The sequence below is a fragment of the Pseudomonas flavescens genome (assembly GCF_013408425.1).
Classification (GTDB): domain Bacteria; phylum Pseudomonadota; class Gammaproteobacteria; order Pseudomonadales; family Pseudomonadaceae; genus Aquipseudomonas; species Aquipseudomonas fulva_A.
Genome location: NZ_JACBYV010000001.1, coordinates 863,641 through 978,983, shown reverse-complemented (window position 1 = coordinate 978,983; position 115,343 = coordinate 863,641). Strand labels below are relative to the sequence as shown.

General features: G+C 61.7%; 85 protein-coding genes and 2 tRNA genes (1 of these 87 running past the window's edge). 24 read left to right on the top strand and 63 right to left on the bottom strand.

Translation table 11 applies throughout. The annotated features are described in order from the left end of the window. Positions 1 to 165: 165 nt before the first annotated feature. From recD to FHR27_RS04155, 9 genes are all read right to left on the bottom strand, one after another. Complete coding sequence (gene recD / locus FHR27_RS04195) at positions 166 to 2,190, bottom strand: exodeoxyribonuclease V subunit alpha (RefSeq protein WP_042556705.1); 2,025 nt, start codon at positions 2,188 to 2,190, stop codon at positions 166 to 168. Next, positions 2,187 to 5,822 carry an exodeoxyribonuclease V subunit beta gene (recB, locus tag FHR27_RS04190; RefSeq protein WP_179537877.1) on the bottom strand — a complete coding sequence of 1,212 codons (3,636 nt, stop codon included), beginning with the start codon at positions 5,820 to 5,822 and terminating at the stop codon, positions 2,187 to 2,189. Before recB ends, recD begins: the two co-directional genes overlap by 4 nt. Next, positions 5,819 to 9,268: an exodeoxyribonuclease V subunit gamma gene (gene recC / locus FHR27_RS04185; protein ID WP_179537876.1), complete on the bottom strand. Its 3,450-nt coding sequence runs from the start codon at positions 9,266 to 9,268 to the stop codon at positions 5,819 to 5,821. The genes recB and recC overlap by 4 nt, the downstream gene beginning before the upstream one ends. A gap of 430 nt (positions 9,269 to 9,698) precedes the next feature. Beyond that, positions 9,699 to 10,964: an OprD family porin gene (locus FHR27_RS04180; RefSeq protein WP_373565113.1), complete on the bottom strand. Its 1,266-nt coding sequence runs from the start codon at positions 10,962 to 10,964 to the stop codon at positions 9,699 to 9,701. A gap of 130 nt (positions 10,965 to 11,094) precedes the next feature. Then, complete coding sequence (locus FHR27_RS04175) at positions 11,095 to 12,411, bottom strand: MFS transporter (RefSeq protein ID WP_042556708.1); 1,317 nt, start codon at positions 12,409 to 12,411, stop codon at positions 11,095 to 11,097. 180 nt (positions 12,412 to 12,591) lie between these two features. Further along, positions 12,592 to 13,230 (bottom strand): N-carbamoylsarcosine amidohydrolase, encoded by a 639-nt coding sequence (locus FHR27_RS04170; RefSeq protein WP_042556709.1) that lies wholly within the window; start codon positions 13,228 to 13,230, stop codon positions 12,592 to 12,594. 10 nt (positions 13,231 to 13,240) lie between these two features. Further along, a complete protein-coding gene (locus tag FHR27_RS04165; RefSeq protein ID WP_042556710.1) occupies positions 13,241 to 13,993 on the bottom strand; it encodes a maleate cis-trans isomerase family protein in 753 nt (250 codons plus the stop codon). Beyond that, complete coding sequence (locus FHR27_RS04160; protein ID WP_179537875.1) at positions 13,990 to 14,811, bottom strand: alpha/beta fold hydrolase; 822 nt, start codon at positions 14,809 to 14,811, stop codon at positions 13,990 to 13,992. The genes FHR27_RS04165 and FHR27_RS04160 overlap by 4 nt, the downstream gene beginning before the upstream one ends. Further along, on the bottom strand, positions 14,808 to 15,956 hold the full coding sequence (locus FHR27_RS04155) for an FAD-dependent monooxygenase (RefSeq protein WP_179537874.1): 1,149 nt from the start codon (positions 15,954 to 15,956) through the stop codon (positions 14,808 to 14,810). Before FHR27_RS04155 ends, FHR27_RS04160 begins: the two co-directional genes overlap by 4 nt. 318 nt (positions 15,957 to 16,274) lie before the next feature. On the opposite strand from FHR27_RS04155, the gene FHR27_RS04150 reads away from it, so the two are divergent. The 4 genes from FHR27_RS04150 (at position 16,275) to FHR27_RS04135 (ending at position 22,344) form a co-directional block, all read left to right on the top strand. Then, positions 16,275 to 17,327 (top strand): 2,5-dihydroxypyridine 5,6-dioxygenase, encoded by a 1,053-nt coding sequence (locus tag FHR27_RS04150; protein ID WP_042556713.1) that lies wholly within the window; start codon positions 16,275 to 16,277, stop codon positions 17,325 to 17,327. Between the two features lie 188 nt (positions 17,328 to 17,515). Beyond that, a complete protein-coding gene (locus FHR27_RS04145; RefSeq protein ID WP_042556714.1) occupies positions 17,516 to 17,965 on the top strand; it encodes a MarR family winged helix-turn-helix transcriptional regulator in 450 nt (149 codons plus the stop codon). A 351-nt stretch (positions 17,966 to 18,316) separates the two neighbouring features. Further along, positions 18,317 to 18,811 carry a (2Fe-2S)-binding protein gene (locus tag FHR27_RS04140; RefSeq protein WP_042556715.1) on the top strand — a complete coding sequence of 165 codons (495 nt, stop codon included), beginning with the start codon at positions 18,317 to 18,319 and terminating at the stop codon, positions 18,809 to 18,811. Further along, positions 18,802 to 22,344 (top strand): molybdopterin cofactor-binding domain-containing protein, encoded by a 3,543-nt coding sequence (locus FHR27_RS04135; RefSeq protein ID WP_179537873.1) that lies wholly within the window; start codon positions 18,802 to 18,804, stop codon positions 22,342 to 22,344. The genes FHR27_RS04140 and FHR27_RS04135 overlap by 10 nt, the downstream gene beginning before the upstream one ends. A 6-nt stretch (positions 22,345 to 22,350) precedes the next feature. On the opposite strand, the gene FHR27_RS04130 is transcribed toward FHR27_RS04135, so the two are convergent. The 14 genes from FHR27_RS04130 to FHR27_RS04065 form a co-directional block, all read right to left on the bottom strand. After that, complete coding sequence (locus tag FHR27_RS04130; RefSeq protein WP_042556086.1) at positions 22,351 to 22,998, bottom strand: TetR family transcriptional regulator; 648 nt, start codon at positions 22,996 to 22,998, stop codon at positions 22,351 to 22,353. Positions 22,999 to 23,088: 90 nt separating this feature from the next. Further along, positions 23,089 to 23,865, bottom strand: a complete 777-nt coding sequence (locus tag FHR27_RS04125) for a hypothetical protein (protein ID WP_179537872.1) — start codon at positions 23,863 to 23,865, stop codon at positions 23,089 to 23,091. A 379-nt stretch (positions 23,866 to 24,244) separates the two neighbouring features. Next, entirely contained in the window at positions 24,245 to 24,805 is a 561-nt protein-coding gene (locus FHR27_RS04120; protein WP_179537871.1) for an ankyrin repeat domain-containing protein, read from the bottom strand. A gap of 109 nt (positions 24,806 to 24,914) precedes the next feature. Further along, positions 24,915 to 26,414 (bottom strand): catalase, encoded by a 1,500-nt coding sequence (locus FHR27_RS04115; RefSeq protein WP_373565141.1) that lies wholly within the window; start codon positions 26,412 to 26,414, stop codon positions 24,915 to 24,917. A 933-nt stretch (positions 26,415 to 27,347) separates the two neighbouring features. Further along, the gene (locus tag FHR27_RS04110; RefSeq protein WP_179537870.1) at positions 27,348 to 29,270 is read right to left on the bottom strand and encodes a HAMP domain-containing methyl-accepting chemotaxis protein; all 1,923 of its coding nucleotides are present in this window, start codon (positions 29,268 to 29,270) and stop codon (positions 27,348 to 27,350) included. Positions 29,271 to 29,665: 395 nt separating this feature from the next. Beyond that, positions 29,666 to 30,202, bottom strand: a complete 537-nt coding sequence (locus FHR27_RS04105; protein WP_179537869.1) for a cupin domain-containing protein — start codon at positions 30,200 to 30,202, stop codon at positions 29,666 to 29,668. Between the two features lie 149 nt (positions 30,203 to 30,351). Beyond that, positions 30,352 to 31,539, bottom strand: a complete 1,188-nt coding sequence (locus FHR27_RS04100) for an MFS transporter (RefSeq protein ID WP_042553238.1) — start codon at positions 31,537 to 31,539, stop codon at positions 30,352 to 30,354. A gap of 189 nt (positions 31,540 to 31,728) precedes the next feature. Then, the gene (locus FHR27_RS04095; protein WP_179537868.1) at positions 31,729 to 32,541 is read right to left on the bottom strand and encodes an aspartate dehydrogenase; all 813 of its coding nucleotides are present in this window, start codon (positions 32,539 to 32,541) and stop codon (positions 31,729 to 31,731) included. Then, positions 32,538 to 33,305 (bottom strand): alpha/beta fold hydrolase, encoded by a 768-nt coding sequence (locus FHR27_RS04090; protein WP_179537867.1) that lies wholly within the window; start codon positions 33,303 to 33,305, stop codon positions 32,538 to 32,540. Before FHR27_RS04090 ends, FHR27_RS04095 begins: the two co-directional genes overlap by 4 nt. Before the next feature lie 157 nt (positions 33,306 to 33,462). Beyond that, complete coding sequence (locus FHR27_RS04085; RefSeq protein ID WP_179537866.1) at positions 33,463 to 34,497, bottom strand: proline racemase family protein; 1,035 nt, start codon at positions 34,495 to 34,497, stop codon at positions 33,463 to 33,465. Positions 34,498 to 34,569: 72 nt separating this feature from the next. Continuing rightward, positions 34,570 to 36,057: an aldehyde dehydrogenase family protein gene (locus tag FHR27_RS04080; RefSeq protein ID WP_179537865.1), complete on the bottom strand. Its 1,488-nt coding sequence runs from the start codon at positions 36,055 to 36,057 to the stop codon at positions 34,570 to 34,572. 65 nt (positions 36,058 to 36,122) lie between these two features. Then, on the bottom strand, positions 36,123 to 36,680 hold the full coding sequence (locus FHR27_RS04075) for an NIPSNAP family protein (protein ID WP_179537864.1): 558 nt from the start codon (positions 36,678 to 36,680) through the stop codon (positions 36,123 to 36,125). A gap of 10 nt (positions 36,681 to 36,690) precedes the next feature. Continuing rightward, positions 36,691 to 37,443, bottom strand: a complete 753-nt coding sequence (locus FHR27_RS04070) for an SDR family oxidoreductase (protein WP_179537863.1) — start codon at positions 37,441 to 37,443, stop codon at positions 36,691 to 36,693. A 74-nt stretch (positions 37,444 to 37,517) separates the two neighbouring features. Next, positions 37,518 to 39,173, bottom strand: a complete 1,656-nt coding sequence (locus tag FHR27_RS04065; protein WP_179537862.1) for a choline dehydrogenase — start codon at positions 39,171 to 39,173, stop codon at positions 37,518 to 37,520. A gap of 478 nt (positions 39,174 to 39,651) precedes the next feature. Between FHR27_RS04065 and FHR27_RS04060 the strand changes: the two genes are divergently transcribed. Then, positions 39,652 to 40,680, top strand: coding sequence for a LacI family DNA-binding transcriptional regulator (locus FHR27_RS04060; RefSeq protein WP_042552882.1), 1,029 nt, complete (start codon positions 39,652 to 39,654; stop codon positions 40,678 to 40,680). Between the two features lie 61 nt (positions 40,681 to 40,741). Here FHR27_RS04060 and FHR27_RS04055 read toward each other — a convergent pair whose 3' ends face one another. After that, positions 40,742 to 41,677: an AraC family transcriptional regulator gene (locus tag FHR27_RS04055; RefSeq protein WP_179537861.1), complete on the bottom strand. Its 936-nt coding sequence runs from the start codon at positions 41,675 to 41,677 to the stop codon at positions 40,742 to 40,744. A gap of 116 nt (positions 41,678 to 41,793) precedes the next feature. Here FHR27_RS04055 and FHR27_RS04050 point away from each other — a divergent pair, with 116 nt between their 5' ends. Next, complete coding sequence (locus tag FHR27_RS04050) at positions 41,794 to 42,708, top strand: alpha/beta fold hydrolase (RefSeq protein ID WP_179537860.1); 915 nt, start codon at positions 41,794 to 41,796, stop codon at positions 42,706 to 42,708. 15 nt (positions 42,709 to 42,723) lie between these two features. On the opposite strand, the gene FHR27_RS04045 is transcribed toward FHR27_RS04050, so the two are convergent. Further along, positions 42,724 to 42,969, bottom strand: coding sequence for a hypothetical protein (locus tag FHR27_RS04045; RefSeq protein WP_179537859.1), 246 nt, complete (start codon positions 42,967 to 42,969; stop codon positions 42,724 to 42,726). 158 nt (positions 42,970 to 43,127) lie between these two features. Between FHR27_RS04045 and FHR27_RS04040 the strand changes: the two genes are divergently transcribed. Further along, positions 43,128 to 43,391, top strand: a complete 264-nt coding sequence (locus FHR27_RS04040) for a hypothetical protein (protein WP_179537858.1) — start codon at positions 43,128 to 43,130, stop codon at positions 43,389 to 43,391. 144 nt (positions 43,392 to 43,535) lie between these two features. Here the strand turns inward: FHR27_RS04040 and FHR27_RS04035 are convergent, their stop codons facing one another. Then, a complete protein-coding gene (locus FHR27_RS04035) occupies positions 43,536 to 43,784 on the bottom strand; it encodes a hypothetical protein (RefSeq protein ID WP_179537857.1) in 249 nt (82 codons plus the stop codon). A 347-nt stretch (positions 43,785 to 44,131) separates the two neighbouring features. Here FHR27_RS04035 and FHR27_RS04030 point away from each other — a divergent pair, with 347 nt between their 5' ends. After that, positions 44,132 to 44,407 (top strand): hypothetical protein, encoded by a 276-nt coding sequence (locus tag FHR27_RS04030; protein WP_042552876.1) that lies wholly within the window; start codon positions 44,132 to 44,134, stop codon positions 44,405 to 44,407. Positions 44,408 to 44,677: 270 nt separating this feature from the next. Here the strand turns inward: FHR27_RS04030 and FHR27_RS04025 are convergent, their stop codons facing one another. The 4 genes from FHR27_RS04025 to FHR27_RS04010 form a co-directional block, all read right to left on the bottom strand. Next, the gene (locus tag FHR27_RS04025; RefSeq protein WP_179537856.1) at positions 44,678 to 46,303 is read right to left on the bottom strand and encodes a methyl-accepting chemotaxis protein; all 1,626 of its coding nucleotides are present in this window, start codon (positions 46,301 to 46,303) and stop codon (positions 44,678 to 44,680) included. Positions 46,304 to 46,772: 469 nt separating this feature from the next. Beyond that, entirely contained in the window at positions 46,773 to 47,495 is a 723-nt protein-coding gene (locus tag FHR27_RS04020) for a hypothetical protein (RefSeq protein WP_179537855.1), read from the bottom strand. 1,104 nt (positions 47,496 to 48,599) lie between these two features. Then, positions 48,600 to 49,652, bottom strand: coding sequence for a hypothetical protein (locus tag FHR27_RS04015; RefSeq protein ID WP_179537854.1), 1,053 nt, complete (start codon positions 49,650 to 49,652; stop codon positions 48,600 to 48,602). 537 nt (positions 49,653 to 50,189) lie between these two features. Continuing rightward, entirely contained in the window at positions 50,190 to 51,896 is a 1,707-nt protein-coding gene (locus FHR27_RS04010; protein WP_257026806.1) for a DNA cytosine methyltransferase, read from the bottom strand. A 243-nt stretch (positions 51,897 to 52,139) separates the two neighbouring features. Here FHR27_RS04010 and FHR27_RS04005 point away from each other — a divergent pair, with 243 nt between their 5' ends. Continuing rightward, a complete protein-coding gene (locus tag FHR27_RS04005) occupies positions 52,140 to 52,682 on the top strand; it encodes a very short patch repair endonuclease (protein ID WP_306456066.1) in 543 nt (180 codons plus the stop codon). Positions 52,683 to 52,953: 271 nt separating this feature from the next. Here FHR27_RS04005 and FHR27_RS04000 read toward each other — a convergent pair whose 3' ends face one another. Genes FHR27_RS04000 through FHR27_RS03980 form a run of 5 tightly spaced genes read right to left on the bottom strand, consistent with a single transcriptional unit; the run spans position 52,954 to position 60,431 of the window. Then, positions 52,954 to 53,868 (bottom strand): PD-(D/E)XK motif protein, encoded by a 915-nt coding sequence (locus tag FHR27_RS04000; protein ID WP_179537852.1) that lies wholly within the window; start codon positions 53,866 to 53,868, stop codon positions 52,954 to 52,956. After that, positions 53,861 to 54,559 carry a hypothetical protein gene (locus FHR27_RS03995; RefSeq protein ID WP_179537851.1) on the bottom strand — a complete coding sequence of 233 codons (699 nt, stop codon included), beginning with the start codon at positions 54,557 to 54,559 and terminating at the stop codon, positions 53,861 to 53,863. The genes FHR27_RS04000 and FHR27_RS03995 overlap by 8 nt, the downstream gene beginning before the upstream one ends. Continuing rightward, positions 54,556 to 55,515 (bottom strand): hypothetical protein, encoded by a 960-nt coding sequence (locus FHR27_RS03990; protein ID WP_179537850.1) that lies wholly within the window; start codon positions 55,513 to 55,515, stop codon positions 54,556 to 54,558. The genes FHR27_RS03995 and FHR27_RS03990 overlap by 4 nt, the downstream gene beginning before the upstream one ends. Then, the gene (locus tag FHR27_RS03985; RefSeq protein ID WP_179537849.1) at positions 55,512 to 57,557 is read right to left on the bottom strand and encodes a hypothetical protein; all 2,046 of its coding nucleotides are present in this window, start codon (positions 57,555 to 57,557) and stop codon (positions 55,512 to 55,514) included. The genes FHR27_RS03990 and FHR27_RS03985 overlap by 4 nt, the downstream gene beginning before the upstream one ends. Positions 57,558 to 57,560: 3 nt before the next feature. Beyond that, on the bottom strand, positions 57,561 to 60,431 hold the full coding sequence (locus tag FHR27_RS03980; protein ID WP_179537848.1) for a Z1 domain-containing protein: 2,871 nt from the start codon (positions 60,429 to 60,431) through the stop codon (positions 57,561 to 57,563). Between the two features lie 304 nt (positions 60,432 to 60,735). On the opposite strand from FHR27_RS03980, the gene FHR27_RS03975 reads away from it, so the two are divergent. Further along, complete coding sequence (locus tag FHR27_RS03975; protein ID WP_179537847.1) at positions 60,736 to 61,203, top strand: hypothetical protein; 468 nt, start codon at positions 60,736 to 60,738, stop codon at positions 61,201 to 61,203. A gap of 134 nt (positions 61,204 to 61,337) precedes the next feature. Here the strand turns inward: FHR27_RS03975 and FHR27_RS03970 are convergent. The 12 genes from FHR27_RS03970 to FHR27_RS03915 all read right to left on the bottom strand — a co-directional run bounded on the left by FHR27_RS03970 (position 61,338) and on the right by FHR27_RS03915 (position 70,977). Next, positions 61,338 to 61,414, bottom strand: a tRNA-Pro gene (locus tag FHR27_RS03970). A gap of 90 nt (positions 61,415 to 61,504) precedes the next feature. Continuing rightward, a complete protein-coding gene (locus tag FHR27_RS03965; RefSeq protein ID WP_042552872.1) occupies positions 61,505 to 61,861 on the bottom strand; it encodes a MerR family transcriptional regulator in 357 nt (118 codons plus the stop codon). Continuing rightward, a complete protein-coding gene (gene ihfA, locus FHR27_RS03960; protein ID WP_013791841.1) occupies positions 61,842 to 62,144 on the bottom strand; it encodes an integration host factor subunit alpha in 303 nt (100 codons plus the stop codon). Before ihfA ends, FHR27_RS03965 begins: the two co-directional genes overlap by 20 nt. Positions 62,145 to 62,147: 3 nt before the next feature. Next, the gene (gene pheT / locus FHR27_RS03955; protein WP_179537846.1) at positions 62,148 to 64,526 is read right to left on the bottom strand and encodes a phenylalanine--tRNA ligase subunit beta; all 2,379 of its coding nucleotides are present in this window, start codon (positions 64,524 to 64,526) and stop codon (positions 62,148 to 62,150) included. Between the two features lie 46 nt (positions 64,527 to 64,572). Then, positions 64,573 to 65,589, bottom strand: coding sequence for a phenylalanine--tRNA ligase subunit alpha (gene pheS, locus FHR27_RS03950; protein WP_042552870.1), 1,017 nt, complete (start codon positions 65,587 to 65,589; stop codon positions 64,573 to 64,575). A gap of 97 nt (positions 65,590 to 65,686) precedes the next feature. Then, positions 65,687 to 66,043 carry a 50S ribosomal protein L20 gene (rplT, locus tag FHR27_RS03945; RefSeq protein WP_003461224.1) on the bottom strand — a complete coding sequence of 119 codons (357 nt, stop codon included), beginning with the start codon at positions 66,041 to 66,043 and terminating at the stop codon, positions 65,687 to 65,689. A gap of 27 nt (positions 66,044 to 66,070) precedes the next feature. After that, positions 66,071 to 66,265: a 50S ribosomal protein L35 gene (rpmI, locus tag FHR27_RS03940; protein WP_042552869.1), complete on the bottom strand. Its 195-nt coding sequence runs from the start codon at positions 66,263 to 66,265 to the stop codon at positions 66,071 to 66,073. Positions 66,266 to 66,325: 60 nt separating this feature from the next. Then, positions 66,326 to 66,877 carry a translation initiation factor IF-3 gene (infC, locus tag FHR27_RS03935; protein ID WP_179540022.1) on the bottom strand — a complete coding sequence of 184 codons (552 nt, stop codon included), beginning with the start codon at positions 66,875 to 66,877 and terminating at the stop codon, positions 66,326 to 66,328. Further along, the gene (thrS, locus tag FHR27_RS03930; RefSeq protein WP_179537845.1) at positions 66,877 to 68,799 is read right to left on the bottom strand and encodes a threonine--tRNA ligase; all 1,923 of its coding nucleotides are present in this window, start codon (positions 68,797 to 68,799) and stop codon (positions 66,877 to 66,879) included. The genes infC and thrS overlap by 1 nt, the downstream gene beginning before the upstream one ends. A 220-nt stretch (positions 68,800 to 69,019) precedes the next feature. Then, a tRNA-Val gene (locus FHR27_RS03925) sits at positions 69,020 to 69,096 on the bottom strand. A gap of 535 nt (positions 69,097 to 69,631) precedes the next feature. Further along, positions 69,632 to 70,591: a PA2778 family cysteine peptidase gene (locus FHR27_RS03920; RefSeq protein WP_179537844.1), complete on the bottom strand. Its 960-nt coding sequence runs from the start codon at positions 70,589 to 70,591 to the stop codon at positions 69,632 to 69,634. Beyond that, positions 70,576 to 70,977: a PA2779 family protein gene (locus FHR27_RS03915; protein ID WP_042552865.1), complete on the bottom strand. Its 402-nt coding sequence runs from the start codon at positions 70,975 to 70,977 to the stop codon at positions 70,576 to 70,578. The genes FHR27_RS03920 and FHR27_RS03915 overlap by 16 nt, the downstream gene beginning before the upstream one ends. Before the next feature lie 357 nt (positions 70,978 to 71,334). On the opposite strand from FHR27_RS03915, the gene dkgB reads away from it, so the two are divergent. Next, on the top strand, positions 71,335 to 72,138 hold the full coding sequence (dkgB, locus tag FHR27_RS03910; protein ID WP_179537843.1) for a 2,5-didehydrogluconate reductase DkgB: 804 nt from the start codon (positions 71,335 to 71,337) through the stop codon (positions 72,136 to 72,138). Here the strand turns inward: dkgB and arfB are convergent. Beyond that, complete coding sequence (gene arfB / locus FHR27_RS03905) at positions 72,135 to 72,548, bottom strand: alternative ribosome rescue aminoacyl-tRNA hydrolase ArfB (RefSeq protein ID WP_179537842.1); 414 nt, start codon at positions 72,546 to 72,548, stop codon at positions 72,135 to 72,137. The genes dkgB and arfB overlap by 4 nt on opposite strands. Before the next feature lie 140 nt (positions 72,549 to 72,688). Between arfB and FHR27_RS03900 the strand changes: the two genes are divergently transcribed. After that, entirely contained in the window at positions 72,689 to 73,819 is a 1,131-nt protein-coding gene (locus FHR27_RS03900; RefSeq protein ID WP_179537841.1) for a metal-dependent hydrolase, read from the top strand. Positions 73,820 to 73,878: 59 nt separating this feature from the next. On the opposite strand, the gene FHR27_RS27420 is transcribed toward FHR27_RS03900, so the two are convergent. The 6 genes from FHR27_RS27420 to hppD form a co-directional block, all read right to left on the bottom strand. After that, positions 73,879 to 75,834: a methyl-accepting chemotaxis protein gene (locus FHR27_RS27420; protein ID WP_179537840.1), complete on the bottom strand. Its 1,956-nt coding sequence runs from the start codon at positions 75,832 to 75,834 to the stop codon at positions 73,879 to 73,881. 254 nt (positions 75,835 to 76,088) lie between these two features. Next, entirely contained in the window at positions 76,089 to 77,477 is a 1,389-nt protein-coding gene (locus FHR27_RS03890) for an amino acid permease (protein WP_179537839.1), read from the bottom strand. 83 nt (positions 77,478 to 77,560) lie between these two features. Further along, the gene (maiA, locus tag FHR27_RS03885; RefSeq protein WP_179537838.1) at positions 77,561 to 78,211 is read right to left on the bottom strand and encodes a maleylacetoacetate isomerase; all 651 of its coding nucleotides are present in this window, start codon (positions 78,209 to 78,211) and stop codon (positions 77,561 to 77,563) included. A gap of 249 nt (positions 78,212 to 78,460) precedes the next feature. Then, positions 78,461 to 79,441: a fumarylacetoacetate hydrolase family protein gene (locus FHR27_RS03880; protein WP_179537837.1), complete on the bottom strand. Its 981-nt coding sequence runs from the start codon at positions 79,439 to 79,441 to the stop codon at positions 78,461 to 78,463. Beyond that, positions 79,441 to 80,580 carry a homogentisate 1,2-dioxygenase gene (locus FHR27_RS03875; RefSeq protein ID WP_179537836.1) on the bottom strand — a complete coding sequence of 380 codons (1,140 nt, stop codon included), beginning with the start codon at positions 80,578 to 80,580 and terminating at the stop codon, positions 79,441 to 79,443. Before FHR27_RS03875 ends, FHR27_RS03880 begins: the two co-directional genes overlap by 1 nt. 4 nt (positions 80,581 to 80,584) lie before the next feature. Then, complete coding sequence (gene hppD / locus FHR27_RS03870) at positions 80,585 to 81,667, bottom strand: 4-hydroxyphenylpyruvate dioxygenase (RefSeq protein ID WP_179537835.1); 1,083 nt, start codon at positions 81,665 to 81,667, stop codon at positions 80,585 to 80,587. Between the two features lie 293 nt (positions 81,668 to 81,960). On the opposite strand from hppD, the gene FHR27_RS03865 reads away from it, so the two are divergent. Then, positions 81,961 to 82,563, top strand: a complete 603-nt coding sequence (locus FHR27_RS03865) for a hypothetical protein (protein WP_179537834.1) — start codon at positions 81,961 to 81,963, stop codon at positions 82,561 to 82,563. Positions 82,564 to 83,539: 976 nt separating this feature from the next. Here FHR27_RS03865 and FHR27_RS03860 read toward each other — a convergent pair. Continuing rightward, positions 83,540 to 88,408: an NAD-glutamate dehydrogenase gene (locus FHR27_RS03860; RefSeq protein WP_179537833.1), complete on the bottom strand. Its 4,869-nt coding sequence runs from the start codon at positions 88,406 to 88,408 to the stop codon at positions 83,540 to 83,542. A gap of 564 nt (positions 88,409 to 88,972) precedes the next feature. On the opposite strand from FHR27_RS03860, the gene FHR27_RS03855 reads away from it, so the two are divergent. From FHR27_RS03855 to FHR27_RS03820, 8 genes are all read left to right on the top strand, one after another. Beyond that, positions 88,973 to 90,856 (top strand): methyl-accepting chemotaxis protein, encoded by a 1,884-nt coding sequence (locus FHR27_RS03855; RefSeq protein ID WP_179537832.1) that lies wholly within the window; start codon positions 88,973 to 88,975, stop codon positions 90,854 to 90,856. Between the two features lie 194 nt (positions 90,857 to 91,050). Further along, on the top strand, positions 91,051 to 92,010 hold the full coding sequence (locus FHR27_RS03850) for an AAA family ATPase (RefSeq protein ID WP_042552852.1): 960 nt from the start codon (positions 91,051 to 91,053) through the stop codon (positions 92,008 to 92,010). After that, positions 92,010 to 92,963 (top strand): DUF58 domain-containing protein, encoded by a 954-nt coding sequence (locus tag FHR27_RS03845; RefSeq protein ID WP_179537831.1) that lies wholly within the window; start codon positions 92,010 to 92,012, stop codon positions 92,961 to 92,963. Before FHR27_RS03850 ends, FHR27_RS03845 begins: the two co-directional genes overlap by 1 nt. Continuing rightward, the gene (locus FHR27_RS03840; protein WP_042552850.1) at positions 92,960 to 93,454 is read left to right on the top strand and encodes a DUF4381 domain-containing protein; all 495 of its coding nucleotides are present in this window, start codon (positions 92,960 to 92,962) and stop codon (positions 93,452 to 93,454) included. The genes FHR27_RS03845 and FHR27_RS03840 overlap by 4 nt, the downstream gene beginning before the upstream one ends. Further along, entirely contained in the window at positions 93,447 to 94,478 is a 1,032-nt protein-coding gene (locus FHR27_RS03835; protein ID WP_179537830.1) for a vWA domain-containing protein, read from the top strand. The genes FHR27_RS03840 and FHR27_RS03835 overlap by 8 nt, the downstream gene beginning before the upstream one ends. Further along, positions 94,475 to 96,229: a VWA domain-containing protein gene (locus FHR27_RS03830; protein WP_179537829.1), complete on the top strand. Its 1,755-nt coding sequence runs from the start codon at positions 94,475 to 94,477 to the stop codon at positions 96,227 to 96,229. The genes FHR27_RS03835 and FHR27_RS03830 overlap by 4 nt, the downstream gene beginning before the upstream one ends. Beyond that, complete coding sequence (locus FHR27_RS03825) at positions 96,226 to 97,866, top strand: BatD family protein (RefSeq protein ID WP_042552847.1); 1,641 nt, start codon at positions 96,226 to 96,228, stop codon at positions 97,864 to 97,866. The genes FHR27_RS03830 and FHR27_RS03825 overlap by 4 nt, the downstream gene beginning before the upstream one ends. Positions 97,867 to 97,879: 13 nt before the next feature. Next, positions 97,880 to 98,704, top strand: a complete 825-nt coding sequence (locus FHR27_RS03820) for a helix-turn-helix domain-containing protein (protein ID WP_179537828.1) — start codon at positions 97,880 to 97,882, stop codon at positions 98,702 to 98,704. Between the two features lie 262 nt (positions 98,705 to 98,966). Here FHR27_RS03820 and FHR27_RS03815 read toward each other — a convergent pair whose 3' ends face one another. From FHR27_RS03815 to FHR27_RS03780, 8 genes are all read right to left on the bottom strand, one after another. Next, positions 98,967 to 99,542 carry a LysE family translocator gene (locus FHR27_RS03815; RefSeq protein ID WP_179537827.1) on the bottom strand — a complete coding sequence of 192 codons (576 nt, stop codon included), beginning with the start codon at positions 99,540 to 99,542 and terminating at the stop codon, positions 98,967 to 98,969. A 156-nt stretch (positions 99,543 to 99,698) separates the two neighbouring features. After that, on the bottom strand, positions 99,699 to 102,077 hold the full coding sequence (locus FHR27_RS03810; RefSeq protein ID WP_042552844.1) for an efflux RND transporter permease subunit: 2,379 nt from the start codon (positions 102,075 to 102,077) through the stop codon (positions 99,699 to 99,701). Positions 102,078 to 102,096: 19 nt separating this feature from the next. After that, entirely contained in the window at positions 102,097 to 103,143 is a 1,047-nt protein-coding gene (locus FHR27_RS03805; RefSeq protein ID WP_042552843.1) for a WD40/YVTN/BNR-like repeat-containing protein, read from the bottom strand. Positions 103,144 to 103,296: 153 nt separating this feature from the next. After that, positions 103,297 to 104,658 carry a DUF1329 domain-containing protein gene (locus tag FHR27_RS03800; RefSeq protein WP_042552842.1) on the bottom strand — a complete coding sequence of 454 codons (1,362 nt, stop codon included), beginning with the start codon at positions 104,656 to 104,658 and terminating at the stop codon, positions 103,297 to 103,299. Between the two features lie 15 nt (positions 104,659 to 104,673). Next, positions 104,674 to 106,677: a DUF1302 domain-containing protein gene (locus FHR27_RS03795; RefSeq protein WP_179537826.1), complete on the bottom strand. Its 2,004-nt coding sequence runs from the start codon at positions 106,675 to 106,677 to the stop codon at positions 104,674 to 104,676. Positions 106,678 to 107,826: 1,149 nt separating this feature from the next. Then, positions 107,827 to 110,490 (bottom strand): aminopeptidase N, encoded by a 2,664-nt coding sequence (gene pepN / locus FHR27_RS03790; RefSeq protein ID WP_179537825.1) that lies wholly within the window; start codon positions 110,488 to 110,490, stop codon positions 107,827 to 107,829. Positions 110,491 to 110,558: 68 nt separating this feature from the next. Then, positions 110,559 to 111,392 carry a DUF2797 domain-containing protein gene (locus FHR27_RS03785; RefSeq protein WP_042552839.1) on the bottom strand — a complete coding sequence of 278 codons (834 nt, stop codon included), beginning with the start codon at positions 111,390 to 111,392 and terminating at the stop codon, positions 110,559 to 110,561. Further along, entirely contained in the window at positions 111,392 to 111,655 is a 264-nt protein-coding gene (locus FHR27_RS03780; RefSeq protein ID WP_042552838.1) for a YeaC family protein, read from the bottom strand. Before FHR27_RS03780 ends, FHR27_RS03785 begins: the two co-directional genes overlap by 1 nt. 160 nt (positions 111,656 to 111,815) lie before the next feature. Here FHR27_RS03780 and FHR27_RS03775 point away from each other — a divergent pair, with 160 nt between their 5' ends. From FHR27_RS03775 to FHR27_RS03765, 3 genes are all read left to right on the top strand, one after another. Next, on the top strand, positions 111,816 to 112,325 hold the full coding sequence (locus tag FHR27_RS03775; protein WP_179537824.1) for a sigma-70 family RNA polymerase sigma factor: 510 nt from the start codon (positions 111,816 to 111,818) through the stop codon (positions 112,323 to 112,325). Continuing rightward, positions 112,322 to 113,233 carry a DUF4880 domain-containing protein gene (locus tag FHR27_RS03770; RefSeq protein ID WP_179537823.1) on the top strand — a complete coding sequence of 304 codons (912 nt, stop codon included), beginning with the start codon at positions 112,322 to 112,324 and terminating at the stop codon, positions 113,231 to 113,233. Before FHR27_RS03775 ends, FHR27_RS03770 begins: the two co-directional genes overlap by 4 nt. Before the next feature lie 192 nt (positions 113,234 to 113,425). Next, positions 113,426 to 115,343, top strand: the 5' portion of a protein-coding gene (locus tag FHR27_RS03765; RefSeq protein WP_257026805.1) for a TonB-dependent siderophore receptor. It continues 458 nt past the right edge of the window; the window shows 1,918 of its 2,376 coding nt (coding positions 1-1,918); it begins with the start codon at positions 113,426 to 113,428; the stop codon falls past the right edge of the window.

The window sequence follows — 115,343 nt, the reverse complement described above, 5'->3', positions numbered from 1 at the left end:
AGCCCACCCTACTTCCAAGGGGCATGAACCGTAGGGTGGTGCTTTAGCCCACCAAAGCCGTTCAACACCGATGGTGGCTGGTGGCTCAAAGCATGCGGCTCGGAGCTTGGGCTGTGGGCGTTGTCGGTGGTGGGCTGAAGCCCCACCCTACTCGCTGTTGGTGGGTTATGTACTCAACCGCTCCCATAACCCGCTGCGGCGCTCGACGCGGCGCCCGATGGCGGTTTCGAATACGCCGGCGCGGCTTTCGATGAGGCTGAAGCAATCCCGGGCGCGGGTGATGCCGGTATAGACCAGCTCCTTGGTCAGCACCGGGTTGAGGTTATCCGGCAGCACCAGGGCGCAATGGGCGAACTCCGAGCCCTGGGATTTGTGCACGGTCATGGCGAACACGGTTTCCACGGCGCCGAGGCGACTGGGCAGGATCGAGCGCAGGCCGCCCGAGCCGTCGTTGCGCGGGAACACCACGCGCAAGGCCGAGCGCAACGGGCCGCCCTCCTCCAGCGCCGGCTCGGGCAATCGCAAGGCGATGCCGATATCGCCATTCATCAGCCCCAACCCGTAGTCGTTGCGCGTGACCAGCACCGGCCGGCCTTCGTACCAGCCGTGCTCCTGTTCGATCAGCCCACGCTGCAGCAGCGCGTGGGCGATGCGCCCGTTGAGCGCCTCGACGCCCCAGGGGCCCTTGCGCACCGCACACAGCAGTTGAAAACGATCGAACGCCGCCAGCACTCTGGCGGCCCAGGCATCCCAGCGCTCCTCACCGTCGGACAGCCCGGGGCGCTGCTCACGGAGAATGCTCAGGTAGTCGGCATAGCCCACCGGGCGTTGCTCACCGCCTGGCAAACCATCGAGCAGCAAGCGTTCGAAGGCGCGATCCTGCTCGCCCGTCAGACGCAACTGGTGCAGATCCGCGCCACCGGCAGCCAGCACCTCGCGAGCCTCCATGGCCGCACCGCGATTCACCGCCAAAGCCAGACGCCCGATACCGGAGCCCCCGGCGAAGCGCCGGGAGTGACGGAGCATGACGATGTGCTGCGACAGCGCCCGCTCTCCCACCTGCAACTGTGCGTCGTCAATCCGCTCGCCAGTCTGCCGCGCCAGCCACTCGCCGGTGGCGTGACTGTAACCGCCCAGCTCGGCATCACGGCACAAATCGCCGAGCACCGCGCCCGCCTCCACCGACGCCAGCTGGTCCTTGTCGCCGAGCAGGATCAGCCGCGCATGGGTCGGCAGCGCATCGAGCAGATTGGCCATCATTTCCAGGTCGATCATCGAGGCTTCGTCGACCACCAGCACATCCAGCGGCAGCGGATTGGCGGCGTGATGACGGAAGTGCCGACTGTCCGGCCGACTGCCCAACAGACGGTGCAGGGTGGTGACCGTCTTGGGGATCTGCTCGCGCACCGTTTCGCTGACGGGCAGCGTCGCCACTTGCGCACCGATGGACTCGGTCAGCCGCGCCGCCGCCTTGCCGGTAGGCGCCGCCAGGCTCAGGCGCAACGGCGCGCCCTGATCCAGCGCGGCCGCCTGCAGCAGCGCCAGCAGGCGTACCACTGTGGTGGTCTTGCCCGTGCCGGGGCCGCCGGTGATCAGCGTGAAGCGCCCCCGTGCCGCCAGGGCGCAGGCCAGTTTCTGCCAGTCGGTGAGGCGCTGACCGCCCAGCTCCAGGGGCTCGGGAAACAGCACCGCCAGGCGCTGAGCGAGATCGGCCGGCGCATCTGACGGGGCCTGCAAGCGCTCGCCGATATCAGCAGCGACGCTGCGCTCGTAATCCCAGTAGCGGCGCAGATACAGGCAGGTGCCGCGTAGCACCAGCGGCGCGACCTCATCCTCGGCATCGTGCAGCAGCGCGCTGTTCGCGCAGGCCGCCAGCCAGGCATCTGCGCTCAGACCGGCCAGCACCTCGGAAGGCAGCAGGCTGACGCCCTCGGCGTCCTCGCCTTCCGGCGGCAGCGACAGCGCCGAATCCGGATCGGCCAGGGTGGTCTGCAGGTCGAGGCACACATGCCCCTGGCCCAGTTGATGGCTGGCCAGCGCCGCTGCCAGCAGCAGCAAGGGCGATGCCTCGGGGTCGAGCTCGGCGAAGAAATGCGCCAGGGTACGATCCAGCTCGCGCAGCCAGCCGCGCTCGCTCCAGGCGGCCAGCAGGGCGAACAGACCGTCACGGTTGTCGAGCATCGGCGTCATGCCAGTACCTCCACGGGCTCGCCGAGAAACAGCGCGTCCAGTTTTTCGATCAGCGCCCGCTCCGGCCGCGCCAAATATTGCCCGGCCCCCGGCGCACGGAGGAACAGGTACAGCGCCCCGCCCATGTGCCGATCGTAGTCGTAATCGGCCAGGCGCAGCCGCAAGTGGCGATGCAGCGCCAGCACGTACAGCACGTACTGCAGATCGTAGCGATGGCTGGCCACGGCAGCGCTCATGGCCTCAGCGGTATAGGCCTGCTCGTCGGCGCCCAGCCAGTTGGACTTGTAGTCGACCACGTAGTAGCGGCCCTCATGCTCGAACACCAGGTCGATAAACCCCTTGAACATGCCATTCAAGGTATCCGGGCTCAGTTGCGGGCGCGCCACGCCGGGCATTTCAGCGCGTTGTACCAGCGCATCCAGACGCAGCACGTCGACCCGCCGGGCCTCGAACCAGAACTCCAGCTCCGCCTGGTACTCGCCCAGGGTCGCCAGGCTCACTGACTGGCCATTACCCAGCGCCATGGGCTGCACCAGCAGGCCCTGCAGCCACAGCCACAGCGGCTCGATCCAGCTTGCCAGGCCGCGTCGCTGACAACGCCGCGCCAGGTGTTCGCGCAGCACGTCCGGCGCTGCCGCCATCTCCGCGAAGCCTTGCGCCGCAGCGATTTCCAGCAGGCCATGGAGGAAGGTGCCAGGGTTCGGCCCGCGTGGAAAACGGTGCAGCCCCTGGGCGGAGACCGGAATCTGCTCCAGCGCCAGTGCCGGGCGCTCGTCGTCACTGGCGATCTGCACGGCCGAGCTGTCCGGTGAAACGTCGTCGTGGCGATCGAGCGTACTGGCCTCGCCCTCCTGCATGCGCAAGGCACTGTAGGAGGCGATCCACCAATGCTCGGCAGCACGCCGTGATGGCGTGCGCCACTGCGGCTCGAACGCGTTGGCATCCTGCGCACGGTACTGCTGCTCACTGGCAACCGGTGCGGGCAGCACCACGCAACGGGGTGGATCGGCCAGCGGGCTCAGCCAGTCGCTCAGTTGCGCGCTCTGCGCCAGGGGCTGCCCGCCGCCGAGCAGATAACCGAGCGCGCACTGGTGCAGCCGCGAGGTCTTGGCGGTACCGATCTTCAGGTCAGCGATACCCAGCCAGCAGGCGTGCTGGGCGCGGGTCAATGCCACGTAGAGCAGGCGCAGGTCCTCGCCCAGACGCTCCTGCTCGGCCTGAGCCAGGCTGGCCTCGTCGGGTTTGAGCAGCAGGCGGCGGCGCTCGCCGTCGTGGACCTGCACCGGTTTCTTGTCGTCCAGCGGGCGGAAGGAACAGATGAAGGGCAGGAACACCAGCGGGTATTCCAGGCCCTTGGATTTGTGGATGGTCACCACGCGCACCAGCGCATCGTCGCTTTCCAGGCGCAGCACCTGCTCCTCGGCAGCCTGACCGCGCCCGGCCAGGGACTCGCCAAGATGACGGATCAGCGCCAGTTCGCCGTCCAGTTCGGCGGCGGCCAGCTGCAGCAACTCGGCCAGGTGCAGCAGATTGGTCAGCACCCGTTCGCCGTCAGGACGGCTCATCAGTCGCTGTGGCAGGCCGAAATCCTGTAGCAACTGGCGCAACATCGGCAGCACGCCCTGGCGCTGCCAGCGCTGGCGATAACCACGGAATTGCATGACCCGCGCCTCCCAGAAGCGCTCGTCGAGGTTCAGCTGTTCCAGCTCGGTGAGGCTCAGGCCCAGGGTCGAACTGGCCAGTGCCGCGCGCAGCGGGCGATCCTGATCGGGCTCGGCGCAGGCGCGCAGCCACAGCAACAGGTCATGGGCTTCCACGGTGTCGAACACCGAATCCTTGTCCGACAGGTACACGCTGCGTACGCCACGCATGGCCAGCTCGCCACGAATCGCCTGGGCTTCCTTGAAATCGCGCACCAGCACGGCGATGTCGCTGGGCCGCAGGGCCGTCAGCGTTTCGCCTTTGATGAAACCAGCACGTTGCTGCTGGCCAAGCACCAGCAAGCGGACGATTTCTGCCGCGGCGCTACCGGCCAGGGCGTCCAGATAACGTCCCTTGGCGACCGCCTCGTCGCTGGGCAGTTGCCAGAGGTTGAGCGCCGGCTGCGCCTCGCTCTCGACCGTCCAGACTTCCTTGCGCCCCTGAGCGCCGACCGCAATGAACGGCAGGTCGTCACGCAGCAGAAAGGCACCCTGCCCGTCCTCGCGTGACTCGGCCAGCTGGAACAGCCCGTTGACCGCTTCGACCATGTGCTCGCTGGAGCGGAAGTTGGTGTCCAGGTTGTAGTGTCGCCCGGCGGTGGCACGGCGTGCACGCAGGTAGGTGTGGATGTCCGCGCCGCGGAAGGAATAGATGGCCTGCTTGGGGTCGCCGATCATGAACAGGCCGCAATCGTCGCGATTCGCCTCCACCTGATAGAGGGTGTCGAAGATGCGGTATTGCAGCGGGTCGGTGTCCTGAAATTCGTCGATCAGTGCCACCGGGAACTGCTGACGTATCACCTCGGCCAGGCGCGGGCCGCTGTCGCTCTGCAGGGCGTCGTCCAGGCGGGTGAGCATGTCGTCGAAACCCATCTCGGCGCGCTGGCGTTTCTCGCGGTCGAAGCGCTGACGGATCCAGGCGGCGGCGTGGCGCAGCGCGGCATCGCCCGGTGCGGGCAGCCCATCGAGCTGCGCCTTGAGCGTGGCCATGGCATCCAGTGCCGGATGCGCAGGCGGCGCCCCCACCTTCCAGGCCTCGGCCAGGCCGTGCGGGGTCAGCCGCGTGAAGCCGGTGCCGATATCCAGTACTTCATCATCGCCCAGGGCCCAGGCGCGCAGCTTGTCGAACCAGGGCACGTAGAAACGCGCCTGCAGCTTTCTGGCATCGACCTGCTTTCCGGCCGCCGCCTGGTCGAGCAGGCCCTGCAACTCGTCGACCCAGGCTGCCCAGGGTTGTTTGAGGGCGATCAGCGCGCGCTGACGCGCCTGCAAGGTTCCATCCAGCAGATCGCCCAGCGCCAGGGCGGCGCCATCGTCGTCCTCGCCGAGCAGCGGGCGAATGCGCATGCCCAGCTCGTCCGGCGCGCCCCAGTTCTCCGCCACCCATTCGAGGGCCAGGCCCTGCAGCGGGTAGCAGTGCTGGCGCCAATAGTCGCGCACCACCTCGGCGAGCAGCTCGCTGTGGTCGGTTTCCAGGGTCTGGCTGAACAGGCTGCCGCTGTCGAAGGCGTGTTCACGCAGCATGCGCTGGCACCAGCCGTGAATGGTCGACACCGCCGCCTCGTCCATCCATTGCGCAGCCAGCTCCAGGCGCCGGGCGCACTCCGGCCATTCGGCGCAGGCGAAGTCGGCCTTCAGGGTCGCCAGCAAGGCGTCACCCTCGGCATCACCGCGAAACACCGTGGCCGCCTCTACCAGGCGCGCCCGGATGCGGTCACGCAATTCACGGGTGGCGGCGTCGGTGAAGGTCACCACGAGAATCTGCGGCGGCAGCAGTGGCTCGCGAAAGGCGGCTTCACCGCCATGCTGGAGGATCAGGCGCAGGTACAGCGCCGAGATGGTGTAGGTCTTGCCGGTACCGGCGCTGGCCTCGATCAGGCGGCTGCCGTGCAGCGGAAAACGCAGCGCCAGGGGACGTGTTGACTGGCTCATGGCTGGTGGTCCTTGAGTTCGGCAATGTCTGCATCGAGCAATGATTTGTAGAGCACGGCCCCCCAGTGGGCGAACTGACCGTTTTGCAGCAGGGCATCGAAGCCCGGGTACTGGCGAGCCAGACTGGCGCTCTGCTGCACTTCACCCGTGACCAGGTGGCCGCCTTCGTAGACCTTGCGCGCGGCGTCTATCGCCTTGTCCTCATCCTCGTCCTTGTCGAGCAGGGCGAACCAGGCCGCTACCGTTCTGATCGCCACCGGCAGCGGTGCCTGCATGCCCTCGGCATAGGCTTCCAGCCACTGGCGCAGGATGCGCTCGCCCTCGGCCCGAGCCAGCGGCTCGAAGGCCAGGCGCACGTCTTCGGCGACCAGCAGGGTGGTGAGTGGGTGCCCGCAGGCCGCGGCCACCACATGGCTGACCCAGGGTCTGAGCAGGCGGTGCCACTTCAGCGAGCGATCCTTGCGCTTCAGGCCACCCGCTTGCAGCTCCAGGCGCGCCAGGGCATCGCCGGCAGTGCGCAGTTCGCCGAGCCAGTCTTCGAGTTCCAGGCCGGCATGGGCGAAGCTCAGGCGAATCGGCGACGGCAGAGGCTCGGGCCAGCACGCCAGCAGGGCTTCGTAACCACGCAGTTGCTCCGGCATCGGCTCGAGCAGTTGCGCGCGCAGACGATCACCGAAGCCCGCCACCGGCAGCAGACCGCTGCGCTGAATGCGCCGCGCGGCCCGCGTCAGCGCCGCGTCGACACCCTGGTTCTCTTGCAGCGCCAGGGCTGCAGCCTGCAGCAGCGCCTGCTGGATCTGGTGACGCTGCAAGCCATCCAGGGCGAAGGGCTCGCTATCCAGCTCGGCCTGCTCGGTTTCGTCCAGGTGCACCTTGAGGCGCACGGTGAAGAAGTGCTTCACCGGGTCGCGCAGAAAGCGCTGCAGTTTTTCCAGATTGAGCGCGGCATCCGCCAGGTAGGCACCCAGTGGCTGCTCGAGCGGCTGGGCCACCGGTGCACGGTGCGATGCGGCCCATTCGTGCACATAGCTGAACAGCGGCCCGCTGCCGGAAAAGTAACGGCGGCTGAAGGGTTGCAGCGGGTGTTCGGTGGTCAGGGCGTGGAGCAGATCGCCGTTGCCCGCCAGGCGCCAGGCGCTGGCCAGGTGGTCGCGCAACTGGCCGACCAGCACCGAAGGCGGTCGCTCGGTGTTGTCGCGAATGCTGCGCCCGACCCAACTGATGTACAGGCGCTCGCGCACCGCCAGCAGCGCCTCGAGCAGCAGGTAGCGATCGTCCTCACGGCGCGAGCGATCGCCGGGGCGGTAGTCGCCGCCCATCAGGTCGAAGTCCAGCGGCGCCTGGCTGCGCGGGTAATCGCCATCGTTCATGCCCAGCAGGCACAGGTGACGAAACGGGATGGCGCGCATCGGCATCAGCGTGCAGACGTTCACCGCGCCCGCCAGGAAGCGCTGGCTGAGGCCACCCTGGTCGAGCCCGCCCAGCCAGGCCTCACGGACCACGGCCAGCGGCAGGGCCTCTTCCAGCGTGGCCGCTTCGCAGAGTTCCAGCCAGCTCTCCAGCGCATCCTGGGCCTGGTTGCGCAGTACCTCGTCGCGCTCGTCCTGGGGCAGGAAGAAGTCGTCCAGCAGCGCTCGCAGACGCTCGCCCCAGGTCACCGGCAGCAGCGTCTCGGCAAGGCTGCCGCAATGCGTTTCCAGCACGTCCAGCAGGCGTGTCAGCGGGCCGATCAGCGCGGCATCCAGGCCGCCGATCTCATCAAAGGGCTCGATGCCCGCACGCGCACCGGCACCACCCACGGCGTAGCCGAGCAGCATGCGCCGCAGGCCGAAGCGCCAGCTGTTCTGCTCCAGCCCGGCCCCCAGGCCAAGGCCTTCGCGCTGCTCGGCATCCAGCCCCCAACGCACGCCAGCGCCCTCTAGCCAGCGGCGTAGCACCGACAGCTGGTCTTCGGGAATGGCGAAGCGGGCTCGCACCGCGGCCACGTCCAGCAGGTCGAGAATCTCGCTGACGCTGAAGCGGCTGTCGGGCAGGCGCAGCAGATGCTCCAGGGCGATCACCAGGGGCTCCTTGCCGCGCAGCCCCTGGTCCGCCAGGGTGAAGGGAATGAAACGCGGATCGTCGCTGGCGAACTGGCCGAACACCGCGCGAATCTGCGCCGCGTAGCTGTTCACGTCGGGCACCATGACGATGATGTCCCGAGGGCGCAGCGTCGGGTCCGCGCTGAACGCCGCCAGCAGATGATCGTGCAACACCTCCACCTCGCGCTGGGCGCTGTGGGCGACATGAAAGCGCAGAGAGCGATCCTGCTCGGGGTCGACAGCGGGCCAATGCGTGCGGCTCTCTTCCACCGGGCGCAGGTCGAGAATGTCGTTCTGCAGCTGGCCGAGCAGCGTGCCCTCGTTCATCGTGCTGAACAGGTCGATGCGCTCGAAATGCTCACGGTAGCGCTGCGGCTCGTCGTACTGATCCAGCAGGTTGATGTAATCGCGCCCCTGCTTGCCCCAGGAGGCCAGCAGCGGCTGGCCGTGCTGATGCAGCTCCACGGCGTCGAACAGCCCCAGTTGACCGACTTGCCCAGCCTGCCCGCCCGACTTGCGCTTGTGCCGGCGATACTCGTGGCGCAGCAGGTCCTTGTCTTCGACGATATCGCCCCAGTGGTGCTGCGACGGGTTCTGCACGTAGAGCATCACCTGGCTGAAGCGCGCCATGGCCGCCAGCGCCTCGAGCATCTGCGCCGGCAGTGAAGAGATACCGAACACCGTGACCCGGCGTGGCAGGCCACGGGGCGGCGCATCCAGCTCCGCCAGCCTGGCGACGAAGCGCGGGTGCACGCCCGCCCGGCTCTGGGCCAGGTGCTCATCGCCAACATCGGCCAGCAACGTGCGCCACAGCAGGGGTTGCCACAGCGCGCTTTCGTCCATCTCGTGCACGCCGCCACGGGCGGTGCGCAACTGATCGCGCCCTTCGGCCCAGTCCGCCAGCCAGTCGGCGCGGTACACCTGGTACTGGTCGAACAGATCGGCCAGGCGCTCGGCCAACTGGTGGCGCTTGCGCAGGTCGGCATCGTCCGCCAGAAAGCGCCGCAGCGGTGCGAAACAGGGCTCGCTCAACAGGCTCGGCAGCAGGCGCATCAACCGCCAGGTCAGCGGCGCCTTGTCCAGCGGCGACTGCTGGGGAATCGCCTCGCTGCCCAGCACGCTGCGGTAGGCCTGCCAGAGAAAGCGTGCCGGCAGGCTCACATCCGTGGCCGCGGCGATACCACAGCCCTCCTGCTCGGCCAGGGCCAGCTTGAGCCACTGGGCAAAACCGTTGCTCTGCACCAGCAGTACCTCGTTCTCCAGCGGGCGCAGCGGGTACCGACGCATCCACTCCACCGCCAGGGCGCGCAGCTCCTCGAGGCGGTTGCCATGGATCACGATCAGACCGGGGTTCAGCGCCGACATGGATGGGGTTCCTGAGTGTGCAGAATCAGACGGTGAATGATGACAGAGCGAGGCGCCAGAGTGTGACGCAAAGAGGCAATTGATTGGCTGGCGAAGGCACAGCGGCCATATCAGCCGCACAGCGGATTCCCTATCCATGCCTGCACTCTCGCGTGGCCCCATGGGTGATCACCGGCCCATTGGGAAAACGCTGATCCTGCCTGAGGTGCCCGCATTGCAGAGCGAATCTGAACAACCCAAGCACAAAGCCCCGACCATCCGGGGAGAGGGTCGGGGCTTCATGCGGTGTCAGCGAAGAGAGCAGCAATGGCCTGGGGCCCGGGCATGCCAGGAATACGCGCTGACTCAGCGGTACGACAGTCCCTTTTGTTCGCAACCAATGCCAGGTCAGCGGCAACCGCCGAAACGTCCGCTACCCGCCTGCCGTGACCTAGAACAGGCCAAGCGTGTAGCTGACGATCAGCCGGTTCTCGTCGATGTCGGTGCGGTAGTTGGAGCGCGCCGTAACATTGCGCCAGCGCAGCCCCAGCCCCGCTAACGGGCCACTCTGCACCACATACGCTAGATCCAGATCGCGCTCCCAGTCCTCGCCTTCATAGCCCTGCCCGGTACGCACATTGTCACCCGTGACGTAACGCAAGGTACTGGTCAAGCCAGGGATGCCAAGCACGGAGAAATCGTAGTCATGGCGCACCTGCCAGGAGCGCTCACCGGGCGCGGCGAATTCGTAGGTGGGCAAGGTGTTGCCCATCGGGTTGGTATTGGCGCCAACCTGAATGAAGCCGTCATCACCGTCGATCCGCTGATGCCCTACATAGACGGTGTGACCACCATGCCTGGCCGAGAACAGCGCGAAGACTGCCTGGTTGTCGAGCTTGCCGGCGATGCTGCGCCCTTCGTCACGGCTATCGAAGTACCCCGCGCTCACCCCCAGCGTCCAGTCGCCAAGAGGCTCGGCATGCTTGAAACTGTAGAACCGCTGCTGATAGATGTCCTGCAATTGCGCCTGCCAGATGCCGACGCTGGTGCGTTTGGCGTTGAAACTGTAATCCGCACCGGCGTAGTTGAAGCGGTCACTGGTGAAGCGGGCGATACGTGCCGGGTTGACGGGGTCGTTGATCAGCCCGTGCATCTCCTGGCGATCCGTCGAGTCGCGCAGGCTGGTAGAACGCATCTGCCCAGCCTGCAGCGTCAGCCCCTCGATCTCGTTGGATACCAGCGCAGCCCCCTGATAGGTCGGCGGTAGCAAACGCAGATCACTGTGTAACAGCACGGGAAGATGGGGCCGCAATTCACCGACCTTGAGTTCGGTACGCGACAACTTCACCTTCAGGGCTGCACCCATGCGCCCATATTCATGGGCTCCCCGACCGTCGTGCACCGGCAGCAGACCACTGCTGGTACGCCCGCGACCGCTATCGAGCTTGATGCCATAGAGCCCCAGCACATCCACACCAAAGCCAACCGGGCCACGGGTGTACCCCGAACGGAAATCGAAGATGAACCCCTGGGCCCACTCCTGGGTTCTCGATTGCGTGCTGCTACCGACGATCCCGGAATAATCGCGGCTGAAAAAATAATTGCGCAGTTGCAGGTCAGCTTGGGAGTCCTCCATGAATCCGCCCTCCTCGGCCTGAGCGGACAGACCCAGCCCTGCGACCAGACAGCCCCCGACAACACGACGCATGCAAGTCATGATCGACACTCCAAAAAGACGAACGCAAACGCACGCCTTGGAAAAAATGGCGTGAGAATGAAAAAGATGGGAAGGGTTTAAAATCCGGAACGCGCGACAGCACGCTCCGGCAACACCAGGAGCGCTCGCCTTAGCGGTTGACCAGTTTCGCGGGCAGCGCGATCACCAGGAAGCAGCTGAGCAGCAGGCAACCGGCGAAGAACCAGAGCGCGGCGTGGCTGGTGCCGGTCAGGTCGGTGACCAGGCCCATCAGCGAGTTGCTCACCAGGCCGGCGATATTCGCCACCGAGCAGGCCAGGGCGAAGCCAGTGGCAGCCGCCGTGCCCTTGAGGAACGTGGCCGGCAGGCTGAAGAACACCGGCACGGCACCGATGATGGCCGCCGAGGCGATGGCGAACAGCGTGACGGTCATGATCAGGTTGTCACTGAAGAAAGTGCTGCTGGCCATGGCGATGGCGCCGATGATGAACGGCACGATGATGTGCCAGCGACGCTCACGGTGACGGTCCGAACTGGCGCCGATCAGCAGCATGCCCGCCAGCGCCGCGAGGCTCGGCAAGGAGGTCAGCAAGCCGATATGGAAGGTATCGGTCACCCCCGTATTGCGGATGAAGGTCGGCATCCAGAAGCCCATGGCGTAGGCACTGAGCAGGATCGAGAAGTCGATGCCGCCGAGCATCCACACCTTGAGGTTGAAGAAGCCGTCACGAAAGCTGTGCTTGCTGCCTTTGCCTTCTGCGTCATCGGCCGCCAGATCGCGGGCCAGTTGCGCCTTTTCATCGGCATCGAGCCACTTGGCCTGATTGAAGTGATTGGGCAATGCCCAGAAGGTCAGGATACCGAGCAACACGCTGGGAATCGCCTCCAGCAGGAACAGCCACTGCCAGCCCCGCAGCCCGTTCACCTCGTCGAAGTGATTCATGATCCAGCCGGAAATCGGGCCACCAATCACACTGGAAAGGGGCAGGCCGATCATGAACAGGGCAATGATTCGTCCGCGTCGGTACGTCGGGTACCAGGTGGTCAGGTAATACAGCACGCCTGGCAGGAAGCCCGCCTCGGCAGCCCCCAGCAGAAAGCGGATGATGTAGAACTCGGTGGTGGTGGTGACGAACATGGTGCAGGCCGACAACAGGCCCCAGGTGATCATGATCCGCGCGATCCAGACCTTGGCCCCGACCCTCTCGAGCACCAGATTGCTGGGCACCTCGAACAGGATGTAACCGACGAAGAACAGACCGGCGCCAAGCCCGTAGGCCGCCTCGCTGAATTGCAGATCGGTGAGCATCTGCAGTTTGGCGAAGCCGACGTTGATGCGATCCAGATAGGCGGCGAGGTAACAGAAACACAGGAAAGGGATCAGCCTCCAGGTCACTTTCCGGTATAGCTCGCGGGTACTGTCGGGTGCACTGCCCACGGCGGTGCTGGTGGTGGGTACGTAAGGCATTGCGTGTCTCCTGGCGGTGACTTGTGATTTTTGTTGAAGCCAGCAGTCGTCGACGCCCGCAAGCGTCATCAACCGATGACCTTCCAAGGCAGCGTCAGGGCCGTACCCGAGGCACGGCGGCCACCCGCATCAGGGCGACCCGTGGAAAGAGCGGCGTACCGCAGATTCCTTATTGAGTGTTCACGCAGACAGTCGGTCGAGGTACGCCAACGTCTCCTCGAGGCTGACCACATCGCCGTACTTACTGTCGATGTCGAACAGATTCGCCTCATGGGGCGCCTGGTGCCGATCCCCCACGCAGTCACGCACGACGATGGTGCGGAAACCGTGCTGCACACCATCCACCGCACTGGCGCGAATGCAGCCACTGGTCGAGCAGCCGGCCAGCAACAGCGTGTCGATACCTCGGGCGTGCAACTGAGAAGCCAGACTCGTGCCGAAGAACACACTGGCGTATTGCTTGGTGAGCACCTGCTCGCCTGGCTGGGGCGCCACCTGCGGGCAGAACTCGGCCAGCGGGTTGCCGTCGACCATGTCCTTCATCACCGGCGCCTTGCGTACCCACATGCCGCCGTCGGCGAAATCGGCGGCGTGATAGCGGATGTTGCTGTGCACCAGCGTGATACCCAGCCGGCGCGCCGCGTCCAGCAAGGCCACCGATTGCTCCACCGCGCTGACCACACCCGGTGCAAACAGCGGCGCGCCCGGCGTGGTGTAGCCCTGCATGAAGTCGATCATCAGCAGCGCCGGCCGCGTACCGAAGCCGATACGCTGCCCCCAGACGCCCTGATAGTTGTCGCTAAGACTCTGCGCACTCATGGCCACCTCCTCAGTAGGCGCCGGACAGCAGCGCGCCGGCGCCAGGCACGATTGGTTCCAGATCCAGCGCCTTGAGCATGCAATAGGTGGTGGCGATGGCCGCCGTGACCACCGGTTTGCCGGTCAGCGCCTCGACCTTGGCCACCGCCGGCAGCGACTGCATTTGCACGCACGCAGACAGCACCACCACATCGACACCCTCCAGGTTCATGCCCGCGACGATATCCGGCAGGTTGGCAGGGTCATGGCGCGCGACCTGCAGATTGTCGGGGATTTCCAGGGCACGCCAGTCGACCACCTCGAAACCCTCTTCACGGATGTAGTCGACCACCAACTCGGTGAGCGGCTTCATGTAGGGAGCGACGATGGCGATGCGCTTGGCCTTCATGACCTTGAGCGCCTCGACCAGCGCACCCGCGCTGGTGATCACCGGCGAATTGGCGTCGTTGTCGGCGGTCACCTGGCGCAGACGTTTTTCGGACTGGCGATGGTAGCCAAGCCCCATGGCCATGATCGCCACCAGGCAGGCATAGCCGAGCACGTCGACCTTGGCGTCGGACAGCTCCAGCGCGCAACGATCCGACTCGGCATCCATGGCTGCCAGCTCCTCCTTCTTCACCTGTTTCATGCGCATGCGCGCCGAATGAAAGGTGAAGCGCTCCGGGCGAATCGCCTGGCGCGCGGTGAGCATCGCCGGGATCTCGGTTTCCATGGTGGTGTTGGAGCTCGGCACGATCTGGCCGATGCGATAGAGCGTGTTCATGGCAGAACCTCGTGGTGAATGGGCTGGCCGAGAAAGTCGCCGAAGGCGGCGAAGAAACCGTCGAGATCGTCCCAGGGGATCATGTGCCCGGCGTCCGTGACGCGAACGACCTGCAAATCGCTCTTCAGCGCGCGCAGCTCGGCTTCGTCGACCGGCTCGATGACCCCGCCGCGCCCTGCCACCATCAGTAGCGCAGGCTGTTTCACGGCAGGCAGATACTGATGGATATCGACCTGATGGAACTCCTCGAAAGCCTGCACGATGGCCGGCTCGTAACAGGTGTGCAGCCACTCGGCACGCAGCTGCAATTGCTCCTGGCTCCAGGTCGGGCAGAACGCCTTCATCGCCTCGGCATCCATGCCCTGCTCGGCCTGACGGATGGAGTCGACGTACCAGGGCAGCTTGCTCGGATAGTCGCGGCGGCCCGGCCCGGACACAGGCGGATCGATCAGCACCAGGCGCTCCAACCCCTTGGCGCCCAGCGCCGCGGCGCGAATGGCGAAGCGCGCGCCCATCGAGTGGCCGAGCAGGCTGTAGCGCTCGAACCCCAGGGCAGCGGCGAAGGCGATGATGTCGGCGGCACAGGTATCGGTGTCATAGGCCAGCCCCGCACCACTGGAGGACAGACCGCGCCCACGCACGTCGAGAATGTAGGCATCGAACTGACGCCCCAGCACCTCGCCGACGAACCCCCAGGTGATCGCCGGGCTGGTGATGCCGGGCACCAGCAGCAGTACCGGCCCCTGGCCGCCGTAGCGCAGGTAGTGCTGGCGAATGCCGTTGGCCTGCACGTTGCCGCCACCAATCAGGGTGCTCATGCCGCCACCCCGCTTTTCAGCGGCTGGGCATAGACGTCATAACCGTAGACCCAGGCAGGATCCTCCTGCGTACGCAGGAAGGTATTGGCGTTGGAGACGGCCTGTACGCGCGACGCACGCTCCTTGCGATTGGCCTCGTAGAGCTCGAAAGCCGTGCGGAAATCCGACAACCCGGTTTCCTGCAGGCAGCGGGTCAGCATCGCCGCATCCTCGATCGCCATCCCGGCGCCCTGGGCCATGTGCGGCTTCATCGGGTGGCAGGCATCCCCCAGCAGCACCAGGCGCCCACGACTCCAAAGCGGCAGCGGGTTGCGGTTGCGCAACGGCCACTTGGTGATGTCTTCGGTGCTGCGGATCAGCTTCTGCACCGTGGAGTGGTAGCCCTCGAACGCGGCCAGCATTTCCTCCTGGCTGCTGTCCACGTAGTTGCCCTGGAAATCCCAGGCCTCATGCGGCACGCCCGAGACGAAGTAGTACTCATCGCGCTTGCTGGTGGTGTGATAGACCATCAGATGACGATCATCCGTCCACCATTTCACGCAGGGCTCGAACAGATCGGCGTGCCGCACCAGACTTTCGCCGCGAATCAGCGCACGGTGCGCGACCCAGCCGCTGTAGATGGGCGATTCGGCGCCCAGCAGCTCCTCGCGAATCTTGGAATGAATGCCATCGGCACCGATGACGATATCGGCAGTGGCCTCTGAGCCATCGGTAAAGCTCAGGCGTACCTGGTCGCCTTCATCGACGATGCGCTCCAGCCTCTTGCCGAACCGCACCGTGCCGGGCGCGATGCTGTCCATCTGCAACACGTGCATGTCACCACGGTGAACGGTGATGTAGGACGCCCCGTACTCGCGCCGGGCGAACTCCCCCAGCGGAATGCGTGCCAGATACTCCCCCGACTCGCCATCGCGGCTGTGCCAGAAGTCAGGGTGCGAGCCCATGTCCTCGAGCGGCTTCTCCAGCCCCATGCGCCGGAAGATCTTCATTACGTTCGGCCCGACATGGATACCGGCCCCCAGCCGGGAGAACTCCGGCGATTGCTCGTAGACCGTGACCTCGAACCCTGCCTGTTGCAACAGGGTAGCGGCAGCGGCGCCCCCCAGCCCCGCACCAACGATGGCAATTCTTTGCTGAGCCCCCATGGGCGCACCTCCTCTCTTGGATACGACGAAGCGGGTTTCCCCACCGAACAATTACAGTGTATGCACTATATTTTTAAAAAGTGAAGAGCCTTCCTCAAAAAAACCGTACGCCGCGAAAACTGCTACCAATCATCAATAAAAAGCTCACAAACCAGCAATTGTGTAGATAGGTAACGCTGCAAGCGAAACCTTGCCAAGATCTTCAGGCTGGTGTTTTATCTAAGAAATTAGAGCGCACACTCTATAAAAACGCACCATCAGACAGCAGCAAGGCACCAGCTCGGTGCACCCTCCTCACGACTTTTCAGGAGACACGTCATGCCGGTAAGCGATAGCGAACTAACCCAGATGTTCGAACAGGTGCTGACCCTGTCCAGGGTCGATGCGACCCAGAGCGTCGCCATTCTCAAGAGCCATTACTCGAACCCGAGAACCGTGCGCGCCGCCATGGATGCCGCGCAGCGACTCAACGCCAAGGTGTACGCCGTGGAACTGCCGTCGTTCAACCACCCGAGGGCGATGGGCAACGACATGACGGCCTACTGCGGCGACACCGCATTGACCGGCAACCTCGCTGCACAGCGTGCACTGGAAGCTGCCGACCTGGTCGTCGACACCATGATGCTGCTGCACTCTCCGGAGCAGGAGCAGATCCTGAAGACCGGAACCCGAATCCTGCTCGCCGTGGAGCCACCCGAAGTACTGGCGCGCATGCTGCCGACCGAGGACGACAAACGCCGCGTCCTGGCGAGCGAGGCGCTGCTCAAGCAGGCGCGCAGCCTGCACGTGAAGTCCGCTGCAGGCAGCGACTTCCATGCCGCTCTGGGGCAGTACCCGGCGGTTACCGAGTACGGCTTCGCCGACGAGCCAGGCCGCTGGGATCACTGGCCCAGCGGTTTCCTGTTCAGCTGGCCGAACGAGGAAAGCGCGCAAGGCACCCTCGTGCTGGACGTCGGCGACATCCTGCTGCCGTTCAAGAACTACTGCCGCGAGCGCATCACCCTGGAAATCGACAAGGGCTTCATCACCGCCATCCACGGCGGTTTCGAAGCCGAGTACCTGCGCGACTACCTAAAGTACTTCAAAGACCCGGAGGTGTACGGCATCTCCCATATCGGCTGGGGGCTGCAACCTCGCGCGCAGTGGACAGCCATGGGCCTGCACGACCGCAACGACGGCATGTGCATGGACGCGCGTGCGTTCTACGGCAACTTCCTGTTCTCCACCGGGCCGAACACCGAGGTCGGCGGCACACGCAAGACGCCCTGCCATCTGGATATTCCACTGCGCAACTGCGATATCTATCTGGACGATCAGGCCGTGGTGCTGGCTGGCGACGTGGTCTATCCCGAAGCCTCGAAGGCTGGCTGACACGGCACCACGGGCGCGGCCGCAGGCGTCGGGCAACAAGGGCTACGGCGCTGTTCGTCGCCATGTACAGCCCGCCGCCCGTGGCGGCCGCGCAACGCTCCAGCGCCAGCCGGAAAACACTGCGGGCAGACACGCGACCGCCCTGCACCGCTATACTCGGCCACCTGCGCCTCGAACCGAATGCCCCCATGTCGACCGACAACTGCCCAGAAAACACCTACCAGGTAACCGAACAGATCGGCCACCTGCTGCGTAAGGCCTATCAGCGCCATACGGCGATCTTCCAGCAGAACGTCTGCGACGCTCAGCTGACCTCCATCCAGTTCGTCACACTGTGCGCCCTGCGTGACCATGGCCCGAGCTCCCAGGCCGAGCTGATCAAGGCCACGGCCGTCGACCAAGCCACCATTCGCGGCATCGTCGAACGCCTGAAGGCGCGCAGCCTGGTCGCCCTGTCGCCCGACCCCGACGACCGTCGCAAGGTCATCGTCGAGCTGACCAGCGCGGGCCAGGCACTGCTGACCGAGATGATTCCCTGTGCCCAGGAAATCAGCGAGCTGACCATGGGCAGCCTCAATCCCGGCGAGCGCATCGCCATTCTCTACCTGCTGCGCAAGATGAACGACAGCGGCGAGTAGGCCGCAGGTCGTCCACGACTCTGCCGACAACTGCCTCGAGCAAGGCGCAGGTAGCCTCCCAGCAATCCCCCGTGGGAGCGGGCCACGCCCGCGATTAATACGCATGGCGCACGCTCGCGAAGCAGGTTCGCCACAGCTACGCCACCGTGCAGCCACTGCCTGCAAATCTGCCACGACAGCTACGGGCAGACAGCTGCCCCCTCCTCCTGAATTGCCCAAGCCCCTCGCCCTGGCCCATTCCTTGCGTACCCAAAAGCATATTTCATGAAGTAAGCACTTAACGAACTAAAAGCCTCCTTCCTGGGTAATGCGGTAACGCCGGGATCGGGCAGACAAGGCAGCAAGGCATCCATGGAAAAGAACCTGACCCTGCAAGTGAATGGGCAGGCGGTGCAGCTCAATGCTGAGCCGCAGACCCCATTGCTCTACATCCTGCGCAACGATTTGGCCCTCAATGGTCCCAAGTACGGCTGCGGCCTGGGTGAGTGCGGCGCCTGTACGGTAATCGTCGATGGCCGCGCCACCCGCTCGTGCGTATTTCCCGTTGGCGGTGCCGTAGGCCGCAGCGTTACCACCCTGGAAGGCCTGGGTTGTCGCGAACGCCCCCATCCGGTGCAGCAGGCCTTTATCAGCGAACAGGCGGCGCAGTGCGGTTACTGCCTCAACGGCATGATCATGACCATCAAGGCCCTGCTCGATCGCAACCCACACCCCAGCGACGAAGAACTGCGCAACGAGCTGTCGGCGAACCTGTGCCGCTGCGGCACCCACGTCGAGATCATGCGCGCGGCCCTGCGTGCCGCCGGCCGTCCCGCTGCCCCGCACGGAGAAACCCCATGCACCTGACCCGCGACCAATGGCTCGAACAGCCCGATGCGCTGCTGGTGATCGATACCATCCAGCCCCCCTCCGGCCCCATGCCCAAAGGCCAGAGCGCCACCTTGAAACCTCGCGAACTCGGGCTGTTTCTCGCCATCGCCGGTGACCGAGTTCATGCCTTCAACGGTCATGTCGACCTGGGCACGGGTATCCGCACCTCGCTGGCGCAGATCGTCGCCGAAGAGCTGAACCTGGACATGGATCAGGTCGAGATGGTCCTGGGCGACACCGAGCGAGCGCCGAATCAGGGCGCAACCATCGCCAGCGCGACCATCCAGATCAGCGCGATTCCTCTGCGCAATGCCGCTGCGGAAGCGCGACGCCACCTGGGCCGGCTGGCCAGTGAGCGCTGGCAGACGGATGTCGAGCAGCTCAGGCTGCAGCGCGGCCGCTTCCATCACCCGGACGGCCGCGAGCTGAGCTTCGCCGAACTGATCGCCGGCCAGCACATTCGTCTGTCCATCAGCGGCGACGCGCCACTCAAACCGCCAAGCGAATACCGCCTGGTGGGCCAGGCCGCGCAGCGCGTGGACATTCCCGGCAAGGCCACGGGCGAGCTGACCTACGTCCACGACATGCGCCTGCCGGGCATGCTGCACGGCCGCGTGGTACGTCCGCCCTACGCGGGCTACGACAGTGGCGAATTCGTCGGCAACAGCCTGCTCTCGGTCAACGAAAGCTCCATCGCCGATATCCCGGGCATCGTCGCCGTGGTGGTGATTCGCGACTTCGTCGGCGTGGTCGCCGAGCGCGAGGAGCAGGCAGCTCGCGCCGCCCAGCAACTGGAAATCGAATGGAAACCCTGGACACAGAAACTGCCCGACATGCGCGATATCGCCCAGGCGATCCGCGACAACCCGCGCATCGCCCGCACGGTTCTCGACAAGGGTGACGTCGAGCAGGCCCTGGCCAACGCCGACCAGCGACTGACCCGCAGCTACCTCTGGCCCTACCAGTTGCACGCGTCGATCGGCCCTTCATGCGCACTGGCCGACTACAGCGAGCAGCAGTCGAAAGTCTGGTCGGGCACCCAGAACCCTCACTTGCTGCGTGCCGACCTGGCCTGGTTGCTGGAGTGCGACGAGAATCGCATCGAGGTGATTCGCATGGAGGCCGCCGGCTGCTACGGGCGCAACTGCGCGGATGACGTATGCGCCGATGCCCTGCTGCTGTCCAGGGCGGTGGGCAAACCGGTACGGGTTCAACTCACCCGCGAACAGGAACACGTGTGGGAACCCAAGGGCACCGCTCAATTGATGGAGGTCGACGGCGGCCTGAATGCCGATGGCAGCATCAGCGCCTACGATTTCCAGACCAGCTACCCGTCCAACGGCGCGCCGACCCTGGCGCTGCTGCTCACCGGCCGCGTCGAGCCATTGCCGATGATGTTCGAGATGGGCGACCGCACCTCGATACCGCCCTACGACTACGAGCACATGCGCGTCACCATCAACGACATGGCCCCGCTGGTGCGCGCGTCCTGGATGCGCGGCGTTTCTGCCATGCCGAACAGCTTTGCCCACGAGTCGTACATCGACGAACTGGCATTCGCCGCCGGGGTGGACCCCGTCGAATACCGCCTGCGCCACCTGGACGATCCACGCGCCAGGGATCTGATCCAGGCCACCGCCCAGCGCGCCGACTGGCAGCCGCGCACCCAACCGCAGCAAACGCCCGCCGAGGGTGACGTGCTACGCGGCCGGGGCTTCGCCTATGCCCGCTACATTCACAGCAATTTCCCCGGTTTCGGCGCGGCCTGGGCCGCCTGGGTCGCCGATGTGGCGGTGGACAAGCGCACCGGCGAAGTGGCCGTTACCCGCGTGGTGATCGGCCACGACGCCGGCATGATGATCAACCCCGAGGGCGTGCGTCACCAGATCCACGGCAACGTGGTGCAGTCCACCAGCCGGGTACTCAAGGAGCAGGTGCAGTTCGAGGATTCGCGAGTCGCCAGCACCGAATGGGGCACCTACCCAATCCTGACCTTTCCCGAAGTGCCTGCCATCGACGTGATGATGATGCCTCGGCAGACCGAACCGCCCATGGGCAGCGGCGAATCGGCCTCCGTACCCAGTGCGGCCGCCATTGCCAACGCCATCTTCGACGCCACAGGCCTGCGCTTTCGCGAGTTGCCGATCACCGCCGAACGGGTTCGTGCCGCGCTCGCTGCTGACGGTGGGGCCGACAGCGCCGCGCCTGCGGCTCCCGCCACGGGCAAACGCAGCAAGTGGTGGCTTGGTGGCCTGGCTGGCGTGCTGGGCGCGACCCTGGGCCTGCTCACCACCGCCCTGCCCTGGCGCGCGGAGATCGCCCCCGTGGCACCAGCGGGTTCCGGCACCTGGTCCGCCGCCACCCTGGAGCGAGGCCGCTTGCTGGCAGCCGCTGGCGACTGCGCGGTCTGTCATACCTCGCCTGGCGGTGCCAGCAATGCCGGCGGCCTGGCCATGGACACCCCGTTCGGTACGCTGTACAGCACCAACATCACCCCGGATCGTGAAACCGGCATCGGTAGCTGGTCGTTCGGCGCATTCGAGCGCGCCATGCGCGAAGGCATCAGCCGCGATGGCCGCCACCTGTACCCCGCATTTCCCTACACGGCGTTTCGCAACATCAACGATGCCGACATGCAGGCGCTGTATGCCTACCTGATGTCGCAGCCCGCCGTGAAGCAGCCTGCCCCGGCCAACCAGATGAGCTTTCCGTTCAACATCCGCCCGCTGATGGCCGGCTGGAACGCCCTGTTTCTCGGGCGCGGCGAATACCAGGCCGACCTGGCCCGCAGCGAGCAATGGAACCGTGGCGCCTACCTGGTCAACGGACTGGGCCACTGCGCCGCCTGCCACTCGCCGCGCAACCTGCTCGGCGCGGAAAAAGGCGGCCAGTCGTTTCTTGCCGGGGGGATGGTCGACGGCTGGGAGGCACCGCCACTCAGCGGCCTGCGCAGCAGCGCTACGCCCTGGACGGAGGCGGAACTGACCGACTACCTGAGCAGCGGGTTCTCCGAACGCCACGGCGTGGCTGCCGGCCCAATGGGCCCGGTGGTGAGTGAGCTGGCGATGCTGCCGAAAAGCGATGTGCAGGCCATCGCCAATTACCTGATATCCCTGGACGCTCCCGCGCCAGCGCAGACTGTCGCCAGCAGCACGGCCCCCGACCCGGCAGCGCTCGCCCGTGGCCAGCGCACCTTCGAAGGCGCCTGCCAGGCTTGTCACAGCGATGGCCTGGGCCCGCAATTGTTTGGCGTGAGCCCATCCATGGCGGTCAACAGCAACGTGCACAGCCGCATGCCGGACAACCTGTTGAAGGTCATCCTGCATGGCATCGACACGCCGGCGACTCCTGAACTCGGCTACATGCCGGCCTTCAAGGACAGTTTCAACGACCGCCAGGTCACCGAACTGGTCGCCTATCTGCGCCACCGCTTCGCCAGCGAGCAGCCGGCGTGGCTCGACCTGACCCAGAAAGTCGCGCACGTGCGCGCCAACCCCGGCACCCACTGAGCCCCATCACGACGCCGCGCGGCGCAGACCGCGCAGTACCACGTCGCTGATGAACGCCAGCCAGCGCGCCTTCTCGCTGACGCTGACCAGCTCGTCATCGAGAAAACAGCTCAGCGTGTGCAGGTTGGAGTTATAGAAGTAGCAGAGCGAGGCGATCATCAGGTACAGGTGCCGGATGTCGATATCCTCGCGGAAAAGCCCCTGCGCCTGACCGGCGGCGACGATCGGCTGCAACACGCCCACTGCGGTGCCGGAGAGCGCCCGCAGGTTGCCCGACTTGCGGGCGTGCACGCCTTGCAGCAGGTTTTCCGTGCCGAGGATGGTGATGAACTCAGGGTGCTTGAGGTAGTAGGTCCAGGTAAAGGCGACCAGATCGCGAATCGCCTGCTCGGGGTCTGCCAGATCGAACACCTGCCGGGCCTCGGCCCGGTTGAACTGGGCGTAGATATGCTCCAGCACATTGACGAATAACTCATCCTTGCTGCCGAAGTAGTAATAGATCATCCGCTCGTTGCACTTGGCCTGGCTGGCAATCTGCTCGGTGCGCGCCCCGGCATAACCCTGACGGCTGAACACCTTGACCGCCGCCTTGAGGATCGCCGCCCGACTGCGATCCGCCTGGGCAGCTCGCGTACCGGTCTTGGCCTTTTCCATGGTGTATCCCGCTGGCTTAATCGACGGCGAAGTATGCGGCATCTGCTCCTGACCAATCCACTTTGCCGCCAGCCTCCCCGCAGGACGCGCCTAGCCCACGTCCCTGCGCCGGGTGCGCTCGTTGATCACCCGGGCGCGGCGGAAATTCCAGCCGAGCAGCAGCTTCGAGGCGAGGTTTTCGCGGCTGTGCGGCTCACCGTAATGCAGCAGCACGGTGGAGCGCAGCGCGTTGGGGTCGCAGGGTTCGTTGGCGTGCAGCGAACGATAGCCCCAGAAGAAATAGGCGTTGCCGGGCACGATCTTGATCTTCGCCGGTTTCAGCCAGCTGCGCTTGACGGCGAAGGTCACCAGCTTCTGGGTCAGGGTGTTCTGCATCAGCGCCTTTTCCAGAATGTTGACGTACAGGTTGCTGCGGATGTTGCGCAGGTTGGGGAAGAAGATGAAATCCCCGCAGTCGCGGCCTTCGCTGGGCGTCACCAGCGGAATGAGCGCGGTCAGCGCTGCGGCGTCGTAGTGGAAGTAATAGGACTCGCGCTTGCCGGTCTTGCCCTGCAGGCAGCGCAGCGCCGGGAAGATGTCGGGTGACCGCGGTGGTTGGCCGGTACCGGTCTTGTAGATGTCCCTGAACAGGTCCATCACCTGGGGCGACACGCTCATCTCTTCGAAGATGCTGCCCCTCACGGCATCCTGGCCCTGCATGGCGAAGTACTCGTGGTGGTGCCGCTCCACTTCGTAATTGACGTGGGTGCGGGCCGCCTGCAACTGCTCCTCGGAGAGGAAACCCTCGATGACGGAGTACCCCTGGCTCTCCATTTCGTTGACGATGCGCGGCACGACCTGCGGGTCGGCCTTCTGAAAATCGGGCATTGTGGTCGCGTCCTTCTCTGCTGTTTCGACGGTCACGCCAATCGGCAAGCCTCGGGATTTCCTCCGACCCGACTCGCACCTTCATGTCGCGGGTTCGACGTTCGCTCGCCAGGGGTGATCATCCAGGCCAAACCGGAGATGGCCTGCCCAACGGGCCACGCTGAATGGGAATTACCTCCAGACAGGCAGTTGTAGCCCAGCCAGGGCCGTTCGATGCACGACCAGCGGCAGCTTCTGACGAATGGCATGGTGGCCAGAGAATGGCCAACTAGAGGCTCCCGGGCCCGATACGAAGCGCCAGCCGCCTAGCGCACCTGGGCTGGAGCGTTAGCGGCTATGAATCCGACGCGCCGCAGCAGTGACGGCACCATCGTCGTCCTCAAGGCGGCTCCTGCGACCAGCGTGTACGAATGTCGCCTTGTTCCAGGCGCTGAGGGTTGTTGCCGAAGGCATCCTCGGCACTCATGTCGGCGCCCTTGTTGGCCAGGGCATCGAGCATGTCCTTGCGCTGGAACAGGGCCGCGTACATGGCGGCCGTCTGGCCACTGCCATTGCGTTGATCAGGGCTGCAGTCGGCGTCGAGCAGCCGCTTGGCGATGCGCACCTCGCCCTTGAAGATCGCCCCCATCAGGGCGGTGTTGCCGCGCTGGTCCTGGGCGCAGGCATCGGCACCAGCGCTCAGCAGGCGCTCCACCGCCTCGCGGTGGCCGTGGTAGGCCGCCAGGATCAGCGCCGTGTAGCCCTTCTCGTCAGCCGTATCGAGGTCGTAACCGGCCTGGATGAATTCGTCGAGCATCGCGGTATTGCCCGCCCGCGCCGCATCGAAGTAGTAAGTGCGCAATTGCGCCTGAATGTGCTCGGCATCGCCGGCGGGCGGAGTATCGGCCAGCAGCGGAGTCGCGCCGGTCAGCGCCAGCGCAAAGCAGAGGGTACGCAACATGGGAACCTCCCGAACGGCCAGCGGCCGCTCCCGGGTTGGGGAATCCGTGGCGCACGGCCCGCTCGGGGGCGGTGCGCCACGGAGTGACCGGCGTAGGCCGGTCGCAAGGTCAGTCCTGCAGCTTGGCGGCCAGTGCCTTGACCCGTGCCAGATCGCCCTTGGCTACCTGGGTCAGCCCCTCGCCATATTGCGCATCGGCCTTGTAGAAGAACGACAGCATGATGTGCTTGCTCTCGTCTTCAGCCTCGGCCAGGGCACCGCCCAGGCTGGCGATCAGATCGCCCTGCATCTTCTTGTCGTAGGAACGGTATAGCTCACCGGCCTGCAGGAAGTTCTGCTCGCGCTGGATCTTCTTCTGCTCGGTGCTGCCGCTCAGTGGCAGGTTGCTGTAACGCGCATGCTCGCTGGCAGGCCGTGGGTTGATGCGGCTGGGCTCGTAGTTCACTTCGGTGGTGGTGTGGCCGATATTCGCCGCGCCATCCTGATTGCCGTTGTTGACCGCGACCTTGGCCTGGTTGATCGGCAGGAACGCGTGGTTGGCGCCCAGGCGATACATCTGCGTGTCGGCATAGGAGAACAGCCGGCCCTGCAGCAGGCGGTCCTCGGAGGGCTCGATACCCGGCACCAGGTTGGACGGCGCCATGGCCACCTGCTCGGTTTCCTGGAACACGTTATCCGGGTTCTTGTTCAGGACCATCTGGCCAATCTTCTTGTAGGGCACGTCCGGCCAGATCTTGGTGGCATCCAGCGGATCGAAGTCGTACTTGGCCAGGTCAGCGGGTTCGAGCACCTGAATGTACAGATCCCACTTCGGGTAGTCGCCGGCGTTGATCGTGGTGATCAGGTCGCGGCTCATGTGGTTGAAGTCCTTGCCCTGGATCTGCTCGGTCTGCTGCGGGTCGTTGTTCTTGACCCCCTGCAGGCTGCGCCACTGGAACTTGACGTAGCGGTACTCGTTCTTGTCGTTGACCAGCTTGTAGGCGTGCACGCCGTTGCCGTTCATCTGCCGGTAATTGGCCGGCGTCCCTTCGTTGGAATACAGCAGCGTCAGGGTGCGGGTGGCTTCGGGCACGTGGCTGAAGAAATCGAACTGGGTGCGGTTGCTGCCGTAGTTGGTGTTCGGGTCGGGCTTGAAGGCATGCACCATGTCCGGGAACTTGATGGCATCGCGGATGAAGAAGGTCGGGAAGTTGTTGCCGACCAGATCCCAGTTGCCTTCGCTGGTGTAGAACTTGGTGGCGAAGCCGCGCGGGTCACGCAGGGTTTCCGGGGAATGGTTGCCGTGCACCACGCTGGAGAAACGCACGAACACCGGTGTGGTGGTGCCCTTGGTGAAGACCTTGGCGCGGCTCAGGTCGGAGATGTCGGCACTGGCCGTGAACTCGCCGTGGGCGCCGGTACCCCGCGCATGCACCACCCGCTCGGGGATGCGCTCGCGGTCGAAGCGCTGCAGCTTCTGGATCAACTGCACGTCCTGCAGCAGCGTGGGGCCGGTGCTGCCTGCAGTCTGCGAGTTCTGGTTATCGCCGACCGGCGCGCCGTTGTCGCGGGTCAGAGGCGCAGCGTGGGCGGAAAAGCTGAACAGAGAAGCGGACAAGGTCGCCGTCATCAAGCCAAGGGCAGGTGCCCATGAATTCCTGGGTTTCATGGATGAATCCTCGTTTTCTTATGGTTCCAAGCGCGTCATGCGCTTTCCCAAGGCTACGAGAGGTCATCCGCTGGTCTAAATTGGGAAAACCCAGCGCCCCGATAGACAATGCTTATTACGCGATAGAGCCCGAAAGTGATAAGCGAAGCGCCGATCGGCCGCGGCTTGTGGGCGAAGCGATAGCGGCCATTCAGCGAAATCGCGGTATGCCCACCCATCGCCGGCAAGCCGGCTCCTACACGATTGTGTGTACCCCAGCGCCCACGTAGGAGCCCGCTTGCGGGCGAAGCGATTGCAGCCATCCAGCGAAATCGCGGTATGGCCACCATTCGCCGGCAAGCCGGCTCCTACGCGATTGTGTGTACCCCAGCGCCCGCTTGCGGGCGAAGCGATAGCGGCCATCCAGCAAAATCACGGCATGCCCACCAATCGCCGGCAAGCCGGCTCCTACGCGATTGTGTGTACCCCAGCGCCCACGTAGGAGCCCGCTTGCGGGCGAAGCGATAGCGGCCATTCAACAAAATCGCGGCATGCCCACCAATCGCCGGCAAGCCGGCACGACCGTGTGCATACCTGCGCCATGTAGGAGCCCGCTCGCGGGCGAAGCGATTGCAGCCATCCAACGAAATCGCGGTATGGCCACCAATCGCCGGCAAGCCGGCTCCTACGCGACCGTGTGGATACCAGCGCCCGCTTGCGGGCGAAGCGATAGCGGCCATCCAGCAAAATCGCGGTATGCCCACCAATCGCCGGCAAGCCGGCTCCTACACGATTGTGTGGGTACCAGCGCCCGCTTGCGGGCGAAGCGATTGCAGCCATCCAGCAAAATCGCGGTATGGCCACCCATCGCCGGCAAGCCGGCTCCTACGGTGTCGTGGACATTACGCCTGGGCATCACACGCGGAAGTGGCTGACCATCATCTGCAGCTGGTTGCCCAGACGCGCCAGTTCGATGCTCGATGCGGCGGTCTCCTCACTGGCTTCTGCGGTCTGCTCGGAGATGTCGCGCACGTTGACCACGCTGCGGCTGATCTCCTCGGCGACCGCGCCCTGCTGCTCGGCGGCGGCGGCGATCTGCTGGTTCATCGCCTGGATGCTGGACACCTTGCGGGTGATCATCCCCAGCGCCTCACCGGCCTTGCGGGTCAGAGCCACGGTGCTGTCGGTCAGCTCGCGGCTGCCGTGCATGATGGCTGCCACCTGCTGGGTGCCCTGCTGCAGACCAGCGACCAGGCCTTCGATCTCTTCGGTGGATTTCTGCGTGCGCTGAGCCAGCCCGCGCACCTCGTCGGCCACCACGGCGAACCCGCGCCCCGCTTCACCGGCACGCGCGGCCTCGATGGCGGCATTGAGGGCCAGCAGGTTGGTCTGCTCGGCCACCGCCTTGATCACGTCCATCACGCCGCCGATCTTCTTGCTCTCGCTTTGCAGCTCGCTCATGGCATCGGTGGAACGGGTCACTTCGGCGGCCAGGCGATCGATCTGCGCGATGGCTTCCGCCACCACCCGATCACCCTGGCTGGCCTCGTGGTCCGCGTCGGACGCGGCCTGGGAGGCCTCGGCAGCACTGCGCGCCACCTCCTGCACGGTAGCCGACATTTCCTGCATGGCCGTAGCCACCTGATCGGTCTCCACCTTCTGGCTGTTGACCCCGGCGCTGGTCTGCTCGGTGACGGCCGACAACTCCTCGGCTGCGCTGGCGATCTGCGTGACGCCATCACGGATGCCACCAATCAGCTCACGCAGGGTGCTGCCCATGCGCTGGATACCCTGCTGCACCACACCGAGCTCGTCGCGACGGCTGACCTGCAGAGTCTGGGTGAGGTCACCGCTGGTGATGCGCTCCACCGCTTCGAGGGTTTCCTGCAGCGGGCGGGTGATCTGCCGGGTGATCAGCCAGGCGGCGAGTATGCCCGCCAGCAGGGCCAGCAACGTGGCGCCGATCATCATCCGGGTGGCGAAGCCGGTGTCGCTGTCACGCAGCTTGACCTGCATGGCCAGCAGCGCGTCGCTGCCCTTGACGATCTCCTGCACCTGATCGGTCATGGCGTCGCGCAACTGCAAGCGCTCGGCGGTTGCCGTGCGATAGGTACCCAGCAGGCTGCGGTAGGCGGTGACCGAGCTCTCGAGCTGCTGGATCTGGTCGCGATAGTCGCCGGCGAACACGGTCGCCAGGCCATCGAGCCCCTGATCGACGCGTTCGATCTGCTGGTTCAATGCCTGCTCGGTGCGCTCGTTCACATCAGCGGTGTAGGTGAGTACGCGGTAACGCAGGGTCTGCACGTCATCCTTGAGCCGGGCGATGGCCTGGTAACGCGCGAAACCCGCTTCGTCGCCCACGGCAGTGCGGGCCACTTCGTCCCTGACACGGTCGATCAACTCACCGGCGCGATCCGCCATGTCGACCATCTCGCTGCGGGTCTTGTTGGCGGTGGTGTAGGTCACGTTGGTCTTGTCGTAGGCCTTCTGATACTGCTCGATCAACTCGATCTGCTGCTTGATCAGCCTTACGTTCTCCGGGTTCTGAAAGTGCGGCAGAATTTCCTGCTGCTGCTGGGAGAGCGCACGGATCTGCTGCTGCACCTTGTCGGCTTCCGCCGCGCCGCCATTGGAGAGCAGGTACTGCAAACGCGCCACACGCAGATCGGTGAGGGTATGCGTGAGCTCATTGACGTCGGTCATGCGCTCGCTGCGCTGCACCACGCTGTCCAGGCTGGTCCAGCTGACGGCGGCCAGGGCCATCGTCAGCAGCAGCACGAGGCCGAACCCCAAAGCCAGTTTCATGGTGACGCTGATATTGCCAAACCACGTATTCATGGATCGCTCCAACTGCAAATTCATGTGATGAGGAAACTGGAGACTTATTCTTGTTGAGCCAGCCCGCACTCCAAGCGCGGTTCTGAGACGGCATCCCAGCCGGTGTCGCGATGATTCACCCATCGAAATGACGATGCTGTGGGGTCCGCTGAAGCGGACGATATCACTTTGATATTGCACAGACGCAGTGGCGCGCGGCTTGGTTCAACCTAAATCGCGATTGGCTGGAAATTGAATGCGGCGCTCTGGGGCGCAGGTATCGGCAATACAGCCCTTGCCCGAGCGGATGGACGGGAGATCGGCCTTGGCACGGGCGGAAGGAGGGTGAAGCGATACGGGCGAGCGTTCAGAGCTGTTTGCTGAAGCATCGCCCGTGCTTGCGGCGTGGAATCCGATTAGTCGAACCGCGGAACGTAGGCATCCTTGAGCGGTGGGCCGAACGCCGTGGTCTTCTCGATCTCCAGAACGTTGGCTGGCCGTGGGAACGGCTCGGGCTCGGGTTGCCCAGGCTGCTTGTCGATACCAATGTCCTTGAAGAATATCTCCAGGCCGTTTGGCTGGATGAACCACAGCCAGTGCAGCTCGCTGTCGCTGTCGTTGATGAACATGTGCCGGCGGCCGCGGCCGACGAAGATGGTCACGCCCGGCTTGACGATATATTCCTTGCCATCGATGCGCGCCTTGCCCTCCCCGCGGATGAAATGCAGCACTTCGTCATGTATCGGGTGGTAGTGCTCCCTCACGTAGCTGGCCGGCGGCAGCGTCTGCGTGCCCAGGCTGAACGGGCTCTGAATTTCCAGCTCTTCGGGATCGATACGCACGGAAATGAAGCCATTGGCCGGCACGGGCTGCCAGTAGTCCTTTCCGTCGTCTGGCCCGAGTACCAGAATATCGCCCAGATCAGCATTGTTGCCTTTCTCGATCATCGACATCGTATTGCCCTCTAGAAAAGTGGCCTTACCGTCGAAGAGGCACCCGCAGCCGCGCCTGAAAAGGCCACTGCGTCTCTTCGACAGGATTGGCAAAGGGCCGTGAAGCGCTGCACGCCAATTGCTCGGCAGGGCTTTCACGGCCATGACGGTCAGTCAGCGAGCGGACTCGTGGTCGCTCGCTGGCGCACTTCCAGTTGCCCTTTCCAGGCGACCAGACTGACGATGAACATGGCCAACAGCGGCAGCGACATGCTGAACTGCAGGCCGATGTGATCCGACGTAGCGCCGATGATTGGCGGGCAGATCAGAAAGCCCAGATAGCCAATGGTGCCGTTCAGCGCCAGCCCCAGGCTGGGCGCCTGCGGGTACGCCTGAGCAGCCTTGCTGTAGAGAATCGGTGTCATGTTGGCCAGCCCGAGGCCGACCAGCATGAAGCCGACGATGGCGGTCAGCGGCGCAGGTGCGCTGATGGCCAGGGCGAAGCCGGCAACGCCCAGCAGCCCCGAACAGACCAGCACCCAATCACGGCCATAACGGCGAATCAGCGGGTTGCCGATCAGGCGCCCGATCGCCATGGCGAAGCTGAAGCCACCGAAAGCGAATGCAGCGATACCGGTGCTGGTACTGGCCACGTCGGTCAGGTACTTGGCGCTCCAGTTGATCATCGAGTTCTCGGTGAAAAGCGACATGACCGTCAGCATCGCGATGATCAACAGAGTGCCGTTGGGCCTGATCACCACCTTCTTCTTCTCGGCAACCGTGGCCAGAGTCGGACGCAGGTGACGCAGCGGCCTGGCACACAGCAGGGTGGTCAGCAGCATCAGCACTGCGGCCACGCCCAGATTGGTCAGCGCGCTCAGTGCATAGGCATCCAGTACCGACACCAACCCGGCGCCAGCCATGCCACCGAAACTGAACGCGGCATGGAACCAGGACATCAGTGGCTTGTTCAGCTTCTCCTCGATGATCGAGGCATGGGTATTCATCGAAATGTCGATGACGCTGTTGCACATCCCGAAGAACAGCAGAATGACGAAGAACACCTCGTAGGACGGTGATATCACCAGCAGTGGCAGAGAGATCGACAGCAATATCCCGCCGATGACTATCGACGCACGGCTGCCCAGCTTGTTGGCGACGCTGCCAGCCAGGAAGATCATCAGCATGGTACCCGCCGCGAACATGCTCAGGGCGGCTCCCAGCTGCCCATCGCTCAGACCGAGCGCCCTGCTGATGGCCGGAATGTTGGTGGCCCATATCCCCAACACCAGGCCATTGACGAAAAAGATCGATGTCGTTGCGTAACGTGAATATTTCAGATCACTGACGATGCTCATGGCTGGATCTCGCTGAACATTGGTTGCGTGACTGGGTGCCAGGTGAGCACCCAGGGTTGGCATTCCAGGCCGTAGTCAGACTAAAGCCCGTAATCGATTACAAATCAACGTATTCAAAATCGTTCATGACGCGGCCCACGCAGTGCCCGCCCCTTCCCCATCCGGCTCCTGCGCCAAGCCGCCCGGCCATCAGAACACCAGCGCCTGCAACTGCTTGGCGACCGCCTCTTCGATGCTCAGCGCAGCCAGCCAGGATGTCTTGACGTTGTCCGGCAAGGGGTTGTTGATCAGGCGGATCGACAGTTCGCCAAAGGCGCCTCGTGCCTGAACCTCATGGACGTTCTTGTGCACGCCAGGGTCGGCGATCAACTGGACCTGAGTCAGCTCGAAACCGACGCCGGAGAGCGCCACCGCGGCGGTCACGTTGGCGTTCTTCGGGAACAGCACCGACGCCTGGGCGGCCGAACCGCGAAAGATGGTGGTCGGTTCGTCGATGCTGGCCAGGTCGAATACATCGTCGGCAGGCGTTCCGCCCCAGGCCTGAGGTGGTTTGCGACCGATGTAGATAACTTCGTCCAGCCCAGCCGCACGGGCCGAACGTATGGCATCGAGCCCGCCAATCGCCCCCGAGACCAGAATCAGGCGTGCCTTGCCGGCATTGGCAGCCTGCTCCAGATCTTCCCTGAGGGCCCTGTCGGCCAGCGCTCCGATGGAGGCGATCACCACATCGATACCCGCCCGCAGGCAGGCCGGAACGGCATCCACGACCGCGCCATGGCCAGCACACTCGATGACCAGATCGGGTTGCCAGTCGATGAGCGACCGAACGTCACTGAACAGCGTCAGGTGACGAGACTCGGTGAAAGCCTCGGGGTGCTGCATGCGATCCACGACCGCATAGGAGGCCGATGGCAGGTGCTGGGTCTGCAGGGCTTCGAGCACGCGCCTGCCGATTGCCCCCAGGCCGATGATGCCGACTCGCCTGATTGTTGGTTCACTCATGCTAAGGACTCCCAGAATTCGGCCAAGATCGCCGTGTACAGGTCAGTGCGAGTGAGCGGCGCGAAGTGGCCACCGTTGAACGCCAGCAGCCTGGCCCTGGGGATCAGGCTGGCCAGCTCCTCGCTGTGATGGAAAGGAATGATGTAATCGTCAGGTGCACCGACTACCAGGGTGGGCGCCTGGACGGCCCCCAGTTCGTCGCGGCGGCTGTACCCCAGCAACATGTCCATGCGTGCCTGGGTCATGCCGACATCCAGAGGTGACGGTTCGTCGAAGTTCACGGCGCCGTCGATGGCGAACTGCTCGCCGTACCAGGCCGAGGGATAGCCGGCGAAGCGCGTCAGCGCGTTGTAGGCGGTACCTCCCAACCAGGCCAGCACATACTTGCGGTAGGCGAAGAAGTCCTCGAAGCGCTTGTCCGGGCGCGCCCAGCCACTGCTCAGCGCCAGGCTGCGAACCCGCGGCCCATGGTCGAGTGCCAGTGCCTGGGCGACCAGCGAGCCGGTGGAATGCCCCACCACGTGCGCCCGGTCGAGCTCCAGTTCGTCGAACACCCTGAGCGCGGCGACGACGATACCGGGGATGTTCGGCAAGCCGTCGATCTCGCTGCCACCGACGCCGGGATGATCGAAGGTGATCACTCGCCAGGACTGGCTCAGCGCCGCCACGCTGGGCTCCCAGAAGGACGCCAGCCCACCCAGGCCGGAAATCAGCACGACAGCATCGCCCTGCCCCTTTTCCACGATGTTGATCGCTGCGCTCATGGCGCTCTACTCCCTTTCCGAGCAGCGCGAATTGTTTTGCACATCTGCATGCTCCTCATGCCTCGGCTTGCCAGCTGCAAGCCCGTAATCGTTTACAAATCCAGGCGGACAACCCGCTGGCGGATTGTCTTCGAGCGTCTCTGCTGCGGGACGGGCGTCAGCCGCTCCTGCGCCAGGTATCGCTGAGGGTGTAGCCGGTGGGGAACGGATCGCTGGGATCGAGCACGTACTGATGAAACCCCGTCAGCCAGGCCTGCCCGGAAATGGTCGGGCGGATGCACGGGCGGCCCCCGATACTCATGGTCTCGACGATCTCGCCCACGAACTCGGTACCCAGAATGGATTCGTGGACGAACTTCTCGCCCATGCCAATCTGCCCGCGAGCATGCATCACCGCCAACCGGGCGCTGGTCCCGGTACCGCAGGGTGAGCGATCCAGCCGCCCTGGAGAAACGATGACGCCATTGCGCGAACGCTTGCCCAATGGGTCGTCCCGTAGCGGGCCAGCGAACAGCGTCTGGTTGATGGTGTGGATCTGGGGGTTTTCCGGGTGCACCGCAGGCACCTGCTCGGCGGCAGCGGCCTTGATGACCTCACCGACACTGACCATATCGGCGGCTTCGTCCGGGGTGATGGCAAAGCCCAGGGCCTGGGCATCGGCCAGCACGTAGATCATCCCGCCGTAGGACACGTCGACCTTCAGCGAGCCAATGCCCGGTACCTCGATGAAGCGGTCCAGCGCGAAGACGAAACACGGCACGTTGGAGAACGTCACACTGGTGCACTTGCCATCGCGGCACGCCGCTTCGACACGCACCAGCCCGCCAGGAGCCTCGAGGGTCAGGCGCGTGACCGGCTCGACCATGGGGATCATGCCGGTCTCGAGCAGTACGGTCACCGTACAGATCGTATTGGTGCCCGACATCGGCGGGTAGAACTCGGATTCCATGATGACGAACCCCACATCCGCCTCGGGATGCGCGGACGGCAATACCAGGTTGACGCACTGGGTGACGCTGCCGCGAGGCTCCTGCAACAGCAGCTTGCGCAGGTCGTCACCCTGGGTCTCCAGGTACTTCATCTTGTCGAAGATGGTCTGCCCGGGGACGTCCAGTACGCCGCCGGTGATCACGTCATTGCGCTCACCAGCCGCATGGGCACTGACCACATTGATCATTCGCTTGAAGTTCATAACCAGACCTTCGTTCAGGGAGTGGTGCCTGATCCCTCGGCGCCGCAAAGGCGGTGCCGAGGGTCGGCTGAATCAGCCAAGGGTATTGGGCAGAACAGGCGTGCGCGGCCCGGTCTTGATGAAGGTCGCCTTCACCTCGAGGAACTCGTGCAAGCCGTCGACACCGTTCTCACGCCCGTAGCCACTCTGCTTGAAGCCACCGAATGGCAGCTGCGGTGCGCTCTCCAGGTAGGTATTCACGTATACGGTGCCGCTTTGCAGTTTCTGCGATACCGCGAGCGCCTTGTCCAGATCCTTGGTCCAGAGGCCATTACCCAGGCCATAGAGCGTATCGTTGGCCAGTTCGATGGCTTCGTCGACCGTCTTGAAACGGGTGACCGTCAATACCGGGCCGAAGATCTCTTCGCGGAAGATACGGTGCTCCGGTCGCACCTCGGTAAAGATCGTCGGCCCCACGAAGTAGCCTTTGCCCAGGCTGCCCTGAGTCAGGCGCTCACCGCCACACAGCAGCCGCGCGCCCTCCTGCCTGCCCACCTCGATATAACCCAATACGCTGTGCAGATGCTGCTCGTGAATCAGCGCACCGATCTGGGTCTGGTCGTCCAGAGGCAGCCCCACCACGACCCGCGAGGCACGCTCCACCAGCCTGGCGACGAACTCGTCGGCCACCGACTCTTCGATCAGCAGCCGCGTTCCCGCCACGCACTCCTCGCCCTGATTGAGGATTACCCCGAACAGCACACCGTCCAGCGCGGCCTCAAGATCGGCATCGGCGAACACCACGTTGGCGGCCTTGCCACCCAGCTCCAGCGCTACTCGGGTAAGGTCGCCAGCGGCGCTGGCAGCGATCTGCTTGCCAACCCGGGTCGAACCGGTAAAGGAGATCATCGACACATCGGGGTGGCGCGTCAGGCGCTCGCCCACCACCTCGCCACGACCGGTGACGATATTGATCAGCCCGGCCGGAAAACCGGCTTCGGCCGCCAGCCGGGCGACCTCCAGTGCACTACCGGAGGTCAGCTCGGAGGGCTTGATCACCACCGGGCAACCGGCAGCCAGTGCGTAGGGCAGCTTCTGGAACAGGCACACCAGGGGGAAGTTCCACGGCACGATCAGGCCGACCACGCCCCGCGCCTCGCGGGTGACAAGGCCCAGCCTGTCGTCGCCGAGATGGGTATAGGCCTCGCCCTTGATCTGCCACGCGAGGGAAGCGGCAAACCGGGTCAGCTCGGCAGCCCACGACACCTCTCCCCTGGCATAGATGATCGGCTTGCCCACCTCTTCGGCCTCGATTTCGGCCAGGCGCTCGGCATCTCGCTCGATCAGATCGGCAAGCCGGCTCAGCAACTTCGCGCGTTCCGACCCTGGTAGCGAGGACCAGGCCCTGCTGACGTGCAGCGCCTTGGCCCGCTCGACGGCAATGTCGACATCCTGGGCACTGCCCTCGGCGAAGCGCGCCAGCAGGCCGCCATGCGCCGGAGAATGGCGCTCGATGTGCTGCCGGCCGGAGGGTGCGTACTCGCGCCCATCGATCCAGTGGTCATAGGTTCTGGTGGACATGCTGTTTCTCCTGAAAAGGGTATGTATACGTTTACATTCGAGATCAAACATAGCACCGCAACGGGCTAGCTGGAGCGGGCCATCAGTGGCTCGATGCGGCGGCTCTCGACACTGACTGCAGCCTCCAGCGTCGACAGCGGTGTCTGCGCACCAGCCGTCATCACCAGCACCTGATTGGGGTCGCTGAACTCGGTGGTCCATACGCCACAGCAGGGCTGTCCCGAGGCATCGACGCTACGGTGGATGCGGTCGATCACGGCCGATGCAGTACCCGTGGCACAGCGGTAAGAATGCACAAAGCGCGCCCTGCACAGCTCGACTTCCGAACGCGGGTTGAGCAATTGCAGGAACTGCCTGCTGACCAGAGGAGCGGCCTGCGGCAGGAACGCCTCGCGCCAGGCCTTCACCTTGCCCAATTCGGCCCTCAACCGCGTGCGCTCATCGAATGACTGATAGCGCCACACGTGGCTGAAGTAGATGCAATTGCCCACCTGCTCGTGCCACATACCCAGCAGCGCGCCGTAGTCATTGCCGCGAATCGGCAGGCAGCACGTCTGGAACAGTTGCCAGTAGCGCCCCCAGGCCTGCTCGGTGAATTGATACTCGCGCAGTTCATCGATCATTCCGGCATCCTCACCAGGCGGTGTAGCCGCCGTCGACGGTGAACATCGCACCGGTGGCGAAGGTGGAGTCGTTGCTGGCCAGGAACAGGATCATGTTGGCGATATCCACCGGTTCGCCCATCTTGTTGAGCGGCGAGCGAGCTTCCAGCCCCTTCTTGAAAGCCACCGGATCGGGCACCGATTCGAAGATCTTGTCGTAGTAGCTGGAGGCGATCACACCGGGTGCAACGCTGTTCACCCGCACACCCTCGAGGGCGTGATCCAGTGCCATGGCTCGCGTCAGCGCCGCCACCCCGCCCTTGGCCGCCACGTAGGCTGCACGATCCTTGATGCCGACCACCGAGATGGTCGAGGCCAGGTTCACCACAGCCCCACCACCGCGCCGAACGATCTCGGGAATCGCGTATTTGGAACAGAGGAATACGCCCTTCAGGTTGACGTCGACGACCTGATCCCAGGTCTCCTCTTCGAGGGTGACGACGCTGCCCAGCGTGCCGAAGCCGGCGTTGTTGACCAGAATGTCCAGCCCGCCGAACTTGCCGACGCTGGCAGCGACCATGGCCTCGACCTGACCGGCCACGGCCACGTCCACCTCGACGGCGAACGCCTGGGGGCCGATGTCGGCAGCCACACGGCGGGCCAGTTCGATATTGCGGTCAGCCACCACCACCTTGGCCCCCTCGCGGGCGAAGAGTCTGGCAGTAGCCTCACCGATGCCGGCGCCAGCACCGGTGATAAGGGCGACTTTCTCGTGCAGTTTCATGATGCATTTCCTGAGTGCAAAAGGACGGCGCATGCGCCTGGGCCGCCAACCCGCCGGAGCCGGTCGGCGAGAAATCATTCCGGCACGTAATACGGCGCGCTGGATCCAGCCAGTGGGCTGCGGCCACGAATGTCGTCGGCGATCTTCTCGGCCATCATGATGATCGGCGCGTTGAGGTTGCCGCTGACGATCTCCGGCATGATCGAAGCGTCGACCACCCGCAGGTTCTCGATGCCATGAACCCGACCACGGGCATCGACCACGCTGTTCTCGTCCACGCCCATGCGGCAGGTGCAGCACGGGTGATAGTTGGTTCCCGCCAGGCCGCGCAGGGCTTCGAGAATCTGCTCATCGGTCTGCACCGCAGGCCCGGGCGTGACCTCTTCGCCGCGGTAGGGATCCCAGGCCGGCTGCGCGACCACATTGCGAATCGCCCTCACGGCCGCGATGGCATCCTGCTGGTCCTCTGGAGTGGACAGGAAGTTGAAGACGAACCGCGGCGCGTCCCGAGGATCGGCCGACCCCAGCCAGACGCGGCCGGTGCTGGTCGGGCGCATCAGGCTGAAGAAATACTGGAAGCCGTTCTCCAGCTTCACGCTGCCGTGCTGGAACTCGCCCAGCATGGGGATGAACTCGAACTGCACGTTCGGCACCTGAATGTCATCACGGGTGCGGATGAACGCACCCACTTCGAAGAAGTTGGTGGCTCCCAATCCTTTCTTGAAGAACCGCCACATGAAGCCCAGCTTGAGCTTGCCCAGGGCCGTCAGTTGCTTGGCAATCGAGACGTTCTGCGTGGCGCGGTATTGCACGGGCGCAGCAACGTGATCCTTCATGCCCTGCCCCACGGCTGGCAGATGCGCCACGCAGTCGATGCCGAACTCGGCCAGATGCTCTCGATCACCGATCCCGGAGAGCATCAGCAGATGGGGCGAATGAATGGCACCTGCGCAGAGCACCACCTCCCGGCTCACGCCAATCACCTGAGGCTCGCCGTCGCGTAGCAGGTGGACGCGCACCGCCCGCGTCCCTTCGAACTCGATCCGGGTGACAAGAGCCTTGTCGCACACGTGAAGATTGCCGAGGTGGCGATTGGGGTGGATGTAGGCCTGGGAGGTGCTCCAGCGAATGCCCTTGTGAACGTTGCGCTGGGTGATGTGCACACCCTCCTGGCGGTAACCGTTGTGGTCATCGACCTGCGCATAACCAGCCTGCTCACCCGCCTTCAGGAAGGCGCGATAGAGCGGGTTATCCGCCTTGCACGTCTCGATGTGCATCGGGCCGCCAACCCCGCGATAGTCGTTGCCGCCCTTGTCGAAGGTCTCCGCCTTGCGGAAGTACGGCAGGCATTCGGCATAACTCCAGCCGGCCAGCCCAAGGGCGCCCCAGTTGTCGTAATCCCACGGGTTGCCACGCACCCAGTTCATGCCATTGATCGATGACGAACCGCCCAGCACCCGGCCACGCGCCTCGTAGATGCTGCGATCCCCCAACTCCTTTTCGGGCTCGGAATGGATGTACCAGTTGAAACGGTCATTCATCAGCGGAAAGCCCAGCGCCGCCGGCATCTGGATATACAGGCTCTTGTCGCTCGGGCCGGCCTCCAGCATCAGTACCGAGTGCTGCCGGTCCTCGGCCAGGCGTGCGGCCAGCACACTGCCGGCAGAGCCGGAACCGATGACGATGTAGTCGTACGTACTTGCTGTAGATCGGCCGTTGATGTCACGCATGAGTCCACCCGAATTGAAAGCTGGAAAACACTGTAATCGTTTACAAACCAGAGAAGCAAAATTTGGAAACCCACACCCTACCGGGCCAAGCTCCCAATCAATCTGCGCTTCGACGTACAAGTGCCCAAGCATAAAGCGCGCCATTACCAGCCAATTGCGTTGCCGACTCAGTGTTCATGCGGCTTGGCGTGATCGAGCGGATCAGCGTCTGGCACCGCGCAACCTGTTACCGCACCAAGCCGATGCGAAAAGCGGTAACAGCGCACTGAAAACGATTACAATCATTCACAGGCAAACCGTAGGGCTTTGGCCCATACCGCGAAGCAAGCGATTGATCGCCTCCCTGCACACGCCTCTCTGCTCAGAGCGGGCGAGCCCCGGCGGCACGAACGCGGGCAGTTTTTTGATGCAGCACCCCATTGAATCCCGCAGAATCCTGCGCACGCAGCAACTGCACCACGACACCAGAGGAGCACGTGTGAGCATCGCCAAGAACAACCAGACCCGATGCAACGTCACGGATGTCGCCAAGGCTGCAGGCGTCTCCGTTGCCACCGTTTCGCGCAGCTTCAACCTGCCCCATCACGTACGCGACGACGTGCGGGAAAAGGTCCTGAAAGTCGCCGCCCGCATGGGCTACACGCCCAACTCGGCGGCCAAGGCGCTGCGCCTGCGCAAAACCAACGTCATCGGCGCCATCATCCCCACCCTGGACCACTCGATTTACGCCACCATGGTGAAGAGCTTCCAGGACAAGCTCGCCGAGTACGGCTATGTGGTTTACGTGCTCAGTTGCGGCTTCGACTCCGGCGCCATCTACGAAAAAGTGAAGCTGCTGGTCGAGCGCGGCGCCGAAGCGCTGCTGGTGGTCGGTGACATCCGCGACCCGGCGCTGACCAAATACCTGCAGGAACACCGGATGCCGGTCATCTGCACCTACTCCTATTTCGATGACCGCGCCTTCCCCTTCATCGGCTTCGACAACTACCAGTCCACCCGGCAACTGACCGACTACCTGCTCGGCCTTGGCCATCGGCACATGGCGATGCTAACCGGCCCCATGAAAGGCAACGATCGCCAGGAGGCCCGCCAACGGGCGTTCATCGACACCCTGGCCAACCACCCGGATAGCTGCAGCCACGCCATCTACGAAAGCACCGATGGCTACACCATCGCCTTCGGCGAACAGACCCTGCGCCGTATCCGCCTCGAGCACCCCGAGATAACGGCCATCGTTTGCAACAGCGACGTGATCGCCTTCGGCGTGCTCTCGGCCTGCAAGAAGCTCGGCATCGACGTGCCACGGCAGCTCTCCGTGACAGGTTACGACAACCTGGAATTCGCCGACTACCTCGATCCGCCACTGACCACACTGTCGATTCCAGCAACGGAAATGGGCCTGCTCAGCGCCGAAGCGCTGATCGCCAACCTGAAAAACGGCACCGAGATCAAACCGGCGCTGCTCAGCACGCAGATGATGATTCGCCAGTCCAGCGACAGAATCTGAGCGGCTACAAAGGCACTGCGGCATCGAGGGCGGTTAGTAGCAGTCAAACAGCCGCCCTCATCTACCCGGCATCCCGCCTGCCAGCCCGCACCGCGCCGGGCGGCACACCGACCGAGCGCTTGAAGGCGCGGCTGAAAGCGGCCAGTGAGCCGTAGCCGAGTTGCTCGGCTACGGCTTCGACGGCCTGGTGGTCATGACTGAGGCTCTGCTGGGCCAGGCGCATGCGCAGGTCCGTCAGGTAGCGCAGCGGCGAAACGCCGGTCGCGCGTAGAAAGCGTTGCGCGAACACCGAGCGCGACTGCCCGGCTTCGCTGGCCAGCGAGGCCACCGTCCACGGGCGCCCCGGGTGCCTGTGCATCATCACCAGGGCCCTGCTCAGCCGTGGGTCCTGCATCGCGCCGATCCAGCCGGTGGCCACCCCACAGCCTTTGGCCACCCAGCCGCGCACGATCAGCGCCGCGATCACTTCCGCCAGGCGCGCAAGAATGCCCGCATGCCCGGCCAGCAGCACCAGGGACTCACGCTCCATGGCATCGAGTAACGGACGAATCTCCGGCGAGCTGTGCAGGATGGTGTCGACCCGCATCACCTCCGGCATGGCCTCGACCAGAGGCTGCATACCACCCAACTCCAGCGTCATGCAGCAACTGAAGATGACCGCCGCCTGGTCAGCCTCCGTCGACTCCCAGGGCTGGTCATCGGCAGGCACAGCCGGGTCGAAGGTGCGTATATCGCGGCTCAGCGTGTCTGGCCTGGACAGCACCGCATGCTGGCCGCCACGGGGAATCAGCACCGCATCGCCGCTGTCGAGCCGGTGCAGTTCGCCAGCCGGGCTGCGCAGCCATACCGGGCCGCGACCGACGAACTGGAACTGCGCCCGCCCTACTTCGTTGCTGAAGCCGACACCCAGCGGGCGTGGCACTTCCATCCTGCGAAATTGCACACCGCACAGGCGCATGCCCAGCAGCAGTTCGCTGATCAGGTCATTGGCACTCATCGGGGCTCCTCGCAGATCAGGACGATAGATCAACAGATCTGCACTCTATGCCATAGCTCGTCCCAGGTCACCGACCTAGACTCCAATTCATCCACTTCGCCGATAAGGAGCCTCCCATGCACCACTCCCCTTTCACCCGAACTCTGCGCGGCATCTGGCTTGCCCTGCTGCTGGCCGCCCTGTCGCCCGCCGCCATGGCTGCAGAAAAGCACTACAGCGTCACCGCCCCCGACGGCCTGAAACTCGCCGTGCAGGAGACTGGCAACCCGGACGGCCCGGCCATCGTGTTCATCCATGGCCTGCTGGGCAGCCGCCTGAACTGGGAACAGCAGACCAGCAGCCCCGACCTGCAAGGCTACCGGCTGATCACTTACGACATGCGCGGCCACGGCCTCTCGGGCAAACCCGATGATGCTGCCGCCTATGCCGACGGGCGCCGCTACGCCGATGACCTGGCCGCCGTGCTCGAGGCGACCGGCGCCAAGCGGCCGGTGCTGGTGGGCTGGTCCCTGGGCGGGCTGGTGATGTCCGACTACCTGGCCGCTTACGGCGACACGAAGATCGGCGGCGCCGTGTACGTCAACGCGGTGATCGAGCTCAACGAGAAACTGATCACCCCACACCCCGAGGTGTATGCCGGCCTGGCCTCCGATGACCTGAAGACCCACCTCGATGCGCTGCGCACCTTTCTGCGCCTGTGCTTCCACACCCAGCCCGACGCTGCGACCATGGAGCTGCTGCTGACCAACGCCGCCATGGCGTCCTGGCCGATGACCCGCAGCATTCCCACGATGACCTCCGCCGCTACCGAAGGCCTGCCCAAGGCGAAGGTACCGCTGTTGCTGTTGTACGGCGCCAAGGACCAGCTCGTTGAAGTGCAACCGAGCATCGACCGCGCCAAGGCCCTCAATCCCAAGGCGCAATCGAAGCTCTACGCAGACTCAGGCCACGCCCCCTTCCTGGAAGAGGCCGCGCGTTTCAATCAGGACCTGGTGAACTTCGTGAAGGCAGCTGCTGCAGCCAAGCAGTGAGGAGTGATAGCGGAGCTAACCCTGCCGCCGCTGACGCACGACCGAGTCCTCATACGCCACGACCAGCCGGCCAGCCTTGTCGACACCCGGCAGCAGCGCCAGGACCCTGGCTGGCGTTTCGTGGCTGAACTGCACGGTGTAGCCGCTGCCATCCGAGAAGGGTTGGGCCTGCGCCACCCAGGCCTCGACCAGGCTCAGGTCGAGGTCGATATCCCGAGCGATGTCGGAGAGGGGAATTGGTGGCGAAGCGAAGGCAGTCATATCGAGTTCCTTCTCGGGGTTTTCTCGAGTTTAGCCAGCACATTCCGGAGCACCAGCACGAGATTCCGACAAAGTGCGTAGGACCCGTCCGATTCTCTGACTAGATTTCAACATGAACAGCCCATGAGGGGCTGAACATAGCGAAATGGAGAATCCCTATGCGCCATCTTGCCCTTAGCCTGACTGCCGCTCTATTCCTGTCCGCCACGCTGATACCCGCCGCCGTGGCGGAAAGCCCCGCCGAGAAAAGCATCCGCGAAGACAATCGAGACCTCGACAAAGGCGTCGAACACGACGCCAAGGAACTCGAAAAAGGCGTGCACCACAGTGATGAAGAAATCGACAAAGGCATCGGCCACGACAGCAAGGAACGCCACAAGGCCGATAAACACATCGACAAGGAACTGAAGAAGGATTTGTAGATGGTTGCTGGCGGGAGCCCGGCTGCGGGCTTTCGCCTCGCCTCGGCGTGATGCTGGGAGCCACTACCTGCGAAGAGTTGGCGCACATGACCTTGCCAGTAGAGCCAGAGCCAACCGCGGGGCCTCGGGGAATCAGGTGAAAAGCTACTTTTTGAGCAGCAGCCCCAGCCCGCGATAAAGCAGATAAAACAGCAAAAGCATTGCAGTGCCCAGAAACATCATCACCGCAAGCGTCTGCATATCCTTAGAGAACTGAGCCGCTGGAATATAGCAATCCGCACTGATTCTTCGGCAGCCGAAGCTGACTGCACGCAACCCGAAAGCGATGTACAGACAGAACTCGACAGCCAGCGCGACGAGAAAGCCGCCGATCACGAACAAAGCCCGCCTCACATCCGCACTCCTTAGTGAAAAATTCCCACAGCGAACGTTACAGACACGCAAGGCACGCCTCTATGGTTGCCATCACAAAACACGCGAGCTAGAGTGCGTCCGTCACGGTCTATCCCGTGACCGGGCGTGACAACCCGAATGTTCGAGACGCGGTGCGTCCAGATTGCCTTAGCCGGTATCCATTACCGAGTTGCTGCATTTCTGTGGCGAGCCGAAGAGCCAGGCTTTGGCCTGAGCGGTTCTTAATCATTCGAGGAGCATAAGGAAAATGCACGATAACGCCTTCACACTCGGGCACCACCCTGCCCACCCAGCAGACTCCGCCACCTCCAGCCAGGAGGTGCACCATGACTAACCTGCACTGCCGTGTAATTCGCTTCCCCAAACGGCAAAGCCCTATCCCTCAAAAACCGTTCCCAGCCGTCGACTTGCAGGGCGAGGCAGAATTGCGTGCCAGTTTGGTATGCGACCTTTTCGACGAGGTCATCAAAAAGAAAGACGAGCCCCAGGACAGCATGCAGATACATGTGGCCGCGCTGTTTGCCAAGGATTTGGTTGAAGAGATGGTGGTGTTGTATCGAAGGGCGCTTTGTGAGGATCCCGGAGGGGAAATACATAATTAAAAGGCCAACACGGTAACTCTCGACAAACGAGAGCAATGCTCGTCGAAATCACAATGGCAAACATGCAACCTCTAACGGTACTACGATGAAAAATCTGAGCCGGTCAACCCGGCTCGGATCTACGAAAATCATGCAGCCGGATGCTGTCTATGAGCAAGGGCAGCGGTGCAGCGCCCCGGCGGCTGCTGATATTCGCTGGGTAGAAGAACGCCAAGCAGCGGCGGTGCACCGCAGCGTGGCCGACAATCGCGCAGCCACGCTTAGTCCTAACTACACCACGAACTGCTGGGTCTGTTGGTGCAGACGGCTTGCCATCTGTGCCAGTTCGCGGCTGGCGATGAGACTTTGCTGGGCGCCGTTGACCACCTCGGCGATGCTGCTGTTGAGCTGATTAACGTTTTTGCTGATCTCGTTGGCGACTGAGGTCTGCTCTTCTGTTGCGGTTGATATCTGCTCGTTACCGGAAGCAATTCCCTCAACCGCGCTAGTGATGGAAATCAGGGCGTCACCCGCATCGCTGGCCCGCTGCACACAATGCTGGACGTGTTCGCGCGACTCCTGCATTACAGCCACCGCGGCACGAGCTCCACTTTGAAGCGCATCAATCATGCTCCTGATCGACTCGGTCGCAGTGTGGGTATTACTCGCCAAACCACGGACTTCATCCGCTACGACCGCAAAGCCGCGCCCCGCTTCGCCGGCCCGCGCAGCTTCAATCGCAGCATTGAGGGCCAGCAAGTTGGTCTGCGCCGCAATGCTCTGAATCACACCTAGCACTTTGCTGATTTCACCACTTTGCGCATGCAGGCTATCGATTACCTCGCCAGCCTGAGCCACAGATACCGAGACCCCTTGTACAGACTCAACACTCGCCTGCACCAACACACCGCCTTCTTGGGCCTGTCGGTTAGCATTAGATGCGCTGTTTGCAGTAGAGAGTGCGTTACTAGCCACCTCTTGGACCGCCATGCTCATCTCATGCACAGCGGCAGCAACCATATGTGTTTGGTCTCCCTGAAGCGTTGCAGTTTGGCTAACCTGGGCGCTGATCGCGCTCATTTCCTCGGAAGCACCGGAGAGCTGTGTCGCCGTTGCAGAAAGATCAAGAATCAGAGCCCGCTGATGCTCGATCAGGGAGTTGAAAGCACGGGCAGTTTCAGCCACCTCATCTCGACCAACTCCATTGGCGCGCAGGGTGAGGTTCGAAGTCTGCTGGACCGTTGTAATAACGCTGCGCAGCCCTGACAGTGGGCGAATGATGGAGAGGCTTATTAGCACCGCCGCGACCAGTAGGCCTACCAACGATGCGGCTCCGATCACCAGGAATGTTTTTACCACTGCCTGGTACTGCAAATCAGAAGCGACATAGAGCGCCTGGCCCTCACTCAGTTGCAGATCAATCAAGCTGGAAAGCTTGGCTCCTAGTGGGTCGAAGGCCTCATAAAGAATGGTATTGAAACGCTGACTTTCCATCGTCCGTAAGGTGCCATCGTTGACGGCTCGGATGAACGCCTGAGAAACATCACGTACGTGCATCAGCGCACCATCCACCTCGCTGACCATCGTTCTCTCTCTATCTGTCAGCTGAGTGGCCCGGTACTCCTCCCAAGCCTTGTTGCCGCGCAGCAGCGCCGTATTGAACTCCTGATTCAAGCGCACCTCGTCGGTTAAACCGGCACGGTACTTGTGAAGGGTATCGACCATGCTGACTGCATAGCTGTCCGACACAATCTTCAGCTGGCTGATGGGCTTCATTCTGTCGAGGAAAAGGTGTCCCAAGTTATCATTTATACGTTGTGCGTTGATCGAGGCGATAAAAATGACCGCCATTAGGACCAAAAGGGGGGCGATTACGAGCAGGGCCAAACGGATACGAATGGTCAGGTTAGCGAACATGGGGGATATCTCGAGAAGGACGGCGGCTTGCCGGAGCAACTGCTCCGGCCTGAAAGCCATAGGTCCTAAAATAGAAGCTCTGCGTTTTCACGCATGAGCTAAAGAAGCGTCCTTGCACCGGATGGCGCGTGTACCACTTTTCTCTGGCGGTGTCGGCTGCGTCTTACCCGCGTCATGGACGGCACTGGTCGACTTTTGAAAAGGCACTACTGGCTATCGACCTCCGCTGTAGGAACTTGAAGAGCTGCTTCGCCAATTCCGACTCAAGGTAACCGGTCAGCGATCCGTGCTTTGCGCTGCCGAACTCGGCCTCTGTCATCTTAGAGCCGGACGACTCTAGTAGCCTTTGCCTGCCCCTCGCAGCCCCTCTCCTCTGACCAGACTCAGCCTCACCAGCAGCGATATCCGGTAACGGACATCGGCAGAGCACCATGAAAGCACCCTACCAGTGATTTTTATCCTGATGATCTCAGTAACCGGGTACCTGTAAAGATGGATTCTCAACGATTCCAATGAGGTAAGGCTCAAGCTTCGTCTCATCCAGATCTATAAGCGTCTTCACTGCACCTACCGCTTCCAAAGCTTTCTGAATGGACGAAGAGTCGATAGCTCCACTGTGCGGAACTACCAGCGGCAGCTTGTCATGGCTCATGCCATAGGCTTGGAAGTGAATCTTTCCAAAAGCTTTGTTGTTCTGAACCGCGAAAGCTATCGGCATCAACCCACTCAAATCCAGGTTGCTCGCCTTGGTGTTGAGCTCTGCAGTTATCCTGAAGCCGACTCCGATACGACCTGTAACAGATCGATTGCCGCCCGCATCCACGTTTTCGATCCTGGAAGCACCGTAGTCAAAGATAACCTTGTAGCGCCCCTTTCCCGCGCTCGACTCAGCTCCCAGATACCTGAATGAGCCCTTGTTGTCATACTGCTCAATGCTGACAATCACATCGGTAGTCGTCAGGCGCTCCCGGATCTGCTTGGAAGTAAGCGACCACACTTCACTTTCTTGACTCCCACCAGCTTGCCCACCATAAATTTGCATCGTCTTCACTGGCCTTGGTGTTGTCACGGGAACGATCGCACCAGCAGGCGACGTCAACCCCGCCATCTCAACGTCGGAAATGCCCGTTGCACTACATCCGGCCAAGACGCAAAACCCTATCCACAAAGCAACCTTCAGCGAAGATTTCATAGATCGTCCATTTAAAGAGTATTGGTTTAAGTTGGCCCAAGTGCCCCCAATACCCTAATGGAGGCCAGCCTAGGTTTGGGAAACCAGGCTAAGAGCAATGCACAAATTAATTCGCTTATCTGATTTAAAAATTCCAGCGGCACGTTTTATCGATATTCAAATGAGGCATGACTTAATTTCAGAGGTACGCCTCCAAGCATTAAGTTCTGTACGCTATGCAATGCTGCGGATGCACTTGGCGAGGTGACAAGGAACCTCCTACAACATAGTAATCCGTGTTCGTGAACCATCACGCCTCGTCAGCACACTTGCGATTGCTCAGAGGTTTGGGCGACACATTGTTGTTAGCACAGGAAGTAGCGTATACACACCCTGAAGACCAACCGAATAAATCAGGCTCAATAGTTGAAGCGGATCGGCACCATTGTGAGACTGCGACAGTCCGAACGACCACGGTCTAATTTGGCTTTAACGCCAATCGTTGTCGATAAGTGCTGTCTGATCGTCAAGATAGCACCTAGGGCAGGCTCCAACGATGGCAAAAGTGTCAAATACCAAAAATGTATTTTGCAAGCACTGTACGAGCGTAATACCACGACACAAGAACAGTAATAATTATCATTGCCACCCAATGAGCCTGACATGTATGACGATGGTCTAGTCTCTCCCTTCGAACAACTCTACATCAGCCATCACCGCTGGTTGCACGGCTGGTTGCAGCGTCGCCTGGGGTGAAGCGCTGATGCCGAGGAGCAGAACTGTGTGCCAATCTGTTATGGGACCTTTTCGACGGGGTCATCAGAAAGAAAGACGAGCCCCTATACAGTATGCAGATACATGTGGCAGTGCTATTTGAAGGACTTGGTCGACGAGATGGTGGTGCCGTATCGAAGGGTGCTTTGTGAAGCGCAGGAAGGAAGTAAACATTCCTAAACGGCTTTTCCACAACCGCGATCATGACTGATTGAAAATCTGTTTACAAAACCAGCTTGAGGAAATAAGGAGTTATTTAGGGCTCTTGTAATGAAATGACTCGAGGCCGCTTAGGCGTGCCTTGAATTTAATAGCTCAAAAAAATAAACAACAGTTCAGCTTTCGCCTACATCACTTGCGTGCACAATCCTCAATTTTCAAGATATCAGAGCGCGGAATCACATAGATATTTTTAGACTCATCATCCCAAGGGCGAGCGTAGAAATAATCCGTACTTGACGCCGGAACACGCAAATTAACACTTTTTCTGAAACCAGCATCAGAAAGTTCTTTAACTACGCCTTCGTCATCTCGCCAAGTATAAACAACACAACCTCGCCCGCCCATCGCCCCAACGCCAAGCACATACCCAACAAAGAAATTATTAATCGGAGAATAAACACTAATCACGACCATTGCGAAACCTGCCACATAGCTTGCACGAATTAGAATCCCGCCACCCTGAGAAAACTTAGAAAGAACGACAGCGGTCGTAACCTGTAAAAACGCAAGAACAATCATAGCAACAAAACAAGCCACGACCAGCTGAGCATTGTTTTCCCCAAGCCATCTCTCTAGGATTGCACCAACGCCTATTAAAACCACTACTTGAGCCGAAGAACAAAAAAACACAAAAAAAATGTTTTCCTTAACGCGAAACATCCAAAAACCAGGATCACTATGCGAAACAACCAATATCTGAGTCAACATCATGACTGCCAGTGCAATAGATGACAAGAGCAGGTAGTTTCCACTTAAGTATGGCCAATCCCAAAGCAACATTGCCATGGTAATTAGCATTACAAACAAAAGACCTAAAATCCAATTAAACAAAAGCGTGCCCGGATGGGTATCCTTACAATTCGATCCAGAGTTAATTACTACAGGAGCGCCCACTATGCTGTTCCGAAAAGCTTTACTTTCGACCAATAGAACTCCAATTGGAGCTGATAAGGTCAGAGTTAACGCCATCGCCGAAAAGGAAACAAGAACAAACAAAGCAGGAAGCCCCACAATCACATCAGAAGACATGATACTTAGAGGAATACCTTGCCCTACAAAATAAATATGAACAGCAACAACGGACAATGCTAAAACACCTGCGGCCATAAAAATCCAGTTCTCTCGGTAAAATACACCGAGTTTTCGAAACTCATAGGCCCATATGAGACGCGCCCTAGACATAGAAGAATCCTTTTAAATTAAACGCCCACCAAAAATGGTAGGAAAATCATTATCACACACCAGGCAAGCGTCAAATCTTGCACGCATCAAGTTTCTGATAAAAATTCCAAAGACTTTCAAAAGAGAATCTTTTAACCATACATGCTATCGGCAACAACCCCTTAGCTTCACCAATGAAGTAGCTAAACTTCAACGACATGCATAAGACCCTGACGCCTACACCCTCTTCACCTAACCACTGAACCTGAAACGCTTGACCAAATTCGACCGCAGATACAGAGTTACCACAAGCACTTTATCCGCCGCCGAAGATGATGCTCGCCGCCAAAGCTCCAGAGACGAATACTGGCAAATCATGCTAAAGAGCATTAAAAATGCTAGCACTAAAAAAAGCGCCCGATAACTTGGCGCGTTTTAGTAATAATACTGGCGGCAGCTGCCCCTTTCCTCAGTTACTAATATTGCAGATTTCCGTCTCATCTAATCAGGCAGGACGGTGAAAGGGATGAGTTCGGCTCGCTGAGGGCACTGAAGAATCTAATCAAGGTCTGCTATCAGCGGCAAAAATTTTTCATTTTGCAATAATTGATTGCTCATAAAATCCTGCTTCTCAACAATCCGCCGACATACAACGTCATATACAATTTTTGCTATCTTGTTTGCCAAAAGAGGCGGCACTGCATTACCTACTTGGTGATATTTTTGAGTTCGATTTCCTTCGAAATAATAGTTATCCGGAAATGTTTGAAGCCGTGCCGCCTCACGAACAGTTAGACTACGACATTGGGCTGGATCGTAGTGGATAAAATAGTGCCCATCCTTAGAAATATGGCTAGTGATAGTAGTTGCTGGAAGCCCTTCAAGCTGTACCCTGAAGCGATCACTAAACTTGCCGCTTTCCCAATTTTTGTGAGCGGGAGCGAGGCCAGGAAGTGAGAATTGCTGATGGCCCTTTGGAGAATATTTATTGTGCAAAGCGAAGGTGCTTGCGAATGCGTATCGTCTGAGGTCAGACGGCATATGACCACGCGCATCATGACTCATCCAATACTTAATATTGGGATCCTGATACCAAGCGTCTAGGGATGGCACGCCAGTACTACCTTGCCCCAACTCCTTTACTACTCGATCGCTGCCTGGACTGTTCGGCGCACTGAGAAGTGATTGTCGGGTATCGCGCAGAGGTCTAATCAACTCACCATTTTCAAGTTCCGCGTAATGCAACAAATCATCTACTTCATCGGAAACAACCCTATACCAAGCCTCTTGGGAGTCCAAACGTCGTGACAGCTTACTTCTTAGCCTAGGTAGCCCACCAATAGCTTGTTTAACCGATACGGGGTCAGCTGGTTTCAAGAGTTCATGTGATGGAACATTACCATGCTCATCGAGTGCTATTCCTAGAAGAATTACTCGATGGCGAGCTTGTGGAATGCCGTATTTTTCTGCTTCGATGATAAAAGACTTTGGCTTCACTCTGTCTATAGATTCCGAAGAGCTGAATGACTCCTCGGAAACGAGAGAACAAATTTTGTATTTCTGACCGCCCTCGGCATTATCCAATGCCTTGGTAGGGTCCACCAAATCCTGCAAAATTTGCTTGAATATCCCTTTACCACCAACTTTGGAAGACAAAATCCCTTTAACATTTTCCATGACGAAAACACTCGGCCGATAATCCTTGATGATTCGCAGATAATCTTTGTACAGAAAATGCCGATGATCATCTTCAGGAACATAACCCTGCTTGGCTTGGTTTCTGGCTCTCCCAACAATCGAATACGCTTGGCATGGAGGCCCACCAATAAGTACCCATGGGCGACCTTCCTTATTTAATCTGGCGTTGATGAGCTCATTCAACTCCCTATCGCCTTGCTCTGAACCCAAGGTTATTTGTCGTGCCTCTCGCTCCGCACGATTCCAGAACTCAGCTGTCTCGGCAGTGCTAGGCTCTGCCGCCTCTCCATTACAGTACCGATAGTAATCCTGCAGCCCTTCAGGGTACTCACGCTTGAGCAAACGGTAAAAAGCACGCAGCCTTAACGTTCTCCTAGCAACAGGATCCATTTCGGCAGAAACGATGATATCGAAATGCTTGCCATCCCCAGAGGATGAAAAACCCTCACCCAATCCGCCAGGGCCGGCAAAAAGGTCGACGATTTGGATAGCATCTTCAAGAGCCACAGCTGGCTCGTCGATCGCCTTCGGCGGGAAGAGGAAATTCTGGTATTGAATCATTGGCATCGTTGTTCAAAAAATCAGGAATGGCAACAGCTTAGGTAGCATAGCCTCGGTACTCTACCAGGATTGGCGCAGCAGCGCAGCTCCAGCATCGTTCGCAGCCGCTATAACGCCCTTGGCGCATGCTTTGCTAGGGTCAGCAGTCCCAACAACAGACTTCTTGCTGAGGGAAAAACAGAGCCTCAAGCCATGCTCGCGACCAGAAACACCAAAAACAATCGTCTTTTGTCCAGCGAAAGGTAGCCAATGCCGATTAGCCTAGAATGCGCATTAAGGGATTTCAAAGGTCGTATGATTCTACAAGCGGATTTTGGGAGAGGATACATGGACATAGTCAGTAAAGAAGTCAGGTCTCGCATGATGGCCAACATACGCAGCAGCGATACGGTCCCGGAGATGAAGGTTCGAAAAATGCTCCATAGCCACGGGTTCAGGTATCGATTGCACCCACGTGAGCTCCCAGGTCGCCCCGACGTGGTTTTACCTCGCTACCGGCTCTGCATATTCGTTCATGGCTGCTTCTGGCACAGGCACCCGGGGTGCAAGTACGCGACGAACCCTGGCTCTCGCGAAGACTTCTGGCGTCTGAAATTTGAGCAGAATTTGAATCGTGACATTAGAAACAGGAACGAGCTATTGAGGCAAGGTTGGCGGGTTTTTGAGCTTTGGGAATGCGGAATCCGCAAGCAAGAAGCAGAAATGAAATGGCTTTTGGAGGCCGTACCAAATTTTAACGAAAAATACATCTCTTGGCCCGCCTTTCTTTCGGCGCCTAAAACTCAAAATTAAGCTCAATTTACTAATCCAACCAATTTTTCTATGAAATAGGCTGCTGCATCATCGCTAGTTGCAAGAAAATTAAACCAACATAATTAGACAGACTGAGCTTGAGGGTTAGTGAAGCGTATTGCTACAGCACACTGTGCTTTCCAGACCTGCACTATCAAGCAAAAGAGGCAATCGCACAACCATCAAGGCAACACAAAAAAATTACTATTGATAGTCTCCAAGGCATGAGCAAACCTCCTCAACAAAGACAATATACAACTATCACTGGCAATTACAACTGACTTGACTTCAGACCCGAGAGATCAACCCTATATTCGAGCTGAACAACTCCTGCCGGCAAGACCCCATTTATAAAACTCTCAGGTGTTATCTTGGGAAAACTTTCATCAACAACATAAGATCTTGCTTCTAGCAACCTATATCCTTCTTTACGCGCGGAACATCCTGCCTCCATACCAAGACGCAGCAGAGCCCCTTCGAGCATGGCTGCATCGACGCCAAGCACAACGAGACGATCGCAAACAAGATCGATCGACAGACCGCCATCAACCGGCTCAAATCTACAATGAACTAGCTGTAACGGCTTACCGGATGATGCAGCCAGCTGAAACTGACCAGATATGTTTATCACAGTCCCGTAGCGGCTGATCGTCGACTTAATTTCGTAATCAGTTGCTGGAGTATTAACGTCAACCACACCGCCGAAAGGACCACTCCACTCAAAGGCGATCCCTTTAATGACCAACGCTTCCAAAGCCAGCAGCTCGGCGAGCACTTCATAACCATGCTTGTCGACCAATGCGTTGCCAAGCAGATGCCGCCACCTTTGCCACCATGCTAGCGGATCAGCCAGCAGCGCGTGGCGTACGGCGATGCCAGATTCGATGCTGATCATATGCTCGCAGATCAACCCGAATTCGTTGCGAAGCCATTCAATCGACGATTCTAGCCGCAGGAAACGCCGATGCTGCCCCGCAACAACACGCTCTACTGTTCGGAGTCTGGCACCAGCAAATCCTTCTGAGATTTCTTGAGATTTAGAGCACTCAACTGCAACACCAAAGCTATCGCCTTCACGGAAGATCCACGCGGGACAATTTAATGGCATCGCTTGGATAGGCAGCATCCGGCCACTCTGATCAAGGTTGGCAAAGCCTTCCTGAATCTCTTTCAACAAATTACTCATAATCGCTATTCAGCCCTACAGGGGCACATCCCACATCAGCAAAAAGCGCGTCGACGTAGCCGAACAAACCACCCTCGCAAAACACAGGTTCCTTCAAGACGATTTGCGCTGTATTGAGTTTCATGATTGCCCTGAACTGATCTTGGGAGGGTTGGCGCAACCGCCGCATCTTGAAAATCAGCCGTGTCAAATCAATCCTGAAACCACCCTTACCAGGACGCTCGACCAGTTGCACGACCGTATCTGTTGTAACGCTCTCCAATATCTTTCGAGTGTTTTCCTCGGTTCCCTGCCATGTCAGGTGGACGGTCCACCACATCGCCCGCAACCAGATGCGGCTTCGACCTTTCCAGAACCGCACTGGCGGTGCGCCGTTCCAACGACTTTTCACTAGATCCGGCAGTACCCTAAGAGACAGAAAGCGCCACCAGCCATCATCTGCGGCAGTACGAATATCCATGCCAGCCCCCGCCAATGTTCGATACAAGGCAAGACCAACTTTCATGTCATAGGCGCCAGGCCCTAAAGCATTGCTCCCCGCCAAGGGGTCATAGAGCGACACAACGGCAAGTAGTTGTCGGCGTAACTCTTCCATTTCCGGATTGGGTACCTCCGGGAGAAATGCATCGCTTCTGATCATCTCGTCAAAATGGCGCTGCGACAGCTTGAGATTCAATGTCGGAAAGTTCATTGATCTTTCTCCAGCTCTTGGACCCTTCGATCAAGCCAGCGTTGGGTAGATACAAACAACTCCGGAACGGAGCTTGTATTCAGATCACCCAAGCGAATGAATGAGTGCACCGCGTCTGCAATACTGGCGATACCTTCACCGGCGTCTGGCGCGCTCAGGTATGTGTCGAAATGCGGCCCCATTTCTGCCTTGACCTGAGAAATGACCAACGCAAGCCAAGCTGCAAACACCTGACGCATCAAAGGCGACTGCTCGATATTCACTGCCCTGCGATCACGCAACTGTTCAAAATGCGGGTGAGCGTTGTTCAGTACAAGTGCGACATAGTCGCTGGAGAATGGCTCACCCTGAGGGTCGCTCCAGCAGGCTTTCAATTCCCACAGAGGCCCCTTCGCACCCAGAGGTTCCTCCAACACGGGAAACAGGGAACCGTCACCGTCAATAACGACTTCGATTGGTTGCGCCAAAGAGCCCAGACGCGCACCTGACTGATGCGCAAATCCGGGTACGAACTCTACCGAGCATTGACCAAGAAAAGCTTGAATACAGAGAAAACCGCTCCCCCTGACCGTACCGGGCTCCAACTCTATGCTGAGCACTACGGTGCCGTCTTCATCCTTGCCTCGTAGAACATGAACGTGCCCGAGCGTCCGCCAGCAGGAGTCAGCAGATACCCACTCCAACGCCAGCAACACTTCTGCATCCGGGCTCGCTACACCGTCAATGCCGAAAATGGCTTCCTGCAGTAGAGCCCGCGCGATCAAACATTGAACCCCCAAGGAATGTTCGGCCGGGTTCCAGTCACTGTCTTTGCCCAAGGCAAATTGATCATCACCAACCGCAATAGCGCCAGGATCAATACCGCCATGTGACCGAAATTTATAGCTCACTTCGAGATCGCTTACGCCGCCGAGTGGCGCATTCAGCATTCGATACAGAGGTAGCCGAGTACTCATTCCCCCGCTCCATTTTGAGCCGCAATTCGGACACCAACTACCGGCCGCAACAACTTGCCACCGGATTCAGTCATCCTCACGTGAAGCTCCCCCTCCAGCACCAACTCCTGCTGTACAGGCGTGGCAGCAGCCGCGAGTCTGATGCCAGTCCCATCGGCAATTTCCATGCTTTCTATAAAAGCAACCGCACTACTGATGCTGAGTGACTCCAATCGAAACGGAAATGCTCCGAGCCCGCTTTCGAACCATTTATCAAAGGTGATCGGGCCGGCTTCGGAGTCCACAGAAACAGTGATTTCCCTCGGTACGTCTAGCTGCACCATCCCCCATCTCAAACACCACTCCATGACGATAGAGGATGCTGCGTACCTGACCGCCACTATCTCCAAGTCGGGCGTATGTACCGAACCTCCTCGAGGGCGTTGTCCGATAGCAGCACGCGGCGACGCTTTGCCAAATCGCCCATCCCCGCCAAACCCACGACTGGGCAGTACAAGTTCGGCAAGTTTGCGTGAAATCCGCATCAGAGGTTTGACGGTAACGCTGGGCTGAGGCGGCACACCAAAATCCTTCAAGGCCCGACCACATTGGGCGCGGATCTTTTCAACCACTCGCCCGCCGTTTACGTCTATCCAAGCGGCATGATCCGCACGCTCGCAACTCCTCAGATAACTTTCAAGACTCTGTATGGTCGAGCGCAAGCCCCGGGCTTCGGATGGGAGCAGCTCTTGCTCCGAATCTGGTAGAAAGAGCGCGACAACATATCGACCATCAGAAAATCCTGTAAACCCACCGCCCCAGCCTCGCGAATCGATACTGTCATCCCAACAGATGTTCATCCCTGGAGAGCGCATGAACGTCACTATCGGTCGACGGGGCGCGCCACTATCTATCTTGGAGAAGATGCAGGTTTCTGGGCTGGGTACGTTGTCTGGTGCATCCATCTGTAGCTGGCTTGGAGCCATTGCCACGGCAAGTAATCTACCCGCCTGACCACTGCCAACGAACTCACCGCGCAATTGAATCGCTCTGCAGAGTACCTCGTTGCTCTTCACACCTCTGATCGCCAGATAGTCTTTTTCCTCCGCCGCCGCTCCTATCGCGCGATCATATAAGCACTGGCTAACACGAAATACCGGCAGCATGTCAGCGCTGGTTATATCCTTGCCATTCACGGATGCATTCAAATATCTCCCAGTGGCAAAGAGGGGATTATCCAAGCGCGCACTAAACCAGCGCTGAATAGCAACATTCACGTAATTTTCGTAACTGCTGTACCACCATGGTGCAGGCCCACCTTCCTCATCGAAAACAGGCAACAGATTTTCCCTGAGCAATGGAATGATTATTGCTGTTCCTGTCGATTTACCTAAAAATGGCTGAGTGCCCAACGTCTCCAGAATTTCGTGAATCTGCTCCGGTGCCGTGATGGCTCGTAGGCTATCATCAGCCCCCCACCAAGCAATTCCAGTTTGCGTCTTAAGCAGCAGGCGGTCAGCACGGCCTTCATCCTCCACCAGCGAAGCTACTAGTCGCTCCTCATACCCTATTGCCGTCTTGATGCGACTGTAGTAGATCACCAAGCCAGCTCCCATGCGGAAGTAGCAGGTCTTGCCCAGCCCCCAAGAACCACCCGAACCATCGTCCGAGTGAGTCCTGCCGATTTCGAACACTAGCTTCAGAAAATTTCCGTGCTGACCTGTAGCCTCGACGCTTTCGAAACTCATCGGCCCTGTCAAACCCTCGGTATTTGAATCACGAATTTCAAGTACCCTTGGAGTGCGAGGATACCGCTCCCTGAGGATCTGCAAATTCAGTCCATCACTGAAAGTAGAAGCAATCGCGTCCAGCGAGTGCTCGCGAAAATGAAAATCCACCGAAACCGGCTGACTTTCATTACCATCGCGCCCTGCGTCAAGCGCGTTCTGAATGGACTCTCGAACTAATAAATCTAGCGATGGTGTTTCTTCGTTCTGCAGCGCGCGAAGCAAAAATGCACCTGACTCCTGCATTGGCTGCAGTTGGAGGCTGTAATATTTCATAAGTCAGATCACGCTTACCGTTTCTTCCAGATCTTCTTCCGATATCGTGAAGGTATCCGGGATATTAACCGTGACGTGGGTTACATAATTTTTCTGTTTGCCTTGCGAACCTGGTAGATAAAGACTGATACCGACTATATGTGCTTTGGCATTAAGCGCTTCTCTCTTCCGTCGCGCCGCAGCAGCAACCTTTGGAGTACGTGCTACGCTGTTCTGATCGATGAGATAAATCAACAGTTGAGGTACTGTTCCAACACCACCTTGACCACGAAGGTTTGCTACCTCAGAGCTTCTGAAACCTGCCTTAGAAATATCCTTCTCATCAAGGCCTTGGGCATCGGCCAGAAGATCTTTCGGATCTCTCAGCGCACCAATGGACACACCATTATCCGATCGTTTATCTGCGAAGCGGCTTCGATTGATCCGACCAACAGTTTTGCCAGAAACCTCCCAGCTGTTTTGCGGACTCGGTGTGCTGCCCGCCACGACGACGTTCCATTTCATGTAGCCAGCTTTTTCAGAATTCTCACTGAGCCATTCAAGAAAGGCATTCATGTCAGAGAAGAACTGATTCCCGGGATGAAACGACAGGCCGCCTAGGTAATGAGCTATATGACTAACCTCAACATCGCGCCAAACAAGGCTATTGGTCCCCTTTAGTTCAGACTCTTGGAGTCTGCAGCCTGCACCTGCAAGAAACTCCTCAGTCAATGACAAATTAGTATTGAGCAATGCGGTAGCATCATCGCCGTCGTGGAAAACTGTTGTTTGTCGATTGATTCCCGAAAAATCAAATTCTGCTTCGATCGCGCGCTGCATCTTATTTGCACCTGTCGGCCGAATCCAGGCGAGCCGCGCATGCACACGTACCCGAGGCCCGAATTCCTCCGGTTTAGCGCCGCCATGCATGAAGCGCTGCAGATCATCACGAAGCTCTTCCTCCGCGACTGTCATGAACTCGTATTTTCTTCTCGTATCATCAGTCATCCAAATACGCGGCAGCAATTCGTAGCCTCTGCGATAACCAAACCACCGCCCCATTTGCATGAGAGAATCCGCTTGCGCCGAGCCGCGAAGGAAAAAAGTACTGACCAGATTTTCAATCGTTAGTCCCCTCGAAAGCGTGCCGCCGCCGATAACTATGAACGCCGTGCAAAAATTCAAGCCTTGATCGGGATCAGGATAGAACAACCGTCGAACTTCGTTCTCATCGGTGACGCCGTTATTAGCGCAGTTATCGACACACACATGGGTGCCGCGGTGATACATCCGATTGGCGTTCTCATCCAACTGAATTGCCGTAACCGTATCTAGAAGTGTGTGGATTTCTGCAGAAAATCTGTCAAAACTCGGCAACTCTCGAAGTTCAGAGATTCGCCCGTAGTCAGGAAAACGCTCAGTAAATTGCGCAACATCAAGCCCTGAAGAAACGCGGTCCCACACTGGCCTAAAATTTTCTGCCAATTGATCATCACCATACTTCGACCAAGCTTCTAGCGCTGCCTGCACAGCTTCGCTTACATAGCGATGATGAAGCTGTCTTGCGCTGGTGTGGATCAACATGCTTACAGGCTTTACAGCACCGGATAATCTCATCACTGCAACGCAACATAAGTACCAGATCAGACTCTGTTGCAGCGCCTGAGGCAATACCAAGGTTTCTCCCTTGTGAAGGCTACCAACCTGCTCCAGATCACTATTGGTGATTTCACGGACTATTCCAAGCGGCTCCTTCTCATTTTCATCATAACCAAAAATCTGTACAGCTCCAAAATGCTCATCCGCTTGCGGCAGCGCCGCGATGAAATCCGATGGGTATAGCGTATCGCCTGGTCCTTCATTGAGAAAGTTTGCAGCCGGTGTAGCAGTAAACGCGACGTAATTAACGCACTGCAACGGAAGACTGATCAGCTGAAGGATGAGTTTATTAATGGCCGTACGCTCAGCCTTTGAAAAGTCATTAGAATTGATACCCGCCTGATCTGCCTCGTCATCAATCACAACAAGCCGCATCTGCGACATTCCCACCGGGTGTGCCTTGATCCACGCAATGAGATGTCTTAGGCGGGCCGGGTTCTTCAGACAAACGACAAGATGACGATCTCTTCGGCCTGCGTCGAACTGCATATCCTGCGCACGGGCACCATATGGGCTGTTCCTCGAAGGATGCTCGATCGCCTTCCAGCTGACATTCCCATCGTGTTGGAATAGGTCGCCGACCAGACGCTTGCTTGTCTGCACCCGCAAGTTCTCGAGTGTTCCAGTTAACACAACGAACAGATTCCATCGATAGTCTGCCGCCATGGAGATCAGGCCAGCCATATTAGCTGTCTTGCCGGACTGCACATGCCCTACTACCAGTCCTTTTACTGCTTTGCGACCCTGCGTGGTCTGCCGAAGGTGTTGGAGGATGCGCACAGCAGATTTCTGAATATTATCAACTGAGGCTCCCTTCCACCCCTGCGCGATCAAATACTTTCTGTAAAGCTGCCAAGCACTCCGGGCATCTTGGGGCACAGCCATGCCGGGCTCGGCCTCTTCCGGCCCCACAAAAATCAGCGGCCTTGCAGCTGCAACAGATTGCTGTTCGGCCTGTTGCTTACGCCGAACGATCTCCCCCCAGCATTCAAACCGCTCCTCGGAACTCTTACCCAGCGAAGGCCAGCCGGCCATTTCCTCCTGCGACAGAAGCCATTCATTGACCTTTTGAAGTGATCCCCCCAGCCGACCGAGCATGGCGATTTCCTCCCAACTCCTGCCATTTAAGCGCCAACTATCAATGAACGCGCGGCATTTGTCGTAAGCTGGGTCAATACTGTAATCAATCATTAGCATCCCTACTGCATTCAAAAGGGCAACTTGAATCGGGAACATCGCCCTACATCCAAGTCAGGGACAAGGATAGTGGCACAGCGCCGCCAACCTTGCAAAATCACGCTGTCAGGCACCGGAAATATCAAATGCATAGCAGCGGCAGCCTGCCAATTCAATTTCAGATGCCGACCAACTCAGCCGCTCGCAGAGCTTGGTTCAAGCTATGAAGATTCTTATAACGTCCAGCCCCTAGGAGAGCCATGAACAAAACCAGGCGCCTCACAGTAGCTCAAAGCCCACACAACTCTGCAGAGCTCAACTACCTGCACTGCAAAGTCAAGATGTCAACCGAGACTGCAACTACATGGTCCTGACGAAGTACTTTTCAACCAACGACGGCTCCCTTCCCGAGATAGAGGCGAACTACCCTACAACCACCTTGGCAGCTAAAGCCTTCGAGCTCCTGTACGAATGCGGAGCACAAAACGCCACCATTGATGGCGGCTATCTTTGGATGCGCGCGACGCAGAGTGAAAAGCCGTTCTCTGGCGCAGCCGACGCCTTGCTGGTGGCCTCGGAGCAGGCCGACCCGTTTCACGTGGTTCTCGGTGGTATCCGCGTGACTGGACAGGAGATACCCGACTTGGGGGTCTGGGTATCCGCTGAAGGCCTGGTACTGGACTATCGAATGGGTCCGGAATGGGGTCAGGCGGAGATCGAATCGTTTCTGGAGCTACTGCGACAGCTACGGGATCTAGGCGGCGTGATATCTGCCACTTGGTGGGGCGAGGACGGTGAGCGTGATTTCCTCGCCGCCCTGAGGCGCCGCTGACCTCTCCTCTGGCCAGCCCCAGCCTCTCGCGCATACATGCACGAGGAGTGGCTGCCAAAGAGGCTGAATCGGTATAAAACGCACAAACAAAAAAGCCCGATCATTTCTGATCGAGCTTCGATGTTGGGATTATTTGGTCGGGACGGAGTGATTCGAACACTCGACCCCTTGCACCCCATGCAAGTGCGCTACCGGGCTGCGCTACGCCCCGACGGGTGTTGCTGGTGCCTTTGGCGTTAGCCGAAAGCGGGAGGAACTATATACTAAGCATCTGAATTACGGAAGGTTTTTCTTCAGAAAATCATTTGCGCAGTACGAGGAGGACATCTTCCAGCTCGGCGATCATCTGCTTGATGAGCTGCTTGTACTGGGTGGTGTCGTCCTTGGCTTCTTCGCCGGTCAGGCGCAGGCGTGCGCCACCGATGGTGAAGCCCTGGTCGTACAGCAAGGCGCGGATCTGGCGGATCATCAGCACATCCTGGCGCTGGTAATACCGACGGTTGCCGCGACGCTTCACCGGGTTCAGCTGCGGAAACTCCTGCTCCCAGTAACGAAGCACGTGCGGTTTCACCGCACAGAGTTCACTGACCTCGCCGATCGTGAAATACCGTTTGCCGGGTATGACAGGTAATTCGTCGTTATGACTTGGTTCCAGCATATGCTTCGACCCTGGCTTTGAGCTTCTGGCCGGGGCGGAAAGTCACTACACGGCGGGCCGTGATAGGGATTTCCTCCCCTGTTTTTGGATTACGACCGGGGCGCTGACGCTTATCGCGCAGATCGAAGTTACCGAAGCCTGAGAGTTTCACCTGCTCATTGAGTTCCAGGGCCTGGCGGATTTCTTCGAAGAAGAGCTCCACCAGTTCCTTGGCTTCTCGCTTGTTCAGGCCCAGTTCATCGTACAGACGTTCGGCCATCTCAGCTTTCGTCAGTGCCCCCATACGCTAGTTCCTTAACGTGGCGTTGAACCTTTGTTCCAGGGAGGTGAGGATGTTCTGGGTTGCGGTACTCACCTCATCGTCATTTAGAGTGCGCGATGGATGCTGCCAGGTCAAGCCAACGGCGAGGCTTTTTCTAAGCGGATCAATACCTTTACCGTGATAAACATCAAACAACCTTAGGTCGGTGAGCCATTCCCCTGCCTGGGCACGGATATCGGCCAGCAAATGCTGGGCTGGCACGTCGCGGTCGACCAGCAAGGCGAGGTCGCGGCGCACTTCGGGGAAGCGCGACAGCTCCCTGAATGCCGGCATGCGGCCCTGGGTGATTTCACTCAGCACCAGCTCGAACAGGAACAGCGGCTGATCGAGGCCGAGGGTCTTGGCCAGTTCCGGGTGGATGGCACCCACGTAGCCGACAAGGCGCCCTTCCCGCTCGATGCGTGCGGTCTGGCCCGGATGCAGGGCGCTGTGCTCGCCCGGCACGAAGGCGAAGCTGCCGATGTCGCCAGCTGCAGCCAGCAGGGCTTCGACGTCTGCCTTGGCATCGAAGAAGTCGACGCTGTCACGGCCATGGGCCCAGCTCTCCGGCAAGCGGCTGCCAGTGATCACGCCAGCGAGCATTGGCTCCTGCTTGAGTTCGTCCAGCTGGCCGACGAAGCGCAGGCCGCTTTCGAACAGGCGCACGCGCGACTGCTGACGGTTGAGGTTGTGCTCCACGGCCTTGACCAGGCCCGGCCACAGCGAGGCGCGCATGGCGGCCATGTCGGCGGAGATCGGGTTGGCCAGGGTCAGCGGCTGCACGCCTGGGCTGAACAGTTCGAACAGTTTGGGATCGATGAAGCTGTAGGTGATCGCTTCCTGATACCCACGGGCCACCAGCAGGCGGCGCAGCACCGGCAGGTCAGCCACGGCTTCGGCCTTGGTCTGCGGCGCCAGGCGCGCTTGCGGGTAGCGGACCGGCAGGCGGTTGTAGCCGTACAGGCGGGCCAGCTCTTCGATCAGGTCGACTTCCAGGCTGATGTCGAAGCGGTGGCTCGGTACCTTGACCTGCCACTGCCCTGCCCCTTGGGCTTCGATACCCAGGCCCAGTGCGGAGAGCAGTTTGACGATCAGTTCGTCGTCGAGCTTGAGGCCGAGCATCTGCTCGACGCGCTCGGCACGCAGGCTGATCGGTGCGATGGCCGGCAGTTGCGCCTCGGCGACCGCTTCGATGATCGGGCCGGCTTCGCCGCCGACGATCTCCAGCAGCAGCGAGGTGGCGCGCTCCATGGCTTCGCGGGCCAGTTGCCAGTCCACGCCGCGCTCGAAGCGGTGCGAGGAGTCGGTGTGCAGGCCGTAGGAACGGGCCTTGCCAGCGACGGCGATGGTGTCGAAGAAGGCGCTTTCGAGGAACAGGTCGCGGGTGCTGTCGCTGACGCCGCTGTGCACACCGCCCATCACGCCGGCGATGGCCAGGGCGCGCTCATGGTCGGCGATGACCAGGGTGTCGGCACGCAGGGTGACTTCCTGGCCGTCGAGCAGTACCAGTTTCTCGCCCTCTTCGGCCATGCGCACACGAATGCCGCCCCGGATCACGTCGAGGTCGAAGGCGTGCATCGGCTGGCCGAGCTCGAGCATCACGTAGTTGGTGATGTCGACGGCGGCGTCGATGCTGCGCACATCGGCGCGGCGCAGGCGCTCGACCATCCAGCGCGGGGTCGGCTTGGACAGGTCGACGTTGCGCACCACGCGACCCAGGTAACGCGGGCAGGCCTGGGTGGCGAGCACCTCGACCGGGCGCACGTCGTCGAGAGCCGGGGCAACCTCAGCGACCTGCGGGCGAGTTACCGGCACGTCGTACAGGGCGCCGACTTCACGGGCCAGACCGGCCAGCGACAGGCAGTCACCGCGGTTGGGGGTGAGGTCGACTTCGATGCTGACGTCGTTGAGTTCGAAGTACTCGCGGATGTCCTGGCCAACCGGCGCATCGGCCGGCAGCTCGAGCAGGCCGTCGTTTTCTTCGCTGATCTGCAGCTCGGACGCCGAGCAGAGCATGCCGTTGGACTCGACGCCGCGCAGCTTGGCCTTCTTGATCTTGAAGTCGCCGGGCAGTTCGGCGCCGATCATGGCGAACGGAATCTTCAGGCCGGGGCGCACGTTTGGCGCGCCGCACACGACCTGAAAGGTTTCGCTGCCGTTGCTGACCTGGCACACGCGCAACTTGTCGGCGTCCGGGTGCTGCTCGGTGCTCAGCACCTCGCCCACGATCACGCCGCTGAAGGCGCCGGCCACCGGGCTGACGCTGTCGACTTCGAGGCCGGCCATGGAGAGGCGCGCGACCAGTTCGTCACGGGAAACCTGCGGGCTTACCCAGCCACGCAGCCACTGTTCACTGAATTTCATACTGTCTGTTCTCCTGATCCGATTCGATTACAAACTGCGAGGGGTGCTAGCGAAATTGCGCCAGGAACCGCAGATCGTTATCGAAGAACAGCCGTAAGTCGTTCACCCCGTAGCGCAGCATGGCCAGGCGCTCGACGCCCATGCCGAAGGCGAAGCCGGAGTATTTTTCCGGGTCGATGCCGCTCATGCGCAGCACGTTCGGGTGGACCATGCCGCAGCCCATCACTTCCAGCCAGCCAGTCTGCTTGCACACGCGGCAGCCTTTGCCGCTGCACATCACGCACTGCATGTCGACTTCGGCCGATGGCTCGGTGAACGGGAAGAAGGAGGGACGGAAACGCACGCCCAGTGGCTTCTCGAAGAACACCCGGAGGAATTCCTCGATGGTGCCCTTGAGGTCGGCGAAGCTCACGCCCTCGTCCACGAACAGGCCTTCGACCTGGTGGAACATCGGCGAGTGGGTGATATCGGAATCGCAACGGTACACGCGGCCCGGGCAGACGATGCGAATCGGCGGCTGCTGGGACTCCATGGTGCGTACCTGTACCGGCGAGGTATGAGTGCGCAGCAGCATGTTGGCGTTGAAGTAGAAGGTGTCGTGCATGGCACGCGCCGGGTGGTGGCCCGGAATGTTGAGCGCCTCGAAGTTGTGGTAGTCGTTCTCCACTTCGGGGCCTTCGGCGATGCCGTAACCAATGCGCGTAAAGAATTGCTCGACGCGCTCCAGGGTACGGGTAACCGGGTGCAGACCACCCGATGCCTGGCCACGGCCCGGCAGGGTGACATCGATACGTTCGGCGGCGAGCTTGGCGCTCAGCGCGGCCGACTCGAGAATGTCCTTGCGGCTGTTGAGGGCGTCCTGGACGCGCTCCTTGGCCGAGTTGATCAGAGCGCCCGCCTTGGGACGTTCTTCGGCAGACAGGTTGCCCAGAGTCTTCATCACCTGGGTCAGTTCGCCCTTCTTGCCCAGATAGTGAACCCGCAGTTGCTCCAGGGCGTTCACATCGTCGGTGTGGCTGACGGCCTCAAGCGCTTGCGAGACCAGCACATCCAGATTTTCCATTTACAGACTCCAGATACGAAACAGGGGAAGAGCTTGAAGGCTCTTCCCCTATTGGTGACGTTTAGCACCGGGCCGAAACCCGGTGATTGTCGGGGACTTAAGCCAGTACGGCTTTCGCTTTCTCGACAATCGCAGCAAACGCCGCTTTTTCGTTCACTGCCAGATCAGCCAGAACCTTACGGTCGATTTCGATCGACGCTTTTTTCAGGCCAGCGATCAGGCGGCTGTAGGACAGACCGTTGACGCGAGCACCAGCGTTGATACGAGCGATCCACAGAGCGCGGAACTGACGTTTTTTCTGACGACGGTCACGGTAGGCATATTGACCAGCCTTGATGACAGCCTGCTTGGCAACACGGAATACGCGCGAACGTGCACCGTAGTAGCCTTTAGCGAGTTTCAGAATTTTTTTGTGACGAGCACGAGCGATAACGCCACGTTTAACACGAGCCATGAGTTATTTCCTCTATCTTGACCGAGATTAACGAACGCGCAGCATGCGCGCGACCTTTGCAACGTCAGACGGATGCACCATGGTGCTACCGCGCAGGTGACGCTTACGTTTGGTCGACATCTTGGTCAGGATGTGGCTCTTGAAAGCGTGTTTGTGCTTGAAGCCGGTGGCGGTTTTCAGGAAACGCTTAGCCGCACCGCTTTTGGTTTTCATCTTTGGCATGTTCGGATACTCCGCATTCAGTTGATATAGATAACCATAAGGCCTGCCGTGCCCTGGAGGTTACTTCTTGCGTTTGGGAGCGATGACCATCATCAGTTGGCGTCCTTCCATCTTAGGATGCTGTTCGACGGTACCGTGTTCGGCGAGGTCGGCTTCGACCCGCTTCAACAGTTCCATACCCAGCTCCTGGTGGGCCATCTCACGACCACGGAATCTCAGAGAGATCTTGGCCTTGTCCCCTTCCATCAGGAAACGTACCAGGTTGCGAAGTTTTACCTGGTAATCCCCATCTTCCGTCCCTGGACGAAACTTGATTTCTTTGATCTGCTGCTGGTGCTGGTTCTTCTTGGCGATGGCAGCCTGCTTCTTCTTCTCGAAGAGGTGCTTGCCATAGTCCATGATCCGACACACTGGTGGGACCGCATCAGCGGAAATCTCCACCAGATCCAGCTTCGCGTCTTCGGCGATTCTAAGCGCTTCTTCAATAGAGACGATGCCAATCTGCTCGCCTTCAGCGCCAATTAACCGAACCTCGCGTGCCGAGATATTCTCGTTGATCGGGGCCTTCGGTGCAGCTCGTTTATCTTGTCTCATTTCACGCTTAATAATAATTACTCCAAATCTTGGCGACCGCGCCGGGAAACCGCTTGTGCGAGCAACTCATTGAATTGGGCGATGGGCATCGAGCCCAGATCAGCACCTTCACGGGTACGCACAGCGACAGTTTGCGTCTCGACTTCGCGATCCCCGATGACGAGCAGATAGGGGACCTTGAGCAAAGTATGCTCGCGGATTTTAAAGCCTATCTTCTCGTTCCTCAAGTCGGACTTGGCACGATAGCCGCTTTGAGTGAGCGTTTTTTCCACTTCGAGGGCGAAATCGGCCTGTTTGTCGGTGATATTCATGACCACCGCCTGGGTTGGCGCCAGCCATGCCGGGAAGGCACCCTCGTAGTGCTCGATGAGAATTCCGATGAAACGCTCGAAGGAACCGAGAATCGCGCGGTGCAGCATGACCGGAATCTTGCGGCTGTTGTCTTCGGAAACGTAGCTCGCTTCCAGACGCTGCGGCATGTTCGGGTCGTACTGCAGGGTGCCGCACTGCCAGGCACGGCCAAGGCAGTCGAGCAGCGTGAATTCGATCTTCGGACCGTAGAACGCACCCTCGCCCGGCAGGTATTCCCACGGCAGGCCGGCATCGTTCAGGGCGTCGGCCAGGGCTTTCTCGGCGCGATCCCAGAAGGCGTCGTCGCCAACGCGCTTGGCCGGACGGGTGGACAGCTTCATCTTGATGTCGCTGAAACCGAAGTCCGAATAGACCTGAAGGGTCAGCTTGATGAAGTCGGCCGCTTCCTTCTTCACCTGCTCTTCGGTGCAGAAGATGTGCGCATCGTCCTGGGTGAAGCCGCGCACGCGCATGATGCCGTGCAGGGCGCCGGATGCTTCGTTGCGGTGGCAGGAGCCGAACTCAGCCAGACGCAGCGGCAGCTCGCGGTAGCTCTTCAGACCCTGGTTGAAGATCTGCACGTGGCACGGGCAGTTCATGGGCTTGATGGCGTAGTCGCGGCTTTCCGACTCGGTGGTGAACATGTTGTCGGCGTAGTTGCCCCAGTGCCCGGACTTCTCCCACAGCACACGGTCGACGACCTGCGGGGTACGGACTTCCTGGTAGCCGTTTTCACGCTGCACACCACGCATGTACTGCTCGAGCACCTGGTAGATGGTCCAGCCGTTGGGGTGCCAGAACACCATGCCCGGCGCTTCTTCCTGGGTGTGGAACAGGTCCAGGCGCTTGCCGATCTTGCGGTGATCGCGCTTCTCGGCTTCTTCGATGCGCTGGATGTAGGCAGCCAGCTGCTTCTTGTCGGGCCACGCGGTGCCGTAGATGCGCTGCAGCTGCTCGTTCTTGGCATCGCCACGCCAGTAGGCGCCGGACAGCTTGGTCAGCTTGAATGCCTTGAGGAAGCGGGTGTTGGGCACGTGCGGGCCGCGGCACATGTCCACGTACTCTTCGTGGTAGTAAAGGCCCATGGCCTGCTCGTTCGGCATGTCTTCGACGAGGCGCAGCTTGTAGTCTTCGCTGCGCGAGGTGAACACGTCGATGACTTCGGCGCGCGGCGTCACTTTCTTGATGACGTCGTAGTCCTTGTCGATCAGCTCTTTCATGCGCGCTTCGATGGCGGTGACGTCATCGGGCGTGAAGGGGCGCTCGTAGGCGATGTCGTAATAGAAGCCATCGTCGATCACCGGGCCGATGACCATGCGCGCAGTCGGATACAACTGCTTGACCGCGTGGCCGATCAGGTGGGCGCAGGAGTGACGGATGATTTCGACACCCTCGTCATCCTTGGGCGTGATGATCTGCAGGGTCGCATCGGCATCGATGAGGTCACAGGCGTCTACCAGACGACCGTTGACCTTGCCGGCGACGGTGGCTTTCGCCAGGCCAGCACCAATGGATTGCGCCACCTCGAGTACGGATACCGGGTGATCGAACGAACGCTGACTGCCGTCGGGAAGAGTAATGATGGGCATGGCGCCTCCTCTCCTAGTGGTGACCTCTACCAAAGGCCACGTGGGTTGGGATGAGCCAGTAAGCGATCCGGTGGCGTATCTGCCATACAGAGGCAGGAGCCGTGAGGCTGGCCACAGAACCGCAGTCACTGGAAGGTGTGAAACGGTGGATGCTTTCAGAATCATGACCGCCTGACAAGACGGCCAAAAAAAATGGCCGCCGAAGCGACCATTTAAAATTTGGTAGGCACAATTGGATTCGAACCAACGACCCCCACCATGTCAAGGTGGTGCTCTAACCAACTGAGCTATGTGCCTGCTGTGGGTGCGCATTCTACGGAGCCACGCCGAGGAGTCAACACCTTTTTTCGCTAACTGACTAAAAAAACTGAGTTTTTTACGTTTGAGGCATGTAACCGCCCTGCCCTCGCCGCCGTAACGCCTGCTCTTATTCCTGGGGTATCGCTTCACTCAACCCGAACTACGATGATGCGCATCGCCCTCGCAGGGTGGAAAGCGCTCTTCTATTCCAGCATTGGGACAGCAACTGATCGCTCCTCACGCTCCGCGTGGGTATGCATCCCGAGACGCTCTGCGTCCTCACGGCCCAAGGCCAGCCCAAGCAACGAAGACGTACGCATTCGCAGGGTGGAAAACGCTCCTCTTTTCCACCATTACGATGGCAGACGGCACCCTGAGCGGGACCGCCCGTATCGGGTTACCCATGGACGACGGATGAAAAGAGCGCCAGCTACCCACCCCGATCCACCCTGCGGGAGACGGTCCGGGGCGGCGCGTACCAGCCCCTACGAAAAACGGCGCTCGAGTGCGCCGTTCTGTTTTGCCGGATGCCTTACTGGGCCGGGCAAGCGGCGGGTGCGCTGCACTGGCCTGATGCGGCGCCTTGCTTGCCGATTACGGTGAAGCGCTTGTCGTCGGGGGCGATGCGTTGGGCGCAATGGCGGGCACTGGTGGCCTCCGCTTTGCAGCCGCGTTCGTCGAGCACCTGGGACAGGTTGAACCAGCCTGCAGCGAAGTCCGGCTGGCGGCTGACGCTTTCGCGAAGCGCTGCTTCGGCGCCACGCAGGTCACCGCCGGCGTAACGGCTGTTGGCCAGGGCGAACCAGCCGACGGCCTGTTCCGGCCAGCGCTGGGTGGCAGTGCGGTAGGCGTGCTGGGCGACGTCCTTGCGGCCGACCTCTTCCAGATCCGCAGCAGCCTTGAGCCAGGTGGTCGGCTCGGCGGTGGCCGGCAAGGTGTCTGGCGGCATGGTCACCACGGCCCAGCGGCTGCCGCGCGCCCAGGTCTTGTCGAAGGCGGCGAAATCGGTCACCCAGCGGCGGGTGGTGCCGGAACGCAAGATCAGCGTCTGCTCGCGACGGTCATAGCCCACCAGCACCGCGAAGTGCCATTGCGGGTACCAGTCGAAGCCCAGGTTCTGCAGCACTAGCACCGGGTTGCCAGCGGCCACTTCGGCGAGCAGCGCATCGAGTTTGGGCTTGAGCGGATAGACGAGCAGATCGTGAGAACGCGCTGCCGCGACCATCTCCACTTGCAGGCTGCCTTCGCGGCCAGGGATGTAGACCTGGTCCTGCAGGAAGCCGGGAGTGGTCAGCACACCGCGCTGGTTGAGCATGGTCGCCAGAGCGGCGGGCCCACACTGGTAGGCGGTCTGCGGATAGAAGGGAACGCTGCTGAGCTCGACCCGCTCAGGCAGGCGCTGGGCCTCCGGTGAAAGTACCGGAGACCTGGCGCATGCACTGAGCAGGACGATCAGAAGTGAAGCGAGGAGCGGTCTTAGCGATTTATGCATTTCACGAAACTGAAGAGGTCTGTGGCGCAGAGCATATCGGTGATGATGAAGATCACCAAGAACAACACGATGATGCCGACCACACCCGCACCAGCCGGGGCTTCGGAGAGCTGAGCATTGAATTGCGACAGTTCGGCGCTGGTCAGGTTGTTGATGCGGTTTTCCACCTGATCACGCTCGACGCCCATGGCGAGCAGCTTTTCCTTGACCTGTTGATCGTCGAGCATCGACAGCAGTTGCTGACGGTCGACCTGCTGTTGCTGCTCGGTGAGCACCTCACCCGTACCGATCATCGCGGCATTGGCGAGTGGAACCTGGGCGATCATCAGGACATGGAACACTGCCAACATCGCAGCCAGACGACGAAAGAACGGGGATTTGGTCATTTTGGTATCTCCTTATCAACCATCATCCTAGACCCCTGTGGCATTCGGCCAGTTCCACCTATATCTGCGGCCACCTCGGCAGGCGCTGCAGCCCAGGCATACCGGGCGCTGCAGCCTCGCCGCGCGGCGCCGAAAAACGCCCCGAAAACCAGCGCATTTCATGCCATTGCGCGTGCCCGATGACTCAGAGCGTCTGGCCCAGCTCGCTGCTCAGGTAGTCGCGGCGCAACTATGTTCTGCATGAAACGCGGTTCTTACGCACAAGTCCACGGCACTTACTGGCTCGCGAATCCAGCGCAACAACGCCCAGGCATCGCTGTCAGCTACAGACAGCTGTTCATTCAACAGGAGACTTACATGCCACAGATTCCCGCCCTCGGCCTCGGCACCTTCCGCCTCAAGGACCAGCAGGTGATCGACTCGGTACGCACCGGCCTGGAGCTCGGCTACCGACACATCGACACCGCGCAGATCTACGGCAACGAAGCCGAAGTGGGCCAGGCCATCGCCGAAAGCGGTGTGCCGCGCAGCGAGCTGTTCGTCACCACCAAGATCTGGACCGACAACCTGGGCGCCGACAGGCTGATCCCCAGCCTGGAGGAAAGCCTGCGCAAGCTGCGCCTCGATCAGGTCGACCTGACCCTGATCCACTGGCCCTCGCCCAATGACGACCTGCAGGTAGCCGAATACATGGCCGCCCTGCTGGAGGCCAAGGCCGCTGGCCTGACCGCGCTGATCGGCGTGTCCAACTTCACCAACGCGCACCTGCAACAGGCGATGGAGGTAGTGGGCGCCGACCAGATCGCCACTCACCAGGTGGAGATCCACCCCTTCCTGCAGAACCGCAAGGTGGTGGCGTTCGCCCAGGAACACGGCGTGCACCTGACCGCCTACATGCCCCTGGCCTATGGCAAGGTGATGACCGACCCGGTGATCCATGACATCGCCGCCAAACACGCCGCCAACCCGGCACAGATCGCTCTGGCCTGGGCACTGCAGCAGGGCTTCGCGGTGATTCCGTCGTCCACCAAACGGGCCAATCTGGAAAGCAACCTGGGTGCACTGAAGCTGACGCTCAGCGAGCAGGACATGGCAGCCATCGCCAAGCTGGAGCGCGGTGAACGACTGGCCAACCCGGGCTTCGCTCCGCACTGGGATTAGAAGTCGACCTTACCCCTGCCCGCCTTGATCGCCCCGCGCTTGGCCTTGCCTTCCAGCCGACGCTTCTTGGAGCCGAGGGTAGGCTTGGTGGGGCGGCGGGCCTTTTCGGTCTTGCCTGCGGAGCGGATCAGCTCCGCCAGGCGCTGCAAAGCGTCGGCGCGGTTCTGTTCCTGGGTGCGATATTGCTGGGCCTTGATGATCACCACGCCATCGGCAGTGATGCGGCTGTCACGCAGGGCCAGCAGCCGCTCCTTGTAGAACGGCGGCAATGACGACGCCTGGCTGTCGAAACGCAGGTGCATGGCGCTGGACACCTTGTTGACGTTCTGCCCGCCTGCACCCTGTGCGCGGATGGCAGTGAGTTCGACTTCGTCGTCAGGCAGATGGATGCTGTTGGAAATGACCAGCATGGGGTGCCTTGTTCTGAATGGGCGTGCAGGATAGCCCGCCAGACGCCCGCACGGCTGAAACCTTTGCTTGAAATTTGCCGATACAAGGTGCGAGGCGCTCAAGTAACGTAGTCGACCGCGCAGGCATTTCAGAGAAGACCATGGACTCGATTACCCAAGCCGTACTCGGCGCCAGCATTCAGGGCGCCCTGCTGGGGCGCTGGCAGGGGCGCAAGGCGCTGCTTTATGGTGCCGTGCTGGGCACCTTGCCGGATCTGGACGTGATCATCGACTACGGCGACTCGGTGGCGGCGATGACCTATCACCGCGGTTTCAGTCATTCGCTGTTCGTGCTCAGCGGCTTCGCCCTACTGCTGACCTGGCTGATACGACAGTGGCGACCCCATCCCGGCTATTCGGCCCAGCGGCTGTTCCTGGCAATCTGGCTGGTACTGATCACCCATCCGCTGCTCGACGCCTTCACCAGTTACGGTACGCAACTGCTCTGGCCGCTGGCGCCCACACCGGCGGCCTGGTCGAGCATCTTCATCATCGACCCGATCTACAGCCTGCCGCTGCTTGGCGCGGTGATCTATGGGCTGATCAGCGGCCTGAAGGATCGGGCCAACCCAGTGGTCAACTGGGCGCTGGGGTTTTCCACCCTGTATCTGGCTTCGACCCTGGGCGGCAAATACATGGCCGAGCACCGGGTGGAGCAGGAGCTGGCCCGTCAAGGCATCGAAGCCGAAGCCATCTTCAGCTCGCCGACGCCGTTCAATACGCTGTTGTGGCGGGTCATCGTGATCGAGGGCGAGGACTACCACGAGGCGTTGGTCGGTTGGTTCGACGGCGCGCCACCGGTGCTGGAGCGCATGCCTCGCGGGGCCGCATTGGGCGAGGCGCTGGACAATTCGCCAGCCCATCAACGCTTGAAGTGGTTCACCAATGACGTGCTGCGTTACGACCGCCTTGGCAATCATCTGGTGGTCACCGACATCCGCCTGGGCATGACCGGCTTCCACCCGTTCCGTTTCGACTTCGCCCACCGCCAGGGCGATGCCTGGCAGGTGCAGTCGTTCATCGAGCGCTGGCCCTCGGAGCGCGGCGACATGCAGCGCCTGGCCTTGCTCTGGCAGCGCATCTGGCAGCCCTCGACGCCCGTCCCACTGGCGCTCTGGGCCAGCGAGCTGAGCCAGCATCCGCAAGGCGAGAGCTCACCACCCGATACCGACCTGGCGCCAGGCCGCAAAGCAGCCAGCTCCGCGAACGACAAGAAAGACCCGGCGCTGTGAACCCTAGCCTGGGTCGAGCGAAGCGGTACCCGGGAAGCCCTTTCCCGGGTATCCCGACCTCAGGTTCGGAACTGCCGCACCAGGCCCTGTAGCTCGACGCCAAGACGCGCCAGTTCGGCGCTCGAGCTGGCGGTCTGCTGGCTGGCGCTGGCGCTCTGTTCGCCGATATCGCGTACTCGGGTCACGCTCTCGCTGATGGTTTCCGCCACGGCGCTTTGCTCTTCGGCGGCGGCGGCGATCTGCTGATTCATCTGTTCGATGGTGCTCACCGCCTGGGTGATGCGACCGAGTGCATCACCGGCCTCCCCTGCCAGGCTCACGGTGCGCTGGGTCAGGACACGGCTGCCTTCCATCTGCGCCGAGGCGCCACCGGCCAGGCGCTGCAGGTTGGCGATCAGGTTTTCGATTTCCTGGGTCGAGTCATGGGTACGTCGTGCCAGGGCACGCACTTCATCGGCCACCACGGCGAAACCGCGGCCCTGGTCACCGGCACGGGCCGCTTCGATGGCGGCGTTGAGCGCCAGCAGGTTGGTCTGCTCGGCGACCGCGCGGATCACTTCCAGCACGCTGCCGATGCGCCCGCTTTCCTGATTCAGCTCCTGCATGGCTTCAGCCGACTGCTCGACCTCCTGGGCCAGCTTGCCGATCTGGCTGATGGCCTGCTGCACCACCTGATTGCCCTGCTGGGCTTCGCGATCCGCGTCGGCCGCGGCCAGGGAGGCCTGCTCGGCGTTCTGCGCCACTTCCTGCACGGTGGCGGCCATCTGGTGCATGGCGGTGGCGGTCTGCTCGGTTTCGACCTTCTGGGTCTGCACGCCAGCGCTGGTCTGCGCGGTGATCGCCGAGAGCTGCTCGGCTGCCGCGGCGATCTGCCCAACCCCACCGCCAATCCGCCCGACCAGATCGCGCAGGCTGCGGGTCATACCCTGCATGGCCTCGAGCAACTGGCCGAGTTCGTCATGGCGGTCCTGAGGCAGATCCTGGCTGAGGTCACCACCGGCGATGCGCTGGGCGAAGGCCACGGTCTGGCGCAGCGGTGCGACGATGGAACGGCTGATGCTCAGCGCCGCGAACAGGCCGATCAACACGGCCGCGCCGCCCATGCTGCCGAGCAGCAACATGGCGCTGCGGCTGTCATCGTTCATGCTCTGCTCTTCGATGTTCTTGGCCTGTTCGGCCAGCGCAAGCACCTGATCGGCCTGCTGGAGCATGGCGGCATCACTGGCCTTGCTCTGTTCGTAGAGCTGCTGGAAATTGGTGAACGCCTGCTGGTAGGTGCCAAGCGCCAGCAGGGCGGCCTCGATCGCGCGCTTCTGATCGTCGTTGAGCCACACCATCAGGCCGCTGGCCGATGATTGCAGGTCGTAACTGACGAAGTTCCAGTCTTCCAGCGCAGCCGGCGAGCCATCGATGATGAACTGGCTTTCGTGGCCGCGCAGTTCGAGCATGCGCTTGCTGAGGTTGGAGGCGGTTTCCGCCAGGGTCAGCGGGTCGCTGCCGCGCAGTTGGTCGCCGGCCAGGCGCAATTCACGCACGGCGTCGTACATGCCCAGCTCGATCATCTCGAACTGACTACGCGCTTCCTGGGCCGCTTCGCCCATCTGGGTACGGGCTTCGCTGGCGCGAGCCTGCTGCTGCACGCTGGCGTCGAACTGCTGAAGATAGTCCGCGGTGGCGGTGTCCATGGCCTGCAGACGTTCACGTTCGGCGGGGGTGGCACTGGCTATCTGCTCGGCCAGGCCGGCACGCACCTTGGCGAGCTGCTCACGCATGCGCTGCGCATCGGCTTCGCTGTGGCTGATGGCGTAATCGCGCTCCATGCGCCGCGCACCGAGTATCTGCGCGTCGATGGTCGACAGCCCGAGGGACTGGGCGTGCCCCGTCATCACCGCCTGCACGGCGACGAAACCACTGCCGGTCACGGCAACGGTCAGCAACAGCACCAGGCCAAAGCCCATCAGAAGTTTCTTGCCTACGGAAAGGTCGACGAACAGTCGAGTGGCAGAATGCAACATCCTAAGCGGCTCCATTTATTTTTATAGATTGCAGTGCTCGAGCGCCGTCATGGCGACGCTACTCATGGCTCCAGAAAGGTCATCGGCCAACGGGCAAAAACCCTTAGCAAAAAGACAGCGCCATTAATTTGCCACTATACCTGCAGGTTCACTGAGAGGTTTGCTGTAGCGCAACAAAAGGTTGCAGCGCGGCAGCAGATGGCACAAATGACACCCGCAGCCTTGCACTGCGGGTGTTGCGGGTAGCCAGGCGGCTACCGAGCGAGCCGACGCTGGCGCAGCTGGAAGCAGCCCCAGATGAACAGCAGCCAGAACGGGATGGCGAACACCGACATGCGAATGCCCGGAATGAACAGCATCACGCCAAGGATGAACAGCACGAACGCCAGGCACAGGTAGTTGGCGAAGGGAAACCAGAAGGCGTTGAACGACGGTTCGACGCCCTTGGCCTGCATGGCCTTGCGGAATTTGATGTGGGCCAGGCTGATCATCGCCCAGTTGATCACCAGCGCGGCGACCACCAGGGACATCAGCAGCTCCAGGGCGCTCTTGGGTACCAGATAGTTGACCACCACGCAGACCAGCGTGAAGGCCGCCGAGAAGAAGATCGCCAGCACCGGCACACCGCGCTTGTCGACCTTGAGCAGCGCTTTGGGCGCATTGCCCTGCTCTGCCAGGCCGTAGAGCATGCGGCTGTTGCAGTACACGCCACTGTTGTAGACCGACAACGCCGCGGTGAGCACCACGAAGTTGAGGATGTGCGCAGCGGTGTCGCTGCCGATCAGCGAGAAGATCTGCACGAAGGGGCTGCTGCCGTAGGAGTCGCCACCGGCGGTGAGAGTCGCCACCAGATCGTCCCAGGGATGCAGCGACAGCAGCACGGTCAGCGCGCCGATGTAGAAGATCAGGATGCGATAGACCACCTGGTTGATCGCCTTGGGGATCACCGTTCGCGGCTGATCGGCTTCGGCCGCGGTGATGCCCACCAGCTCCAGGCCGCCGAACGAGAACATGATGATGGCCATCATCATCACCAGCCCCGAAATGCCGTTGGGGAAGAAGCCGCCGTGGCTCCACAGGTTGCTCACCGATGCCTGCTCGCCGCCTGCGCCGCTGAACAGCAGGTAGCAGCCGAGCAGGATCATGCCGATGATCGCCACCACCTTGATGATAGAGAACCAGAACTCGGCCTCGCCGAACACCCGCACATTGGTCAGGTTGATGGCATTGATGGCGACGAAGAACACCGCCGCGGTGGCCCAGGTCGGCACCTCCGGCCACCAGTACTGCACGTACTTGCCCACTGCGGTGAGCTCGGCCATGCCGACCAGCACGTAGAGCACCCAGTAGTTCCAGCCCGACAGGAAGCCCGCGAACGGCCCCCAGTAGGCATGGGCGAAGTGGCTGAAGGAGCCGGCCACGGGCTCTTCGACGATCATTTCGCCGAGCTGGCGCATGATCAGGAAGGCGATGAAACCGCCGATGGCGTAGCCGAGGATCATCGATGGCCCGGCCGACGCCATGACCCCGGCCGAGCCGAGGAACAGACCGGTACCGATGGCGCCACCCAGGGCGATCAATTGAATATGGCGGTTCTTCAGGCCGCGCTTGAGCGGGCCTGTCTGGAGCATTTCGCTTGGCATCTGTCACCTGTGGGTGATCGACCGTGACGGGATCGAACCCGCTCGGCTCGTGGCCTGGCGGAATGGCTTGGTTTTCTCGTCGATCACTGCGCGTCGGGCTGGGCATCCGGTGCGGCTTGCCGGAATGCCTCGAGGGCCTCACAGCGTGCGGTCAGAGCGAGGATGCGAGGATACGCATCGAGGTCACAGTCGAAACGGCGCGCATTGTACACCTGTGGAACCAAACAGGCTTCCAGATAGCCGGGCCGCTTGCCCAGGGAAAATGTTTCACCGTACGCCACCAGATCCTGTTCCACGGCAGCCAGGCCCTGAGCCACCCAGTGCCGGTACCAGGCGCTTCGCCCCTCTTCGGAGACGCCCAGTTCACGCCCGAGGTACTGCAGCACCCGCAGGTTGTCGAGCGCATGCACCTCGCAGGCGATGTGCAGCGCCAGCGCCCTGATCGCCGCGCGCTGCGCCGGTTCGCCAGGCAGTATCGCCGGCACCGGGAAGATCTCCTCGAGGTATTCGAGAATCGCCAGCGACTGGGCGATCCGCACCCCGCCGTTCTCCTCGTCCACCAGCAGCGGCACCAGGCCCTGGGGGTTCAGCGCCCGGTAGGCATCGCCGTGCTGCTCCCCGCCCTCGCGAACCAGATGCACCGGCACCTGCCGGTAAGCGATGCCCTTCAGGTTCAGTGCAATACGCACCCGGTAAGCAGCGCTGGAGCGCCAGTAGGAATACAACGTCAACATACAGCCTCCACATCTGTAGAAGCCCCGTCCCCCGGGGCGAATCGTGCAGCCAGCGCAGATGATGCGCTAAGGCCGCAATCGCTTCGCGCCGAGGGCGACGCTCCTACGCGACCCGCAAATACCTTGCCGCCAACCCCATACCCGTAGGAGCCCCGCCCCCGGGGCGAATCTTGCAGCCAGCACAGATCATGCGAAGGCCGCAACCGCTTCGCGCCGAGGGCGACGCGCCTGCACAAACCAGGCTCCTGGCTAGCGGTAGCGTTCGACCTGCTGGTCGATGGCGCCGAAGATGCTCGCACCAGCGGCGTCGAACATCTCGATGCGCACCCGATCACCGAACTTGAGGAACGGGGTTTTCGCCTCGCCGTGCTCGATCACCTCCAGCATGCGCTTCTCGGCCAGGCAGCTGGAACCGGCACTGCGGTCGTAATTGGAAACGGTCCCCGAACCGATGAGGGTGCCGCTGCCCAGGGGGCGGGTACGGGCGGCGTGGGCAATCAGCGTGGGGAAGTCGAAGGTCATGTCGGTGCCGGCGTCGGGCTGGCCGAACAGCTGGTCGTTGATATGCGACACCAGTGGCCGATGCACCCGCCCCTCGCGCCAGCTCTCGCCCAGCTCGTCCGGGGTGACCGCCACTGGTGAGAAGCTCGACGACGGCTTGCTCTGGTAGAAGCCGAAGCCCTTGGCCAGCTCGCCGGGAATCAGGTTGCGCAGCGACACGTCGTTGACCAGCAGCAGCAACTGCACATGCCCGAGCGCCTGGGCAGGCGTGACGCCCATCGGCACGTCGTCGGTGATTATCGCCAGTTCGGCTTCCAGATCGATACCCCAGGCTTCGTCACCCAGACGGATCGGCGCGTGGGGCGGGATGAAGGCATCCGCGCCACCCTGGTACATCAGCGGCTCGTGCCAAAACGACTCGGGCATCTCGGCACCGCGGGCCTTGCGCACCAGCTCGACATGATTGACGTAGGCACTGCCATCGGCCCAGTGATAGGCGCGTGGCAGCGGGCTGTGGCAATCGCGCTGGTCGAAGTCGAACGCGGCAGTCTCCAGACCATCATTGAGGCGCTGGTAGACCGCCTCCAGTTGCGGCCGCATGTTCGCCCATCGATCCAGGGCGGCCTGCAGCGTGTGGGCGATCTGTGGCACGCGAACGGCACGTGACAGATCGCGGGAGACGACCACCAGCACGCCATCACGGCCCTGGTTCAGTGATGCCAGTTTCATCAGGACTCCTTGCCCGGCGCACGCCAGGAATTCACGTACTCGGCAACGTCCACCGCAGCAGCGGCGTCAGCCACTTCCAGGGCGCGGCGCGTATCGATCATCACCGCCACCTCATCGGTGAAGGTGGCTGGGTCGGTCTGCGCCTTCTTCAGGGCCTTGGGGTGCGGGCCATGGGGGAAGCCGCAGGGGTGCAGGGTGACCATCCCGGCTTCGATGTTGTCACGGCTGAAGAAATTGCCGCGGTGATAGAACAGCACTTCGTCGTAGTCATCGTTGTTGTGGAAGAACGGCACCTTAAGTGCGCCGGGGTCGGATTCCACCGGCCGCGGTGTGAAGGTGCAGACCACGAAGCCGTTGGCCACGAAGGTGGTGTGTACCGACGGTGGCAGGTGGTAACGATGGCTCACCAGGGGCCGGATATCGCGCCAGTTGAGGCGCACCACGGTGTTGTCGCCGTGCCAGCCCACCGCATCCAGAGGGTTGTAGGGGTAGGTCACGGTGCTGATCTGGTTGCGCCGCTTGATGCGGATCTGCCAGGTGCGCTCGTCCTGCTGGGCCTTGAAGGCCTCATCGATATGCGGATGATCGAGCACGGCCGGATCGAAGATCGCCTGGGGCCCGAGCAGCCCCTTGTCGGGCAGTTGGTAGGCGCCATCGGTGTTTTCGATCAGCAGGAAATGGCTGGGCGCTGTCGGCTCGATGCGCCAGGCAGTGCCACGGGGAATCACCAGGTAATCGCCATCGCGGTACTCCAGGTGCCCGAAATCACAGTAGAAGTGCCCCGCGCCGTCATGCACGAACAGCAGTTCATCGCCATCGCTGTTGCGCACCAGGTGGCTCATGGCGCCGGCGGTCTTCCACACGCGCAAGCGAATGTCGGCGTTATGCAGGGTCAGCGGCGCCTGCAGCGGGCAGTCGTGCTCGCTGGCAATCCGGTTGAAGTCGAAGGCATGGGGCCGCAATGGGCCCTGCCAGTCGACCCAGCCGGTGGGCGGGTGCTTGTGATGCAGGTGGGTCACGGGGCCGAAGAAACCCTCGCGGCCCATTTCCCGCTCGTAGGTCTCGGCGGGCAGGTCACAGTGAGCCTGGCGCGAGTGCTCGCCTTCACGCAGGGGAAAGCTGATCCATTTGCGGCTCATGGCTTCACTCCTCGCTGATCACACCACGGCGCAGTTGATCCTCTTCGATGGATTCGAACAGGGCCTTGAAATTACCCTCGCCGAAGCCCTGATTGCCCTTGCGCTGAATGATCTCGAAGAAGATCGGACCGATCACCGTATTGGTGAAGATCTGCAGCAGGATGCCGTCGTCACCTGGCGCGCCATCGATCAGCAGGTTCAGGTCGTGCAGCACGTCCAACGGCTCGCCATGCCCGGCCACGCGCTGGTCGACCTTATCGTAATAGGTGTCCGGCGTGCTCATGAACGCCACGCCGTTGGCCTGCAGCTTGCGCACGGTGGCATAGATGTCGTCGGTGGACAGCGCGATATGCTGGATGCCCTCACCATGGTACTCGCGGATGAATTCCTCGATCTGCGACTTGTCGTCCGCGGACTCGTTGATGGGGATGCGGATCTTGCCGCAGGGCGCGGTCATGGCCCGGGAGACCAGACCGGTGAGCTTGCCTTCGATATCGAAGTAACGGATCTCGCGAAACCCGGCGATGCGCTCGTAGAAGCCCGACCAGACGTCCATCTGCCCGCGTTTCACGTTATGGGTGAGGTGGTCGATCATCTGCAGGCCCACGGCGTTGTCGTCCGGCCCGCGACCTTCGATGAACTCGAAATCCACGTCGTAGATGCTGTGCTCGCCATAGCGGTCGACCAGATACAGCAACGAGCCGCCGATGCCCTCGACGCAGGGAATGTTCAGCTCACCGAAGTTGGCATGGCTGCCGACCAGGGTAGCGCCCTGCTCCTTCACATAGGCGGCAGCCTGGGCGGCGTTGCGAACCCGGAAGGCCATGGCACAGGCGCTCGGCCCGTGCTTCTCGGCGAAGGCATGTACATGGCCGGTCGGGCTGCCATTGAGGACGAAATTGACGCCGTGCTGCTGGAACAGCCAGACCTGCTTGCTGCGGTGCCTGGCCGTCTCGGTGAAGCCCATGGCGGTGAACAGCTGACGCAGCTGCTCGATGCCTTCCGGAGTAGGGGCGGTGAATTCGACGAACTCGAAACCGTCGGTTCCGATGGGGTTGTGCTGTTCGATTCTGGACACGGCGTTCATGGGTTGTCCTCGTTGTCGTTATGGCTCCATGACAGTCGAGGCCGGTGTTAGGGGCAAGGCCCTCGGATGGGTGCGAGGTGACCTTAGGTCGTGGCCGTGGCAACGGATCGATACATCGGAAGGCCCCGCCACGGTATTCGTGGCTTTCAGAGCCACAGACCTTCTCCTCTCGTAAACCTTTCGTTACAGCGTGGTCGATTTGGCTGCCGACGGGATGATGGCCGAATGACAGGCAGATAACTGCAAACGTGCCAGAATGACAGCATCCAAGATGAGCCAACCATGAGGCCGCCATGAGCAGTGAAACGCCTTCCGAAGCCGAGAGCCCCGCCGCGTTCGATCTCGCCCCCGCCAGCGATGAGGAGCGCCTGGCCAAGCTGGAAAAGGCCAACCGCCTCAACCGCCTGCTGATCTTCGGCTTGGCGTTGCTGCTGTTCATCGTGCTATCGAGCCTGGCCACCTCGGCGGTGGTGAAGATGCTCGCCGACGAGCCTCCTCCTTTCGATCCCGAGGCATTCGCCGCCGTTCAAAAGCGTGCCGAAACGCTGGAAACGGAATTGGCCAGCCTCAAAGAGGATCAAAAACGCCAGGATGCCCTGCTGAAACTGGCCGCCACCCCGCCGCCTCCGGCGCCAGCCACCGCGGCACCGGCAGCGGCCCCGCCCCAGGACATCGCCGCGCTGAAGCTCATGGGCCGCACCCTGCTGGGCCAGGAACAGAGTTTCCAGCAGAGCTTGCAGGCCCTGAAGAACGGCATGCGCGACCTCGCCGACATGATTCCCGGCTCACGCAGCTGGCTGGATGATTACAACGAAGAACTCGACAAGGCCGTCAACGCCAGCGTGCAACGCACCAAGGCGATCCAGCAATGGGGCAGCAAGCTGCCGCACGAGTAGTTTTTCAATGCTGGCCTCAAGGGCGCGTCTACCGAAATGGTGCCAACGCGGGTATCGCGGTACGGCCACAACTCCATCGCCCGCAAGCGGGCTCCTACGCGATCGAGCCCGCCACCCAACCAGCGAACACCTCGGTCCTGTAGGAGCCCGCTTGCGGGCGAATCTGATAGCCGACGCGCATGATCCGGCCTGGAGGGCAGCGGTCTGCCCACCCAACCGCAGCGGATCACGGCAGATGGTGCGCAAGGGCGCCAAGAGCTGCGTCTACCGGAATGCGGCCAACGCGGGTATCGCGGTACGGCCACAACTCCATCGCCCGCAAGCGGGCTCCTACGCGATCGAGCCCGCCGCCCAGCCAGCGAACACCCCGGTCCTGTAGGAGCCCGCTTGCGGGCGAATCTGATAGCCGACGCGCATGATCCGGCCTGGAGGGCAGCGGTCTGTGGGAGAAGGATCTCCGGTGTCGCCTCGCTCAACCACAGTGGATGGCGCCAAGGGTTGCGTCTACCGGAATGCGGCCAACGCGGGTATCGCGGTGCGGCCACAACTCCATCGCCCGCAAGCGGGCTCCTACGCGATCGAGCCAGCCGCCCAACCAGCGAACACCTCGGTCCTGTAGGAGCCCGCTTGCGGGCGAATCGGATAGCCGACGCGGATGATCCGGCCTAGACGGCAGCGGTCTGCCGGAGAAGAGTCTCCGGTGTCGCTTCACTCAATCGCAGCGGATGGCACCAGGAGCTGCGTCTACCGAAACGGTGCCAACGCGGGTGTCGCGGTGCGGCCACAACTCCATCGCCCGCAAGCGGGCTCCTACGCGATCGAGCCCGCCGCCCAACCAGCGAACACCCCGGTTCTGTAGGAGCCCGCTTGCGGGCGAATCGGATGGCCGACGCGGATGATCCGGCCGGAGGAATCGCAGATAAAAAAAGCCCCGAACCAGTCGGGGCGTTTTCGTTTGTTGCGCTAGCTCAGTGGATCACGCGGGCAACACCGGCAGCTGGCTTTGCGCCAGATCGCTCAGTTCGCGATTGGCCACGGCGTACATGGCGTAATCGCTCCCGGAGGCAGAGCGCAGCTCGGCCAGCATGGCCTTCCAGCGGTCGACCAGGCGACGGTTCTGCTCCAGCCAGGCTTCGACGCGCTCCTCGATGGACTCCGGGCCGCCCGGCAGTTGCAGCACGGACACCGTGATGGCCCGTTGCTGGGCATCCAGGTCATCGCGGAATGCCTCGCGGGCCAGGGCCTGCCAGTTGCTTTCCACGCTCAGGCCGCTGATCTGCTGCAGGTACCACGACAGATCCAGCGCGTCGGCAACGGCGAAGTACGCCGAGGCCACTTCGGTGGGCTCGCGGCCGGTGAGGTCTGCCGATTCGATGATCGGCAGCAGCGTGTACAGGTGCCCCGTGCCCGCCACCACGCGGGACAGCAGCTCCGGCACACCGGCTTCAACGTAGGTCTGGTAGCGCGCCATCCACTGGTCGCGAGCCGGCCCTTCGAGCAGTTCGTCCAGACGCATGGCCAAGGCCTTGACCCGTGGGCCGAGGTGGGCGACGTCGCGGGCAGCGTCCAGGTCGTTGCGACGGCTGCGCAGGTACCAGCGAGTGGCACGACGGCCGAGGCGCATCAGCTCATCCATCATGGTCAGTTGCAGATCGGCCGGCACCTGGTTGTCCAGGGCCTCGATCTGCCGCCACCAGAACGGCAGGTGGAACACGTCACGCACCACGACGTAGGCAGCGGCTACCTGCGCCGAACCCACCCCGGTGGACTCCTTCAGGCGCTGCACGAAGGTGATGCCCATGTGGTTGACCAGGTCGTTGGCGATCTGCGTGCTGACGATCTCGCGCTTGAGGCGGTGACGGCGCATGGCCTCGCCATACTGCTGGGCCAGGCGCGGCGGGAAGGCGGTCTCCATTTCGCGGGCCAGGTAATCGTCGTCGGCGATGTCGGACTTGATCAGCGACTCCTGCAGCTCGATCTTGCTGTAGGAAATCAGCACCGAGAGCTCAGGACGGGTCAGGCCCTGGCCCTTGGTGGCGCGCTCGTTGAGCTCCTCTTCGGTAGGCAGGAATTCCAGGGCACGGTCGAGCTTGCCGGTCGCTTCCATGGCCGCCATGAGGCGCTTGTATTCACCCTGACGCTCACGGGCACGACGCTCGGCGAGCGACAGGGCCTGGGTCTGCTTGTAGTTGTTGCCCAACACCAGATTGCCGACGTCTTCGGTCATCTCGGCGAGCAGCGTGTTGCGCTGCTTGCCGGTCATGTCGCCGGCGGTGACAATCTCGTTGAGCAGGATCTTGATGTTCACCTCGTGGTCGGAGCAGTCCACACCACCGGCGTTGTCGATGAAATCGGTGTTGCTGGCGCCGCCGTTGAGGCCGAACTCGACACGGCCGAGCTGGGTCATGCCCAGGTTGCCGCCCTCGCCCACCACCTTGGCGCGCAGTTCACGACCGTCGACGCGCAGCAGGTCGTTGGCCTTGTCGCCGACGTCCGCATGGCTTTCCCGGCTGGATTTGACGTAGGTACCGATACCACCGTTCCAGATCAGATCCACCGGTGCCTTGAGCAGTGCATTGAGCAGCTCGGTAGGTGCCAGCTTGTCGGCCTGGATGTCGAAACGGGCCTTCATTTCCGGGCTGATGGCGATGCTCTTGGCGCTGCGCAGGAAGATGCCACCGCCCTGGGAAATCAGCGAGGTGTCGTAGTCGGCCCAGCTCGAACGCGGCAGATCGAACAGACGCTTGCGCTCGATGAAGCTGCGCGCCGCATCGGGATTCGGGTCGATGAAAATGTGCAGGTGGTTGAACGCTGCGACCATCTGCAGCGATTCGGACAGCAGCAGGCCGTTGCCGAATACGTCACCGGCCATGTCGCCGATACCGATCACGGTGGTCAGGTCCTTCTGCACGTCGATACCGCGCTCGCGGAAATGACGCTGCACGGAAACCCAGCCGCCCTTGGCGGTGATGCCCATGCCCTTGTGGTCGTAACCGGCAGAACCGCCCGAGGCGAAGGCATCGCCCAGCCAGAAGCCGTATTCGCCGGCAATGCCGTTGGCGATGTCGGAGAAGGTCGCGGTGCCCTTGTCGGCGGCGACGACCAGATAGGGGTCATCGACGTCGTGGCGTACCACGTTGGCCGGTGGCGCGACGTCACCGTCCTTGAGGTTGTCGGTGATGTCGAGCAGCCCGCTGATGAAGATGCGGTAGCAGGCGATGGCCTCGGCCTGGATCTCGTCACGACCGCCGCCCAGAGGCAGGCGACGCGGCACGAAACCACCCTTGGCACCGACCGGCACGATTACCGCGTTCTTGACCTGCTGCGCCTTGACCAGGCCGAGCACTTCGGTACGGAAGTCCTCTTCACGGTCGGACCAGCGCAGACCGCCCCGCGCGACGTTGCCGAAGCGCAGGTGCACGCCTTCGACGCGCGGCGAGTAGACGAAAATCTCGAACTTCGGCACGGGTCGCGGCAGTTCGGGGATCGCGCTCGGGTTGAACTTGAAGCTGAAGTAATGCTTCGCCTCACCCTGGGCATCGGGCTGATAGAAGTTGGTACGCAGGGTCGCCTTGATCAGATCCAGGTAGCGACGCAGGATGCGGTCTTCGTTGAGCACCGCGACGTTGTCCAGGGCACCGAGAATCGCCTGTTCCAGCTTGTTCTGCTTGTCCTGCAGGTCATCGGCGCCGAGCTTGCGGGCGAGGTAGAAGCGGGTCTTGAACAGACGCACCAGCTCGCGAGCGATATCGGCATGATTGAGCAGGGTGTTGGCGATGTAGCCAAGGTCGAAGCCCAGACGGATCTGCTTCAGGTAACGGGCGTAGGCACGCAGCAGCGCCACGTCGCGCCATGGCAGGCCGGCGGTCAGTACCAGGCGGTTGAAGGCATCGTTCTCGGCGTCGCCGCGCACGATGTGCACGAAAGCGTCCTGCAGGGTGTCGTTGAGCTGCTGGATGTCGAGCTTGATGCCCTCGGCATAGGTGAAGGCGAAATCGTGAATCCAGAACTCGCGACCGTTCTGGTGCTGCAGGCGATAGGGGAACTCACCGAGCACGCGCAGGCCGAGGTTCTCCAGGATCGGCAGCACGTCGGACAGCGCCAGCGGCGTATCGGCGTGATACAGCTTGCAGTGCAACTGGCGCTCACCCGGCACCAGCGGCTGGTAGAAACTCATGACCAGCGGGCGCTCCTCGGAGAGGCTGCGCAGGTGCTGCATGTCGACCACCGCCGAATGCGCCGGGAAGCGCTCGCGGTAACCGGCCGGGAAGCTTTTCGGGAAGTCGGTAAGTACGCGAGTGCCCTTGGCTTCACCGAAGTTCTCCACCACCAGGGAGGCGTAGTCATCGGTCCAGGAACGGCAGGCCTGAATGACCTCGCGCTCGAGCTGCTGCGGGTCGATGTCCAGCTTGGTCTTCGGGTCCACACGCAGGATGAACTGCACACGGGCCAATACCGACTCGGAGAAGTAGGTCCAGAACTCGCAATCGCTGGCCTGCAGACGGTCGACCAGCACCTGCTGAATGCGCAGGCGGGTCTCGGTGGAATAGATGTCGCGCGGCACGTACGCCAGCGCATAAACGAAACGGCCGTAGGGGTCGAAACGCAGAAACAGACGAACCTTGTTGCGCTCCTGAATCTGCACGATCGACAGCGCGGTGCTGGCCAGCTCGTCTACCGGCGTCTGGAACAGATCATCGCGCGGCAGCACTTCGAGGACCTTGACCAGCTCCTTGCTCAGGTGGCCCTGGGAGATGAAACCGGAGCGTTTCTCCACATCGGCGACCTTGCGGCGAATGTAGGGAATCTCGCGCACGCTCTCGCTGTATGCGGTGGAGGTGTAGATGCCGAGGAAACGGTACTCCTTGACCACCTTGCCTTCGCCGTCGATTTCACGGATGGAAACGAAATCCGGGTAGGCCGGACGGTGCACGCGGCTCGGCTGCGCGGCCTTGGCGAAGGACAGCAGGCTGGGTTCGCGCAAGTACGCCAGGGCGTAGGGCTCGATGCGCAGGTCGTCCTGGCTCAGACCGCTGCGCAGGCGCTTGGAAAGGCCCAGCAGCGAGCTTTCGTCGTACTGCAGGTAGCCACCGACGGCGTCGTCGTGAACGGTGAACTCCTCGTAACCGAGGAAGGTGAAGTGGTCGTCCTGCAGCCAGTCGAGAAACACCTTGATCTCGTCCAGCTCGGCGACTTCGCTCTGGCCGCGGCCAAGGGTGCCGTCGCCCAGCTTGGTCAGCAGTTCCTGAGCCTTGGCCTTCATCGGCTGGAAATCGGCAACGGAGAGGCGCACTTCTTCGAGCACTTCGAGCAGAGTCTTCTGCAGCGATTTGATCTCGGCGTTGCTGGCGCAACGGTTGATTTCCAGGAACATCAGCGATTCGCGCGTGACATCCGGGCCGGTACTGCCCTTGGGCAGCAGATCGATGAGCGCGCCCTGAGCGTCGCGACGCACGCTGAGCACGCTGTTCTGCAGGGTATGGATGCTGTAACCGCGGCGCTTGAGTTCGATACGCACGGAGTCGACGAGGAACGGGATGTCCGGGTGCAACACTTCGATGCCGGTGTGCGTGCTTTGCCAGCCATGCTTTTCATAGTCGGGGTTGAACACGCGTACCTGGGGCTGGGCAGGATCGAAACTGGCCAGCAGGCGCCAGGCAGAAAGGGTGCAACCAACCAGGTCGGAAAGACGCCGTTGCGTCAGTTCCTCGAGGGCGATGATGCCGAAGAACTGTTCAGCGAACAGGGCCACTCGTGGCAGATCCTGCTCACTGACATGCTGCGCCAGGGCCGCTTGCAGTTGATGCTGAAAGTCGGCTTTGCTGGCCGCGGTGAAGAACGCCATGTTTTTGCTCCGTCTATGGGCTATGAGGGGCTGTTGTCGTTTCAGTACGAACCGCGTTGTAGCGAGAAATCTCGCCAGGCTAGGCGGAGGACGCCGGGAATGGTGTTCCCTTGCCAAGCCCTCCAACAACGCATGGCGAAATTTCTCGCACAACCCGCAGGACCGGGCCTGTTTTGCCGCGAGTCAGCGTTTCTCGCCACTCATTTGGAATACCAAACTTCGCGTCTCGTGCCTTGCCTCGCGGCAAAACAGGCTCCGGCGCGGTCGTGCTGAAACGACAACAGCCCCTCCTTTGCGATTCGTGTTCCATGTCCGAGTTCAACCTTAGCGCAGCGACCCGAAATTGCCCGCTCAGCCGCTTTGCCAGAGTGTTCGAACGATGACTTCTCGGTCACAGAGGCCACCTGAGCTTAACGACAGTGCAGGCGCTGACGCTTGCCGTGCGGCGACATTTTCGTTCACACGATCTCCAGCAAAGCAGACGTCGTACAACTTCTTGCACTGTAGTGGCACAGCGCCTAAAGTCTGGCGTCAATAAAAATAATGCCAAATGGACACTACCCCATGCCGTTCTTCCTCTCCTGGAAGCAGAAGTTTCGTCTGCTGATTGTCATCACCCTCTCCAGCCTCGCGCTGATGACCGCGTCCTCGTTCTGGGCCAGCCAGAAACTCGACAACGCCCTGCAGGCCCGGGAGAACGCCACGGCCTATGCCGGCGCCTCGGCTACCCTGATGAATCAATGGCTCAAACTGGGCGCCGAACGACGCCGCCTGACGCCAGAGGGCGAAGCCGATTTCCAGGCCAGCCTCGCCTCGCTTGGCGATCTGGCGCGCCAATACGTCGAGCACGCCGGAGGTTTGAATGACGCCTCGCTGATCGATAGCGCCCGGTACATCGACGAACTGCTGCAGGACGACATACGCCTGCAGCAGAACTGGCTGGAACAGTCCCACGAACTCGGCCTCACCCCCTTCACCGGGCAACGTGCCAGGCTCGCCGAAAGCGGCAAAGGCCTCGAGCGCGTGAGCATCAGCCTGATTCAGGCCTCGATTGCCGAGGCCCTGAGCAACCAGCGCGATTACCTGGCCACCTTCGATGCGGCCTACGCCGGACGCGTGCAGGCAGCCCTGAGCGATCTGCAGGCACGCATCATCGAGTTGGAATGGCAGGACAGTCAGGTCGGCAAGGCGGTCAGCACCTATACCGCGGACTTCGCAACGGCGGACGCACTGATCCGGCGCATCGCCGCCACCGAGAAGCATCTGTTCGAGCAGGGTCGCCAGGTCGAAGAAAGCATCGACGCCCAGAACCTGTACCTGCAGCAGAACGTACTGAGCGCCACCACGCGCCAGGCCGAGCAGGCACGCAGCACGGCCAACTGGACGATGGCGCTGACCTTCGTGCTGGTTTCGCTGTTCATGCTGGTCACCCTGAGCCAGGCCTCGCGCCTGCTGATGGCGCAGCTGGACAAGGTCAATCGGCTGCTGTCCCAGGTGGCCGCCGGCAACCTCACCGCGCGTATCGACGTGGGCGTCAACCCGCGTGACGAGTTCAACCAGCTGGGCAGCGCCTCCAACCAGATGACTCAGGGCATCGCCGGGGTGATTCGCCAGGTGGTCGATGGCAACCGGGAGCTCAACCACCTGCACAGTTACCTCAACGAGGCGATGCGCCGCCTGGAGGAAAACAGCACGCAGGTGGAAATGCAGACCGAACAGGCGGCCTCGGCTTCCCAGCAGATTTCCGCCACGGTCAACGAAATGGCCCAGCGCACCACCGATGTCGGCAACGCCACCCAGGCCGCCTACCAGTCGGCGCGCAACGGCGCCACGGTGATCGTCGCCAGCGCCGACAACATGCGTCACCTCTCGCAGCTGATTCAGGACACCCACACCCAGGTCACCGCCCTCACCCAGTCCAGCGGTAAGGTCACCAGCATCATCGACGTGATCAACGGCCTGGCCGACCAGACCAACCTGCTCGCCCTCAACGCTGCCATCGAGGCAGCCCGGGCCGGGGAAGCGGGCCGTGGCTTCTCGGTGGTGGCAGACGAAGTACGCTCCCTGGCCCAGAAGACCGTGGCCGCCACCACCGACATCGCGCTGATCGTCAACGAGCTGCGCCAGCAGACCCAGCGGATGGATCAATTGATGGTCAGCGGCCTGAACCTCGCCGAACAGGGCGAGCGCAGCTCCGGCGAAGTGGCCCTGGCCATCGACGGCATCACCGGCTCCATGGAACACCTGAGCACGGAGATGAATCAGGTGGTGGTCGCCATCGAGCAGATATCCAGCACCACCGAGGAGATCGCCGCCAAGGTCGAGGACATCAACCTGCACACCGGCAGGACCAAGACCCTGCGCCTGAGCCTCGACGAACATACCCAGGGCCTGTCGCGTCAGGTCGAAGCCCTCAATCACAGCGCCAATCGGTTCCGCATCGCCTGAATGGATCGCCAGCCGCATGCGCCAATGGCGCAGCGGCTGGCCGGATACGTGACCAGGCACACGATCGAAGCACCGCAGGGTGGCGATATGCGCAACAGAGCATGCCCCGCATGGCTTAACCCCCCTGCCTTCGATTATCATGGTCGGCCCTGACGAGCGGGGTCGTCGCTCGCGATTTCCATCCTGGAAAACCTATGGAACACAGAGACGCGCTGCTCGCCCTTCGCCACTTCCTGGCCAGCCAGATCCTCGGTCAGGAAAAGCTCATCGATCGCCTGTTGATCGCCCTGCTCGCTGACGGCCACATGCTGGTCGAAGGCGCCCCGGGCCTGGCCAAGACCAAAGCGATCAAGGAGCTGGCCGAAGGTATCGAAGCCGAGTTCCACCGTATCCAGTTCACCCCGGACCTGCTGCCTGCCGACATCACCGGCACCGAGATCTATCGACCGGAAACCGGCAGTTTCGTGTTCCAGCAGGGGCCGATCTTCCATAACCTGGTGCTCGCCGACGAGATCAACCGGGCGCCAGCCAAGGTACAGTCGGCACTGCTCGAGGCCATGGCCGAGCGTCAGGTGTCGGTGGGCCGTAGCACCTACGATCTGTCGCCACTGTTTCTGGTCATGGCCACCCAGAACCCGATCGAGCAGGAAGGCACCTACCCGCTTCCCGAGGCGCAGCTCGACCGCTTCCTGATGCACGTGAAGATCGGCTTCCCCGATGCCAACGTGGAACGCAAAATCCTCGCCCAGGCCCGTGGCGAGGCGCTGCACGGTGAAACCAAGCCCGATCATCGCCTCAGCCAGCAGGCGATCTTCGCGGCGCGCAAGGAAATTCTCGGCCTGTACATGGCCGATGCGGTAGAGGAATACCTGGTGCAGCTGGTCATGGCCTCACGCACCCCGGGCAAGTTCGACACCGAGCTGGCCGAGTGGATCGCCCACGGCTCCAGCCCGCGTGGCTCCATCGCCCTGGACCGCTGCGCGCGCGCCCATGCCTGGCTGGCCGGCCGCGACTTCGTCAGCCCGGAAGATATCCAGGCGGTGCTGTTCGACGTGCTGCGCCACCGCATCATCCTGTCGTTCGAGGCGGAAGCCTCGGGCATCGATCAGGATCGGGTCATCCAGCGCATCCTCGACGTGGTCGCGGTAGCCTGATGCAATCGCCCGCGGATAACCCTGAGCTGCTGGCGGGCATCCGTACCGATCTCAACCAACTCATCGACATGCGCCACCGCGTGCGTGAAGTGCAGCTGTTTTCCTCGCCTGGCAGGCGCAGCCCGCTGATCGGCCTGCACCATTCGAAGCTGCGCGGGCGCGGTGTGGACTTCGATCAGGTGCGGGTCTACCAACCCGGTGACGACGTGCGCACCATCGACTGGCGCGTTACCGCACGCACTCAGGAGCCGCATACCAAGCTGTTCCACGAAGAACGCGAGCGGCCGATCTACATTCTCGTGGAGCAGAGCCGCCAGTTGTTCTTCGGCTCCGGCCTGATGTTCAAATCGGTGCTGGCCGCCCGTGCCGCCGGGCTGATCGGCTGGGCCGCACTGGGCCATAACGATCGCATTGGTGGCCTGGTATTCGGCGGCCAGGACCATCACGAAATCAAACCGCGGCGCAGCAAACAGAGCCTGCTGCAACTGCTCAGCCGCCTGGCCCGTGCCAACCAGGCGCTGGACGGCGAGGCACCGGTCTACCGGGACAGCTTCGGTCAGGCCCTGCGCCGGGCCCGGGAAGTGCTGCGCCCCGGCAGCCTGGTGGTGATTCTTTGCGACGAACGCACCTTGAGCGACAGCAGCGAACAACAGCTGATCCTGCTCGCCAGGCATACCGACCTGTTGCTGCTGCCGGTCTCCGACCCGCTCGACCACGCCCTGCCGGCATCCGGCCTGCTGCGTTTCGCCGATGGTGACGCCCAACTGGAAGTGGACACCGAAGATGCCAACCTGCAGCACAGCTACGCAGCCCAGGCGCAGGCCCGTCAGGCACGCTGGCAGCGCCTGGCGCAGAAGCTCGGGGTGCCGCTGCTGTCGTTGTCCACTCGCCATGAGCTGGTCGAGCAGTTGCGTGAACACCTGAACAACCTGCGCCCCGGTAAATCGGCATGAACCCGCTCGATCAACTGCAGCCGCTGATCGCCCCGGCCGCCGTTGGCTGGTGGCCGCCCGCACCTGGCTGGTGGCTGCTCGCCCTGCTGTTGCCGCTGTTGGCATGGGGCGCCTGGCGCCTGCTCAAGCGGCTGCCCAAACCCACCCGCAGGCAGGCCGCCGAACAGCCCCTGGACCCGCTGCGCGAGGCGGCCCTGCAGGAACTGCAACGCCTCAGCAAACCTTACGACGGCGCCCCTGCCGGGCCCTGGCTGCAACAGATCAACGGTTTGCTCAAGCGCCTGTGCCGCGAACGTTACCCGGACAGCCACAGCCATACCCTGAGCAGCCGGGCCTGGCTGGCGTTTCTCGACAACCGCTGCCCGGCCGCCGGCCTGACCCGCTGGATGATTCTGGTCGAAGGCGCCTACAAGCCACAGTGCACGCTGGACGACAAGGCCATCGAGGGCCTCAACGGGGCCGTCGCCATCTGGATTCGCAAGCATGTTTGAGTTCGCCTGGCCGTGGATCTTTCTGCTCGCGCCGCTGCCCTGGCTGCTGCGCATGTGGCTGCCACCAGCCGACAGCGGCGAGGCCGCGTTGCAGGTGAGTTTCCTCGGCGAACTGGAAAACCTGTCCGGTCGACGTGCTCGCCTGCAACTGCCGCCCTGGAGGAAACAGGTGTATTTCGCCCTGCTCTGGCTCCTGCTGCTGAGCGCAACAGCACGCCCGGAATGGGTCGGCGAGCCGCTGCCGTTGCCGGCCAGCGGGCGTGATCTGCTGATCGCCGTGGACGTATCCGGCTCGATGGATTACGCCGACATGCGCTGGGAAGACGAGGAAGTCAGCCGCCTGGTGTTGGTCAAACACCTGATGGGCGATTTCATCGAAGGTCGCACCGGCGACCGGCTCGGGCTGATCCTGTTCGGCAGCCAGGCCTACCTGCAGGCGCCGCTGACCTTCGACCGGCAGACCGTGCGCACCTGGCTCGACGAAGCGGTGATCGGCATCGCCGGCAAGAACACCGCCATCGGCGACGCCATCGGCCTGGCGGTCAAACGGCTGCGTCAGCGGCCGGCGCACAGCCGCGTGCTGGTGCTGATCACCGATGGCGCCAACAACGGCGGCGAAATCGAGCCGATGATCGCCGCCCGCCTGGCCGCGGAAGAAGGTGTGACCATCTACCCCATCGGGATTGGCGCCGACCCGCAGCAGGGCGGCAACTTCGCGGCGTTCGGCTTCAATCCCAGCCTGGATCTGGACGAGCCGACCCTGTGCGCGATTGCCGAACTCACCGGCGGCGAGTACTTCCGCGCCCGCGATCAGAACGAATTGCAGGCCATCGAAGCGACCCTCGACCGCCTCGAGCCGGTGGCCCAGCAACCGACCCTGGCGCGCCCTGCCCTGGCGCTCTACTCATGGCCCCTGGCTGCGGCCGTGGTGCTCAGCCTGGCATTGGTGATGCGTAGCCTGTGGCCACAGCTGCGTCAGCAGCGGCTAACCCTCACCCAGCGGCTGAGGCGCAAGGCACCATGAGCGAATTCGCCGGCCTGTGGCCCCACCTGCTGCGCCCCTGGTGGTTGTTGCTGCTGCCCTTGATGGCCTGGCTGCTGTGGCTGCTCACCCATCGGGAAAAACGCAGCGGCCGCTGGCAGACGTTGTTGCCGCCTGCCTTCCATGCCGTGCTGCTACGCGGCGGCCGCGGTCGCAGCAGTCGCCTGCCGTGGATCGCCCTCGGTCTGGCCTGGCTGCTGGCCATCCTGGCGCTGCTCGGCCCCAGTTGGCAGCGGGTGGAACAGAACGACATGAAGCCGGCCGATCCGCTGGTGGTGATGCTCGAACTGACCCCGCAGATGCTGGCCAGCGACGCCTCGCCCAACCGCCTGGCCCAGGCCCGCCGCAAACTGCTCGATCTGCTGCAGGCCCGCGGTGACGCACAGACCGCCATCGTGGTGTACGCCGGTAGCGCCCACACCGTGGTACCGCTGTCGGACGACCTGGGCACCAGCCGCAACCTCCTCGAAGCGCTCAAGCCATCGATCATGCCGGAACCGGGCAAGCGCGCCGACCTGGCTGTGGCCAAGGCTCTGCAATTGCTCGAGGGCGGCGCTCAGGGCCAGGGGCGTCTGCTGCTGATCACCAGCAGTCTCGATGACAGCGAACGCAGCGCCATCGGCAAGCTGCTCGGCAGCCGTGGCGAGCGCCTGCGCATTCTCGGTGTCGGCAGCAGCGAGGGCGCACCGATCGTCCAGGAAGACGGCACCTTCATGAAAGACGATCAGGGCGCCATCCTCATCCCGCGCCTGGACACCGCCGGGTTGAGCCGGTTCGCTCGCGAGCTCGGCGGCCAATACCGCGCCATCAGCCTCGACGAGCGCGACCTGCGTACCCTCGGCCTGCTCGATGGCCCGCAGCAGTTGCGCGACAATGGCCACAAGACGCAACTGCGCAGCTGGGCCGATCAGGGCTACTGGCTGTTGCTGCCCCTGCTGTTGCTGGCGGCCTGCGCCGGGCGCCGCGGCTGGCTGCTGTGTCTGCCGCTGCTGTTGCTGGGCACCCCGCAGACGGGCATGGCGTTCAGCTTCGACGACCTCTGGCTGCGTGCCGATCAGCAGGGCCAGCGGCTGCTCGAAGCGCAGCGCCCCAAGGAGGCCGCAGAACGTTTCGACGATCCGCAGTGGCGCGGCCTGGCGCTTTACCAAGCCGGAGACTACGCCGCCGCTGCCGAGCAGTTCGCCCAGAGCGACAGCGCGGTGTCGCTGTACAACCGCGGCAACGCCCTGGCCCGCAGCAACGAGCTGGAAGCTGCCGTGGACGCCTACGAACGCGCGCTGGAAATCGACCCGCAGTTGCTGCAGGCGCAAAAGAACAAGGCACTGGTGGAAGAACTGCTGCGCCAGCGTGAACAGCAGCAAAGCCAGCAGAAAGACCCGCCGGACGAGCAGCAGCGCGAGGAACACGACGAACAGCAGCAGCCCGGTCAATCTGCGGCGCCTACACCGGACGAGCGAGAGAGCAGTCAGGGCCAGCCTGGCACGCCGCAGGAGCAACAGCCACCGAGCGATCCGAAAACCTCGCCGGGCCAGCCCTCCGAGACAGGGGAGAACGCAGAAACGCCGGCATCACCACCGGCCGATACGGGCACGGCGGAAGTCGATGGACCGCTCGATGGCGAGCGCCGCCAGGCTCTTGAACAATGGCTGCGGCAAATCCCCGATGACCCGGGCGAATTGCTGCGCCGCAAATTCTGGTACGAACAGCAACAGCGTCAGGAACAGCCACGATGACCCGCCTGCTCTGCACCCTGCTCCTCTGTCTGCTGGCGTTTCAGGCCAGCGCGCAGGACTTTATCGCCAGCGTCGACCGCAGCCGGCTGAACCTCGGCGAAAGCGTCGACCTGACACTGGAGTCCACGGACTCGACCCAGTTCGGCAAACCCGACCTGGCGCCGCTCAACGAACTCTTCGAAGTGCTCGGCACCCGCCAGGTCAATCGCCTCACCACCCTGGATGGCGAAGCCCGCGCCACCACACGCTGGATCGTCACCCTGCGACCGCGCCACAGCGGCTATGTGGTGGTGCCTCCGCTGCGCCTGGGCAACTCGCAGAGTCAGCCGATCAGCCTGCACGTGCTGGAGTCGACCACCAAGAGTGCGGACGAGCAGATGGCACCGGTGTTCATCGATGCCAGCCTGGATCACGAGAGCGTCTACGTGCAGGCGCAGAGCGTGCTGACCCTGCGCATCTACCACTCCGTGTCGCTGTACGACGACAGCAGCCTGACGCCGCTGGAAATCGCCGATGCCCGCGTCGAATCCCTGGGCGAACCACGCACCTATGAACAGGACATTGGCGGCGTCCGCCATGGAGTGATCGAGCTGCGCTATGCGATCTTCCCGCAGAAGAGCGGCCAGCTGACGATTCCCGGCCAGGTGTTCAGCGCCACCCTGGTCGATCGCTCCAACAAGAACGACTACCTGCCATTCGGGCCGCGCCCCGGCAAGGTCACGCGAGTCAAATCCCCGGAAATACCCCTGACGGTCAAGGCAAAGCCTGCCGATTACCCCGCTGACGTGCCCTGGCTGCCGGCCCGCGCCCTGAGCCTGGCCGAGGCATGGAGCCCGGAGCCCGGCCAGGTCAAGGTCGGTGACTCGCTGACCCGCAGCCTGATGCTCAAGGCCGACGGACTCTCAAGTGCTCAGTTGCCGCCGCTGCCAGCGACCACCGTGGACGGTCTGCGCCGCTATCCGGACCAGCCGCAGTTGAACAATGAAAGCAGCGAGCGCGGCCTGATCGGCAGCCGAGAGGAGCGTGAGGCCCTGGTGGCCAGCAAGGCCGGCACGCTGGAGCTGCCGGCAGTCGAGGTGGTGTGGTGGAACACCCACGAAGACCGCCTGGAGCGCAGCAGCCTCCCGGGACGCAGCCTGGAAGTGGCAGCGGACCCGGCCATGAGCGTGGAGCAACCGGTGGAGCCGCGCCCGCGCAGCGCCCCTGTCGAGGACGTCCTGCTGTGGCCATGGCAGCTGAGCAGCGTGCTGTTCGCCCTGACCACTGTGCTCGGCTTCGGCCTGTGGTGGCACGCACGGCGCCAGCCAGCCATCCAGCGCGCCGCACAGAGCGGCCCGAGCCCACGCACCCTGCTCGACGATCTCAAGCGCGCCTGCCTGGCCAACGACAGCCAGGCCACCCGCCAGGCCCTCGACGCCTGGGCACGCCAGCAACCGGAAACCCTGGCCGATATGGCAGCCCGGTTCGCACCGCTGTCCGAAGCCCTCGATGGCCTCAACGGCGCGCTGTACAGCGAAAGTGGCCAGCACTGGCAGGGCGCTCAGCTGTGGCAGGCCATCGGCGAGCTGCCGGCAGCCGAAAGCGCTCAGGAAAACGGCCCGGAAACCACCCAGTTGCCACCTCTTTATCCTCGCTGAACAGGAAAGGCCAATGATCGAGCAGCCGGTGTCCGCGCTTCCCAGCTTCTGGCGTGACGCCGAGCTGCCCTTCGTCGAACTGCGCTCGATCGAGGATGGCCGCCAGGTCTGCTATGGCCGGCACAGCCACGAGATCTTCTCCATCGGAGCAATCACCCGTGGGCAGAGCACCTACAGCAATCGCGATGTGGACCGTCACGTCAGCCAGGGCACGGTAGTGCTGATGAATCCCGGCGACGTGCACGCCTGCAACCCCATCGACGGGCAACCCTGGTCGTACCTGATGCTGTATGTCGACCCGCAGTGGCTGGGCCACCTGCAGCAAGCGCAGGGGCTGACCGATACGCCGGTCTTCCAGCGCTTCGCCTGCATCGCCAGTGACGATGCCGAACTGTATGAGGGCCTGCTGCAACTGCGTGAAACCTTGCTCGACCCCAGCCTTGGCGCGAGCGGCAAGGCCGCTCAGGCCACGGCCTTCTTCAGCCTCGCGCTGCAACGCCTGGCGCTGGAGGGCGACAGCGATGAGCGCATGAACCCACGCCTGGAACACGCCGCCCGCCTGATCCACCAGCACTGCGGGGAAACGCTCAGACTCGACACCCTGTGCGAAGCCGCGCAGCTGTCACCGTCGCAACTGATTCGTGGTTTCAAGCAACGTTACGGCATGACGCCCCACGCCTACCTGCTCAACCGCCGCATCCAGTTCGCCCACTCCCGCCTGAAGAACGGCGCCCCACTGGCCGACGTGGCTCTGGAAGCCGGCTTCGCCGACCAGGCGCATTTCCAGCGCACCTTCAAGCAATTCCTCGCCGCCACCCCCGGCCAGTACCGCGGCTAGGGACAACCACGCAATAACCCGGCCCAATGCCGAGCTCCGGTTCTCTGGCGCTCTAAGAACCTGTTCATAATCTTTCAGCCCAGGTTCATCGATTTCGGCAGCTAAGTGGCGGGAGCGGCCTTTTGTAGGGTGGACGACGCTTCACCCGTCCACCGCTCTGCGATCGTAATGGTGGACAAAAAGAGCGTTGTCCACCCTACCCAGGGATGCCTTGTAGTTGCCGCTTCATGCGCATAAAGACCGTGAATAGGCTTTAACGGGCTTACGCCAACACCAGATACCCCGCACTGGCCACCAACAATCCCGCCAAAACCCGCACCCGCTGCGGCGCCTGCAGGTACGGCTGCAAGCAGGTACCGGCATAGGCCCAGCAGGCCAGCGACAGGTAGCAGACCACGCAGTAGATCGCGGCGAACTGCCAGACCAGCAAGGCCTCACCATCGGCAACGAAGGCGCCCATGCCAGCGATTGCCGCCAGCCAGGCTTTGGGATTCAGCCATTGCATGAGCGCGCCGTGCATGAACGAAGCGACCGGTGCGCCCTCGCCCGCCTGCAGCGCCCCATCGTCGGCTGCCAATCGCCACGCCAGGTAAAACAAGAAAGCCACGCCCGCCCACTGAATCGCCACGGTCAGCCCGGCTAATAGCGACAACAGTTCGTGCAGCCCCATGCCGATCAGCACCAGCAGCAGCGTGAAGCCCAGCGTCGCGCCAGCGACATGTCGCAACGCAGCCCGCAATCCGTGCCGCGCACCGGTGCTCAGCGAAAGCAGATTGACCGGTCCGGGAGAAATGGATGCGGCCAGTGCAAAGGCCGCCATGGACAGAAACAGACTCATCACGCATGCCCCACCACTGATTTGGAGTGAGGCAAATTAACCGGTGGCCACCGAGGCGTATTGAAGAAAACACGCATGGCCCGAAGAGTGGCTGCAGGGAAAGGCGGGCGAAAAAAACCGCGGCCAGGCCGCGGTTTCTTCATGTCGCCATCGATTTCAATGGGCCAGCAACGAACCGCCCTTCTTGCCTGCCAGCTTCTCCGGCTTGATCAGGAAGTGCGCCAGCGCCGGCAGCAGCCACAGGGCACCGAACATGTTGACGATGAACATGAAGGTCAGCATCAGGCCCATGTCGGCCTGGAACTTGATCGCCGAGAACATCCAGGTCGCCACGCCGATGGCCAGGCACAGCCCGGTGAACAGCACCGCCTTGCCGGTGGAGCGCAGGGTCTGGTAGTAGGCTTCCTGCAACGGCAAGCCAGCCCGCAGGAAAGTTTCCAGGCGACTGTAGATGTAGATGCCGTAGTCCACGCCGATCCCCACGCCCAGTGCGATCACCGGCAGGGTCGCGACCTTCACGCCGATACCCAGGAACGCCATCAGGGCGTTGCCGAGAATCGAGGTGAGGATCAGCGGCAGCACGATGCACACGGTGGCGGCGAACGAGCGGAAGGTGATCATGCACATGATGCCGACGCACAGGTACACCAAGACCAGGATAAGCAGCTCCGAGGTGCTGATCACTTCGTTGGTCGCGGCCTCGATACCGGCGTTACCGGCAGCCAGCAGGAACTCCACGTTTTCGGACTTATGCTCCTCGACGAAACCTTCTACCGCCGCCACTGCGCGCTTCAGTGTCTCGGCCTTGTGGTCCTGAAGGAACACCAGCACCGGTGCCACCGAGCAATCGGCGTTGTACAGGCCGTCAGCGCGGGCAATGGAGTTGTTGAGCACGTCCTGATTGCGCGACAGGGTTTCCCATTTCAGGTTGCCCTCGTTCATGCCCTTGATCAGTTGCCGCGACACGCTGACCATGGAGATCGCCGACTGCACACCGGGCGTGTTGTCCATCGTCCACATCAGCTCGTCCATGGCCGCCAGGGCTTCGTAGGTCGAACAGCCTTCCGGCGCGGTCTTGACCATCACCACCAGCACATCGGAGCTGGTGGAGTAGTTGCGGATCACGAAATCGTTGTCGAGGTTGTAGCGCGAATCCGGACGCAGCTCGGGCGCGCCCTGATCGAGGTCGCCGACCTGCAGGTTCTGCTGCTGGTACCAGAAGCCGCCGATACCGGCGAACAGGGCCAACGCCACGGAAACCGGCGCGACCCTGGAACTGGCGAAGTTCGACAGCAGACGCCAGAACGGATGCTCACTCACCGCGTCACGCTTGCTGCGCTCCACGGCCTTCTTGCTGATGCCGATATAGGAAATCGCCACTGGCAGCAGGATCAGGTTGGTGAAGACGATGACCGCGACACCGATGGACGCGCCGATGGCCAGTTCACGGATCACGCCAATATCGATCAGCAACAGGGTGATGAAGCCGACGGCGTCGGCGAGGATGGCGATCATTCCCGGCAGGAACAGCTGCCGGAACGTCAGCCGCGCTGCGGTCAACGCATCTTCGCAGCCGCCGGATTGCAGGGCGATGCCGTTGATCTTCTGCACGCCGTGGGAAATACCGATGGCGAAGATCAGGAACGGCACCAGCATGGAATACGGATCGAGGCCGAAGCCGACCGAGTGCATCATGCCCAGTTGCCAGACCACCGCCACCAGGGTGGTGATCAGCACCGCGATGGTGCTGCGGATGCACCAGGTGAACCAGTACAGCAGCACGAAGGTGATCAACAGCGCCACGCCGAAGAACAGCGCCACCATGACCAGGCCATCGATCAGGTCACCGACCTTCTTGGCGAACCCGATGATGTGCACCTGCACGTCGGGATTCTGCGCCTGGTACTTGCTGCGGATCTTCTCTTCCAGCTGGTGCGAGAACTCCTGGTAGTCGAGCTTGATCAAGCGGCCCTGATCCTGGGGATCCGGGTAGGACTCGAGCAGCGGCACATCGATGATGCTGGACTTGAAGTTGTTCGCCACCAGGCGACCGATCTGCCCGGACTTGAGCACGTTGCTGCGCAGTTCCTCGAGGCTCTGCGGGCTGCCGTCGTAGGTCTGCGGGATCACCTCGCCACCGGCGAAGCCCTCTTCGGTGACTTCGGTCCAGCGCACGCTGGGGCTCCACAGCGACTTCAGCCCGGAGCGGTCGACACCTGGAATGTAGAACACTTCGTCGTTGATCAGACGCAGCGTCTCCATGTACTCCTTGCTGAAGATGTCGCCATTCTTGGCCTCCACGGAAATACGCACGGTATTGCCCAGGTTGGCCAGGTCGTTGCGGTGTTCCATCATGTTCTGAATGAACGGATGGCTCAGCGGGATCATCTTCTCGAAGCTGGTCGACGGCCTGACCTGAGTGGCCTGGAAGAACAGAAACACGCTGACCAGCAGGCAGATCAGGATCACCGCCGGCCGGTTGTTGAAGATCAGGCGCTCAAGCAGGCTAGCCTTGTCTTGGTGATGGTTACTCATCGAACACTACCCCAGCTTGTTATTGTTGGCCTGGATTGGCACCGGTCGACGAGGTCAGGCGTACGCCGCCCTGCCCGACCAGAATCAGCTTGCCATCGGCACCTGCGGTCACGCCCGCCAGCGACACCCGATCCGGGCGATTGAACACGCTGAAGCTGTGGCCGCGATCGCTGCTGGTTAGCACGCTGCCGCCATGCCCGACCACCACGATACTGCCGTTATCGAGCAAGGCCGCGCTGGCCAGGCCAAACTCCAGGGTGCCGCCGCTGGCGGTAGCCAACGGGATCTGCTGCCAACTGTCACCGCCGTCGGTGGACTGGAACAGGTGCCCGCGCAGGCCATAGACCAGCAGGCCGCGGGGCTCGCCGGTGGCCAGCACGCCGAACAGCGACCCCTGGTACGGGCCCTCCAGAGTCTCCCAGGTTTCGCCGCCATCGACGGAGCGAAACAGACTGCCCATCTCGCCGACGATGAACAGACCGGTGTCCTTCACCTCGGCGATGCCGTTGAGGTGATAGGCGTCCTCGTTGTCGAGACGGTCGCTGACATCTTCCCAGGTGGCGCCACCATCGCTGGTTTGCAGCAGCGCCCCGTAGGCGCCGATGGCGAAGCCGTGTTGCAGATCCTTGAACCAGACGTCGAGCAACGGCGCCTCGCGCTGCAGGTCCTCGAACTGCTTGACCCAGGTGGCACCGCCATCGGTGGTCGCCAATACCAGGGCGTCGTGGCCGACCGCCCAGCCGTGCTTGTCATCGACGAAGAACACCGCAGTGAGCATCTGCCGGGTCGGTACCTTGGCCTGCTCCCAGCTCGTGCCATCGTTATCGGAATAGAGGATGTGGCCGCGCTCACCGACCGCCACCAGGCGTTTGCCAGCGTGAGCGATATCGAGCAACAGGCTGGACACGGCCTTTGCCGAAGGCACCGAATAGCTGACGGCCTCGTCAGGGGCTTGCGCCTGCACGAGCGGCGCGGCGGCCACCAGCAGCGCGCACAGCGATAGTGCCTGCAGCACCGGCTGCACGCTTTTCCCGCCCCTGATGCGCCGCAAAATGGGCTCACTCATACAAAACTCCCCCTTCTTCTTGTTATTGCCAGCGCCTGTGAAGCGACGCTCATGCTAGCGGCCTTTGCGGATCCAAAATCCACTGTTTTGTAAGAAAAAGCCCGCGTTATCGATCGCGCGAATGACAGCCGCGCAGTCGATCGCGCCATCGACTCAGCGAGTCCCGCGGCGGCGCAGCGCTGCCGGCGTGAAGTAGCCATCATCGACGGCAGGCTGACTGAAGTCGATGGTATTGGCTTCTTCGTTATCCAGATTCTGTACGTGGTAGCGACGCGCCTGCAGATCGTGGAAGACATCCAGCGCAGACCAGGTAGTCGGCAGCTCATAGTAGTTCTTCAGATACGCCAGAGACACGCGCCACAATTCCCCCCGACCATCGTACTGATCGACCACCGCAGCCTGCCAGCTGTCTTCGTCGAGATACAGGGTTCGCTTGGAATAGATGTGCCGGGCGCCGGGCTTGAGCGTGCCCTCCACGACCCACACCCGGTGCAGCTCATTGCGGGTGAAAGCCGGATTGAGGTGACCGACCTGCAGCAGATCCTCGTATTTGACCTGCGGGCTGGTGACCTTGTAGTTGTTGTAGGGGATGTAGATTTCCTTCTTGCCGACCAGCTTCCAGTCGTAACGATCCGGAGCGCCGTTGAACATGTCGGTGTCATCGGCGGTACGCAGGCCATCGGCTGCGGAGATCGGCGTGTCATAGGCGAGATTAGGTGCTCGCCGCACACGGCGCTGACCGGCGTTGTACCCCCAGGCCTGACGCGGCTCCTTGACCTGATCGAGGGTCTCGTGGACCAACACCGCGCCACCAGCCAGACGCGCCGGGCTGCGGGTGAACGACAGGTAGTAGAAGAGGATGTTGTTCAGGTTGGCGTAACTGCCCTTGGGGTCGTAGAACTTGAACATCGCCTCCTGCTGCGAGGTGACCAGCGAGTAGGAGCCATTGCGCTGCACCGCCACTTCCGAGGCACGCCGTACGATGTAGGTACCGCGATAACGGGCGATGTGGTTCCACAGCGCCTCGACACCGCTCTGCGGGATCGGGAACGGGATGCCACCGTAGGCATCGGCGAAGCCGTTGCCGCCGTCGAGCAGCTTGGCGCTGAGCGCGTTCTTCGCCGTGTTGTCGTAGACCCACTGCGGCGCCGAACCGGAACGGCGACTGGTGTACACCGGCATCTGGTAGGTATCCGGGTAGGCTTCGAACAGTGCGATCTGCCCAGGCGTGAGGTTGTCCCGGTACTGCTGCAGGTTGGCCTTGGTGATGGTGAACAGCGGCTTGTCGTTCGCGAAAGGATCGACATGGTGCTTGCCCGAGCCTTGATAACCAGCCGGTGCCTGGGTGATCCCGCCTGTCCAGGCCGGAATGGTGCCCGCTGCGTTGCCGGCCTTTTCGCCGCCAAGTGGCATCAGGCTGGTGCCCAGCCTGGCCGCATCCTGAGGCGAAACAGCCGCCTGGGCGTTACCGGCCAGCAGCACCAGCGCGACTGCGACGCCTTTGAGGTTCAGCATCCTGTATCTCCGTGATCAGAAGGAGTATTTGACGTTGACGCCGACATTGTCGCGGTCGCGCACGGCGTTGTTGTTACCGCCACCGGAAAACTCGGTGTACTGCAGCTCGGCTTCCAGGCTGTTCATGTAGTTGGCCTTCATGCCGAGGGTGTAAGCCTTGCGGCCTTCGACGAAATTACCGGTCTGGTAGGAGTTGCCCTCGAAGTCATCCTTGTAGACGACGAAGGGCGACAGATTGACCCCGGCCACGACGTCGTTCCAGGTGCCCGACAGCACCAGGGTGTAACCATAGGCGTTCTTGTTGACCTGATAACTGCGGCCATAACCGAACGCGTAGGAGGAATCACCACGCCCGGCGTAGTAGCGGGTCGAGCCATCGTAGGCGGTGTACTTCAGGTCGCTGCCGCGCAGGTGCTCGGAGGCCAGTTCGGCCACGCCGGTCAGCGCATCGAACCCCAGCGACGGGCCGAAGTTGTAGATGCTGCCCAGCGAGGCGTTGTAGGCCTCGACACGCTCGTAGTTGTGGATCTGCTCGCCAAGCTGCAGAGCGTTGCCACCGATATTCACCTGCTGGCCTTGCACCACTTGCGGCGCCTGACGCAGCAGATCGCCGAGCAGGTCGTTGGTGGCGGCGACACCGATCGGCAGGTTCGGCCGATAGGACAGCTCACCGAACAGCGAGGCATTGCCCAGGGTGGTATTGAAGCTGAAGCCGTACATGCGGATATCTTCGACGTACTCGCGGCGGGCGTTGATGCTGTTGGCGACGTCGATGGTGGCAATCCCGCCCACGGCACTGGAGAGTGCATTGCGGTAGGCATTGGCCAGGCCACCGGTAGGATCGGCCGCGATGGCGCCCTGCAGCTGGGGCACCGTCAGCCCGACCGCGCTGGCTACCGACTGCTGGATGGCTGGCGTTGCAGCCGCCTGAATGGCCGCGAGATTCAGCCCGGGATAGCTGCCCAGATCGGCCGCAGCGGTCGGCTCCTTGGCGTGGTAATTGACGAAGTAGAAACCGAACTCGGTCGAGTTCAACTGCTCGGCGATATAGCGAAAGGCCACGCCGAACTGACCATCGTTCCTGGCATTGATGTCCTTGCCGATGGACGCCACCTTGATGTAACCGTTGCCGTCGATGTTGCGACCACCCTGCAGACCACCCGTGGCACCCAGGCCACCATACAACCCGGCCAGCGGAAGCAGCGCCGGCAGGCGCGAATAGGCGGTATTGCCACCCTCGGCGAACAGGTCGGTCTCGGAGAAGTAGCTGCCCACCGGGTCGATGGCGGTTTCCTTCCAGTTGAACTGGTAGAAGGTCTCCATCGACAGGTTGTCGGTCAGGCCAATATTGAAACTGACCGCCTCGACGGGGATCAGCACTTCCTTGATCTCCGAACCTGGTAGACGGAAGCGCGCGCCGTCCACCGGGTTGCTGGTGTTCACGCCACCGCGATAGAACACGCCCTCGCCCCAGTTGAACACCTGCCGACCCAGACGCGCACTGACCGGACGCTCGGCGACATCCCAGTTGCCATACACGTAGGCATCGAGGATCTGCGCATCGCGTCCGGCCTTGTGCCGAGTATCGCGAGTGAAGCTGTCATCGTTGGGGAAGTTCTGGCTCGGCTGAGTGGGCCTGTTACCGCTGTTGAAGTCGTTGCGCTTGTCCATGATCCGGGTGTCATAGAATGCCGTGCCACGCACGAAGAGGCCGTAGTTCTGGTAATTCATTTCCAGGTCGGAGGTGATCTTGAACACCTCGGAAACCAGCCCGGTATCGAAATTGCGATTGCCGTCGTTGACGTTGACGTCGTCGTTGCTTCTGCTCTGCCCCTGCACACGCCACAGCTGCCCGTAGGACAGCGTGGTGTCGAGCGAGCCGCTGATTTCGTTGTCGACGAAGCTGAACTCCGCCGCCTGTACGGGCACCGTGACCAGCAGCGGTAACACGCTGGCCAGGGCATAACCCGCCTTCGCCGGCACCAGGCGCAAGGCCGGCTCAAAGGACTTGATACGCATTGAATCTCTACTCCGCTGACAGACAGTCGTTGTTCTATCCGGCCCGTTTTCGGTGGGCCTGGCGGACACCTTGCTGGGGCGTCCTGTCATTGCGCTGAACTGGCTGACGTCACTGCCCCATGCAGTGCAACCTTGGTGCCAATTCAAACGATCGTATTAGCCGAAAGTGCTTTTCCAGAGCAGCTCCGTAGCGTCTTTTTATGACTGGTCGTCCACTGACCAATAGCCCTCGATTAGCGCCTTTTCGAACGCCCTCCTCCCCAGAAAGCGCTGCGAAGCGCACACAGCTCCACGCATTCGTCAATCGACGGCGCCGGATATTAAGTGTGTCGACTTATAAGAAGGTAACTTTCGATACCGACAGGTAACGAAAAAACGTTACTGCGGGAACGAACGGTAACATTCGGCCCGATGATGCGCGTTAAATCAAGTCAAACCGCTCTAGAACGAACTTTTCAGACCTTCGGAGGGTTCTGCTGGCTGCTGAACTGCCCCCAAGCAGGATGGAGGGCTGGCACGTTGATGAATGCCGGCACAATGGCGAGGGGCACGAGAGCGGTCAGGCCACCATCGCATCGCCCGCAAGCGGGCTCCTACACACGGAGCCCGTAGGAGCCCGCTTGCGGGCGAATTACGTGAACAACGCAGATATCGAATCAAGGCCACCCTCTTCGCACCGAGGGCGGCGCTCCTACACCACCGTGACCAACCCTGCCCCTGTAGGAGCCCGCTTGCGGGCGAATCGCGGGGACAACGCAGATACCGCAGCAAGGCCACCTTCTTCGCGCCGAGGGCGACGCTCCTACACCACCGTGACCAGCCCTCCCCTGTGGGAGCCCGCTTGCGGGCGAATCGCGTGGACAACGCAGATACCGCAGCAAGGCCACCCTCTTCGCGCCGAGGGCGACGCTCCTACACCACCGTGACCAGCCCTCCCCTGTGGGAGCCCGCTTACGGGCGAGTCGCGGGGACAACGCAGATACCGCATCAAGGCCACCCTCTTCGCGCCGAGGGCGGCGCTCCTACACCACCGTGACCAACCCTCCCCCTGTAGGAGCCCGCTTGCGGGCGAATTGCGTGGACAACGCAGATTCGCATCAAGGCCGCTATCGCATCGCGCCGGGGGCGACGCTCCTACGGGGATACTCCTCAGGCCAGGCTCTTGCTCACCACCTCGTAAACATCCGCCGACAGCTCACCGGAGGCGAGAATGCGCTCCAGCTCCGCTTTCATCAGCGCCTGGCGCTCGCTGCCATACTTGCGCCAGCGGGTCAGCGGTGCCAGCAGGCGCGACGCGATCTGCGGGTTGAGGGCGTTGAGCACGATCACCTGATCGGCGAGGAAGCGATAACCGCTGCCATCGGCGGCATGGAAGTTGACCAGGTTCTGGCCGGCGAATGCGCCGATCAGCGCACGTACCTTGTTGGGGTTCTTCAGGGTGAACGCCGGGTGCTCCATCAACGCCTGCACGCGCGCCAAGCCACCTGGCAAGGTGCTGGCCGCCTGGACGCTGAACCACTGATCCATGACCAGGGCGTTATCCTTGAAGTGCTCGGCGAAGGCCGCCAGGGCCTTGCTGCGCTCAGCCTCGAACGGTGAATTGACCAGCACGGCCAGGGCGGTGAGGCGCTCGGTCATGTTGTCGCACGCCTCGTACTGCTCCAGCGTCGCCGCCAGCACCTCGGGCTTGCCGGTCAGCATCAGGTACGACAGCGCGATGTTCTGCAGGGCGCGACGAGCGAAATGCTCGGCCTCGGCCACGTAAGGCGTCGTGCGCGATACCTCGCGGTTGGCTTGATAACGCTGCCACAGCGGCTCGAACAAGGCTTCGGCCAGTTGCTGGCGAGCGAATTCACGCGCGCCGTGGATGGCGTCGACATCGGCCACGTCGCTGATCTCGGTGAGGTAGGCCTCGCCTGGCAGCGAGAGCATCTCGGCGACCATGGCCTGATCCAGCGAGCCATCCTGCAACAGGGTGCGCAGTGCGCTGACCAGCCGCTGATCGAGCTCCAGCGTCTCGCCGCGCTGGTGCTGGCCGATCAGCTCCTGCAGTACCTGCACGCTGAGCTGCTGACCCGCCTCCCAGCGATTGAAACCGTCGCTGTCGTGCTGCATCAGGAACATCAGTTGATCGCGGTCGTAGGGGAAACTCAGCTTGACCGGTGCACTGAAGCCACGCAGCAGCGAAGGCAAGGGTTTCTCGGCGATATCGACGAAAGTGAACGATTGCTGCGCTTCGGTCACCGACAGCACGCGGCTACCAGCAGCGGCAGCGGCCTCGCCCTGCAGGCGCAGTGGCAGGTCGTCGCCCTGGGCATCGAGCAGCCCCAACTCGACCGGAATCACGAAGGGCAACTTGTCGCTCTCGCGCTGCCCTGGAGTGGCCGGGCAGCTCTGGATGAAGGTCAGGGTATAGGTTTTCGCGGCAGCGTCGTAACGCTCGGCGACGGCCAGGCGCGGGGTGCCCGATTGGGTGTACCAGCGCTTGAACTGGGTCAGGTCGATGCCGCTGGCATCTTCCATGGCCTTGACGAAGTCGTCGCAGGTCACGGCCTGGCCATCGTGGCGCTCGAAGTACAGATCCGATCCCTTGCGGAAGGCTTCTTCGCCCAGCAGGGTGTGGATCATGCGCAGGACTTCGGAACCCTTCTCGTAGATGGTCAGGGTGTAGAAGTTGGAGATCTCCATGTACGCATCCGGGCGCACCGGGTGGGCCATGGGGCCTGCATCCTCGGCGAACTGATGGGTACGCAGGTAGGCCACGTCCTGGATGCGCTTGACCGTCGCCGAGTTCATGTCGGCGGAGAACGCTGCGTCACGGAACACCGTGAAGCCTTCCTTGAGCGACAGCTGGAACCAGTCACGGCAGGTTACCCGGTTGCCCGACCAGTTATGGAAATACTCGTGGGCGACGATCGCCTCGACCCGCTGGTGCGCGGCATCGGTGGCGGTTTCCGCGCGGGCCAGCACGGCGCTGGAGTTGAAGATGTTGAGGCCCTTGTTCTCCATGGCGCCCATGTTGAAGTCGTTGACCGCGACGATCATGAAGATGTCCAGGTCGTACTCGCGACCGTAGACCTCTTCATCCCACTTCATGGACTTCTTCAGGCTGTCCATGGCGTGCTGCACCTTGTCGATGTTTTCCGGCTCGACATAAATGCGCAGCGTCACTTCGCGGCTGCTCACGGTGGTGAACTTGTCTTCCACGCACCAGAGATCACCGGCGACCAGAGCGAACAGATAGGCCGGCTTCTTGAACGGGTCTTCCCAGGTCGCCCAGTGCCGACCGTCGTCTTCCTGGCCGCTGGCCACCGGGTTGCCGTTGGACAGCAGGATCGGATACTTCTGCTTGTCGCCGCTCACCGTGGTGGTGAAGCTGCTCATCACGTCCGGGCGGTCGAGGTAGTAGGTAATCTTGCGGAAGCCTTCGGCCTCGCACTGGGTGCAGAACATGCCGCTGGACTTGTACAGCCCTTCCAGCGCGGTGTTGCTTTCCGGGTGGATGCGCACGCTGCTGTCGACGACGAAGCTGGCCTGGGTCGGCTGCAGGGTCAGGTGACTGTCGGTGAGCGTGTAGTCGGTGGCGCTCAGCGCGCGATCATCGAGCTTGAGTTCAAGCAGCTCCAGCTGCTGACCATCGAGGGTCAGCACGGGCAGATCGGCCGACAGCGCCGGGTTGCGGCGCATCACCAACTGGGCGTGGACCAGGGTGTGATCCTCGAACAGCTCGAAGGTCAGGTGAGTTTCGTCGATCAGGTAATCCGGCGCCTGATAGTCCTTCAGGTAGATGGTCTTCGATTGCTCGGTGCGCATGGGAACCTCTTCGATGCCACGCCCATTGGCGTGACAGACAGGTGAATGGCGTCAGCAGCGCCTGCCGGTCAGGCGGCGCAGCTGGCTGCGATCTGGTAAGCGGTGTACTTGCGGATATTGATCACGCCGGTATCGAACATCAGGTACTGGCCCTTGATGCCGAGCAGTGTGCCTTCGGCGACGGGATTCTTGTCCAGGTTGAAGCTGGTGATCTTGGCCGGATAGCCCTCGATCGGGTAACGGATATCGACCACCGACTGCTCGTTCAACGGCAGCACGGCCTGCAGGCCGAAACGCTGCTGCAGCGCATCGATGCCTTCGGCGCAGGCATGGAAGATCTGTTCGCGCACGGCGAGCAGGTCGACCGGCGTCGCATCGCCCTTGAGCAACGCGCGCCAATTGGTCTTGTCGGCCACCTGGCTGCGCAGCAGGTCTTCGACGAAACCGGACTGCTGGCGAGTGGCGACGCGCATGATCGGCAGCGCCTGGGTGGCCCCCTGATCGATCCAGCGCGTGGGGATCTGCGTGGCGCGGGTGATGCCCACCTTGATGCCCGACGAGTTGGCCAGGTAGACCACATGATCGGTCATGCAGAACTGCTCGCCCCACCCCGGATCCCGACAGGTACCGGCGTCGTAGTGGCAGCGTTCCGGGCTCATGATGCACAGGTCGCACTGGGCGAGCTTCTGCATGCAGGGGTAGCAATAACCCTGACTGAAGCTGGTCTTGGTTCTGCGCCCGCAATGGCTGCAATGAATCGCGCCGAGAAACTCCAGGCGCACGGTCTTGCCGATCATCGGATTGACGGCGATCCGCTCGTCACCCAGGCGAAAGGCGTACTGCACTGGCGCATCGAGCTGGGTGGCCATCTTGCTCAGGGCGCCACGGGCTACTTCAACCATCAGTGCAGGGTTTCCGAGGACTTGTAGAGCAGGTTCGGGATCGGCTCGGACTTCGAGGAACACTCGGAGGTGCCCATGTAGCCAGTGCGCTGATCCTCGGGCAGGTTCTCGATCTCCCAGGCGATCATCGCCTGCAGGCTCAGTTCCTTCTGCTCCTGAGTCAGCTTGCGGCCGTCCGGCCACTTGCCGATCTCCACGGCCAGCTTGAGGCTTTCATACACGTCCGGGGTGATGTTGCGGATCAATTCGACGAAGGAGGACATGGCTGGCTCCAGGCTCAAAAAGTCACATATTACCGGGCCACATGCTTCGGCGCACGGGCATTGATCGAAACAGCGCATATCGCGCGGCGGATGCGATTGCCAGTAGTGAAGTCAAATGACAAAATGATAATAGTTTTCACTATCAAGTGACCTTCCCAGCATGCTTCCTGCCAACTCCAGCAATCGGACGGCGATGCTTCACAATCTGTTCGGCGAGCACCATGGCTGGTTGTTCGAGCGCCTGCGCGCTCGTCTTGGCTGCCGCCACGACGCTGCGGACATGGCCGCCGAAACCTTCGCTCAGGTTGTCGCCATGCGCGATCAGCGAAAGATCCACGAACCACGTGCACTGCTGACAACCATTGCCAAACGCCTGGTATTCGCCAGTTGGCGGCGCCGCGACCTCGAACGTGCCTACCTGGCGGCATTGACCGCCGAGCCGGAGCGCTTGGCCCCTTCTGCTGAGGATCACTACCTGCTGCTGGAAACGCTTGTCGAGATCGATCGGCTTCTCGACGGGCTTTCCAGCAAGGCTCGCGCCGCCTTTTTATACAGCCAGCTGGATGGCCTGACCTATGCACAGATTGCAGTGGAGCTTGGCGTGTCCGTCACGCGGGTGCATCAGTACATCGTTCAGGGGCTCAGGGCCTGCTACGGTGCCGAGACGTGAGCCCACTGATAGAGCAAGCCATCGAGTGGCATGCACGGCAGAGTTCGGGCAACTTCGGCGATGACGAGCACACACGTTTCCAGCAGTGGCTGAGTGCCAATCCTGCTCACACCGACGCCTGGAATGCCCTACAACAGCGACTTGGTAAAACGCTGCTACCACTGAAGGCTGCGCCAGCCAGACAAGCGCTGAACACGCCGAACCTGAGCCGCCGCAATCTGCTACGCGGCACGCTGGCAATCAGCACGATGGCTGTCGGCGCCCACCTGCTCGGCAAACCTGGCATGCCGCTGAACAACTGGAACGCCGACCTTCGTACGCAAACCGCCGAGCGCCGGCGGATCGAATTGCCAAGTGCCTGGCTGACACTCAATGCACAGAGCGCCGTCGACCTCGACCTTTCCGGTGAGCGACACCTTGTTCGCCTGCATCAAGGCAGCCTGGTCATCGACACGCAAGGTGGAGAACTACGCCCCGTGACTCTAGCGAGTCGCTTTGGGGAGATCCAGCTGGCAGACGGGCGCTGCGTGCTGGAGCTGCACGATGATTTCGCTCGTGCCTGCCTACTGCGTGGCAGCGCAAGCATTGCCGGGCGCCCCCTGCTGCCAGGGCAACAAGTGCACATGCTCGCCAATGGCGTGACAGGGATGCGACCTTTCGTGGGCGCCCCAGATGCCTGGGTCAACGGTTTCTTGCAAGCGCACGACTGGACGCTGGGCCAGTTGATCGACCAACTGCGCCCCTATCACCGAGGCATGCTGCAGCTTTCCCAAAATGCAGCACATCTACGTATCTCCGGCGTATTCAATCTGGATAACAGCGCCCAGGCGCTGGCTGCCTTGGCGGACATCCTGCCGGTACGCGTCCATAGCTACCTGGGCGTATGGACGCGTATCGAGCATGTCTAGGGTCTGTTGACGTGTCAGCACGGCCGCGCCAGGCCCTACGGGCTGCGCGGAAACGTCAACAGACTCTAGGTGCAGCGAATTAATTTTCACCCACGCCTGAAAAAAACTCCGCCTCATCGCACATACCCGTAAAGAACTCTGGCGAAAGCGATCGCCAGGGGTGTTTCCTGCGACTCGGAGCTCTGGATCACCATGCCTCATCAGTCTTGCTTGCCGTTCTTCATCACCGCTTTCATGGTCGCCATGCATGGCAATGCCAGTGCATCGCAGCAGCGCCATGATTTCGCACTGTCGGCGGCACCGCTGGCCGCTACGCTGATCGAAATCGGCCAACGCAGTGGCCAGCAGATACTGTTCATCCCTGCGGACGTCGATGGCCATCAGGCCGCTCCCGTACATGGCTCCTTCAGCGCCAGCGAAGCAGTACAGCAGGCCCTGCGTGGCAGCGGTCTTGAAGTACGTGCCACCAGTGGCGGAACGCTCAGCGTGCAGCCGGCCCCACAAAACGGATCGATGACCCTCGATGCCACCCGCGTCGACTCCACGATTGCCAGTGAACGCACGGGCGCCCCCTTTTCCGGCTATGTCGCCCAGCGAGGCAGCTCGGCCACCAAGACCGATGCATCGCTGCTCGAGACGCCACAGTCGATTTCGGTAGTAACCCGCGACGAAATGAACGACCGCAAGGGCGATAACCTTTCCGATGCACTGAAATACACCGCTGGCTTCAGCAGCCAGCCAAGTGGTTTCAGCCGTACCGCGGACGACTTCACCTTGCGCGGCTTCAACGTGGGCGCGGGCACCGGCGGTATTCTGCGCGACGGCATGAAACTGCAGGCCAACCCCTACGACGGCAGCATCGAAGCCTACGGCGTGGAGCGGGTAGAAGTGCTCAAAGGGGCCTCATCCGTGCTTTATGGGCAACTGTCGCCGGGTGGACTGATCAACACCATCAGCAAGCGCCCGACCAGCGAACCGCTGCATGAAGTGGGTATCGAAATCGGCAACTACGACCGTCGCCAGTACACCTTCGACCTAGGCGGCCCGCTGGACGATCAGGGCCAGTTCAGCTACCGCCTCACCGGTCTGTGGCGCGACAGCAATACGCAGGTCGATCATATCGACGACGACCGCCGCTACATCGCGCCCGCCTTGACCTGGCGTCCGAACGAGGACAGCTCGCTCACCATTCTGGCCAGTCATCAGGAAACCTTTACCGGCTTCGCCCCGCCGACGGCCTACACCATGACCACCTACAGCGATACGCCGGGCTACAAGATAGGTCGCGACGACTTCGTTGGCGAACCCGGCTACGACCATTTCAACAACCGTATGGACACGCTCGGGTACCTGTTCGAGCACCATTTCAACGACCACCTGCAAGTGAACCACAGCCTGCGCTATTTCCAGGCCAACACCGACTGGGACTACCTGATTCCACAAGCCATCGTCGGCAGTCAGCTACTGCGCCGCTACAGCGAGCGTGACGAGCGCTCCACCGGCTGGACCACCGACAACAACCTGCAATACACGCTGGACAGTGGCCGCTGGCAACACAGCTTATTGGTGGGGGTCGACTACTACCACAAGACATACGACTCCCACCGCCATATCAGCGCCTCCCTGGCGCAACTGGCTCCGCCGCTGGATCTCGCCAACCCGATCCATACCGGCTACGGCGAAAACACCGCCGCCGAAAGCGGCTCCGATCTGCACAGCGCGCAGAAGGGCCTCTACCTGCAGGATCAGATCAGGTTCGACGACAAGTGGCTGCTCCTGCTGGGCGCCCGTCAGGACTGGGCGGAAAGCCGCACCACTACCTTCGCGACCGAGGCACGTGCTACCCGCAACGACAAGAAAGCCACCGGCCGTATTGGTTTGGTCTACATGGCGGACAACGGCGTGGCGCCTTACGCCAGTTACAGCCAGTCGTTTCAGCCGGCCAATGTCAGCAATCCAGCCGCTGGCAATGCCTTCGCGCCGCTGGAAGGCGAGCAGTATGAGGTCGGTGTGCGCTATCAACCTCCCGGCAGCCAGACGTTGATCAGTGCTGCGGTGTACCAACTGACTCAGGAAAATTCACTGAGCTTCGACGCCGCCAGCGCCACAT

Bases quoted from the DNA above. Each gene is read 5' to 3' on its own strand.
- FHR27_RS03920 (WP_179537844.1), bottom strand. From the start codon at position 70,591: ATGCATAAATCGCTAAGACCGCTCCTCGCTTCACTTCTGATCGTCCTG.
- FHR27_RS04140 (WP_042556715.1), top strand. From the start codon at position 18,317: ATGGAAAAGAACCTGACCCTGCAAGTGAATGGGCAGGCGGTGCAGCTC.
- FHR27_RS03800 (WP_042552842.1), bottom strand. From the start codon at position 104,658: ATGCTGAACCTCAAAGGCGTCGCAGTCGCGCTGGTGCTGCTGGCCGGT.
- FHR27_RS04090 (WP_179537867.1), bottom strand. From the start codon at position 33,305: ATGAGCGCAGCGATCAACATCGTGGAAAAGGGGCAGGGCGATGCTGTC.
- FHR27_RS04085 (WP_179537866.1), bottom strand. From the start codon at position 34,497: ATGAACTTCAAGCGAATGATCAATGTGGTCAGTGCCCATGCGGCTGGT.
- FHR27_RS04110 (WP_179537870.1), bottom strand. From the start codon at position 29,270: ATGAATACGTGGTTTGGCAATATCAGCGTCACCATGAAACTGGCTTTG.
- FHR27_RS04080 (WP_179537865.1), bottom strand. From the start codon at position 36,057: ATGTCCACCAGAACCTATGACCACTGGATCGATGGGCGCGAGTACGCA.
- FHR27_RS04000 (WP_179537852.1), bottom strand. From the start codon at position 53,868: ATGAGTAATTTGTTGAAAGAGATTCAGGAAGGCTTTGCCAACCTTGAT.
- FHR27_RS03825 (WP_042552847.1), top strand. From the start codon at position 96,226: ATGACCCGCCTGCTCTGCACCCTGCTCCTCTGTCTGCTGGCGTTTCAG.
- FHR27_RS03780 (WP_042552838.1), bottom strand. From the start codon at position 111,655: ATGTCCTCCTTCGTCGAATTGATCCGCAACATCACCCCGGACGTGTAT.
- FHR27_RS03980 (WP_179537848.1), bottom strand. From the start codon at position 60,431: ATGTTCCCGATTCAAGTTGCCCTTTTGAATGCAGTAGGGATGCTAATG.
- FHR27_RS03985 (WP_179537849.1), bottom strand. From the start codon at position 57,557: ATGAAATATTACAGCCTCCAACTGCAGCCAATGCAGGAGTCAGGTGCA.
- FHR27_RS03830 (WP_179537829.1), top strand. From the start codon at position 94,475: ATGAGCGAATTCGCCGGCCTGTGGCCCCACCTGCTGCGCCCCTGGTGG.
- FHR27_RS04050 (WP_179537860.1), top strand. From the start codon at position 41,794: ATGCACCACTCCCCTTTCACCCGAACTCTGCGCGGCATCTGGCTTGCC.
- FHR27_RS03845 (WP_179537831.1), top strand. From the start codon at position 92,010: ATGCAATCGCCCGCGGATAACCCTGAGCTGCTGGCGGGCATCCGTACC.
- FHR27_RS03795 (WP_179537826.1), bottom strand. From the start codon at position 106,677: ATGCGTATCAAGTCCTTTGAGCCGGCCTTGCGCCTGGTGCCGGCGAAG.
- FHR27_RS03900 (WP_179537841.1), top strand. From the start codon at position 72,689: ATGGACTCGATTACCCAAGCCGTACTCGGCGCCAGCATTCAGGGCGCC.
- FHR27_RS04120 (WP_179537871.1), bottom strand. From the start codon at position 24,805: ATGTTGCGTACCCTCTGCTTTGCGCTGGCGCTGACCGGCGCGACTCCG.
- FHR27_RS03875 (WP_179537836.1), bottom strand. From the start codon at position 80,580: ATGAGCCGCAAATGGATCAGCTTTCCCCTGCGTGAAGGCGAGCACTCG.
- FHR27_RS04020 (WP_179537855.1), bottom strand. From the start codon at position 47,495: ATGAAATCTTCGCTGAAGGTTGCTTTGTGGATAGGGTTTTGCGTCTTG.
- FHR27_RS03785 (WP_042552839.1), bottom strand. From the start codon at position 111,392: ATGGTTGAAGTAGCCCGTGGCGCCCTGAGCAAGATGGCCACCCAGCTC.
- FHR27_RS04145 (WP_042556714.1), top strand. From the start codon at position 17,516: ATGTCGACCGACAACTGCCCAGAAAACACCTACCAGGTAACCGAACAG.
- FHR27_RS04155 (WP_179537874.1), bottom strand. From the start codon at position 15,956: ATGGGGGCTCAGCAAAGAATTGCCATCGTTGGTGCGGGGCTGGGGGGC.
- FHR27_RS03865 (WP_179537834.1), top strand. From the start codon at position 81,961: ATGAGCAGTGAAACGCCTTCCGAAGCCGAGAGCCCCGCCGCGTTCGAT.
- FHR27_RS03840 (WP_042552850.1), top strand. From the start codon at position 92,960: ATGAACCCGCTCGATCAACTGCAGCCGCTGATCGCCCCGGCCGCCGTT.
- FHR27_RS03855 (WP_179537832.1), top strand. From the start codon at position 88,973: ATGCCGTTCTTCCTCTCCTGGAAGCAGAAGTTTCGTCTGCTGATTGTC.
- dkgB (WP_179537843.1), top strand. From the start codon at position 71,335: ATGCCACAGATTCCCGCCCTCGGCCTCGGCACCTTCCGCCTCAAGGAC.
- FHR27_RS03860 (WP_179537833.1), bottom strand. From the start codon at position 88,408: ATGGCGTTCTTCACCGCGGCCAGCAAAGCCGACTTTCAGCATCAACTG.
- FHR27_RS04010 (WP_257026806.1), bottom strand. From the start codon at position 51,896: ATGCCAATGATTCAATACCAGAATTTCCTCTTCCCGCCGAAGGCGATC.
- FHR27_RS03850 (WP_042552852.1), top strand. From the start codon at position 91,051: ATGGAACACAGAGACGCGCTGCTCGCCCTTCGCCACTTCCTGGCCAGC.
- recD (WP_042556705.1), bottom strand. From the start codon at position 2,190: ATGACGCCGATGCTCGACAACCGTGACGGTCTGTTCGCCCTGCTGGCC.
- FHR27_RS04055 (WP_179537861.1), bottom strand. From the start codon at position 41,677: ATGAGTGCCAATGACCTGATCAGCGAACTGCTGCTGGGCATGCGCCTG.
- FHR27_RS27420 (WP_179537840.1), bottom strand. From the start codon at position 75,834: ATGTTGCATTCTGCCACTCGACTGTTCGTCGACCTTTCCGTAGGCAAG.
- FHR27_RS04150 (WP_042556713.1), top strand. From the start codon at position 16,275: ATGCCGGTAAGCGATAGCGAACTAACCCAGATGTTCGAACAGGTGCTG.
- FHR27_RS03965 (WP_042552872.1), bottom strand. From the start codon at position 61,861: ATGCTGGAACCAAGTCATAACGACGAATTACCTGTCATACCCGGCAAA.
- rpmI (WP_042552869.1), bottom strand. From the start codon at position 66,265: ATGCCAAAGATGAAAACCAAAAGCGGTGCGGCTAAGCGTTTCCTGAAA.
- arfB (WP_179537842.1), bottom strand. From the start codon at position 72,548: ATGCTGGTCATTTCCAACAGCATCCATCTGCCTGACGACGAAGTCGAA.
- FHR27_RS04040 (WP_179537858.1), top strand. From the start codon at position 43,128: ATGCGCCATCTTGCCCTTAGCCTGACTGCCGCTCTATTCCTGTCCGCC.
- FHR27_RS03820 (WP_179537828.1), top strand. From the start codon at position 97,880: ATGATCGAGCAGCCGGTGTCCGCGCTTCCCAGCTTCTGGCGTGACGCC.
- rplT (WP_003461224.1), bottom strand. From the start codon at position 66,043: ATGGCTCGTGTTAAACGTGGCGTTATCGCTCGTGCTCGTCACAAAAAA.
- pheT (WP_179537846.1), bottom strand. From the start codon at position 64,526: ATGAAATTCAGTGAACAGTGGCTGCGTGGCTGGGTAAGCCCGCAGGTT.
- FHR27_RS04025 (WP_179537856.1), bottom strand. From the start codon at position 46,303: ATGTTCGCTAACCTGACCATTCGTATCCGTTTGGCCCTGCTCGTAATC.
- FHR27_RS03975 (WP_179537847.1), top strand. From the start codon at position 60,736: ATGGTCCTGACGAAGTACTTTTCAACCAACGACGGCTCCCTTCCCGAG.
- FHR27_RS04070 (WP_179537863.1), bottom strand. From the start codon at position 37,443: ATGAAACTGCACGAGAAAGTCGCCCTTATCACCGGTGCTGGCGCCGGC.
- FHR27_RS04065 (WP_179537862.1), bottom strand. From the start codon at position 39,173: ATGCGTGACATCAACGGCCGATCTACAGCAAGTACGTACGACTACATC.
- FHR27_RS04160 (WP_179537875.1), bottom strand. From the start codon at position 14,811: ATGAGCACCCTGATTGGTGGCGGCAACGTGCAGGCCAACGGCATTCGC.
- FHR27_RS04095 (WP_179537868.1), bottom strand. From the start codon at position 32,541: ATGAGTGAACCAACAATCAGGCGAGTCGGCATCATCGGCCTGGGGGCA.
- FHR27_RS04005 (WP_306456066.1), top strand. From the start codon at position 52,140: ATGCCGATTAGCCTAGAATGCGCATTAAGGGATTTCAAAGGTCGTATG.
- thrS (WP_179537845.1), bottom strand. From the start codon at position 68,799: ATGCCCATCATTACTCTTCCCGACGGCAGTCAGCGTTCGTTCGATCAC.
- FHR27_RS03915 (WP_042552865.1), bottom strand. From the start codon at position 70,977: ATGACCAAATCCCCGTTCTTTCGTCGTCTGGCTGCGATGTTGGCAGTG.
- recC (WP_179537876.1), bottom strand. From the start codon at position 9,268: ATGTCGGCGCTGAACCCCGGTCTGATCGTGATCCATGGCAACCGCCTC.
- FHR27_RS03835 (WP_179537830.1), top strand. From the start codon at position 93,447: ATGTTTGAGTTCGCCTGGCCGTGGATCTTTCTGCTCGCGCCGCTGCCC.
- pepN (WP_179537825.1), bottom strand. From the start codon at position 110,490: ATGCGCACCGAGCAATCGAAGACCATCTACCTGAAGGACTATCAGGCG.
- FHR27_RS04165 (WP_042556710.1), bottom strand. From the start codon at position 13,993: ATGAACACGCTCTATCGCATCGGCCAGATCGTGCCGAGCTCCAACACC.
- FHR27_RS04180 (WP_373565113.1), bottom strand. From the start codon at position 10,964: ATGACTTGCATGCGTCGTGTTGTCGGGGGCTGTCTGGTCGCAGGGCTG.
- FHR27_RS04030 (WP_042552876.1), top strand. From the start codon at position 44,132: ATGACTAACCTGCACTGCCGTGTAATTCGCTTCCCCAAACGGCAAAGC.
- pheS (WP_042552870.1), bottom strand. From the start codon at position 65,589: ATGGAAAATCTGGATGTGCTGGTCTCGCAAGCGCTTGAGGCCGTCAGC.
- FHR27_RS03805 (WP_042552843.1), bottom strand. From the start codon at position 103,143: ATGAGTGAGCCCATTTTGCGGCGCATCAGGGGCGGGAAAAGCGTGCAG.
- FHR27_RS03810 (WP_042552844.1), bottom strand. From the start codon at position 102,077: ATGAGTAACCATCACCAAGACAAGGCTAGCCTGCTTGAGCGCCTGATC.
- FHR27_RS04045 (WP_179537859.1), bottom strand. From the start codon at position 42,969: ATGACTGCCTTCGCTTCGCCACCAATTCCCCTCTCCGACATCGCTCGG.
- ihfA (WP_013791841.1), bottom strand. From the start codon at position 62,144: ATGGGGGCACTGACGAAAGCTGAGATGGCCGAACGTCTGTACGATGAA.
- FHR27_RS03995 (WP_179537851.1), bottom strand. From the start codon at position 54,559: ATGAACTTTCCGACATTGAATCTCAAGCTGTCGCAGCGCCATTTTGAC.
- hppD (WP_179537835.1), bottom strand. From the start codon at position 81,667: ATGAACGCCGTGTCCAGAATCGAACAGCACAACCCCATCGGAACCGAC.
- FHR27_RS04170 (WP_042556709.1), bottom strand. From the start codon at position 13,230: ATGAGTGCGCAGAGTCTTAGCGACAACTATCAGGGCGTCTGGGGGCAG.
- FHR27_RS04115 (WP_373565141.1), bottom strand. From the start codon at position 26,414: ATGACGGCGACCTTGTCCGCTTCTCTGTTCAGCTTTTCCGCCCACGCT.
- FHR27_RS04135 (WP_179537873.1), top strand. From the start codon at position 18,802: ATGCACCTGACCCGCGACCAATGGCTCGAACAGCCCGATGCGCTGCTG.
- recB (WP_179537877.1), bottom strand. From the start codon at position 5,822: ATGAGCCAGTCAACACGTCCCCTGGCGCTGCGTTTTCCGCTGCACGGC.
- FHR27_RS03775 (WP_179537824.1), top strand. From the start codon at position 111,816: ATGCTTCCTGCCAACTCCAGCAATCGGACGGCGATGCTTCACAATCTG.
- FHR27_RS04125 (WP_179537872.1), bottom strand. From the start codon at position 23,865: ATGCCCGATTTTCAGAAGGCCGACCCGCAGGTCGTGCCGCGCATCGTC.
- FHR27_RS04175 (WP_042556708.1), bottom strand. From the start codon at position 12,411: ATGCCTTACGTACCCACCACCAGCACCGCCGTGGGCAGTGCACCCGAC.
- FHR27_RS04105 (WP_179537869.1), bottom strand. From the start codon at position 30,202: ATGTCGATGATCGAGAAAGGCAACAATGCTGATCTGGGCGATATTCTG.
- FHR27_RS03880 (WP_179537837.1), bottom strand. From the start codon at position 79,441: ATGAAACTGGCATCACTGAACCAGGGCCGTGATGGCGTGCTGGTGGTC.
- FHR27_RS04100 (WP_042553238.1), bottom strand. From the start codon at position 31,539: ATGAGCATCGTCAGTGATCTGAAATATTCACGTTACGCAACGACATCG.
- FHR27_RS04130 (WP_042556086.1), bottom strand. From the start codon at position 22,998: ATGGAAAAGGCCAAGACCGGTACGCGAGCTGCCCAGGCGGATCGCAGT.
- FHR27_RS03990 (WP_179537850.1), bottom strand. From the start codon at position 55,515: ATGAGTACTCGGCTACCTCTGTATCGAATGCTGAATGCGCCACTCGGC.
- FHR27_RS03890 (WP_179537839.1), bottom strand. From the start codon at position 77,477: ATGCCAAGCGAAATGCTCCAGACAGGCCCGCTCAAGCGCGGCCTGAAG.
- FHR27_RS04015 (WP_179537854.1), bottom strand. From the start codon at position 49,652: ATGTCTAGGGCGCGTCTCATATGGGCCTATGAGTTTCGAAAACTCGGT.
- maiA (WP_179537838.1), bottom strand. From the start codon at position 78,211: ATGTTGACGTTGTATTCCTACTGGCGCTCCAGCGCTGCTTACCGGGTG.
- FHR27_RS03815 (WP_179537827.1), bottom strand. From the start codon at position 99,542: ATGAGTCTGTTTCTGTCCATGGCGGCCTTTGCACTGGCCGCATCCATT.
- FHR27_RS04075 (WP_179537864.1), bottom strand. From the start codon at position 36,680: ATGATCGATGAACTGCGCGAGTATCAATTCACCGAGCAGGCCTGGGGG.